This window comes from Aeromonas sp. R1-2, assembly GCF_040908505.1.
Lineage (GTDB): Bacteria > Pseudomonadota > Gammaproteobacteria > Enterobacterales > Aeromonadaceae > Aeromonas > Aeromonas veronii.
Window position 1 is genome coordinate 1 of sequence record NZ_JBFODU010000060.1, and the last position, 111,505, is coordinate 111,505.

119 protein-coding genes, 1 tRNA gene, 1 other RNA gene and 1 pseudogene (1 of these 122 cut by a window edge) are annotated in these 111,505 nt (G+C 57.6%); 47 read left to right on the forward strand and 75 right to left on the reverse strand.

The window, feature by feature from the left end; translation table 11 throughout:
• The first annotated feature begins 237 nt into the window (after positions 1-237).
• Positions 238-1,512 carry an amidohydrolase gene (locus AB5Y76_RS20360; protein WP_160882430.1) on the forward strand — a complete coding sequence of 425 codons (1,275 nt, stop codon included), beginning with the start codon at positions 238-240 and terminating at the stop codon, positions 1,510-1,512.
• 80 nt (positions 1,513-1,592) lie between these two features.
• On the opposite strand, the gene AB5Y76_RS20365 is transcribed toward AB5Y76_RS20360, so the two are convergent.
• Together AB5Y76_RS20365 and AB5Y76_RS20370 are read right to left on the reverse strand one after the other, a co-directional pair.
• The gene (locus AB5Y76_RS20365; RefSeq protein ID WP_263716794.1) at positions 1,593-1,940 is read right to left on the reverse strand and encodes an RnfH family protein; all 348 of its coding nucleotides are present in this window, start codon (positions 1,938-1,940) and stop codon (positions 1,593-1,595) included.
• On the reverse strand, positions 1,933-2,367 hold the full coding sequence (locus AB5Y76_RS20370) for an SRPBCC family protein (protein ID WP_005334496.1): 435 nt from the start codon (positions 2,365-2,367) through the stop codon (positions 1,933-1,935). Before AB5Y76_RS20370 ends, AB5Y76_RS20365 begins: the two co-directional genes overlap by 8 nt.
• 169 nt (positions 2,368-2,536) lie before the next feature.
• On the opposite strand from AB5Y76_RS20370, the gene smpB reads away from it, so the two are divergent.
• From smpB to AB5Y76_RS20405, 7 genes are all read left to right on the forward strand, one after another.
• Entirely contained in the window at positions 2,537-3,025 is a 489-nt protein-coding gene (smpB, locus tag AB5Y76_RS20375) for an SsrA-binding protein SmpB (RefSeq protein WP_005334498.1), read from the forward strand.
• Positions 3,026-3,191: 166 nt separating this feature from the next.
• Positions 3,192-3,551, forward strand: a transfer-messenger RNA (tmRNA) gene (gene ssrA / locus AB5Y76_RS20380).
• Between the two features lie 526 nt (positions 3,552-4,077).
• Positions 4,078-5,382 carry a tyrosine-type recombinase/integrase gene (locus AB5Y76_RS20385; protein ID WP_368177812.1) on the forward strand — a complete coding sequence of 435 codons (1,305 nt, stop codon included), beginning with the start codon at positions 4,078-4,080 and terminating at the stop codon, positions 5,380-5,382.
• Complete coding sequence (locus AB5Y76_RS20390) at positions 5,382-6,125, forward strand: hypothetical protein (RefSeq protein WP_368177813.1); 744 nt, start codon at positions 5,382-5,384, stop codon at positions 6,123-6,125. The genes AB5Y76_RS20385 and AB5Y76_RS20390 overlap by 1 nt, the downstream gene beginning before the upstream one ends.
• Before the next feature lie 47 nt (positions 6,126-6,172).
• A complete protein-coding gene (locus AB5Y76_RS20395; protein WP_368177814.1) occupies positions 6,173-6,367 on the forward strand; it encodes a helix-turn-helix transcriptional regulator in 195 nt (64 codons plus the stop codon).
• On the forward strand, positions 6,364-6,783 hold the full coding sequence (locus AB5Y76_RS20400) for a hypothetical protein (protein WP_368177815.1): 420 nt from the start codon (positions 6,364-6,366) through the stop codon (positions 6,781-6,783). Before AB5Y76_RS20395 ends, AB5Y76_RS20400 begins: the two co-directional genes overlap by 4 nt.
• A gap of 337 nt (positions 6,784-7,120) precedes the next feature.
• The gene (locus AB5Y76_RS20405; RefSeq protein ID WP_368177816.1) at positions 7,121-7,774 is read left to right on the forward strand and encodes an inovirus-type Gp2 protein; all 654 of its coding nucleotides are present in this window, start codon (positions 7,121-7,123) and stop codon (positions 7,772-7,774) included.
• 180 nt (positions 7,775-7,954) lie between these two features.
• Here AB5Y76_RS20405 and AB5Y76_RS20410 read toward each other — a convergent pair whose 3' ends face one another.
• From AB5Y76_RS20410 to AB5Y76_RS20420, 3 genes are all read right to left on the reverse strand, one after another.
• Positions 7,955-8,650 carry a hypothetical protein gene (locus AB5Y76_RS20410; protein ID WP_368177817.1) on the reverse strand — a complete coding sequence of 232 codons (696 nt, stop codon included), beginning with the start codon at positions 8,648-8,650 and terminating at the stop codon, positions 7,955-7,957.
• A gap of 298 nt (positions 8,651-8,948) precedes the next feature.
• Positions 8,949-9,024, reverse strand: a tRNA-Thr gene (locus AB5Y76_RS20415).
• A gap of 89 nt (positions 9,025-9,113) precedes the next feature.
• A complete protein-coding gene (locus tag AB5Y76_RS20420) occupies positions 9,114-9,854 on the reverse strand; it encodes a phosphatase (protein WP_263717025.1) in 741 nt (246 codons plus the stop codon).
• 468 nt (positions 9,855-10,322) lie between these two features.
• Here AB5Y76_RS20420 and AB5Y76_RS20425 point away from each other — a divergent pair, with 468 nt between their 5' ends.
• From AB5Y76_RS20425 to ruvC, 5 genes are all read left to right on the forward strand, one after another.
• Positions 10,323-10,976, forward strand: a complete 654-nt coding sequence (locus AB5Y76_RS20425) for a TetR/AcrR family transcriptional regulator (protein WP_005334507.1) — start codon at positions 10,323-10,325, stop codon at positions 10,974-10,976.
• A 48-nt stretch (positions 10,977-11,024) separates the two neighbouring features.
• Positions 11,025-13,364, forward strand: a complete 2,340-nt coding sequence (locus AB5Y76_RS20430) for an acyl-CoA dehydrogenase (RefSeq protein ID WP_263716796.1) — start codon at positions 11,025-11,027, stop codon at positions 13,362-13,364.
• Between the two features lie 165 nt (positions 13,365-13,529).
• The gene (locus AB5Y76_RS20435; RefSeq protein ID WP_263716797.1) at positions 13,530-16,592 is read left to right on the forward strand and encodes an efflux RND transporter permease subunit; all 3,063 of its coding nucleotides are present in this window, start codon (positions 13,530-13,532) and stop codon (positions 16,590-16,592) included.
• Positions 16,593-16,607: 15 nt separating this feature from the next.
• A complete protein-coding gene (locus AB5Y76_RS20440; protein WP_201913530.1) occupies positions 16,608-17,657 on the forward strand; it encodes an efflux RND transporter periplasmic adaptor subunit in 1,050 nt (349 codons plus the stop codon).
• Positions 17,658-17,772: 115 nt separating this feature from the next.
• A complete protein-coding gene (ruvC, locus tag AB5Y76_RS20445) occupies positions 17,773-18,294 on the forward strand; it encodes a crossover junction endodeoxyribonuclease RuvC (RefSeq protein WP_005334512.1) in 522 nt (173 codons plus the stop codon).
• Positions 18,295-18,443: 149 nt separating this feature from the next.
• Here the strand turns inward: ruvC and ascL are convergent, their stop codons facing one another.
• The 28 genes from ascL to aopN all read right to left on the reverse strand — a co-directional run bounded on the left by ascL (position 18,444) and on the right by aopN (position 37,746).
• Entirely contained in the window at positions 18,444-19,109 is a 666-nt protein-coding gene (gene ascL, locus AB5Y76_RS20450; protein WP_139493437.1) for a SctL family type III secretion system stator protein AscL, read from the reverse strand.
• Positions 19,088-19,714, reverse strand: coding sequence for a Yop proteins translocation protein K (locus AB5Y76_RS20455; RefSeq protein WP_263716798.1), 627 nt, complete (start codon positions 19,712-19,714; stop codon positions 19,088-19,090). Before AB5Y76_RS20455 ends, ascL begins: the two co-directional genes overlap by 22 nt.
• Positions 19,711-20,451: a SctJ family type III secretion inner membrane ring lipoprotein AscJ gene (gene ascJ, locus AB5Y76_RS20460; protein WP_179831119.1), complete on the reverse strand. Its 741-nt coding sequence runs from the start codon at positions 20,449-20,451 to the stop codon at positions 19,711-19,713. Before ascJ ends, AB5Y76_RS20455 begins: the two co-directional genes overlap by 4 nt.
• A gap of 6 nt (positions 20,452-20,457) precedes the next feature.
• Positions 20,458-20,796 (reverse strand): SctI family type III secretion system inner rod subunit AscI, encoded by a 339-nt coding sequence (gene ascI, locus AB5Y76_RS20465; RefSeq protein WP_167567541.1) that lies wholly within the window; start codon positions 20,794-20,796, stop codon positions 20,458-20,460.
• Entirely contained in the window at positions 20,796-21,350 is a 555-nt protein-coding gene (locus AB5Y76_RS20470) for a YopR family T3SS polymerization control protein (RefSeq protein WP_118853559.1), read from the reverse strand. Before AB5Y76_RS20470 ends, ascI begins: the two co-directional genes overlap by 1 nt.
• The gene (locus AB5Y76_RS20475) at positions 21,347-21,700 is read right to left on the reverse strand and encodes a YscG family type III secretion system chaperone (protein WP_263716799.1); all 354 of its coding nucleotides are present in this window, start codon (positions 21,698-21,700) and stop codon (positions 21,347-21,349) included. Before AB5Y76_RS20475 ends, AB5Y76_RS20470 begins: the two co-directional genes overlap by 4 nt.
• A complete protein-coding gene (gene sctF, locus AB5Y76_RS20480) occupies positions 21,700-21,957 on the reverse strand; it encodes a type III secretion system needle filament subunit SctF (RefSeq protein ID WP_075114906.1) in 258 nt (85 codons plus the stop codon). Before sctF ends, AB5Y76_RS20475 begins: the two co-directional genes overlap by 1 nt.
• On the reverse strand, positions 21,950-22,162 hold the full coding sequence (gene ascE / locus AB5Y76_RS20485) for a YscE family type III secretion system co-chaperone AscE (RefSeq protein ID WP_021229953.1): 213 nt from the start codon (positions 22,160-22,162) through the stop codon (positions 21,950-21,952). Before ascE ends, sctF begins: the two co-directional genes overlap by 8 nt.
• A complete protein-coding gene (ascD, locus tag AB5Y76_RS20490) occupies positions 22,125-23,429 on the reverse strand; it encodes a SctD family type III secretion system inner membrane ring subunit AscD (RefSeq protein ID WP_263716800.1) in 1,305 nt (434 codons plus the stop codon). Before ascD ends, ascE begins: the two co-directional genes overlap by 38 nt.
• Complete coding sequence (ascC, locus tag AB5Y76_RS20495) at positions 23,426-25,279, reverse strand: SctC family type III secretion system outer membrane ring subunit AscC (protein ID WP_263716801.1); 1,854 nt, start codon at positions 25,277-25,279, stop codon at positions 23,426-23,428. The genes ascD and ascC overlap by 4 nt, the downstream gene beginning before the upstream one ends.
• Positions 25,252-25,677 (reverse strand): YscB family type III secretion system chaperone AscB, encoded by a 426-nt coding sequence (ascB, locus tag AB5Y76_RS20500; protein ID WP_017411838.1) that lies wholly within the window; start codon positions 25,675-25,677, stop codon positions 25,252-25,254. The genes ascC and ascB overlap by 28 nt, the downstream gene beginning before the upstream one ends.
• A gap of 15 nt (positions 25,678-25,692) precedes the next feature.
• Positions 25,693-26,508: a type III secretion system negative regulator ExsD gene (gene exsD, locus AB5Y76_RS20505; protein WP_058058923.1), complete on the reverse strand. Its 816-nt coding sequence runs from the start codon at positions 26,506-26,508 to the stop codon at positions 25,693-25,695.
• A 119-nt stretch (positions 26,509-26,627) separates the two neighbouring features.
• Positions 26,628-27,443 (reverse strand): AraC family transcriptional regulator, encoded by an 816-nt coding sequence (locus tag AB5Y76_RS20510; protein ID WP_318528136.1) that lies wholly within the window; start codon positions 27,441-27,443, stop codon positions 26,628-26,630.
• Between the two features lie 344 nt (positions 27,444-27,787).
• On the reverse strand, positions 27,788-28,189 hold the full coding sequence (locus tag AB5Y76_RS20515; RefSeq protein ID WP_263716802.1) for a YscW family type III secretion system pilotin: 402 nt from the start codon (positions 28,187-28,189) through the stop codon (positions 27,788-27,790).
• Positions 28,186-28,419 carry a T3SS regulon translocated regulator ExsE family protein gene (locus tag AB5Y76_RS20520; RefSeq protein ID WP_040065242.1) on the reverse strand — a complete coding sequence of 78 codons (234 nt, stop codon included), beginning with the start codon at positions 28,417-28,419 and terminating at the stop codon, positions 28,186-28,188. The genes AB5Y76_RS20515 and AB5Y76_RS20520 overlap by 4 nt, the downstream gene beginning before the upstream one ends.
• 2 nt (positions 28,420-28,421) lie before the next feature.
• Positions 28,422-28,865, reverse strand: coding sequence for a type III secretion system chaperone (locus tag AB5Y76_RS20525; protein ID WP_021229946.1), 444 nt, complete (start codon positions 28,863-28,865; stop codon positions 28,422-28,424).
• Between the two features lie 134 nt (positions 28,866-28,999).
• Positions 29,000-29,896 (reverse strand): type III secretion system translocon subunit AopD, encoded by an 897-nt coding sequence (gene aopD / locus AB5Y76_RS20530; protein ID WP_263716803.1) that lies wholly within the window; start codon positions 29,894-29,896, stop codon positions 29,000-29,002.
• A 12-nt stretch (positions 29,897-29,908) separates the two neighbouring features.
• Complete coding sequence (aopB, locus tag AB5Y76_RS20535; protein WP_005334552.1) at positions 29,909-31,081, reverse strand: type III secretion system translocon subunit AopB; 1,173 nt, start codon at positions 31,079-31,081, stop codon at positions 29,909-29,911.
• The gene (gene acrH, locus AB5Y76_RS20540; RefSeq protein WP_042054069.1) at positions 31,062-31,565 is read right to left on the reverse strand and encodes a SycD/LcrH family type III secretion system chaperone AcrH; all 504 of its coding nucleotides are present in this window, start codon (positions 31,563-31,565) and stop codon (positions 31,062-31,064) included. The genes aopB and acrH overlap by 20 nt, the downstream gene beginning before the upstream one ends.
• A gap of 9 nt (positions 31,566-31,574) precedes the next feature.
• Positions 31,575-32,660 (reverse strand): virulence-associated V antigen, encoded by a 1,086-nt coding sequence (locus tag AB5Y76_RS20545; protein ID WP_263716804.1) that lies wholly within the window; start codon positions 32,658-32,660, stop codon positions 31,575-31,577.
• A gap of 9 nt (positions 32,661-32,669) precedes the next feature.
• A complete protein-coding gene (gene acrG / locus AB5Y76_RS20550) occupies positions 32,670-32,954 on the reverse strand; it encodes an LcrG family type III secretion system chaperone AcrG (RefSeq protein ID WP_005334559.1) in 285 nt (94 codons plus the stop codon).
• 39 nt (positions 32,955-32,993) lie between these two features.
• Positions 32,994-33,434 (reverse strand): LcrR family type III secretion system chaperone, encoded by a 441-nt coding sequence (locus tag AB5Y76_RS20555; RefSeq protein ID WP_263716805.1) that lies wholly within the window; start codon positions 33,432-33,434, stop codon positions 32,994-32,996.
• The gene (gene ascV, locus AB5Y76_RS20560) at positions 33,431-35,596 is read right to left on the reverse strand and encodes a SctV family type III secretion system export apparatus subunit AscV (protein WP_272868880.1); all 2,166 of its coding nucleotides are present in this window, start codon (positions 35,594-35,596) and stop codon (positions 33,431-33,433) included. Before ascV ends, AB5Y76_RS20555 begins: the two co-directional genes overlap by 4 nt.
• Positions 35,529-35,879 carry a type III secretion system chaperone AscY gene (gene ascY / locus AB5Y76_RS20565; RefSeq protein WP_020379598.1) on the reverse strand — a complete coding sequence of 117 codons (351 nt, stop codon included), beginning with the start codon at positions 35,877-35,879 and terminating at the stop codon, positions 35,529-35,531. Before ascY ends, ascV begins: the two co-directional genes overlap by 68 nt.
• On the reverse strand, positions 35,876-36,241 hold the full coding sequence (gene ascX / locus AB5Y76_RS20570) for a type III secretion system protein AscX (RefSeq protein ID WP_005334573.1): 366 nt from the start codon (positions 36,239-36,241) through the stop codon (positions 35,876-35,878). Before ascX ends, ascY begins: the two co-directional genes overlap by 4 nt.
• The gene (gene acr2, locus AB5Y76_RS20575; RefSeq protein WP_021229940.1) at positions 36,238-36,609 is read right to left on the reverse strand and encodes a SycN family type III secretion system chaperone Acr2; all 372 of its coding nucleotides are present in this window, start codon (positions 36,607-36,609) and stop codon (positions 36,238-36,240) included. Before acr2 ends, ascX begins: the two co-directional genes overlap by 4 nt.
• Positions 36,606-36,887 (reverse strand): type III secretion system gatekeeper subunit Acr1, encoded by a 282-nt coding sequence (acr1, locus tag AB5Y76_RS20580; RefSeq protein WP_005334576.1) that lies wholly within the window; start codon positions 36,885-36,887, stop codon positions 36,606-36,608. Before acr1 ends, acr2 begins: the two co-directional genes overlap by 4 nt.
• On the reverse strand, positions 36,868-37,746 hold the full coding sequence (aopN, locus tag AB5Y76_RS20585) for a SctW family type III secretion system gatekeeper subunit AopN (protein WP_263716806.1): 879 nt from the start codon (positions 37,744-37,746) through the stop codon (positions 36,868-36,870). The genes acr1 and aopN overlap by 20 nt, the downstream gene beginning before the upstream one ends.
• A gap of 189 nt (positions 37,747-37,935) precedes the next feature.
• Here aopN and ascN point away from each other — a divergent pair, with 189 nt between their 5' ends.
• The 12 genes and pseudogenes from ascN (at position 37,936) to AB5Y76_RS20645 (ending at position 49,080) form a co-directional block, all read left to right on the forward strand.
• A complete protein-coding gene (ascN, locus tag AB5Y76_RS20590; protein WP_263716807.1) occupies positions 37,936-39,258 on the forward strand; it encodes a SctN family type III secretion system ATPase AscN in 1,323 nt (440 codons plus the stop codon).
• The gene (gene ascO / locus AB5Y76_RS20595) at positions 39,255-39,716 is read left to right on the forward strand and encodes a type III secretion system central stalk protein AscO (protein WP_263716808.1); all 462 of its coding nucleotides are present in this window, start codon (positions 39,255-39,257) and stop codon (positions 39,714-39,716) included. Before ascN ends, ascO begins: the two co-directional genes overlap by 4 nt.
• A gap of 699 nt (positions 39,717-40,415) precedes the next feature.
• Positions 40,416-40,796 (forward strand): annotated as a pseudogene (locus AB5Y76_RS20600) (type III secretion system needle length determinant); the annotation flags it as partial.
• Entirely contained in the window at positions 40,793-41,719 is a 927-nt protein-coding gene (gene sctQ, locus AB5Y76_RS20605; RefSeq protein WP_263716810.1) for a type III secretion system cytoplasmic ring protein SctQ, read from the forward strand. The pseudogene AB5Y76_RS20600 and the gene sctQ, both read left to right, overlap by 4 nt.
• Complete coding sequence (ascR, locus tag AB5Y76_RS20610) at positions 41,716-42,369, forward strand: SctR family type III secretion system export apparatus subunit AscR (RefSeq protein WP_005320745.1); 654 nt, start codon at positions 41,716-41,718, stop codon at positions 42,367-42,369. The genes sctQ and ascR overlap by 4 nt, the downstream gene beginning before the upstream one ends.
• A 1-nt stretch (position 42,370) precedes the next feature.
• Positions 42,371-42,637, forward strand: a complete 267-nt coding sequence (gene ascS / locus AB5Y76_RS20615; RefSeq protein WP_005334586.1) for a SctS family type III secretion system export apparatus subunit AscS — start codon at positions 42,371-42,373, stop codon at positions 42,635-42,637.
• Complete coding sequence (gene ascT, locus AB5Y76_RS20620; protein WP_263716811.1) at positions 42,634-43,422, forward strand: SctT family type III secretion system export apparatus subunit AscT; 789 nt, start codon at positions 42,634-42,636, stop codon at positions 43,420-43,422. The genes ascS and ascT overlap by 4 nt, the downstream gene beginning before the upstream one ends.
• Positions 43,419-44,477, forward strand: a complete 1,059-nt coding sequence (ascU, locus tag AB5Y76_RS20625; protein ID WP_263716812.1) for a SctU family type III secretion system export apparatus subunit AscU — start codon at positions 43,419-43,421, stop codon at positions 44,475-44,477. Before ascT ends, ascU begins: the two co-directional genes overlap by 4 nt.
• A 137-nt stretch (positions 44,478-44,614) precedes the next feature.
• Positions 44,615-45,565, forward strand: coding sequence for a hypothetical protein (locus AB5Y76_RS20630; RefSeq protein WP_058055773.1), 951 nt, complete (start codon positions 44,615-44,617; stop codon positions 45,563-45,565).
• Positions 45,565-45,987 (forward strand): hypothetical protein, encoded by a 423-nt coding sequence (locus tag AB5Y76_RS20635; RefSeq protein ID WP_263716814.1) that lies wholly within the window; start codon positions 45,565-45,567, stop codon positions 45,985-45,987. The genes AB5Y76_RS20630 and AB5Y76_RS20635 overlap by 1 nt, the downstream gene beginning before the upstream one ends.
• 249 nt (positions 45,988-46,236) lie before the next feature.
• Positions 46,237-48,369 (forward strand): hypothetical protein, encoded by a 2,133-nt coding sequence (locus AB5Y76_RS20640; protein WP_263716815.1) that lies wholly within the window; start codon positions 46,237-46,239, stop codon positions 48,367-48,369.
• Between the two features lie 255 nt (positions 48,370-48,624).
• Positions 48,625-49,080, forward strand: a complete 456-nt coding sequence (locus AB5Y76_RS20645) for a DUF3142 domain-containing protein (protein ID WP_318528137.1) — start codon at positions 48,625-48,627, stop codon at positions 49,078-49,080.
• A 13-nt stretch (positions 49,081-49,093) separates the two neighbouring features.
• On the opposite strand, the gene AB5Y76_RS20650 is transcribed toward AB5Y76_RS20645, so the two are convergent.
• A complete protein-coding gene (locus tag AB5Y76_RS20650) occupies positions 49,094-50,284 on the reverse strand; it encodes a MalY/PatB family protein (RefSeq protein WP_263716816.1) in 1,191 nt (396 codons plus the stop codon).
• A gap of 87 nt (positions 50,285-50,371) precedes the next feature.
• Positions 50,372-51,943, reverse strand: coding sequence for a maltose/glucose-specific PTS transporter subunit IIBC (malX, locus tag AB5Y76_RS20655; protein ID WP_021229930.1), 1,572 nt, complete (start codon positions 51,941-51,943; stop codon positions 50,372-50,374).
• A gap of 290 nt (positions 51,944-52,233) precedes the next feature.
• Between malX and AB5Y76_RS20660 the strand changes: the two genes are divergently transcribed.
• The gene (locus AB5Y76_RS20660; RefSeq protein WP_005353573.1) at positions 52,234-53,271 is read left to right on the forward strand and encodes a Mal regulon transcriptional regulator MalI; all 1,038 of its coding nucleotides are present in this window, start codon (positions 52,234-52,236) and stop codon (positions 53,269-53,271) included.
• A gap of 138 nt (positions 53,272-53,409) precedes the next feature.
• On the opposite strand, the gene AB5Y76_RS20665 is transcribed toward AB5Y76_RS20660, so the two are convergent.
• On the reverse strand, positions 53,410-54,654 hold the full coding sequence (locus AB5Y76_RS20665) for an NADH:flavin oxidoreductase/NADH oxidase family protein (RefSeq protein ID WP_263716817.1): 1,245 nt from the start codon (positions 54,652-54,654) through the stop codon (positions 53,410-53,412).
• A gap of 220 nt (positions 54,655-54,874) precedes the next feature.
• Here AB5Y76_RS20665 and AB5Y76_RS20670 point away from each other — a divergent pair, with 220 nt between their 5' ends.
• From AB5Y76_RS20670 to AB5Y76_RS20705, 8 genes are all read left to right on the forward strand, one after another.
• A complete protein-coding gene (locus tag AB5Y76_RS20670; RefSeq protein WP_199427285.1) occupies positions 54,875-55,339 on the forward strand; it encodes a MerR family transcriptional regulator in 465 nt (154 codons plus the stop codon).
• Positions 55,340-55,435: 96 nt separating this feature from the next.
• Positions 55,436-55,699 carry a hypothetical protein gene (locus AB5Y76_RS20675; RefSeq protein WP_263716818.1) on the forward strand — a complete coding sequence of 88 codons (264 nt, stop codon included), beginning with the start codon at positions 55,436-55,438 and terminating at the stop codon, positions 55,697-55,699.
• A 439-nt stretch (positions 55,700-56,138) separates the two neighbouring features.
• Positions 56,139-57,173 (forward strand): GTP pyrophosphokinase family protein, encoded by a 1,035-nt coding sequence (locus AB5Y76_RS20680; RefSeq protein ID WP_236319226.1) that lies wholly within the window; start codon positions 56,139-56,141, stop codon positions 57,171-57,173.
• Between the two features lie 84 nt (positions 57,174-57,257).
• The gene (locus tag AB5Y76_RS20685; protein ID WP_263716819.1) at positions 57,258-57,797 is read left to right on the forward strand and encodes an AAA family ATPase; all 540 of its coding nucleotides are present in this window, start codon (positions 57,258-57,260) and stop codon (positions 57,795-57,797) included.
• Positions 57,798-57,824: 27 nt separating this feature from the next.
• On the forward strand, positions 57,825-58,283 hold the full coding sequence (locus tag AB5Y76_RS20690) for a hypothetical protein (protein ID WP_139463795.1): 459 nt from the start codon (positions 57,825-57,827) through the stop codon (positions 58,281-58,283).
• Between the two features lie 49 nt (positions 58,284-58,332).
• Positions 58,333-58,857 (forward strand): hypothetical protein, encoded by a 525-nt coding sequence (locus AB5Y76_RS20695; RefSeq protein ID WP_263716820.1) that lies wholly within the window; start codon positions 58,333-58,335, stop codon positions 58,855-58,857.
• Between the two features lie 49 nt (positions 58,858-58,906).
• On the forward strand, positions 58,907-59,698 hold the full coding sequence (locus AB5Y76_RS20700; protein WP_263716821.1) for a hypothetical protein: 792 nt from the start codon (positions 58,907-58,909) through the stop codon (positions 59,696-59,698).
• A 48-nt stretch (positions 59,699-59,746) separates the two neighbouring features.
• Positions 59,747-59,977, forward strand: a complete 231-nt coding sequence (locus AB5Y76_RS20705) for a hypothetical protein (protein WP_263716822.1) — start codon at positions 59,747-59,749, stop codon at positions 59,975-59,977.
• Between the two features lie 76 nt (positions 59,978-60,053).
• On the opposite strand, the gene AB5Y76_RS20710 is transcribed toward AB5Y76_RS20705, so the two are convergent.
• Genes AB5Y76_RS20710 through AB5Y76_RS20730 form a run of 5 tightly spaced genes read right to left on the reverse strand, consistent with a single transcriptional unit; the run spans position 60,054 to position 62,908 of the window.
• Positions 60,054-60,545 carry a Dps family protein gene (locus tag AB5Y76_RS20710; RefSeq protein ID WP_005334596.1) on the reverse strand — a complete coding sequence of 164 codons (492 nt, stop codon included), beginning with the start codon at positions 60,543-60,545 and terminating at the stop codon, positions 60,054-60,056.
• A 4-nt stretch (positions 60,546-60,549) separates the two neighbouring features.
• Complete coding sequence (locus AB5Y76_RS20715; protein ID WP_263716824.1) at positions 60,550-60,987, reverse strand: PaaI family thioesterase; 438 nt, start codon at positions 60,985-60,987, stop codon at positions 60,550-60,552.
• Between the two features lie 49 nt (positions 60,988-61,036).
• A complete protein-coding gene (locus AB5Y76_RS20720) occupies positions 61,037-61,378 on the reverse strand; it encodes a carboxymuconolactone decarboxylase family protein (RefSeq protein ID WP_263716825.1) in 342 nt (113 codons plus the stop codon).
• A gap of 4 nt (positions 61,379-61,382) precedes the next feature.
• The gene (locus AB5Y76_RS20725; RefSeq protein ID WP_139463799.1) at positions 61,383-62,369 is read right to left on the reverse strand and encodes an SLAC1 anion channel family protein; all 987 of its coding nucleotides are present in this window, start codon (positions 62,367-62,369) and stop codon (positions 61,383-61,385) included.
• Between the two features lie 35 nt (positions 62,370-62,404).
• Positions 62,405-62,908, reverse strand: coding sequence for a NifB/NifX family molybdenum-iron cluster-binding protein (locus AB5Y76_RS20730; protein WP_263716826.1), 504 nt, complete (start codon positions 62,906-62,908; stop codon positions 62,405-62,407).
• Positions 62,909-63,666: 758 nt separating this feature from the next.
• Here AB5Y76_RS20730 and AB5Y76_RS20735 point away from each other — a divergent pair.
• The 11 genes from AB5Y76_RS20735 (at position 63,667) to AB5Y76_RS20785 (ending at position 75,635) form a co-directional block, all read left to right on the forward strand.
• Entirely contained in the window at positions 63,667-65,574 is a 1,908-nt protein-coding gene (locus AB5Y76_RS20735; protein WP_263716827.1) for a fructose-specific PTS transporter subunit EIIC, read from the forward strand.
• A 575-nt stretch (positions 65,575-66,149) separates the two neighbouring features.
• Complete coding sequence (uhpT, locus tag AB5Y76_RS20740; protein ID WP_005353611.1) at positions 66,150-67,556, forward strand: hexose-6-phosphate:phosphate antiporter; 1,407 nt, start codon at positions 66,150-66,152, stop codon at positions 67,554-67,556.
• 218 nt (positions 67,557-67,774) lie between these two features.
• Positions 67,775-68,080 (forward strand): PTS fructose transporter subunit IIB, encoded by a 306-nt coding sequence (locus AB5Y76_RS20745; protein WP_005334611.1) that lies wholly within the window; start codon positions 67,775-67,777, stop codon positions 68,078-68,080.
• Positions 68,080-68,847 carry a PTS sugar transporter subunit IIA gene (locus AB5Y76_RS20750; protein ID WP_263716828.1) on the forward strand — a complete coding sequence of 256 codons (768 nt, stop codon included), beginning with the start codon at positions 68,080-68,082 and terminating at the stop codon, positions 68,845-68,847. Before AB5Y76_RS20745 ends, AB5Y76_RS20750 begins: the two co-directional genes overlap by 1 nt.
• Positions 68,848-68,951: 104 nt before the next feature.
• On the forward strand, positions 68,952-69,875 hold the full coding sequence (gene rluE, locus AB5Y76_RS20755) for a 23S rRNA pseudouridine(2457) synthase RluE (RefSeq protein ID WP_263716829.1): 924 nt from the start codon (positions 68,952-68,954) through the stop codon (positions 69,873-69,875).
• Positions 69,875-70,366, forward strand: a complete 492-nt coding sequence (locus AB5Y76_RS20760; protein WP_058055760.1) for an NUDIX hydrolase — start codon at positions 69,875-69,877, stop codon at positions 70,364-70,366. Before rluE ends, AB5Y76_RS20760 begins: the two co-directional genes overlap by 1 nt.
• A gap of 157 nt (positions 70,367-70,523) precedes the next feature.
• Positions 70,524-71,630: a tRNA 2-thiouridine(34) synthase MnmA gene (gene mnmA / locus AB5Y76_RS20765; protein ID WP_005353619.1), complete on the forward strand. Its 1,107-nt coding sequence runs from the start codon at positions 70,524-70,526 to the stop codon at positions 71,628-71,630.
• 23 nt (positions 71,631-71,653) lie between these two features.
• Entirely contained in the window at positions 71,654-72,268 is a 615-nt protein-coding gene (hflD, locus tag AB5Y76_RS20770) for a high frequency lysogenization protein HflD (protein ID WP_005334622.1), read from the forward strand.
• A 129-nt stretch (positions 72,269-72,397) separates the two neighbouring features.
• Positions 72,398-73,768 carry an adenylosuccinate lyase gene (purB, locus tag AB5Y76_RS20775; RefSeq protein WP_005334624.1) on the forward strand — a complete coding sequence of 457 codons (1,371 nt, stop codon included), beginning with the start codon at positions 72,398-72,400 and terminating at the stop codon, positions 73,766-73,768.
• Positions 73,769-73,907: 139 nt separating this feature from the next.
• Positions 73,908-75,038, forward strand: coding sequence for a cupin domain-containing protein (locus AB5Y76_RS20780; protein ID WP_005353621.1), 1,131 nt, complete (start codon positions 73,908-73,910; stop codon positions 75,036-75,038).
• 183 nt (positions 75,039-75,221) lie between these two features.
• Complete coding sequence (locus AB5Y76_RS20785) at positions 75,222-75,635, forward strand: hypothetical protein (protein WP_263716830.1); 414 nt, start codon at positions 75,222-75,224, stop codon at positions 75,633-75,635.
• A 96-nt stretch (positions 75,636-75,731) separates the two neighbouring features.
• Here the strand turns inward: AB5Y76_RS20785 and AB5Y76_RS20790 are convergent, their stop codons facing one another.
• From AB5Y76_RS20790 to pdxH, 4 genes are read right to left on the reverse strand one after another with little or no spacing between them, the layout of a single operon-like run.
• Positions 75,732-76,271 carry a GNAT family N-acetyltransferase gene (locus AB5Y76_RS20790; RefSeq protein ID WP_263716831.1) on the reverse strand — a complete coding sequence of 180 codons (540 nt, stop codon included), beginning with the start codon at positions 76,269-76,271 and terminating at the stop codon, positions 75,732-75,734.
• A 6-nt stretch (positions 76,272-76,277) separates the two neighbouring features.
• Positions 76,278-77,918 (reverse strand): GNAT family N-acetyltransferase, encoded by a 1,641-nt coding sequence (locus AB5Y76_RS20795; protein ID WP_263716832.1) that lies wholly within the window; start codon positions 77,916-77,918, stop codon positions 76,278-76,280.
• The gene (locus AB5Y76_RS20800; protein ID WP_139398658.1) at positions 77,918-78,532 is read right to left on the reverse strand and encodes a glutathione S-transferase family protein; all 615 of its coding nucleotides are present in this window, start codon (positions 78,530-78,532) and stop codon (positions 77,918-77,920) included. The genes AB5Y76_RS20795 and AB5Y76_RS20800 overlap by 1 nt, the downstream gene beginning before the upstream one ends.
• A 36-nt stretch (positions 78,533-78,568) precedes the next feature.
• The gene (pdxH, locus tag AB5Y76_RS20805) at positions 78,569-79,207 is read right to left on the reverse strand and encodes a pyridoxamine 5'-phosphate oxidase (protein ID WP_005334637.1); all 639 of its coding nucleotides are present in this window, start codon (positions 79,205-79,207) and stop codon (positions 78,569-78,571) included.
• Positions 79,208-79,600: 393 nt separating this feature from the next.
• Between pdxH and AB5Y76_RS20810 the strand changes: the two genes are divergently transcribed.
• Positions 79,601-80,812 carry an RsmB/NOP family class I SAM-dependent RNA methyltransferase gene (locus AB5Y76_RS20810; RefSeq protein WP_047434271.1) on the forward strand — a complete coding sequence of 404 codons (1,212 nt, stop codon included), beginning with the start codon at positions 79,601-79,603 and terminating at the stop codon, positions 80,810-80,812.
• An 81-nt stretch (positions 80,813-80,893) separates the two neighbouring features.
• On the opposite strand, the gene AB5Y76_RS20815 is transcribed toward AB5Y76_RS20810, so the two are convergent.
• The 6 genes from AB5Y76_RS20815 to AB5Y76_RS20840 all read right to left on the reverse strand — a co-directional run bounded on the left by AB5Y76_RS20815 (position 80,894) and on the right by AB5Y76_RS20840 (position 88,148).
• Positions 80,894-81,277: a RidA family protein gene (locus AB5Y76_RS20815; RefSeq protein WP_263716834.1), complete on the reverse strand. Its 384-nt coding sequence runs from the start codon at positions 81,275-81,277 to the stop codon at positions 80,894-80,896.
• 69 nt (positions 81,278-81,346) lie between these two features.
• Positions 81,347-83,641 carry a formate C-acetyltransferase gene (gene pflB, locus AB5Y76_RS20820; protein WP_263716835.1) on the reverse strand — a complete coding sequence of 765 codons (2,295 nt, stop codon included), beginning with the start codon at positions 83,639-83,641 and terminating at the stop codon, positions 81,347-81,349.
• Positions 83,642-83,685: 44 nt separating this feature from the next.
• Entirely contained in the window at positions 83,686-84,894 is a 1,209-nt protein-coding gene (gene tdcD / locus AB5Y76_RS20825) for a propionate kinase (RefSeq protein WP_263716836.1), read from the reverse strand.
• Positions 84,895-85,096: 202 nt separating this feature from the next.
• On the reverse strand, positions 85,097-86,428 hold the full coding sequence (gene tdcC / locus AB5Y76_RS20830) for a threonine/serine transporter TdcC (RefSeq protein WP_263716837.1): 1,332 nt from the start codon (positions 86,426-86,428) through the stop codon (positions 85,097-85,099).
• Positions 86,429-86,439: 11 nt separating this feature from the next.
• Entirely contained in the window at positions 86,440-87,444 is a 1,005-nt protein-coding gene (tdcB, locus tag AB5Y76_RS20835; protein WP_005334660.1) for a bifunctional threonine ammonia-lyase/L-serine ammonia-lyase TdcB, read from the reverse strand.
• A gap of 359 nt (positions 87,445-87,803) precedes the next feature.
• Positions 87,804-88,148, reverse strand: coding sequence for a Grx4 family monothiol glutaredoxin (locus AB5Y76_RS20840; protein ID WP_005353650.1), 345 nt, complete (start codon positions 88,146-88,148; stop codon positions 87,804-87,806).
• A gap of 288 nt (positions 88,149-88,436) precedes the next feature.
• Between AB5Y76_RS20840 and sodB the strand changes: the two genes are divergently transcribed.
• Positions 88,437-89,021 (forward strand): superoxide dismutase [Fe], encoded by a 585-nt coding sequence (gene sodB / locus AB5Y76_RS20845; protein WP_005334664.1) that lies wholly within the window; start codon positions 88,437-88,439, stop codon positions 89,019-89,021.
• 112 nt (positions 89,022-89,133) lie between these two features.
• On the opposite strand, the gene AB5Y76_RS20850 is transcribed toward sodB, so the two are convergent.
• The 24 genes from AB5Y76_RS20850 to flhA all read right to left on the reverse strand — a co-directional run.
• Positions 89,134-89,946, reverse strand: coding sequence for a VacJ family lipoprotein (locus AB5Y76_RS20850; protein ID WP_021229893.1), 813 nt, complete (start codon positions 89,944-89,946; stop codon positions 89,134-89,136).
• Positions 89,947-90,031: 85 nt separating this feature from the next.
• Positions 90,032-91,300 carry a c-type cytochrome biogenesis protein CcmI gene (gene ccmI, locus AB5Y76_RS20855; RefSeq protein ID WP_129503548.1) on the reverse strand — a complete coding sequence of 423 codons (1,269 nt, stop codon included), beginning with the start codon at positions 91,298-91,300 and terminating at the stop codon, positions 90,032-90,034.
• Entirely contained in the window at positions 91,297-91,776 is a 480-nt protein-coding gene (locus tag AB5Y76_RS20860) for a cytochrome c-type biogenesis protein (protein WP_005334682.1), read from the reverse strand. Before AB5Y76_RS20860 ends, ccmI begins: the two co-directional genes overlap by 4 nt.
• An 11-nt stretch (positions 91,777-91,787) precedes the next feature.
• Positions 91,788-92,318, reverse strand: coding sequence for a DsbE family thiol:disulfide interchange protein (locus AB5Y76_RS20865; RefSeq protein ID WP_005353655.1), 531 nt, complete (start codon positions 92,316-92,318; stop codon positions 91,788-91,790).
• Entirely contained in the window at positions 92,315-94,270 is a 1,956-nt protein-coding gene (locus tag AB5Y76_RS20870) for a heme lyase CcmF/NrfE family subunit (RefSeq protein WP_263716838.1), read from the reverse strand. The genes AB5Y76_RS20865 and AB5Y76_RS20870 overlap by 4 nt, the downstream gene beginning before the upstream one ends.
• An 82-nt stretch (positions 94,271-94,352) precedes the next feature.
• Positions 94,353-94,844, reverse strand: a complete 492-nt coding sequence (gene ccmE / locus AB5Y76_RS20875) for a cytochrome c maturation protein CcmE (protein WP_005334685.1) — start codon at positions 94,842-94,844, stop codon at positions 94,353-94,355.
• Complete coding sequence (gene ccmD / locus AB5Y76_RS20880; RefSeq protein ID WP_263716839.1) at positions 94,841-95,047, reverse strand: heme exporter protein CcmD; 207 nt, start codon at positions 95,045-95,047, stop codon at positions 94,841-94,843. Before ccmD ends, ccmE begins: the two co-directional genes overlap by 4 nt.
• A 2-nt stretch (positions 95,048-95,049) precedes the next feature.
• Complete coding sequence (locus tag AB5Y76_RS20885; RefSeq protein WP_005334687.1) at positions 95,050-95,790, reverse strand: heme ABC transporter permease; 741 nt, start codon at positions 95,788-95,790, stop codon at positions 95,050-95,052.
• 170 nt (positions 95,791-95,960) lie between these two features.
• On the reverse strand, positions 95,961-96,629 hold the full coding sequence (ccmB, locus tag AB5Y76_RS20890; protein WP_005353658.1) for a heme exporter protein CcmB: 669 nt from the start codon (positions 96,627-96,629) through the stop codon (positions 95,961-95,963).
• Between the two features lie 4 nt (positions 96,630-96,633).
• A complete protein-coding gene (gene ccmA / locus AB5Y76_RS20895) occupies positions 96,634-97,278 on the reverse strand; it encodes a cytochrome c biogenesis heme-transporting ATPase CcmA (RefSeq protein ID WP_005353659.1) in 645 nt (214 codons plus the stop codon).
• A gap of 198 nt (positions 97,279-97,476) precedes the next feature.
• Entirely contained in the window at positions 97,477-97,854 is a 378-nt protein-coding gene (locus tag AB5Y76_RS20900) for a DUF2802 domain-containing protein (protein WP_179904039.1), read from the reverse strand.
• A gap of 28 nt (positions 97,855-97,882) precedes the next feature.
• Entirely contained in the window at positions 97,883-98,371 is a 489-nt protein-coding gene (locus AB5Y76_RS20905; protein WP_005298836.1) for a chemotaxis protein CheW, read from the reverse strand.
• Between the two features lie 69 nt (positions 98,372-98,440).
• A complete protein-coding gene (locus AB5Y76_RS20910; protein ID WP_158112156.1) occupies positions 98,441-99,313 on the reverse strand; it encodes a chemotaxis protein CheW in 873 nt (290 codons plus the stop codon).
• Positions 99,310-100,104 (reverse strand): ParA family protein, encoded by a 795-nt coding sequence (locus AB5Y76_RS20915; protein WP_005334696.1) that lies wholly within the window; start codon positions 100,102-100,104, stop codon positions 99,310-99,312. The genes AB5Y76_RS20910 and AB5Y76_RS20915 overlap by 4 nt, the downstream gene beginning before the upstream one ends.
• Positions 100,105-100,108: 4 nt before the next feature.
• Positions 100,109-101,029, reverse strand: a complete 921-nt coding sequence (locus AB5Y76_RS20920; RefSeq protein WP_103251226.1) for a flagellar motor protein MotB — start codon at positions 101,027-101,029, stop codon at positions 100,109-100,111.
• A 2-nt stretch (positions 101,030-101,031) separates the two neighbouring features.
• The gene (locus AB5Y76_RS20925) at positions 101,032-101,769 is read right to left on the reverse strand and encodes a flagellar motor protein (RefSeq protein WP_019444726.1); all 738 of its coding nucleotides are present in this window, start codon (positions 101,767-101,769) and stop codon (positions 101,032-101,034) included.
• Between the two features lie 2 nt (positions 101,770-101,771).
• Entirely contained in the window at positions 101,772-102,887 is a 1,116-nt protein-coding gene (locus AB5Y76_RS20930; protein WP_113740463.1) for a chemotaxis response regulator protein-glutamate methylesterase, read from the reverse strand.
• 32 nt (positions 102,888-102,919) lie between these two features.
• Complete coding sequence (locus AB5Y76_RS20935) at positions 102,920-105,166, reverse strand: chemotaxis protein CheA (protein ID WP_368177818.1); 2,247 nt, start codon at positions 105,164-105,166, stop codon at positions 102,920-102,922.
• 11 nt (positions 105,167-105,177) lie between these two features.
• On the reverse strand, positions 105,178-105,918 hold the full coding sequence (locus tag AB5Y76_RS20940) for a protein phosphatase CheZ (protein ID WP_005353668.1): 741 nt from the start codon (positions 105,916-105,918) through the stop codon (positions 105,178-105,180).
• A 12-nt stretch (positions 105,919-105,930) separates the two neighbouring features.
• Complete coding sequence (gene cheY, locus AB5Y76_RS20945; protein ID WP_013723552.1) at positions 105,931-106,314, reverse strand: chemotaxis response regulator CheY; 384 nt, start codon at positions 106,312-106,314, stop codon at positions 105,931-105,933.
• Between the two features lie 111 nt (positions 106,315-106,425).
• Positions 106,426-107,145: an RNA polymerase sigma factor FliA gene (locus AB5Y76_RS20950; RefSeq protein ID WP_019444723.1), complete on the reverse strand. Its 720-nt coding sequence runs from the start codon at positions 107,143-107,145 to the stop codon at positions 106,426-106,428.
• Entirely contained in the window at positions 107,138-108,013 is an 876-nt protein-coding gene (locus tag AB5Y76_RS20955) for a MinD/ParA family protein (protein WP_013723550.1), read from the reverse strand. Before AB5Y76_RS20955 ends, AB5Y76_RS20950 begins: the two co-directional genes overlap by 8 nt.
• A 1-nt stretch (position 108,014) precedes the next feature.
• Positions 108,015-109,439: a flagellar biosynthesis protein FlhF gene (gene flhF / locus AB5Y76_RS20960; protein ID WP_110302520.1), complete on the reverse strand. Its 1,425-nt coding sequence runs from the start codon at positions 109,437-109,439 to the stop codon at positions 108,015-108,017.
• A gap of 16 nt (positions 109,440-109,455) precedes the next feature.
• A protein-coding gene (gene flhA, locus AB5Y76_RS20965) for a flagellar biosynthesis protein FlhA (protein ID WP_263716841.1) crosses the window boundary here: on the reverse strand, positions 109,456-111,505 show its 3' portion. 53 nt of this gene lie beyond the right edge of the window; only the last 2,050 of its 2,103 coding nucleotides appear in the window; the start codon falls outside the window, past its right edge — the gene reads right to left on this strand; its stop codon occupies positions 109,456-109,458.

The window sequence follows — 111,505 nt, forward strand, 5'->3', positions numbered from 1 at the left end:
CAGGTGTTGAAAGGCTGGGGTATCCATGATGGTAGACCTCAAGGTGATGGCCTACTTCAAGATTAGCCTTTCAACACGTAATTGGGACAGAGCCTTTTTTATGGGCGCTCACCACTATTCACGGCCCTCACAGACATCACTCGCACGCACAGCTCCCCCGACCAGCTGCAGGCCCCGTGTGGTCAGCCGGGAAAAAAGGCACAATAGTCGACAAATCGAATCACCAAGGAAGCCAAGATGACCCTTGAGCACCTGATCCTGTGGCGCCGCGACCTGCACCGCCTGCCGGAAGCCGCCTGGAAAGAGTTTCGCACCACCAGCCTGATTGCCCACCACCTGAGCGAGCTCGGTTATCGCATTGTGCTTGGCGACAAACTCCTGGCCAGCAATCTGATGATGGGCCGTGATGTGGATGTGGCGGCCGAGAAGGCTCGCGCCCGTCGTCAGGGAGCCCATCCCGACTGGCTGGAGCGGATCGGCGATGTCACTGGCCTGATGGGAGAGCTGGATACCGGCCGTCCCGGTCCGACCCTGGCCTTTCGCTTCGATATCGACGCGGTGGAGGTGGAAGAGTCCGACGCTGAACAACACCAACCGCAGCAGGAGGGTTTTGCCTCCCACAATAAGGGGTGGATGCACGCCTGCGCCCACGATGGCCACACCGCCATCGGCATGGGGCTGGCCAGCAGCCTGATGGCGATGAAAGAGCAGCTTTGCGGCCGCATCAAGCTCTTCTTCCAACCCGCCGAAGAGGGGTGCCGCGGTGGCAAGGCGCTGGCTGCCGGTGGCGCACTCGATGACGTGGATGCCCTGCTTTCGCTCCATATCGGTATTCACGCTGGCAGCGGCGAGCTGGTGATCAATCCCACCGAATTTCTCTGCTCCACCAAGTTCGACGTCCACTTTATGGGCACCGCCGCCCACGCGGGACTCGAACCCAACGCTGGCAGCAATGCGCTGGCCGCCGCCTGCATGGCCACCACCGCCATGCTCGGCATTCCCCGCCACCGCGACGGCATGACCCGCATCAACGTTGGCCAGCTTCACGCTGGCAGCGGCCGCAACGTCATCCCCGATCATGCCGAGCTGCGCGGTGAAACCCGCGGCGCCGACAGCGCGCTCAACGACTACATGTTCAGTCAGGTACAGCGCATCGTCGAAGGGACTGCCCTCGCCCACGGTGTCACCTATCGCATCATCAAGCAGGGTGAGGCCATTGCCCTCGACAACAGCCCGGCCCTGCAAGCCGAGCTGGCGGCGCTGGCCCGCAAGCAGGGGCTCGCCACTATCCAGACTCGCCGCTTTGGCGCCAGCGAAGATGCCGGTTTTCTGATGGAGCGGGTGCAAAAACAGGGGGGCGAAGCGGCTTACCTCATTCTGGGGGCCGATCTGGCGGCACCACACCATCACAACGAATTCGATTTCGATGAGCGGGTGATGCAAAGCGGGGTCGAGCTGCTGGCCGCCTGGGCACGCGCACGGCTGGGTGTGGCAGAAGCAACCCTCTCTTGATATCCCCTCGGCCAGCTCACCGGCTAACGGGATCAAAAAAAGGCGCCTCGGCGCCTTTTTTCTGCAAGAAAACCTGAGCGCTACTCGCGGTGCTTGCGATGCACATCGGGGCGGCCCCCGGTCACGCTATCGGCTCTCCCCTCCTCTTTGGCCTTCTCGGCCCGCTTTTTGCGCATCTCGCGGGGATCGGCGATGAGCGGGCGGTAGATCTCGATACGATCCCCGTCGTGCAGCGGTTCGCTCCATTTCACCGGTCGGCTGTAGATGCCGAACTTGTTGACCGCCAGATCGATCTCGGGGTGCTTTTGCACGATGCCGGACTGCTCGATGGCCGCCTGCACGCAGGTCTCGGGCGCCACCCGCAGGGCAATCACCGTCTGCTGCTGCGGCAAGGCATAGACAACCTCGATGTTGAGCTGGTCAGACACCGTATACCTCCTTCGCCCGGTTGGAGAAGGCGGAGACCATGGAGCTCACCAGATCGCGGAATACCTGACCAAAGGCCACCTCGATGAGCTTGGAGGTAAACTCGAAATCGAGATCAAACTCCACCTTGCAGGCATCCACATCGAGCGGGGTAAAGGTCCACCAGCCCGCCAGCTTGCGGAACGGGCCATCCACCAGCTCCATCCTGATCTGGCGGTTCACATCCAGCTGATTGCGGGTAGTAAAGGTCTTGGCAATCCCCGCCTTGGCCACATCGACCGACGCCATCATGTAGTCATCGCCAGCCTCGTGGACACGGCTGCCGACACAGCCGGGCAAAAACTGCGGATAGGCATCCACATCGTTAACCAACTTGAACATCTGTTCTGCACTGAACATCACCAGGGCACTGCGCGTAATTCGGGGCATGGCTTTTCCTCATCCAATCGGCGCGATTTTATCACCATGTTTGGGGTTGTGGAGGTAAAACCTCAGCCAAACCGCTCAGAAAGCCACCACTTGACCAGCTGCGCGTTTTACAGCCGCCCCTGCCTACGTATAATACGAGACTCCTAGTCATTGCCGGAAATCGCCCGTCATGAGCAAAAAAAACAGTAAAAACAAAGCCGGGTCCAGCACCATTGCACTCAACAGAACCGCGCGCCACGAATACTTCATCGAAGAGAAGATCGAAGCGGGTCTGTCCCTGCAAGGGTGGGAAGTCAAATCCCTGCGGGCGGGCAAGGCCAACATCAGCGAAGCCTATGTCATCTTCCGCGATGGCGAGGCCTATCTGTTCGGCTCCAGCTTCCTGCCACTGCAAGCGGCCTCCAGCCACGTGGTATGTGACCCGACCCGCACCCGCAAACTGCTGCTGAGCCGTCGTGAACTCGACAAGCTCGAAAGCCTGATCGCCCGTCAGGGCTACACCATAGTTCCCCTCGCCCTCTACTGGAAACAGTGCTGGGTCAAGGTCGAGATCGGCCTGGTGAAGGGCAAGAAAGAGCACGACAAGCGCGAAGATACCAAGGCCCGCGAATGGGATCGGGAAAAAGCTCGCATCATGAAGAACAAGCATCGCGGCTAACCTGCGACTGGCAGGATCAGGACGCCAGTTCACCTTCCCCCGGCGCAGCTGGCTCTTCAGGCTCAGCTGCGTACAATAAATCGGCAAACAGACTGGCAGCCAGAGGGAATGGGTATCAACGCCTTGCTATGACAGCATTTTTGCGTACAATCGCAATTAACAACTTGGGGCTGATTCTGGATTCGACAAGATTCACGAAACCCAAGGTGCATGCCGAGGTGCGGTAGGCCTCGTTAATAAACCGCAAAAAAATAGTCGCAAACGACGAAAACTACGCACTAGCAGCTTAATAACCTGCATAGAGCCCTTCTACCCTAGCTTGCCTGTGTCCTAGGGAATCGGAAGGTCATCCTTCACAGGATCGTGTGGAAGTCCTGCTCGGGGCGGAAGCATTAAAACCAATCGAGCTAGTCAATTCGTGGCGTGTCTCTCCGCAGCGGGTTGGCGAATGTAAAGAGTGACTAAGCATGTAGTGCCAAGGATGTAGTAATTTTGGACGGGGGTTCAAATCCCCCCAGCTCCACCAAATACCGGTCCAACAGTGACCAACGAAGTCCAAGAAACCCGTACAGCGTAAGACTTTGCGGGTTTTTTGTTGTCTGTAGAAATCCAAGGACGTCGATTTAATCCAGCTCTAAAAGTAACATCCGTGGTAACCCCCCCCTGGTAACACCGTCTTTGGTGTTACGTTTGACAGGTAACACCTGAGTGGCCACCTACTGGGTGTCTGGCCTGCCAACCCTTCCCCCCTTGGCTTTGCGAGCGCATTTAAAGAGGGGAATGAGAGGGCGCCACCAGCCTAAAAGCACAAAGGGTTAGCTTCACCTAGAAGCTAACCCTTTGTTTTATATGGTGCCGATAAGGGGAATCGAACTCCTGACCTTCGCATTACGAATCCAGATTTTGCCAATTTCAGCCCGTTTCACCCCACCTCAAAAATCAAAAATAAAAGCCATTAAATCAACCGGTTAAGAGCAAACCACTGTATCAGGTTGTGTCGTGAAATATCACCCTATACCATAGCAAAAGAGGGGTATGGGGAGGGGTACGAAATGGCGATTACAACCGATGCCGAGATTGCGGCAATCAAACCAGAATCCGGCGTTATTGTGCGTCGAGTGGCGATTCAGTCAAAGCATGGTGGCGGGCTCAAGCTGGAAGTCCGTGCTAGTGGAATCAAGCGCTTTGTCTATCGCTACAAGATTGGAGGCAAAGCTGGGGAAATGCTGCTTGGCGGCTATCCCGCCATGACCCTAGCAAAAGCCAGACAGGCCCACGGTAAAGCGGCTGAATTGGTAAAGCAGGGAATTGATCCGCTTACTGTCACCAAGCAAGCCAAGGCGAAAAACATCGAGATGCCAACCCTTGGCGAGATTTACCGCGATTGGCTGGCGATGCGAGCCAAGTCGAAACCGATAGGCCCGCGCACCCTGCGCGATTATGAGGGGACATTCACCCGCCACATTGAATCGGCCATTGGCAATACCCGAGTGTGTGATCTCTCCCGTGCCGTACTGTATGAGCATTTCCGCCGAGTAGAGACCGCAGAGGGCGCACGCAAGGGGTTGATAGTCCTGAACCAGTGTCTTGATCATGCCGTGTTACAAGGTCACATCGAAATCAATCCCGCTCGCCTGCTCAAACCTGCCATGTTTGGCGCATCTATGCCCCCACCTCGTGAACGTTGGTTGACCCGCGATGAATTGCGCCAGTTATGGGCAGCACTTGAACAAGCGACCGCTGGCGGCGGTTCTGTGGCCGCTGGTGGCCGTGGGATCGCGTCTAATGTAGTGCTATCGCTGGCGGTGGCAAACTGCTTGCGGTTAATCACCTTGAGCGCTGTACGCCGTTCTGAGGCTGTCGGGATGCGCTGGGAGCAGATTAACGGCGACCGCTGGACAATCCCCGAGACCAAGAACGGACGCGCCCACGTTGTGACCCTGTGTCCGCTGGCGCTGGAGATTCTCGAGCAGCAAAGGGCGTTATCCGGTGGCCCCTATGTGTTCGAGTCCACCAGCAAGGCCGGACACCCAATCACAGGGGATGCCGTGACCAAGGCGCTAGAGCGTGTTCGCACCAAGTACCTTGCCGAGCTTGTACCATTCAGCCCGCACGACTTGCGCCGCAGTGTAGCAACGGGCGCGGCGGAATATCTGGACGCTCCCGAGCGCCTAATTGAACTGATGCTAAACCACGTTCCCAAAGACAGGCTGATCCGCACCTATCAAGTGGGCGGCATGGCCGAGAAGTTGCGAGCACTGTTTTTGCGCTGGGGCGAGTTTGTGCGGGTACTTACTCAACCCGCCGAGCAAGTGCCGGATAATGTGGTTGCAATTAACTTTGGGGGTGAGAAGTAGTGGCTGAGTGTACCAAAATTGCCCGCGACCATTTTGGTGCGGCGTGCTTTCTCGCCGTGCTGGCACACCCTCACGCGCATGACAGAAGAGGGCGTGTTGTTGACTGCCTGCGAGCTGAAATGTACCGCACAGAGGGTCTGGCGCCGCGCCAATTTCAAACAAAGGGGCTCACTTATTCGTGTTTATCGAAAATCAACGACGAAACCCGCCAGCGCGTGCTTTTTGGTGCTTGTGAAAATATTCAACGCGGACTGCTTATCGTGAGGGCGCATCACCGTATGTTGTTTGGCGGCGAAACACTAAGAGCGGTAATTGGCCATCCAGATTGGGGGATTAGGGACGGTACGGCAGCAGAAGCGGCAGGTGTTCAAAACGCGCGGCGTGACGTATGGAGGAAGTATCGAGGCGTTGCCCACCTATACCAAGCCGCCGAATTGGTGGGCATTCGGATGCTGCTCGAGTCGGGAGCAGAACCATGTCTTACGCCACAGGGATTGGTTAGGATGCTACTGGCCCAAGAGTACAAACTCGATTGGCTCACTCCAACCATTGAGAGCGCCGAGAATCGCCTATTACTGGCCGCCAAAACCAAGGGGCGGCCTATCCCATTCATGACAGCGGGCGGGAATTTTCGCCTAGACCCCACAGCTCCTTGGCTGATTCGCCTATTTATAGACTCGCTAGAGACCTCGAATTTACCGAATTCCGTACCCCCTCGCCTGCCCCCTGCTGACATAAAGTGACACCCGAAGCCAAGGCAAGCCCGCCTTGGTAATCGGAGATCGTCACCATGTCATTGATTAGCACCACCGCCGCCGCCGAACGTCTGGGCGTTAGCCGCTCAACCATCGAACGACTGCGCCGCAATCCGGCAGTGAAATTCCCCCGCCCGATCTATATCGCCCCGAATTCCGTGAGATTCGATTCTGATGAACTGGATCAATACATCGACAGCCGCCGCAATGCTGGGGGGGTGAACGCATGATCCGTAATCTTGCCGCACCAGCCAGCGCCTATCCAAAGAAAAACACCCGTGCCCGCCTGCTGTTAACGATGCTACTCGATGGTCAAGAGGTGCCAGAAAAGGAGCTTTGTCGCCGTCTTGGGCATACTTACCGATCTGCTATTCAGCTATTAGAAGGTGCTCGCTACCAGTGGCGGATCATTAACGTTATCAATGACGAGGGGATTATTACAGCTCGCAAGCTAGATCCGCGCCACCTTACAGGTTGCCCAACCGATGATGGCCGCGCCCGCCTTGAGCGCCTCAACGAGTTAAGAGAGAAGAGTCACCAGCGAGCATTGAGCGAAAATCAGAGACTTGAGAGGGCGGCACTAGAGTTAAGACATGCCAATGAACGATTGGCGCAATTTGAAAAGGAAAACGCCCCAGCCGAATAAAGCCGAGGCGCTAATCACAACCTGCTGGTGGCCAACTTTGGCGAGCGGAGCCACCAGCCCATCGAGTGTAATCACCCATGAAACAACCAGCAAGCGGCCAAGCAAGCCGCTTCTTCGTGTACGCGTTTTTCATTCTGGTAACGCCTGACACAATTTACGCTAATTGGGACATGCTAATTGGGATCGATGAACAGGGGAAACCCCAGTATTGGCACGGCTTGGCGGGGATCGGGAAACCGGAAAATCGAGCGGTATTTTATAATATCTATGAGGTGAGAGGTTTGTATCTGGGAGGAAATCAAACCAAGCAGGGGCTAGAACAGGGAGCGGCCCCATTATGTTAGCTGATGGTCTGCCAAGTGCTGTTGTTGCCAAGGTAACAGGTAAAGCCAAGCGTAAACAGGGCAAGCGTTATGACCACGTCACCCACCAGCGCGTTTACCGCTATCAGGGGAAGGATTATCGGATCAACTCCACACCAGCGAGCGGCTGTTACACCAAACCACTAAGCGAGATGATCCGGCGCATCGTGGAAGCGGTGGCGCGTTATCGGCGCGTGCTGTTTGTACGTGTTGAGCTTCATATGGGAAAGGGAGAGGCCACCAGCGAGCGCCTGAGCGCATTTCTAAAGCAAGCTGGCCGTTATGTAATGAGAGAGTACGGAACGCGATTAGAATACGTTTGGTGCCGCGAGCAGGAGAAGGCAAAGCACCAGCACTACCATTTGGTACTACTCATAGACGGCGACAAGCTACGCTACCCCGCGAGATTGTATGTGGCACTAGAGGAGATATGGCAACGTAACAGCGGGAGCCTATCGAGACCACCTCGAGGCTTCCAGATGACCGACAGCCACAATATTGCCGAGGCGGTTTACCGTGTCTCATATCTAACCAAGGAACGGGGCAAAGGCTATCGACCGGATGGGGTGCGTGACTTTGGTTATTCACGCCTGATAAAAACAGGGAAAAAACAGACGGGGGAACAATGACCCGAGACGCAATCAACCGAGCTAGAAAACGGCGAGCCCGTGAGCTGGGCGAACGATACTATCAGCCCGTGATGCCGTGCCACTATGGCCACCACTCACCCCGCTATGCGAGTGACGGCCATTGTGTAGCCTGTCGTCAGTTGCGCTATTCAGCAATCATTGAGGACACATCGAAGTAACTCATTTGAAGTTACTGATGACTCGATAGGTAATGTTTTCATTGGTGGCTTTGATGACTTCGATTCTCGCGCCCTTGTATCCAATGACCTTAGATTGTGAAAGGTCATATTCAACGTCATTACTGAACGCAGAGCGAGCCTGCTTGCCACTAAATTCACGGTAGGCAATATTGATCTTGTTACCTACCATGCCGTTGTATATTAGCGTTTGCTGGAATTCATTTTCATCTATCGTTCTAACGGTTGTTTTGGTTGCTGGGGACTTGTCGTCTCCACACACAACTTCATGGGAAAGCATGAATATACACAGGTCATTAGCCGCCTTTGAGACTTGAAGTCCGATGGCTGGTGATATCATTGATAGTCCGTTATACCTTTCGATTTTCCCGCCTTTTGGCCCTTCCATAGGGGTGTAATAATCATAGTTTGAGTTTTCACCCGTTTTAACGAACTTGCCCGCAGTAATTCCATAGCTCCACCCGCTGAGCTTGAACATCGACTTAAACTCTATCGCTTCTCGCTCGCTGTATGTGCCTTGACTGAGCAGGTGATCACCTACATAGGCGGTTTGTGTTTGATTCAAAGCTGGTTCGCTGACGTCTTGAGTTGGCGGAGTGTATGGGCCAATCTGCGCGATGGAAGCGCAGCCAGCTAAAAACGTGGAGGTGATAAGTAATGCGGCAATGGGCTTTAACACTGAGCGATTCCTTCAATCGTGATCACGAGCACCCAGTGTAAAGATTTTTTTGTCAGGTTTGGATAAACCAGTCTCTTTTTGAGACCTGTATCAATTGGTTTGAGGTAGAGGTCTGCCCCGCTTGGCTTAGTCCATTTCTAGACACCTAAAAGAGATAGCCGTCTAGCAGTCCATTTTGAGAGCCCATAAAAAGGCTCATTAATGGGTAGCAAAAAGTAAAGGAGGGGTACGCGGAGGGGTATGGAGTAAAAAATCACAAATGGCCAACCTCACAAAGAGGCTAACTATTTGTTTTATATGGTGCCGGTAAGGGGAATCGAACTCCTGACCTTCGCATTACGAATGCGCTGCTCTACCAACTGAGCTATACCGGCTTGTTGCTCTCCACATTCATAAAAAATGACCGGCAAGTCAATTGAGCCAGCTCGATTTTATGAGTTGGCTCATGGTGTTAGAGCCCGATTTACAGATCGACAAACTCGGGGATATGGGCCCGGCCGCGGCTTTCGAGAAATTCGAGCAGGGCGCGGGGGGAGCGCACCAGGATCCGCTCTTGCGGGAAGCCCGCTTCGGTCACCAGACGGTGGCAATGGTCAAAATCGCCAAGAGTAAATGCCACGTGGGAATCGGAGCCGAAAGTGAGATAGGCCCCCAGATCTCGCGCGGCTTCGACTATGGCACGGCAGTTGCCTTCGCTCCCCGGACGGGAATCAATGAAGGAGGAGTTGTTGATCTCCAGCGCTACCCGATAGTCAGCTGCCGCCTTGACCACCGCCTGAATGTCGATGGGAAATGCGGGGTTGCCCGGGTGGCTGATCATGTCGACCCGGCCGCTCTTGATGGCGTTGATCATCGCCTGGGTGTGGGTAGCCTGATCGCAGGGAGGGAATACCTGCTCATGAAAACCCGCCATGATCATGTCGAGGCGCGACTCGTAACGCTCGGGAAAATCGATCTCCCCCTCCAAGTTTTTGATATTGGCCTCGATACCCCGCAGGATCCCTACCCCATCCACCACTCTTGGCAATATCGGCAAGTTGGCGAAATGCCAGACATGAGGGGCATCGGCCATCTCGGGCCCGTGATCCGTGGTGGCAAACAGCTTGATCCCCTTGGCCCTGGCTATCGGCAGATAGTCGTGGATGGTGCTGTAGGCATGGGTGCTGGCAATGGTGTGAGTGTGGGTATCGACCGGGTACTTCATCTTCTCTCCCCTCATATTTTGAAAGGGCAGCATAGCAAAGAGCGGCAGCTTGGGCCACGCCAGTGCTTGCCACACTTTGTCACAAAATACCGCGAAGCTGACATAGTCTGAGGGGCTCTGGCTGGCATACTGCCCCCGTCGATACATGCCTGAACTCGCATCGACAGTTTGCCGTCAGGATGACGCGAACTCACTTTCCCCACCGTCGCGCCCTGCGGCGGTTTTTTTTGCCTGCCAACCGCAAACCGGTAACAGACGCGCAAAAAAAGGCCCAACTAGCATGGTGCAGGTTGGGCGAGACTTAATGTTTAATTGCAGTGGCATAGATATAGAGTCCTGCTTTTTGACTAAGTTCCGCCCACTTTGCTTTTTTCAGCGAAAAACATTCCGCTAACACTCATTCACATTCTCTTGACACTTCACGTTATGAAACGTACTTTTTAAACATTCGTTTAAGTGAGGTGTCCAGTGAGTAAAATCGATACCAAAAACCGTATTCTCGACGCCGCTGAAGTGCTGTTTGCCGAGCGGGGATTCGCCGATACCTCTTTGCGTCTGATCACCAGCGAGGCCGACGTTAATCTGGCGTCGGTGAACTATCACTTCGGCTCCAAGAAGGAGCTGATCCAGGCGGTGCTCGACCGCTATCTGAGCCTGTTTATGCCCGATCTTGATGCTCGCCTGCGGGTACTGATGGAGCAGGAGCAGCTGACCCTGCTGCAACTGTTTGAAAGTTTTGTCGAACCGCTGATGAAGCTCTCGGCGGTACGGGCCAACGGCCCGGCCATCTTCATGCAGCTGCTGGGGCGCGGCTATATCGACAGCCAGGGCCACCTGCGCCGCTTTATCACCGCCCACTACGGCCCCATTTTGCAGCGGATCACCCAGGCTATCTCCAAGGCCAACCCGGCCCTGTCGCCGGCGGACCTCTTCTGGCGCCTGCACTTCACCCTGGGCACCGTCGTCTTCACCATGGCCTCTGCCGATGCGCTGCGCGACATCGCCCTGGCCGATTTTGGCCAGCAGCTCGATGTGGAAGGGCTGGTGCGCAACGTTATTCCTTATCTGGCGTCCGGAGTCGGGGCGCCCGTGGAGTCGACCAGGCTCTCCCTGGCCGTGTAACAACCAACAATAAATCAACGGAAACAGTGAAATAGAAGGAACTTCGGTATGATCACATTGCTTGTCCTGCTGGTGCTGGCGATAGCCGTTGTGCTCGGCGTACCCTCCATCCGTAAAAAGGTGGTAACCCGTCCGGTGTTCGGCATCTTCAAAAAGATATTGCCGCCCTTGTCAGCCACCGAGCGGGAGGCCATGGAAGCCGGCTCCGTCTGGTGGGATGGCGAGTTGTTTCGCGGCAACCCCGACTGGAAAAAACTGCACGGCTACGGCAAGGCCGAGCTGACCGCAGAGGAGCAGGCCTTTATCGACAATCAGGTCGAAACCCTGCTCGCCATGGTTGATGACTTCAAGATCGTCAACGAAACCAAAGACCTGCCAGAGCCGGTGTGGGACTATCTGAAGAAGGAAGGCTTCTTCTCCCTGATCATCCCGAAATCCTATGGCGGCCGCGAGTTCTCGGCGATTGCCAACTCCACCATCGTCACCCGTATCGCGACCAAAAGCCTGAGCGTGGCTGTCACCGTCATGGTGCCGAACTCTCTCGGCCCGGGTGAGCTGCTGATGCACTACGGCACCCAGGCCCAGAAAGATTTCTGGCTGCCGGGGCTGGCCAATGGCAAAGAGGTGCCCTGCTTCGCCCTGACCGGGCCGGAAGCGGGCTCCGATGCAGGCGCCATTCCTGACAAGGGGATCGTCTGCAAAGGGATGCACAAGGGTGAAGAGGTACTGGGTATTCGCCTCAACTGGAACAAGCGCTACATCACCCTGGCGCCCCGCGCCACCGTGCTGGGCTTGGCGTTCAAACTCTATGATCCGGAAAAACTGCTGGGTGACAAGGAGGAGCTCGGCATCACCTGCGCGCTTATCCCCACCAGCCACCCCGGCGTGCGGGTGGGCGATCGCCACTACCCCATGGGGCTGGCGTTCCTGAACGGCCCGACCTTCGGCAAGGATGTGTTCATTCCGCTCGACTGGATCATCGGCGGCCCGGATTACGCAGGTCGCGGCTGGCGCATGCTGGTGGAGTGCCTCTCCGCTGGTCGCGGCATCTCGCTGCCTGCGCTGGGCACCGCTTGCGGTCACATGGCGAGCCGCACCGTGGGCGCCTACTCCTATGTGCGCAAGCAGTTCGGCATGTCCATCGGCAAGTTTGAAGGTGTTCAAGAGGCGCTGGCTCGCATCGGCGGCCTCACCTATCAGCTGGAAGGGGCCCGTCGCATGACCGCAGGTTCGCTGGATTTGGGTCAGGCACCGGCCATCGTCACCGCGATTTCCAAGTACCACATGACCGAAATGGCGCGTCAGATCATGGATGACTCCATGGACATCCACGCCGGTCGTGCAATCCAGCTGGGCCCGAAAAACTACACCGGCTACGCCTACATGGGTATTCCGGTCGCCATCACGGTGGAAGGGGCCAACATCCTGACCCGCAACCTGATGATCTTCGGGCAAGGGGCTACCCGCTGCCACCCGTATGTCTTTGCCGAGCTGGAAGCGGCGGCCGATACCGACGTGGAACGCGGTCTCGAGAAGTTTGACGCCCTGCTGATGAAGCACATCGCCTTCGGCGCCGGCAACTTCTTCGGTTCCCTGTTCCAGGGGCTGACTCTGGGTCAGTTCAACAGCGCGCCGGTAGCCGGTGAAACCGCCCGCTACTACAAACAGCTCTCCCGAATGAGTAAAGGGCTGGCCCTGTGCGCCGACGTCTCCATGCTGATGCTGGGTGGCGATCTCAAGCGCAAGGAGATGATCTCCGCCCGTCTGGGTGACGTGCTGAGCCACCTCTATCTGGCCTCCGCTACCCTCAAGCATTACGAGGATCAGGGCCGTATGGTCTCCGACCTGCCGTTCGTGCAGTACGCGGTGGAGCGCAACCTCTACCTGATTGGCAAGGCGTTCGAGGGCTTCTTCCAGAACTTCCCGAACAAGGTAGTGGGTGCCGTACTCAAGCGCGTGGTGTTCCCGTTCGGCGTGGGTTACAAAATGCCGGCCGACGATCGCTGCCACGCCATCTGTCTGGCCATGATGAAGCCGGGCGAGTTCCGCGACCGTTTGACCGCTCTCTGCTATGTGGGCAAAGACGAGGCGGATCCGGTCGGTATGATGGAGCGTGCCTTCCAGGCCATGGTCGCCGTGCAGCCCTACGAGAAGAAGCTGGTGCAGGCCCAGAAAGAGGGCAAACTGCCCCGCAAACTGGCCTTGCCGGAGCTGGTTGCCGCCGCGCTGGCCGGTTCCATCCTGAGCAAGGACGAAGCGGACAAACTGCTGGCCGCCGATGCCCTGCGCTACGAAGCGATTCAGGTAGACAACTTCGCCCCGGGCGAGCTGGAAGGCTTCTCCCAGCAAGCAAACAAGCAGCCAAACAAGGTCGAGCACGCCGCCTGACCCCTTGGCAAACCTGTACAAAACCGGCCCTCGTGGCCGGTTTTTTGTTTGTTAACCATGCATTTACAAGCCGGGAGAATTCCAGTTAAATGCTTGAGTCCCTTTGCAGGGGCTTTGGAAGCAAGGCCAGCGGAATGGCCGATAACAACAACTCAGGAAGAGTGAATGAACCTCGCCAAAACGGCGATCGAACGCCCCATCTGGGTGGCGGTCTCGATCGTGCTGATTTTCCTGCTGGGCCTGCTCAGCATCCGGGGACTGCCGATCCAGCTGTTCCCCGACATCGACCGTCCACACCTCAACATCTCGGTGAGCTGGCGTTCAGCCTCGCCCCAAGAGATGGAGTCGGAGATCACCGACCCCATCGAGCAGGAGATGCAGGGGGTGCAAGGGCTCAAGAGCCTTGTCAGCAACAGCTATCCCGGCTTTACCGAAATCGACATGGAGTTTGCCCTCGGCACCGACATGCAGCGGGCCCAACTCGACGTGATTTCGCGACTGAACCGGGTCTCGGGATTGCCGGACAAGATTGGCGGTCCCTACGTCAACAACTACAGCAGCAACGATACCCTCACCTTCTTCTTCATCCAGCAGCTGCCCGGCGCCAAAGGGGTGATCGATGATCATCAGGCGTTGATCGAGGCGCGGGTCAAACCCGAGCTGGAGCGCATCGAAGGGGTCTCGACGGTCGCAGTCGAGGGGATCAACGAGCGCCAGATCCAGATCCGTTTCGACCCCTATCGCGCCGCCGAGCTGGGGGTGGAGATCCCGGTGCTGGCCAGCCGGGCCACCACCGGCTGGGACGTGTCGGCCGGTACCCTCGACATCGGGCGCTGGGAGTACAAGCTGCGCTTCGCCGGTCGCTATGATGTCGAGACGCTGGGGGACAAGGTGGTGGACTGGCGCGATGGCCTGCCCATCTATCTGCGGGATGTGGCGGAAGTAAGGGTGGCCCGGGAAGAGAACCCGGTGCTGCGGATCCAGAACGGCAATACCGCCATCGCCGCCCAGATTTTCAAGGAGAGCGGCGCCAATGCCCTGGCATCCCTTGAGGCGATCAAGGCTCGGGTGAACGAGCTCAACCGCGAGGTGCTGGAGCCGGTCGGGCTGCACATGGAGCAGTCGTTCGATGCCTCCCTCTACATCAATCGCGCCGTCAGCATGGTCACCGCCAACCTGGGGCTCGGGGTGCTGCTCTCCTGTGCCATTCTCTGGCTCTTCCTGCGCCGGCTCAAGGCGACCCTGATGATTGCCCTCGCCATCCCCATCAGCATCATGCTCACCTTCTGTCTGCTCAAGGTGATGGATCGCACCCTCAATATCATCTCGCTGGCGGGCATCGCCTTTGCCGTCGGCATGGTGCTCGACGCCGCCATCGTGGTGCTGGAGAGCATCTACCGGCGCCACGAGCGGGGGGATTTGAGCAAGGCGGAGGCAGCGCTTGAAGGCACCCGTCAGGTGTGGACGGCGCTGGTCGCCTCCACCCTCACCACGGTCGCCATCTTCCTGCCGGTGCTGCTGCTCAACGATGTGGAGGGTCAGCTGTTTGCCGATCTGGCGCTCACCATCGCCTGCGCCGTGACAGTCTCCATGCTGGTCGCCGTCACCGTACTGCCTGCGGTGGCGGCGCGCTGGATGGGACATGAAACGCTGACCGATCCCTATGAGTCGCTGTGGCAGCGCACCACTCGTCATGTGATCCGCTGGACCTCGACCTCACGCCAGCGCTGGACGGTCATCACCCTGATGATGAGCCTGCCGGCACTGGCCACCTGGGCGCTGCTGCCCAAGATGGACTATCTGCCGGACGTGAAACGGGACGCGGTGGATGTCTGGATGAACTTCACCCCCGGGGTCAATCTCAAGGCCCAGCGCGAAGAGGTGATCGATACCCTGATCACCCGCCTCGCCCCCTACATGAAGGGGGAGAAAGAGCCTGCCCTCAAGAACTACTACATCTTGCGCTACCCGGGGGGCGCCCAGATTGGCGTGCGCCCCAAGGACGAGACCCGCATCAAGGAGCTGGAGAGCCTGTTGATGAAACAGCTGCTGGTGGGTATTCCCGACACCCGGGTGTTCGGCGGTCAGGGGTCGCTGTTTGGCGGCTTTGACAGCGAGAACGGCGTCTCCCTGCTGCTGCAGGGAGGCAACCTGCCCGAGCTCTATCAGGCGGCCCGTGCCAGCATGGGGATCCTCAGCAAGGACCTGCCGGGAGCACAGATCCGGCCCGAACCGAGTCTCGACTTCACCGCCCCCGAGCTCAAACTGGTGCCGCAAGATCGGCGCCTCGCCGAAGTGGGTTGGGATCGCACGCCCCTGCCCACCATCATCCAGACCTTTGGCGACGGCTTGCGGGTTGGCGAGTATTTCGACGGCGAGGATCGGCTCGACATCATGCTGATGGGGCAGAGCTCCGCCAATTCGGACGAACTGAAGGCAGTGCCGCTGGCCACCCCCTCCGGGCGTATCGTTCCCCTTGGCGAGCTGCTGCGGGTGGAGCATGACATGGGCCCGGCCAGCATCTTCCGGGCCGATGGGCGGCGCAGCATCAGCCTGCAGATAGCGCCCCCGGCGGGTATGACCATGGAGCAGGTGATCGACACCCTGAAAAACCGCAGTTTTGCCGCCATCCGTCCCCTGCTGCCCGCCGGTGGCGAGCTGCGCATTGCCGGCAATGCCGACAGCCTGCAACAGGCGCTCGACAATCTGGGGACCATCTTCCTGTTTGCCGTGGTGATCCTGCTGGTGCTGCTGTGGGGAGTGTTTGCCTCCCTCAAGGATGCCCTGCTGGTGCTGCTCACCCTGCCCCTTGCCTCAGTTGGCGGCGTGCTGGCACTGCAACTGAGCGGGCTGCTGGTGCCGCTGCCGATGGATCTGCTCACCATCATCGGCTTTGTCATCCTGCTGGGACTGGTGGTCAACAACGCCATCCTGCTGGTGCATCAGACCCGCACCGCCGAGCGGGACGGCATGAGCCGCCAGCTGGCGGTGGCCGATGCCCTGCAAAGCCGGATGCGTCCCATCGCCATGACCAGTCTCACCAGCATCTTCGGCATGCTGCCGCTGATGCTGAGCCCGAGCGAGGGGAGCGAAATTTACCGCGGGCTCGCCACCGTCATTGTCGGCGGCATGAGCTGCAGCACCCTGTTTACCCTGATCCTGTTGCCTGCCTTCCTGCGTCTCGGGGAGCAGGTGGCGATCCCACAACCCCTGCGCCAGCGGGCCTGAGCAAGGATCTCATCGATGACACACATGATTACCCGAATGTTGGCTGGCGCGGTGCTGATTGCAGGCAGTGCGCTACCGGTATTGGCCGATCAGGGCAAGATGGTGACCCTGGCGGATGTGACCCAAGGGGATGCGGCCGCCAATATCTGGGTCAGCGGCACGGTGGCGAGTCGCCAGCAGGCGGCGCTCAGCGCCGAAGTGAGCGGCCGGGTTGAGTGGATCGCCGAATTTGGCAGCCGGGTCAAAAAAGGGGACGAGCTGCTGCGCCTCGACAGCGCGGCACTGCGCCTCTCGCTGGAGCAGGCTCGCGCCGAGCAGGCGAAATGGCAGAGCAACCTGCGCTTCGCCCGCGCCGAATCCCAGCGGATCACCCGACTGCACCAGCAAAAGAGCGCCTCCCAGAGCCAGTACGACAAGGCCAGTTATGATGTGGAGCAGGCCGCGCTGGCCGAGCGACTGGCCGCCATACAGGTGAACCAGATTGAAGAACAGCTGCGCCGCAGCCACATCTATGCCCCGTTCGACGGGGTGGTGAACAACCACTTCATCCAGCCCGGCGAGCATGTGGACGCGGGCGAGCAGGCGCTGGAGCTGGTCAACCCGGATCAGCCGGATATCCGCCTGCAGGCCCCCATTCTCTGGGCCCAGCAGCTGGCACCGCAAACCCGGCTGCGGGTGGAGGGGGAGCAGCTGAGCGGTCACGGCGTCTATTACCAGCGAGCCGCCAGCGCCGATCCCAAGTCGCGCCTCATCGAGCTGCGCCTCAAACCGGAAGCGGGCACCTTCATCATCGGCTCGCCGGTACGGGTTGCACTGCCACTGGGGGATCAGCAGAGCATGCTGCTGCCCCGGGATGCTCTGGTGCTCGGCACCGATGGCAGCGTGGTCTATCAGGTGGCGCGAAGCGGCAAGGCGCTCAAAGTGAATCGGGTGCCGGTCACCGTGCTGTTTGGCGACAGCCAGCAAGTGGCAGTGAGCGGCGCCCTCAAGCAGGGGGATCGGGTGGTGGTGCGCGGTGCCGGCAGCCTGCAGGATGGCGACACCATAGCGCTGTTCAAGGGCTAACCACGCCCGACGCAGGCTGGCCAATCTTTGCCCGCTTGACCCGGGACATACAGCCAAACGGTCCACAGTTTGCTATCTTGGCGGCCATCACTCGCGTTTAGAGCAATCAACACCCATGAGCATTATTTTGGGCATCGATCCGGGTTCGCGGATCACCGGATACGGGGTTATCCGGGTCGTGGGCGGCAAGGCCGAATACTTGGGCTCTGGCTGCATCCGCACCGATTGCGGCGAGCTGCCGGAGCGCCTCAAGCAGGTCTATGACGGGGTATGCGAGATCATTACCCAGTTCAAGCCCACCGAGTTTGCCATCGAGCGGGTCTTTATGGCCCGCAACGCCGACTCGGCCCTGAAACTGGGGCAGGCCCGGGGCAGCGCCATCGTCGCCGCGGTCAACGCCTATCTGCCGGTGAGCGAGTACTCCGCCACCCAGATCAAGCAGGCGGTGGTCGGTACCGGCGGCGCCGCCAAAGAGCAGGTGCAGCATATGGTGACCCATCTGCTGAAACTCTCCGCTACCCCGCAGGCAGATGCGGCAGATGCCCTTGGCGTCGCGCTCTGCCACCTGCACACCCGCCAGAGCCTGATCAAGATGGCCGGCCGTGCCAGCAGCTCGGTACGTGGCCGCTATCGCTGAGCCCTTGTGTCGTCCACAACTCATCTCGGTATCGCTAAATAAAAAAACCGCCCCGGATCTCCGGGGCGGTTTTGTTTTACGCAGGTAACAACCGGCGGGACTTGTCAGATGAATGTTCTCTTACGTAGCCGGCCATATATTCAGCCGCCTTATTCAACCGCGGCATTCGCCCCGGCGAGTCGGGCCTGCTGTTCACCACGCTTTTCCAGCGCCGAACTCATGGCGAGGGAGAGAGCCTCCAGCTGGCCATCGAGGCTGGCATCGATGATCCCCACCTCGGTCTCGAGAATGCAGCCCCCCTGATCGAGGCGGGCATCGGCGGAGATCTCGAGATAGCCAATTTCGGGGAAATCCTTGTGCACCCGGGCGATCTGGTCACGCACCGCCTGCACCTGCTCGGGATGAACCCGTATCGTCACCTGCTTCTGGTTGCTCACCAGCGAGAGCGCCTCGCGCACCACCTTGAGGGTGAGCGCCACCTGATCGTAATCGTGCAGGATCTTGCGCACCGCCTGCAGCACCACCTCGCTCATCTGCTGCTCCACGGTGCGATAGTACCCCTGGCACTGCAACTGGGTCTGGTGGATCAGCACCGCCTGTTCGCGCCGGGCCTCGTCAATCCCGGCTTGCCAGCCAAGGCTTTTCTGCTCTTCATAGACGGCGCGGGCCTCGGCCACAATATCAGCCGCCTGGGCCCGGGCGGCCTCTACCAGCTCCTGTGCACTCAGGTAGGAGAGGTAATCCTGGCTACGCAAAATACGCTGGCTTGGCGCCAGTTGCAGATGGTCACTCTTTATTTCAACAAATGGCAGCATTGGGGAGTTACCTGTTTGGCAATCTTGAGACAAAGCGCCCGGGCCAGTGGCAGCTGATCGGCCGCCAGAGGCCATGATGGCCCGGGTGGCGCCGGGGGAAGTCGCAGCGCGAGGCGGCGAGCCCAGTCGAGGTAGCCCTCCCCAGCAGCCGCCAGCCAGAACTGCAAGCCCGCCTCTTCCAGCACCCCCTCATCGAGCTGAGCGGGCAGAGGCTGCTGCCAGCCAGCGGGCCAAGGTCCAATCAACAAGTCGAGCTGGGAGAGTACGGCTCTGTGCCCCTCCTCCCCCAGCAGGGCGATGATCTGGCGCAGCGTCGGTGCCAGCAGGCAGCGACGGATCGCCTCTCCGTGCAGCACGGCCCCCAGACGGCGCAACAACAACACCAGCTCGCTTTGGGGAAAGAGCGCCAATCCCCCCAGAGGCGCGGGCATCTCGTAGCCAATCCCCAGCGCCAGCACCTCGAGCAGGGCGCCGTTACTGGCTGGCAGCGTCCGCCACTCGGGCAAGAGTTTGGGCACCTGAGCCCAGGATGAGGGCAGGTGCGCCTCATGGAGGTAACTGGCCGGGCAAAAGCGCAGCTGATAGGGGGTCAAACCGACCGTCATCCGCGACTCCGGCTCCGGTGCCACATGTATTGCGCCAGGTTGCTGGTCACCACCAACGCCAGCAACAGGGCAATCAAGCCGCCCAGCCGCCACTTTGAGCCTTCGCTCACTTCAATGGAGAAGAGCGAGGTATTGCGCGGCATCAACGGGCTCTGGCGCACATCGGCCGAGGGCACCAGCACCACGCTGATCCGGTCGTAGGCGAGCCCTTCGATACTGTTGTTGACCAACTGCTTGATCTGCGGGATGTAAGTATCGAGCTGGATATCCGCCGCATGCTTGATAAAGACCGAGGCCGAGGCGGGCGAGGGTTTCTTGCTGATCCCCTCATTGCCCTCCGGCAGCACCACATGAACGCGAGCCACCAGCACGCCGTCGATTTCCGACAGGGTATTGGAGATCTCCTGCGCCTTGGCATAAGTGAGACGAGCCCGCTCCTCGGTCGGCGAGGAGATGAGGCCATCCTTGGGGAACACATCCTGCAAGGTGGAGAAGCTCTCTTTTGGATAGCCCTTGCGTTTGAGGGTCTCGATGGCCTGCGCCACGTCGGACTCCTCCACCAGCAGCTTGATGCGGCCATCCTTGTCCGGCTGCTTGTCCGAGGCGATCCCCTCGGTTTGCAGCAACGCCAGCATCTCGTTGCCCTCTTTCTGAGTGACCCCGGTATAGAGCTCCACTTTGCAGCCACTGAGCAGCAACGAGGCGCCAAGCACCCCCATCAGCATCGATCTCTTCACACTACCTCACTGGGTCTTCAACAGGGTTTCTACGTTCTGGCTCATCTTGCCCACTGTCTTGGCAATCAGCTCCTCCTGCATGGTGATCCGCATCAGCGACCACTGCATCTGCATCAGGCTGTTGGGATCATCCCCCGGGGTGGCCAGCTCGGCTTGCAGGTTCTGTTTGGCCTCGACAAACTGCTGTTTCAACTCCCCCAGCTCCCCCAGCAGGGAGCTCCCCATCCCCTGGGATGTGCTCCCCATCGCCTGTTCAAAACTGGCGACATGGGGCGAGGAGAGATCCACCGCTTTCAACTCATCCAGGCTGGTGACCACCGCCTGGGCAGACTGTGTAATTTCCATCACGCCTCCAGATCAAGTTTGTGCGAATTGCGCATCAGATTGTCCACCATGCCGTTGAGCGGGATCAGGGTCATCAGCTCGCGCCGGGCCAGTGCATCGAGAAATTGATGCCCCGCGGGCACAGCGCCCTGCCCGTCCCTGAGCTCGTTCAACAAGTTCAGCAACACCTTCTCCCGCCGCGATGCCAAGGGATCAAACTCCCGCATGGTGGCTCGCAACTCCGGCAGATCAATGGCATCCACCACAGGCGACTGACGCTCGCCAAAACGCGCGATCAACTTGTCGATAACAGGGGCAAACAATTGCTTGCCAATCTCCGGCGCCGGTTTGTCGCCCTGTTGGTAGATCTGCCAGAGCAGTTCACGCTTGGCGGCTGGTGTTACACCGGCCAGCAAACCCTCAAGGGGGGCCCCCTGTTGCCAGCGTTCGAACAGATCCGGCTCGGGGGCTTTGGCCAGCAGTCGTTCAAACTGACGTTGGGCCATGGATTCGGGCGGGGGGGGCTGACGCTGCGGCTGCTCTCCCCCCGGCTGATCGCTGCCTTCAATTTTCATGAGGTCATCTGCTCGCGCAGGCCTGCGGCAAACTGTTGCAAGGCTGGCTGACCGCTCTGTTCCAGTCGGAGCAATCGTACAACCAGCGCCTCCTGCTGACCGAGCCGCCACTCGCACAGGGCCAGCCAGGGTTCGATATCCGGTGTACAGTGCTCGCCACCAAGCTGCAAAGCGGCCTGGTAATCCCCCCGGTTCATCAGGGATGAGAGGCGAATGAGCGTTACACACTCGGTCATCTCCGGCGCACCAGCCAGCCAGTCGGCAATAGTAGCCGCCTCCTGATGGCAATGGTGGCCGGTGCCAGCCAGCGCAAGTTCGGCCAGTTGTCGCTTGAGTTCAGGGTTCATCATCAAATCTTCTGCAAAATACCCTGCATCAGGTCTTTCATGGCCCGAGTCACGGTGGAGTTGATGTTGTAGATCACCGACCATTTGTTGATCTTGTGCTGCAACTCGGCCAGCAACGCCGGGTTGTCAGGGTTTTTTTCCATCGCCGCAATGGCCTTGTTGACCTCGGTATTGGCATCATTGGCCTGCCCGGAGAGGTTCGATGCCACCTGATCGAGGGTATTAGTAGTACCGTCCGCATACTTAAAGTAATCAGCCATGGTTGTGCTCCTTTAACTTGCCAATAATCGTGAGCCCCGCCTCGATGGCGTCGGCCTGTTGTTGCCACTCCCGATACTGTTGCGGGGTTCCCCCGCGCAGCAGTTGCCGTTTCACGTCTCCCTGCGCCTGAACAAGCTGCTCATGCAGCTCACGGGCAAAGGCGGGATCAGCGCCGGACAGTCGCGCTTCCAAACTGGTCATCATGCCGCTCGGCTCCTTTTAATTTGACGATGTATTGCTGCTTGCCCTTGCTCACCACCACCGCATCGGGGCGAATGGCCTGCACCCGCACCCCGCTGGAGGTTGCGCCCCCAACCGGATAGCGCTGGTTGTCTGCCAGCACCACATAAGGCACCCGGCCAAACGAGACGCTGCGCACGTCGAACTCCAGCTCATCCTGACGCGGCGTTCTGGTCTGATTGATCAGCTCCAGCGTCGGGTGCGTACCAAACTCCCGGCGAAACTGCTGATTGACCTGCTGAAACTGGCCAAGTTGGCGCTCATCCAGCTGGCCGGAGAGTTCGAGTCGCCCACCCGCCTCACGCACCCGCAATGCACCAGCCAGCCCCTGTTCCTGTAGCAATGCATCGAGACGCTTGCGATAGGCCCCGGCAATCTGTACCTGATTCTCAACCCCCAGCAGGCCGGGTACCTCCTGCTTGAGCAGAGATTCAATAGTGCTCCATTTGCTATCCTGCCCCTGAATTTCACCGCTGAGCTTGAGCCAGCCGGGCTCCTTGCCATTGCGGATCTGCAGCTGTTCATAACCCAGCTTCTGCAAGATAAAGCCGGCACCCTGCCGCAGATCTTCCATGGTGCGCAGCTCCAGCCGGTAGTTGAAACCCTTGCTGTCGAGGTACTGCTGCAAGGCAAGACGCGCGCTGTTCTCATCGACATAACCCGAGAGTTGCCACAGCTCGGGATCACTACTGTTCAGCACCACCTGACGGTAGTTTGGTGCAGCCAGAAAGCGCTTCAATGCCTGCTCACTGCGGGCGGATTCGTTCTCGTCGGCGCCATGCAACCAGCCCGTGCCGAGCAGCAAGACCAAGGCGACCACCAGACTCAGGCAGAGGGCCCCCATCCAGACATCGGCGCCCGCTGCCCGCCGCCGCGGCGCACGAGAAGGAGCAACCACCGCCGCCTGTGCCTCCAGCTGTTCGGGTAGCGAACGACTGTTGTCACAGAAGCTCCAGAGCAGCGGGCCTGCCTCCAGGCGCGTTCCCGCCCTGAGCGTCTCTCCCGCAGTCAGGGCGACACCGTCCTGAGTCGGGGTAATACCGTCCGCCCAGGCTTGCAGAGTGATCCCTTCCCCGTTCACCAGCAGTACCAGATGCTCGGGGGCCATCCCCTCATCCACCAGCACCAGATCAGCCTTGAGGGGATCGGAACCGATGACCAGACGCCCCTCCGGCAGAGGAACTTCTACCCCGCGGTTGAGCCCGCGATATACGCGGCACTTCCAGCTCATCGGGTCGCGCCCTCATTGCCCGCCTGCACACACCAGCTGGCGGCCGGTGTACATTTTTGATCCTTGTTCATTTCGACCAGACGCCACCCCAGCTCATTGCCCATCCGGCACTGGGTGAGGGACGAGCTCTTGCCCCCCTGACGCAGCAGTTGCTGCACATCACGGGCTGCAGCCAGCGGCTGGCATTGCGCGCCCCCCAGCACCTTGCCAAGGGAGAGACTCTGATTGGAGATCTCATCAGCCCCGAGCACCCCGGCTCGCAGATCCTGACCATTGCCGAGGGCCAGATAGTGGGCAATACCGTCATCAATCAGACGAGGCTCGATGATAAAGAGCCGCACCGAACGACGAGTCTGGGTGTCCTTGCTACGGAACAACGCCCCCAGATAGGGGATGTCACCAAGGAAGGGCACCTTGCTCAGGTTCTCGCTCATCTCGTCGCGGTAGATACCGCCAATCAGCAGGCTCTGGCCGTGGCCGACCCGGGCGATGGTATCGACCACGGTGCGACTGATGGTGGGGATGCCATCGGCCCCCGCACTGTTGGGTTTCTGGTTGCCATCCTCGATGTGGAGGCTCAGGCTGATCTCGGGTCTGTCACCCATCTGGATCACCCGGGGCGTCATTCGCAGCATGGTGCCGTAAGTGATCCCCTGCAGCTCGGCCACCCGCTCGCCGCTGATCTTCACGTAATAGGTTTCGCTGTGGTCGATCACCGCCTGGGTGTTCTCCTGGGTCAGCAGGGTCGGGCGGGAGACCACTTGGGCATTGCCTTCGTTTTCCAGCAAATTGACCCGGGCCAGCAGATAGTCGAGCCCTTTGGAATCCACCAGACTGCCGAGCGCGGCGCCCCCTTCAATTCCTTTGCGATCGCCGGTGGTCTTGATAATCACCTGCTGGTTGGAACCGGTGCGGATCCCCACTCGCCAATCCACCCCCAACTGGGAGAGATCCTCGGCATTGATATCGATAATGGAGAGCGCCACCTCAATGCGGGCCGCCGGTTTGTCGAGCGCGGCGATCAACTTGCCGTACATCGCCATCCGCTCCGGAGCATCGCGCACGATCACCGCATTGAGGGAAGGATCGGCTTGCACGATGGCCTGACCGGAGGTGGCCGTTGCTGCCTTGCTACCCTCGCCGTTGACCATCTGCACGCCAGCATCGCTCAGCAGCTTGGCCAGAATGGTCGCCACACCGGGCGCCGCCACATCGGTATCGCGGTACTGGATGGAGCGATCGGTAGCCGAGGCGTACTTGAGGGGGAAGATCTCGATGGCCAGCGGCCCGGTCTTCTCGCTGCGCAGCTGGGACTGTTGCTCCAGTGCCAGCGCAGTCTGCTCGATCAGTTCAAGGTAACGGGGCGGGCCGGAGACATAGACCAGCCGGTTATCCGCATCGGGGCGCCAGCCAAAGCGGGGTTCCCAGATCCCGGCTCGTTGCAGCGCCTGTTTGAGTTCTGCTGCGCCAGTCTGCTCAAGATTGATGAGACGGGACTGCACTTCGCTGTTCTTGAAGACGTAGAGCACATTACCGTCGTAGTACCAGACCAGGTTGTAGAGGGAGGAGAGCTGCTGCAAAAAGGCGAGCGGCTCGTCATGCTCAAACTGACCGTTGACCTGATCGTTGACCTTGTCGCTGACCACCACGGAGACCTCGTAGTTGGCACCGAAGTTGACCAGCACGTCGCGCAGACTCTCCCCTTCTGCCACATAGCTGTAAGGCATGGGCAGCCAGTCCAGCTCCTGTGCCATGGCGGGACGCTGCCACGCCATCACGGCGAGGCAGATCCACAACAGGGGACGCAGCAAGGGTTGCACACTCAAGGGTGCCATATCATCTGTCTCCATTGGGGGGCCAAGGCGGCCTCGGTCAATTGGGGTTCCAAGCGCTCCAGCAGGGCGATGTGCTGGCTCAGGCGCTCCGCCAGCAGCGCCTCATCGAGCCACTCCAGCGCGAGCCGCGCCTCCAGCTGCAAATTGCCAAGATCGTCCAGCACCAGGGCATGGGGGGCATGACGCCCCCAGGCCACCACCTGTTGCAACAGACGCTTTAGCAGCGCCGGATCATGGGCCTCAGCATCATTCCTCTGGCTGCTTGCAAGCGGGGTACTCAGCAGCAACTCACCGTTTCTGGGGGTCAGAAAAAGGGGATAACCATCGATCCGCAGATGGTACTTTCCCTGTGCGTCGGCAATAAAAGGCCCTTGGCCAAGGTTTGCGGCCAATCGATTCAGTAGCGTTTGCATAGTTCCTCGGGCTATCTAGGGCGCAGGAGGCTGCCAGTAGAAGTGATCCTGACCCAGGGCAATGCCCCGGCCGGCCAGCCACTCATGCAGGGTTAGGGCTGCCTCGTCCTGATGGGGCAGAGCCTGCAGGGCATGCCAGAATGTGCCGAGCTCAAGCGGTACCGGCATCAGGTGAACCGGGTCCCCCTCCTTGCTCGTTTGCGCATACCAGGCAGGCCAGGCCAGCTGGAGACGTGTCTCACAATCACTCTGCAGCCGGGTGAGCTCCTGCTCGCGCTGGTTCAACTGCTCAAGCTGATCGGCGATCCGGCTCTCCAGATCCGCCGGTACATCGACCACGGTCTGCCAGAACACGGCCTGGGCATTGAGCTGGCGGCGCATCACCTGCAACTGCTCCAGTTCGTTAAGCCAAGCGCCGTAAAGTGGTTCAAGACGCTGAACCCACCAGCGGTGCAAGGGATAGAGCACCCAGTGCCACAGCAAGGGACGATCCGCCAGATTGATGCGGTCCCCCAGCTGCTGCATCCAGTCACAACGCTCGCTGCCTGCCAGCCGCAAGATCTGTTGCAGCTCCTCACGCGAGACGGCCAGCGCGGCATCGAGACGGCGCTGAAACCAGATGGAGCCCAACAGGCTCTCCAGTCGGGTTCTGGGCAACAGTCGTTGCAACAGGGCCATCTGCTGCGAGGTGATCACGCCGGCATCCTGATAACGGAGCACGGACAGCTGGCCGACCAGACGATCCCGACTCAAGGTATCTGGCTGGACAACGGTAACCCGACGACCTGCAAACAGGCCCTGGTTAGGTGAATGGTGATCTTGCTGACTCATGCTATGCCTTGCTCATCTTGCTGCGGGCAATAATGGAATGATGTTTCGATATGCTGGCTATTCTATCCATTGCCTCGCTCCGCGGCTTATAAAAAACGTCAGATTATTTTAGTCCGGCGTTAATCTGTGCCGTGTCGGGCACGGCTTGGCGTACAGCCAAAACGACGACGATAACTCTGGGTAAAATAAGATTGGCTGGAGAAACCGGCCTCCATCGCAATATCGACGATGCTCATTTCACTATTGAGTAATAACTGATGAGCGAAAAGGATCCGCCTTTCACTGATCCAGGCGCGTGGAGAAACACCATATATCGAGCCAAACAGCTCCTTGAAAGTGGTCAATCCCATACCGAACTCTTTGGCGAATTCGCTGAGCTTCCACTCCATCAGATAGTGCTTTTCCATAAACTGTTGCAACCGCTCGACCTGGCGATTGCTCAGCTGGCGCAAAATAGACATCAGTTGAGGCCCCTGTTCGCCAAACGCGAGCAGAAACAACATCTCTTCGGTGCGTAATTGGGCAAGTGCGGGGGGATGTTCATGTTCGGTCAACCCGCGCAGCCCCTGAATACATTGGGTCAGCAAGGGGGATGAGTGAAACGGCAACAGCGTGGGGGCCATCCCCTCCAGCCGGGGGACTTCACTCAATAGTGAACCGAAACGTTGCAAGAAGCCTTGCAAAAAGGAGTTTGACAGAGGTAACCAAAGCAGGCGGCAGGGGCCGTCACCGGTACAGACCGCGTAGTTGCCACGGCGCACGAACAGAAGTTCGTTGGGGGATAATTCATAGGTATCGGTACAGTCCTGCCACTTCATCGATCCTTCCAGGAGGATATAAATTCCCTCTTGCGGATGTTCGATAACGTTAAAAGCAGACATGCACCACTGGAGCAGGGCCATATCGCCCTTCTCTGTGGTAGTAATGCCCTTCATGTTTTATTTTCCTGAATCTGCGTGTAGTACCAGTAACACCTCCGGAAGCGGGTCGCTCTCGGGTGCTTTATTATTGCTGTTATTTTTATTTATTATTTTGTAATCAAGTCATTCGCTGGTGAATTCAAAAATTAATCACCATTGAAATGAGGGGGGATCCTACAACAGTCACAAGCAGAAAAACCAGCCTAAAATTAGAGCTAACACACTATTTATCCAATGCAACGGCTCATACTTAATGGTGTGCTTACAGCAAAATATACTTCGTTACAAAAAGAAACCTTCAATCTTAACTGACAAATTAATAAATGATTGATTTGAGGCTTTTTATTTAAACACAATCATTACTGACATTGTGGATAACAAGATTTTGGCTGCAATTGAATAACCATTTTTTTGTCATTAAAAATCTTAAAAACTTTCTGCTGACTCATAGCCTGTACCGCGGAGCCATCTATAAATCGCAAGCGGGCCTGCAGATAGATCTCCCCTTCCGCCAGTTGCAGAGGGGTCAAACGCAGATCAAACAGCAATGGCAGCATGGTCACCTCATAACGGGTGGCTGCCACTTGCAACGGACGCCCCCCGATCACGCTGAGCACCACCACCTCCACCGTCGCCGGACGTGGCAAGGCTTGCGGGAAGTGCACCTCGCCCTTGAGTTGCTGTTGCGATGGCTTCAGCTCCGGGGTGGTGACACAACCGGCCAGCATGGCCAACAGCATCAGTGCCAGCAGACCTCTCATAGCACCCGGATCCGCCGTTCACTCAGCGGGGTGTGCTCGCCCTGCTGCAGTCGCTGCAACGCCAGCTCCTGGACCTGATTGAGGGTAATTGAGCGTCGCAGCAGTGCCGACAGGGGAACCTGGCTCGTATTAGCTGACCGGGCACTCACAGTTCTGCCTGCAAATGCCCCTACCTTGCCCGCCTCTACCCCATGCAGGGCCAGCGCACCTTGTGATTCCTGAATCTTCATGGTTATACCCGCACTCCCATCACCTGATCACTGCTACCTGCCTCCCGAGTACCGGGTTGCAGCAACTCCTGCCAGAACTCGGCATGCTCCAACATGCTGGCGAGACTCTCTTCAAGGTACGCCAGGGTCAACCGGCTTGCCGCCATCTGGCGATAGAGTTGCACCGTCAGACTCTCTTCATCGAAACCGAAGTGAAGATTGAATTGATACCAGTGACGATTGAAGCTGGCCAACTGACGAAAAATCCCCTCGCCCACCTGATGCAGCTCGGCCACGTCGGCCTGCAACACCAGCTGATCCCGCTCCGGCACCAGGATCAGGCTGAGTTGCAACTGCTCGTCAAAGCAGAGCGCCGCAACCCCCTCCTGATTCAGAGCCAGGGATGGCAAACCATATTTGGTGGCAAATTCAGCGAGCAGTCGATTGATGATGACAGTTACATCCATGATTTCCTCCAGCAGAGAGGAAGGCATGTTAGCCTGCCACCGCCATGCAGGCTGTCACTCAAGGGCGGCACTTTTAAGAAAAATGGCCGGAAAACAAAAAGGCGCCCCAGTGGGCGCCTTGATTGCCATGGCGTTTATGCAACGCCGAATGCCGCTTTCCAGGCCTGATTCTGGCTCTGGGAATACTGCTGCATCAGTTGCAGCAGATCTTTCATAAAGTTGGCATTGAAGGACATATTGTCCTCGGCCTTCTGCTTCTCGCTCTGGCTGATGGTCGCCTCGACCTCGTCTTCTTTCGCATTGGCCTGGCTGTCACCCTGCGCCACCTGCACCGCAGAGTTGCTCATTTGCCCCACAGACTGGGTTACGGTGTTGAACACCTGACCCCGTTCGGAAGTGCGAGCAAATTTCTTGTCCAACAATCGGCTCGCATTACTGTCTGCAACTTGATCCTGTTTCCAGACTTTGCCCACATCAGCACGATCAACCTGTTGGCCCTGCTTGCTCAAGCTATCAACCTTGGCGTCAATCAAGGCCTCGCGACCGGCAATCTTGCCATCAAGGGATTGTTGCTGCTTGATAGTCTTGGCGCCCTTGCCCAGGCTGATCCCGCCCATAATGGCAGAGAACCCCGCCATCACGCCGGAGACCACCGCCATGGCGATCATCAGCTTGGCGCCGTGGCGCATCTCGTCAACCTGTGCCTGCTGGTTGCTGATGACCAGCTTGTTCTCGATATCCCGAACCTGCAACCCCTCCTCACGGGCCTGACGGGCCAGCTTGAACAGCAAGGACATCATATCCATCGCACTGTCCAGCTGCGCAACCATCTGGGTCACCCCTTTGGTATCGAAGGGAATGGAGGGACGTGGCAGAGTAGGAACGCTCTTGTTCTCTGCCCCTTGCGAACGAGTCGAAGGGGCGGCCTCATGGGCAGTGGTCGCACTGCGAACCTGCTGCGGCTCACCGGCCTGCACCTCGGTCAGCGGGGCGGTACGGGTTACGCCATTTGCATAATCACTGTTAATCATGGTCGGTACTCCTTAGATAGCGGCAGGTCTGCGGGCCAGGTTGTTCATCATGTCGCCCTTGGCATTGATCATCTGGAAGATCATCTCCATGGTCTGCTGGAACGCCTCGATCATCTGGGCTATCGCCTCCTTGAGCTTGTCGATGACCCCTTGCAGTTCGGTCATCTCGCTCTTGCTCAAGGCAAGATCAGCCTGGGCATCGAGCGACTCGGACTCTTTCGCTGACTGGACCGTTTTGGCCACGCCACTGCTCACATCAATGAGGATATCGGCACCCTGGGTGGCCAGTTTGGCCACTTTCGCCACCTTGTCACTCACCTTCACCGCCTCAACGGTTGCTCTGGCACCAAATTTGGCGGCCATTTCACCCGCCTTGGCAACGATTTTGGCGGTAACATCCGCAACCTTGCCACCAATCTTGGCGCCCAGTTTGGCAATCGCACCGCCAATGGTCGCGCCGAAACTGACTGCGGCCGAAATCACTGCCAACGCAATCTCTATCCCCATCAGGGCTGGCCCCAGCTTCTCCATCACCTCCTTGGAGATAAGGCCATCAGCGGCAGCCTGCTGCACAGCCATGTTGACCACGCCAACGACGCCAGCTGCGATCATCAGGGCACCGGCGGCAGCGCCAATCCCGGTTGCCACCATGATGGCGCCGATCACCAGCGAGGCGATGGCACTGATCCAGCCAAAAATTTTGCCAAAGATACCGGCCTTCTTGGCCTCCTGGGCACTCTCTTCTGCCTCTTTGATCTTCGCCTGGTTCTCGCCGATCTTCTTCTCGTTCAGCGTGCGAGCTTGTCGGATATCATCAAGCTTCAGCTTGGTCTGGGTCTTCTCCAGATCGCTGGTGAGCTTGCCCAGCTCAATCTCGAACGCTTCGGGCGAGGTAAAGGCTGCGGTCACCAACCCGGTGGTGTGCGGCAGAATCAAGCGGGTGTTCTCTTTCACCGAAGCCACCAACTTGCCGATTTCACCAAGTTGCTGCGCACTGACCTGGCTATTGCTTACCGCCAGTGGTGGGTTCAGCGAGACCCCTGACTTGCGGGCCTGGCCGGTGACTTGCACCGTGGCGGCATCGAGCCGTGTTTCACTGCGAGGTTGGGTTACGGGCGCCAGGCCCGCAACATCACCTGTGTTTCCCAGCGGGGAAACCTGTCTTTCATTGCTGATCGGGTTCATCTTGCAGATCCCTTCTGATTGCGATGGCTTCCAACATGACCTTGGCGCTTGCCGCCAGGTCTGCCTGCCGGGGATCTGTGTCCGCCAGCAGTCGGGCCGAGTGGAAGCCACTCTCGGCCCCGTTCAAATCACCTTGTTGCAGCCGGCACTCGGCAGCATGAAACGGGAAACGGGGATCTTTCAGGTCGAGCATGGCGCCAAAGCTGTAGCTTTGAACCGCCGTTTCAAACTCCCCCATCGCCTGACGGCAGGCACCCAGCCCGAGGAAATAGCGCGGCTCGTAGTGATCCAGCATGCAGAGGGCCTGGAAGATCTTGTGAGCATCCTCCCATTTGCCAGCCTGATACTGGCCAAAGGCCAGGGCATAGAGCTGCTCCAGGGTGTCGCCCGAGATATCCTGCAGCATGGCCAGGGTGCCACCGTCAGCCATAAAGGCTTCCAGCTCTGCTTCATATTCCGGGGTCAGGGTGGTGTCGGTCTGCATGATCTCTCCTCAAATTGCGCCAAGAATGTCGCGCATGATGCTGTCGTATTTCTGGATAAAGCGGTTGAGTGCCTCGATGGCGGCGTTGTAGCGCGAGCTGACGTCGTTGAGGCGGGTGGTCTTTTCACTGACCTGATCGTTGAGCGGGCGAGAACGGTCGCTCACACTGGTGGAGAAGTTGCCAAGCTTGTTGTTGTCCTTGTCATAGCTGTAGCTGGCTTCGATATTTTTCATCGCGCCGCTCTTCTTTTGATCACTTTCGAGGAACGTTTTAACTGTGATGACCTGCGTTGCTACGATCTTCTCAAAATTGGCTTTTTTACGCTCATAATCGGCCTTGGCCTCCCCCAGCGTTTTGGGGTCGAGGCTGGCAGACGTTACTTTTTCCAGCTCGTTTTTAGCGTTGGTGAAATCTTGCTGTGCTTTTTGCACCGACCCATCGGTAAACATTTTTGACAACAGTTTGAACTCTGACCCATCCATAAATTCGGCCAGAGACTGATAGCCATAGAGTTTGTAATCCAGCAGATTGAAATTGGTGTTGAAGGTCTGGCTGGATGCCGCAGAGAGCACCTTGTTGATCTCGGACTGGATCACCCCGTAGATCTTCAGCTCAGCTGTCATCTCTGCGAGCTCCTCCCGCAACCCTTTACGCTGGTTGTCCTGAAACGCCATCACCCCGGTAAAGGTCGTGATGAGATCGTCATCGATGCGATCCATGGTCAGCGCACTGAGGGAGAGCAGCATAAATTCAGGGACGGTCCAGTGGGTGACTGGCGGGGTTTGTTTTTCTCCCCGCTCGATCATCCCCTTGATGGCGGCAATGGCCGCATCTTGCCCCCCCCGGAACTGGCCCTGCGCCCAGACTCCGTTGATCGAGGCGGGATCCGTCAGATAGGCAGCCAGCAACTTCTCCAGCTGCTCCTTGCTCAGCGCAGTCGATGAGTCAGCACTGATGGTGATCTTGCCCTTGAGCAGCTCGACCAGTTCGGTCAACTTGGGGTTTTTATGGCCCGGCAATGCGTCCAGCGCTTGTCCATCAAGCCAACCGACGAATGCGCCAGGGTTGGTGTTGTAGTCAGGGATAGTGCTCATCACGACTCCTTAAATCATCAGTCCGCGCATCATGGTGGGACGGCGACTCTTGCGGCCCTCTCCCGGCTGGGCCGGCAGTAACGCCTGCCTGCGCTGGATCTCTGCCAGCAACTCCTGCTCGGCCACGGCCACTTGCTCGGTCGGCGCATCGAATAGCAGCTGACAGGTCTGATCCGAGAGGGCTAGGCCAGCCAGCATCTCTTGCAACAGAGCGTTGCGGTGATCGCTGTCGGCAATGGCCTGCTCTGCCTGCGAGATGGTCTCGCTATGGTCGGCAAAACGCGGTTGTTTCATCTTGGCTCCTATTCTATGAGGCCCTTTTGGACATGCCTGTCACGCAAGGCCGTGCTTTTGTCGTTTTCGCATATCCCGCAGTGAACAGACTTGCTCGGCGGCCAGCATGAACCAGCCGGGCTCGGGTTCGCAGGCTCCCGTCCAGCGCAGGTAAAAGCGCCCGAGCCGCTCACTACTCAGGCTACTGCCGCGAAAGACATCGACGTTGCCGTAGAGGTAATGGCCCAGCCCGAGTACAGCCAGTGTGGCTTCGGCCAGCAGATAGAGGGCGGCAAAGGGATTGGCCAGTCCGGCCCGCTCCCCCTCACGGCGCACCAGCAGGATCCAGACCCGTCGGGTCGCAGGATCAAAGCGCCAGGCGAGATAAATTTGGCGATAGCAAAAACCGTGGCCGATCTGGATGGGAGTCGCCCCCAGATGGTGAGGAGTCACTGTCACGCCGCGGGCCTGCAGCCAGAGGATGAGCGGATCGCCGTTCACAGGCAGACCCTCCCGAGGGGCTGGATATTGATCTGCTGGGTCAGCTCCTGATAGGAGAGCACCGGCAGGGCGTGGTAATCCCCCTCGATGAGCTTGCGCACATAGCGGCGGATATCCATGGAGACGATGAGCACCGGTTTGTTCTGCATCTGGGCCAGATCACCGACGGTATGGCGCACCTGATCGAGGAAGCTCTGGGTAATGGTGGGATCGAGCGCCAGATAACTGCCGGCGCTGGTCTGGCGAATGCCGCCACGGATCTGCTCCTCCACCTGCTGATCGAGCAGATAGGCAGGCAAGATGTTGTTGCCGTTGGCGTACTTGTAGCAGATGTAGCGCTTGAGGCTGCTACGGATGTACTCGGTGAGCTGCACCACATCCTTCTCCTTCTGGCCCCACTCCACCATCGCCTCTAGGATGGCGCGCATGTTGCGGATGGAGATATCCTCCCCCACCAGCCGCTGCAAAATTTCGGTCATTCGCTGCAGCGGGATGATGCGTTGCGCCTCCTTGACCAACTCGCCATAGCTCCCCTCCATCTGCTCCAGCAGGTAGCGGGTCTCCTGAATGCCGATAAAGTCCTCGGCATATTCCCGCAGCACATGGGATAGATGCCAGGTCACCACCTGATCGGTGGTGAGGGTGGCCAGCCGTGACTTCTCCAGCCGCTCCTGATGTTCATTAGCGACCCACAAAGTCGGTTGTCCCGGCAGTAACGGCGCCCCCTCTTCGTAGGGGATCCCCAGCAGATCGAGCTGGGAGGCGCTCTCCTGCACCAGCTGATGGCCCGGTCGCAGCAGACCGCGGGCGACCGGTACTTCCTGCAGCTGGATCAGGTATTCGCCGGGCCCCATCCCCTCGTTGAAACGCAGGTGAATACCCGGGAAGGGCACCCCGAGATCGAGATAGAGGGCGCGGCGCACCCGCACCAGTTCGTCGTTGAGGGCAATCGCCTCCAGCTCGGCCTGCAAAGCGGCATCCACATCGATCAGGAGCGGCACCGTCATGGCGAACTCCTCCTTCTCCCCCAGCTTGCCCCGCGGCTTGCTGCCCGGTTTTGGCTTGCTGCGGGCTGCGGGGGCTCCCGCCCCCTGCGCCAGCACGGCAGGAAGATCCTGACTGTTGCTGCTCTGCGCCTTGCGCTGACGCAAGCCGATAAAATAACCGCCTGCCGTGACGATGGCCGCCAGCGCAAAGAAGGTGATCATCGGGAAGCCCGGGATCAACCCAAACAGCACCAGCAACAGACCGCCGATCAGCAGCGCCTTGGGCTGGGCCACCACCTGGGCGCCAATATCGGTACCCAGATCGGAAGACTCTTCAGAGGAGACCCGGGTAACGATGATCCCCGCGGTGATGGCGATCAGCAGCGCCGGCACCTGGGAGACCATGCCATCACCCACCGTCAGGATGGAGTAGAGCTGCAGCGCATCGGCGGCGGATAACCCCTTCTGGGTCACCCCGATGGTGACGCCACCGAGGATGTTGACGAAAATGATGATGAGGCCCGCAATGGCATCCCCCTTCACGAACTTCATGGCGCCATCCATGGAGCCGAACATCTGGCTCTCCTTCTCGATGACCCCGCGGCGATCCCGCGCCTCGTGCACATCGATCACCCCGGCGCGCATGTCACCATCGATACTCATCTGCTTGCCCGGCATGGCATCGAGGGAGAAGCGGGCACTCACCTCGGCGACCCGCTCCGACCCCTTGGTGATCACCAGAAACTGGACGATGGTGATGATGAGGAAGATGACGATCCCCACCACCAGATTGCCCCCCACCACGAAGTTGCCGAAGGTGTAGACGATCTGCCCCGCATCGGCCTGCAGCAGGATCATCCGGGTGGTGCTCACCGACAAGGCAAGCCGGAACAGGGTGGTGATCAGCAGCACCGCCGGAAAGGCGGAGAACTGCAGCGGCGAATTGATATAAACCGCCATCATCAGCAGTACCACCGAGATGGTCATGTTGATGGCAATCAGGATATCGAGGGCCACCGGCGGCAGCGGCAAGACCATCATAAAGACGATGGCCAGCAGCAGGATCGCCAGCATGATGTCCTTGCGCTCGCCTATCCGGCGCAGCAGCTCAAGGGAGCGTTGATTCATTCTGCTCTTCCAGTTCGAGGTATTGTTGATAGGCAAAACGGGCTTCATCCAGCCGCCCTGCCAACTGGCAGGCCCGGCTGCGACAGAGCCAGAGCGGGCCGTCGGCCTCCCCTTGCTGCATCAGCTGATCGACATGGGCCAGCGCCGCCTCCCCCTCCCCCTGTTTGAGCAGGGCCACCAGCAAGGTCCGTCGCCCTCCCTGATGGTCGGGGTGGATCTGCAGCAGGGCGGCCAGCAGCACGCTCGCCTTGTCGGGGTGGCCATATTGCAGTTGCAGCCAGCCGGTGAGCAGCAGCGCATCCTGCTGCTGTGACGTAAGCACCATGGTCATACCTTGTGCAGCAGATGAAGGGTCATCTGCATCAGTTGTTCATCGGCGTGCATCTGTTCGAGCAGCGCAGCGGCCGCTCGCAACTCCGGGCTCTGCCCTTCTGCCAGCACACTGCGCAGACCCTGCATCGCCTGATTGAAATCAACCGGCCGCAGCAAATCGTGAAAGCCGCGATCCGGGGTGGCGAAATCGAGCAGCGCCCGATCCGCCAGCCGCTCGGGGTAGAGGCGGCTGATATGGGGTTCGATGGACTGGCCATCGGGCAACAGGGCATAACGCCCCGGCAGGCTTCGCTCCTGATCGTCAAGAGAGATGGCGCTGAGCTGCTCGATACCGATATGCGCGGCAGTGATCCGGCTCATGACGCCAGCACCTCTCGCTGCAGCCGGGTCAGGGTGGTCACTGCCTGATGGAGCTGGGGCAAAGTCACAGCCCGCTCATCCAGGGTGACGAAGAGGATCAGCTGATCCTCCCCCAACCAGCCGCTGCGCACCGGCAGTGCCGGCCCTTGCGCCGCTGCGGTCAAGGTCATGGCGCGGCGGATCGCCTCGCCACTCTGATGCCAGGGCACAGCGCGGGCCAACCAGAGGGTCAGTTGCCCCTGATGGCGCTCCAGTTGCAGAGTGCCGCTCTGCTCCAGTTCAAGCTGGATCAGCGAATGGGGGTTATCTCCTATGGTGATGCCCAGATCCTGGCAAAACTGCACCAGCAGGGGTTCAATCCAGTTCATGACGACTCTCCAGACAACTCATCCTCTTCCCGCTCGATGGCGTTATCGAGCGCCCCCTGACAGCACTGCAACAGGTTCTGGCGCTGCTCCTCCTCACTGAACAGCTCCACCGGCAGCAGGCGGATCAGCCGCTTGAGCTCCTGATAAAGCAACACCTGCTGGCGACAATCTGACAGCTCAAGAGCCACACCGACCTGCTCCACATCCCGCACGCTGGCCCAGCGTTTCTCCACCAGGGCGATCAGATCGCCCATCAGATCAGAAGGCCCGTATGCCATGGGCCGAGCCCTCCTTCACCCGTTGCCACAGCTCGTCCACTTGCGCCGAGAGAGTGTTGAGCAGCCGCAGCTTGTGCATGTCGCTCATCACCCGCTCCAGCTTGACCGGGTCGAGCCAGCGCTGCTGGCTGTCGAGATCGGCGCTCAGGGCCTTCATCATGAAGCCGGTCACCTTCTCCAGCGCACCGTTGCCAAAGCGGCTGTGAATATCGCGCCAGGCGGCAGAGAGGGCACGGTAGTCCTGCACCGCATCGCGATAGAGATCCCGTAGATCCTGCTCGGCTCCCACGCCCACTTTGGCCGCTTCGGCCGCGGGGCCGGTAATGCGCGCCCCCAGCACGATGGCACTGCCCTGCTCGTCCGCCAGCTTGGCCAGCGCCTGCTCCACCAGCGCCAGGGTGCCCTGCATCTCCGGTCGTCCGGCGAGGGCCTTGCGCGCCTGGCAGAGCGCCTCAAACTGCTCGCTCACCTCCCCCGAATAGCTCTCGAGGTAGGCCAGCAGCTGGGAGAGATTGGCCAGCCGACCACTACCGAGGTGGCTCACCATCTCCTTGATCTTCTGCTGGCGCTCCAGCTCCGGCACCTTGTCGAGGTAGTCCACCACCAGCGCCTCGATCTCGCTGATGCGGGCATGGCTGTCACTCAGCTTGCGCTTGGCGAGCGAAAGCTCAGCGCGCTCGGAAAAGACAAAGGTGAGCTCTTCGGCGGCATCGGCCAGCGACTGGGCGGCACTGGCCAGCACGACCCGCTCCCCCTGAAACTGTCCTCCCTGCAGGGGAGCCTGACGGGATGCGACCTCTGCTCCGCGCAGCTCGGGCTGGGCGGCAGGGGCATAGGGGTTGCTCTGGATAATGGCCATGGAAACTCCCGTGACGAATGGATTGACGAGGATGGCATTATAAAAATCGCCCTCGCCTCCCTATGCCAAAATCGGCCGTGAATTTTTAGCCCGCCCCCAACGGTTTTCTAAAAAGTCCCGACTCGCGCTGAAATCCCCGTAGCCCCCCATCCCCTATAGTGGCCACCAGTTTCAATAGCGCAGATTGTTATGACCCTCTCCCTCGACCACATTCCCGGCCAGCTTCGTTATGCCATCGACGAGTGCCGTCTGATCCAGATTCGTGGCCGGGTCACCCAGGTGACCGGCACCCTGCTCAAGGCGGTCGTCCCCGGGGTGCGGATCGGTGAACTCTGTCATCTACGCAACCCGGACAACACCCTCTCCCTGCAGGCAGAGGTGATCGGCTTTGCCCAGCATCAGGCTCTGCTCACCCCCCTTGGCGAGATGTTCGGCATCTCCTCCAACACCGAGGTAAGCCCGACCGGAGCCATGCATCAGGTCGGGGTCGGCGAGCATCTGCTCGGCCAGGTGCTCGATGGCCTCGGCAACCCCTTTAGCGGTGGCCATCTGCCAGAGCCCGAGGCCTGGTACCCGGTCTATCGGGATGCGCCCGCTCCCATGAGCCGCAAGCGGATTGAGCAACCCATTTCGCTGGGCATTCGCGCCATCGATGGCCTGCTCACCTGCGGTGAGGGGCAACGGATGGGGATCTTCGCCGCCGCAGGTGGTGGCAAGAGCACCCTGCTGGCGTCGCTTATTCGCAGCGCCGAGGTAGATGTCACCGTGCTGGCGCTGATCGGTGAACGGGGCCGTGAGGTGCGCGAATTTATCGAAGCGGATCTGGGGGAAGAGGGGCTCAAGAAGGCGGTACTGGTAGTGGCTACTTCGGATCGCCCCGCCATGGAGCGGGCCAAGGCGGGCTTTGTCGCCACCTCCATCGCCGAGTATTTCCGGGATCAAGGCAAGCGGGTACTGCTGCTGATGGACTCCGTCACCCGTTTTGCCCGTGCCCAGCGGGAGATTGGTCTGGCCGCTGGCGAGCCACCAACCCGACGGGGCTATCCGCCGTCGGTGTTTGCCGCCCTGCCCCGCCTGATGGAGCGGGCCGGTCAGTCAGACAAGGGCTCCATCACTGCCCTCTATACCGTGCTGGTAGAGGGGGATGATATGACAGAGCCGGTCGCCGACGAGACCCGCTCCATCCTCGATGGCCACATCATCCTGTCGCGCAAACTGGCGGCGGCCAACCACTACCCGGCCATCGACGTGCTGCGCTCCGCCAGCCGGGTGATGAACCAGATCATCGAGCCCGAGCATCAGGCTCAGGCCGGTCGACTGCGCAGCTGGCTGGCGAAATATGAAGAGGTGGAGCTGTTGCTGCAGATCGGCGAATACCAGAAAGGGCAGGACAAGGTAGCCGATGAGGCGATCGCCCGCATCGAGACTATTCGCCAGTGGCTCAGACAAGGTACTCATGAACCCAGCTCACTGCCGGAAGCCCTCTCGACTCTGGAGACGCTGACCCGATGATTGGCCGCCTGCAACGAATAAAAGACCTGCGGCTGGATAGGGCCGAGCAGCAGCTCGCCGCCCAGCAGGCTCGGCTGCAACTCGCCCGCGTCCGCCAGCGCGAAGCGGAGCAGGAGAGTCTCGACTATCGCCAGTGGCGCCAAGCCGAAGAAGAGCGGCTATTTGCCATCTGTCAGGCAGAGCAACTCGATCGCAAGGGGCTCAAGGCGTGGCAACAGCAAGTGGCGCTGCTGCGGGAGAAAGAGGCCCAGCTTGAACAAACTGCCGCCGAGCAGGCCGAGCGGGTCGCCGAAGAGCGCATCCGCTTGCAGGAGCGCCAGCAGGCGGTACACCGCGCTCGCCAGCAGCAACAGAAATTTGCCGAACTACACCGTCAGGAGCAGGCCTCACAGCAAGCCCTGCGTGACTACAACGAAGAGCAGGAACAGGAAGAGTTCCGCCAGCAGATCAGGATGTAACGAGTCATGAACCGAATCCTCCCGATACAGGGCACAGTGACAGCCCGGGGCGATACCCAGATGGCTGAAGCCAATCGGTCGCAACAACAGAGTTTCGAGCAGGCAATGCGGCTCGATCAGGAACAAAAGACAGCTCACCAACACCGGGAAAATAACCTGCACCAGAGCAGGGTTGCGTTGCATCAACAGCTATTGCAGGCGCAGCAACAGAAAAAAGAGATAGCCGATAAGGCCCAACAGCAGGAGCTTGCCGCCACTCACGCAAGGTCAAAAAAACAGCAACCCGCGTCACCCATCCAAGAAGATCAATCCGGATCTTTCCTCACGGATGTGGCGGCCCGTGACAAGCAAGAAACCGCGCACCAAACAGATCAGCACTCGCAAGATATAGCGCGAGAGGCAAGCGCGCACCGGGTCCCCGACGCATGGTCGCAGCAGGGGCAAGAGGGCACACAGTCATCGGCGCAGGAAGAGCCCCCAACATGTTCCGATAGGGGAGCGGATAACACGCTGATAGCAGGTGACACCTCTGGGTTGGATAGGACGCAAGTGACCGATGCATCCTTAGTCGATGCCCGTGAGCTCGCAGAGCAGCTCGCCGCCGACACAGACACAGACACAGACACAGACATCAATGAGATCACCCTGAGCGACGAGATACCCGAAGCCAGTGGTCAACCGATCCCCCCACAGGTGAAAACCCCCGGGGATCTGCAGCTCGCCCGGCTGGCACCTGCCGAAAATAATCGGGAACTGGGTCAACTGCTGGAGTGGCTGGCAGTGGATATCTATCAGGAGCTGGGCCGCCCGGAGCGCCCGCCGCTTCTGCGCCTGACATTGCCACAGCTGGGCGATCTCTCCATTCGCATCGCTCACCACCATGGCGAGCTGCAGATCGAGATTCTGGCAACCAGCGAAGGGCAACTGCTGCTCAATCAGGGGCGCAGCGATCTGGTCGACCGCCTGCAACGGCTCTATCCAGGCGAGCGGGTCGCCCTCGATCTCTTCGGCCAGCCTGACAGTGAGCAGGGCTCACGCCATAAACGATCCATCTACGAAGAGTGGGATGCCGACGCATGACACCGATTGCCCTCACCTCCGCCTCGCTGGCGGAGTTGACTTTACAGCAGACCCTAAGCCAATACCGCCAGCACTTTGGCTGGAGTGGCGGCGAGCTTCTCCTCGCCATCGGTTTGCCGCCTGCAACGCTCGATACCCGGCTGCAACTGCAGTGGCAGGGTCTCTCTCTGCCACTGTTGTGCCACGGCGCCGAAATGGCTCACTGGCTGGCGCCCGATCTGCAGCAGGCGGCGCTGTTCAGCCTGCCCGAGCCGCTGCAACTGGCGTTGATCGAACGGCTGGGACAACCCCTCGGTGGTCTCAGCTGCTCGGCGCTGACCCGACAGGAGAGTAACGTTCAGACCGGCGAGCCCGCGCTGCAACTGCTGTTGCAACGGGAAGGGGCCAGTCTCGCTCTCTGGCTGCCGCAGCCCGAGCCCTTGCTGAGCAAGTTGCCACCACGGCCATGGCAGCAGCGGTTGCCGCTGCCCCTCACCCTCTCCCTGCAGTGGGGCGAGATGGGGCTGACCATAGATGAGCTCGCCACCCTCGCTATCGGCGATGTGCTGCTGCCGCCACCCCATCAGCAGCTCGGTCAGCAACTACTGATCTGCGTGGAGGGTCGCCCCTTTGCCTACTGCCAACCCCATCAACAACATCTGGAATTGACTGCCATGCACAACGCTAAACCCGCTGACCCCTTCGGCCCGACCGAGCTGGAGCAACTGCCGATCCAGGTGAGCTTTGAAGTGGGCCGCCAGACGCTGGACTGGCACACTCTCACCAGCCTGCAACCGGGCGCCCTGATCGATCTTGGCACACCCCTCGATGGCGAAGTGCGCATCATCAGCAACGGCCATTCGCTGGGAGTGGGCCGACTGGTGGAGATCCAGGGTCGCCTGGGGGTAAGGGTCGAACGCCTCGACAACGAGTCACAGTCATGATCCAGTTGCCAGACGAGCTAAACCTGATCGTCGGGCTGGCACTGCTGGCCCTGCTCCCCTTTATCGCCGTGATGGCCACCTCCTTCGTCAAGCTGGCGGTGGTCTTCTCGCTGCTGCGCAACGCCCTCGGGGTGCAGCAGATCCCCCCCAACATGGCGATGTACGGGCTGGCGATCATTCTCAGCATTTATGTGATGGCGCCGGTCGGCTTTGCCACCCAGGATTACCTGCGCCAGAACGAGGTGTCGCTGGCCAAATCCGAATCTGTGGAAAAGTTCCTCGATGAGGGGATTGCCCCCTACCGCGACTTTTTGAAAAAGCAGATCAAACCGCGGGAGCACGCCTTCTTTATCGACAGCACCAAGCAGCTCTGGCCCAGCAAATACGCTGACCGGCTGGAGCCCGACAGCCTGCTGATCCTGCTGCCCGCCTTTACCGTGAGCGAGCTGAGCCGCGCCTTCGAAATCGGCTTTCTGATCTACCTGCCCTTTATCGCCATCGACCTCATCATCTCCAACATCTTGCTGGCGATGGGGATGATGATGGTCTCCCCCATGACCATCTCGCTGCCCTTCAAGCTGCTGCTGTTTGTGTTGCTCGATGGCTGGGCCCGACTGACCCACGGGCTGGTCATCAGTTACGGAGGCTAGCATGAGTCACGCCGATATCCTTCACTTCACCAGCCAGGCGCTCTGGCTGGTGCTGATCCTCTCGATGCCACCGGTACTGGTGGCGGCGCTGGTGGGCACCCTTGTCTCTTTGCTGCAGGCGTTGACCCAGATCCAGGAGCAGACCCTGGGCTTTGTCGCCAAGCTGATCGCCGTGGTGATCACCCTGTTTGCCACCACCGCCTGGCTGGGGAACGAGCTCTACAGCTTTGCCGATATGGTGTTGTTCAAGGTACCGCAAATCCAATGACGCTGGAGAGCCTGCAGGCCCAGATGCTGGCCTATACCCTGCTGCTGCCGCGCTTTATCAGCTGCTTCGTGATGCTGCCGGTGCTGAGCAAACAGATGCTGGGGGGGGCGATGATCCGCAACGGCGTGGTCTGCTCGCTGGCGCTCTACGCCTACCCCACAGTCGCCGACACCTTGCCGGATCAGATCGAAGGCATGGCGCTGGCCATGCTGATCGCCAAGGAGGTGCTGCTCGGCCTGCTGATCGGCTTTGTCGCCGCCATCCCCTTCTGGGCCATCGAGTCGAGCGGGTTTCTGATCGACAACCAGCGCGGTGCCGCCATGGGGTCCCTGTTCAACCCGAGTCTCGGCAGCCAGACCAGTCCCACCGGCCTGCTGCTGACCCAGACCCTGATCACCCTCTTCTTTGCCAGCGGCGCCTTTCTCGCCCTGCTGGCCGCCCTGTTCCAGAGCTACATCAGCTGGCCGGTGGCGCACTTTTTCCCCACCATCGACGAGCAGTGGGTCAACTTTTTCTACAGCCAGTTCAGCCATATGTTGCTGCTCTGCGCTTTGCTGGCGGCGCCGCTCTTGATCGCCATGTTTCTGGCCGAATTCGGGCTGGCGCTGATCAGCCGCTTCGCCCCCTCCCTCAACGTCTTCGTGCTGGCGATGTCGATAAAAAGCGCCGTCACCAGCCTGTTGCTGGTCATCTATATCAAGCTGATGATGGATCACGCCTATCAACAGGTGCTGGCGGTGATGGATCCGCTGCAACTGCTGATCCCCATTCTGGAGGCGCGATGAGCGGCGAGAAGACCGAACAACCCACCCCAAAAAAGTTGCGGGATGCACGCCAGAAGGGGCAGGTGGTCAAGAGCAAGGAGGTGGTCTCCACCGCCATCATTCTCAGCTTGGTGGGCATGCTGATGGCGATGTCCGACTACTACCTCGAACATCTGGGCAAGCTGATGATGATCCCGGAATCCCACATCAACCTCCCCTTTACCCAGGCGCTCAACCATGTGGTGGAGAACCTGATGCAGGAGATGGCCTATCTCTGCATTCCGCTCCTCGCGGTCGCGGTGCTGGTGGTACTCGCATCCCATTTCGCCCAGTACGGTTTTCTGCTAAGCGGTGAGTCCATCAAGCCCGACATCAAGAAGATCAATCCGGTGGAGGGGGCCAAGAAGATCTTCTCCATCAAGAGCCTGATGGAGTTCGTCAAATCACTGCTCAAGGTGAGTCTCCTGAGCCTCTTGGTGTGGGTCACCATAAAGGGCAATCTGCAAGCGATGCTCCAGTTACCCGGCTGCGGCATGAGTTGCATCACTCCGGTGCTGGGGGGCATGCTGGGCCAGCTGATGGCGGTCTGCGCCATGGGCTTTGTGGTGATCGCTATCGCTGACTACGCCTTCGAACACTACCAGCACATCAAGCAGCTCAAGATGAGCAAGGACGAGGTGAAGCGGGAGTACAAGGAGATGGAGGGGAGCCCGGAGATCAAGAGCAAGCGCCGCCAGTTCCATCAGGAGTTGCAGTCGAGCAACATGCGCGCCGACGTCGAGCGCTCCTCGGTCATCGTCGCCAACCCGACCCATATCGCCATCGGTATCCGCTACGAGCGGGGAGAAACCCCGCTGCCGGTGGTGACCCTCAAATTCACCGATGCCCAGGCGCTGCAGGTACGCAAGATTGCCGAAGAGGAGGGTATCCCGGTGCTGCAACGCATTCCACTGGCCCGTGCCCTCTATCGGGATGCCCAACTCAACAACTACATTCCCGCCGACCAGATCGAGGCGACCGCCGAGGTACTGCGCTGGCTGGAGCAGTGGCGCCAGAGCGAAGGGCCACAGTGGTAGGGCAGCACGCTGCCCGACTGGCCAAACAAACTGCGCAACACGCGAAAAACTGACAAATCCCCGACCGCTCCCTGATATAGCGCGCCGTCACGGCTCGGTATCATCCCCTTATCGTCAACCCTGTCGGGAATCACATCATGGCCTTACCTGCAATCGGTGGACACATTCACCTCAACCGCCCAGCCTCACCCCAACAGACAGAGGCCAGCCCGCTGCTGGCCAAGGGTAACAAGCTGTTCGAACAATCCGTCAAGCGCGGCATCGGCCACTTCCAGAGCAGCGATCTCAAGCAGGTCATCAGCGCCCTGCGCCAGTTGCAAAGCGCCCCCGATAGCGGCAAAGCGCAGCGGGTGCAGGATGCAATCCAGCACTGGGAGCAGCACCACCCCAAAGAGGTGGCAGCACGCGGCGCTCGTCTGACTGAACTGAAGCAGGCCCTGGCAGAACAGGGTGCCATCACCAGAGCCGCCCCGCGACATGAACCGAAAGTGATGGCGGGTGGCACCCAGGCCCTGCTGCAAAAGAGCATGGCCGGACTGGAAAAACTGGGCAGCTACGCCTGCACCGACGCCCAGACCTTTGTCCAGCCGAACAACCCTAGCTATCAAAAGATCATCGGCAAACTCAACGCCTTCGGGCAGGATCCCCAGCGCCTGGCAGCCAACCAGCGCGCCAACAACAGCGCCAATATGGCCGCCATCCAGATAACCAGAAACAAGCAGCCACTATCCTTGCGCACCATGGAAAACATCGCCAAGGCGGTGGATGACGCCAAGGCCGGTTGCTGCTCGACCCTGGCCTATTCGGCGGCGGCCGAACTGCTGCGCCACAACAGTGACCAGCGGATCGAAGTGCTGGCCCATCGTGGTGCACAGGGTCACGCCCAGACCCACTGCTTTGTGGTCATTGGCCGCGCCGAGGGGAGTGAACTCACCAAGCCGGAAAGCTGGGGGCCACACGCCAAAGTGGTCGACCCCTGGGCCGCAACCATAGGGGCGCCACTGGTCGGTACCCCTGCCCGCCCCCCTATCGCCAACCTGTGGCCGCCCACAGAGTCGGTCTTTGATAACACCCATCGGGAGGATTAATGATGTTCCATGCCATGCTATCAACCCTCGTTCGCCAGCTATCCCTGCCGCAGGAGTGCCTGCACGAAGAGGGGCTGGATCTGCAGGCGGGCCCCTTCAGCCTCCATATTCGCGAGCGGGATCAACTGGTGACCCTGTTTATTCCGCTGGGGGATATCCAGACCCCCTCCCTCGCCGCCATGGCCGACTGGCCTGTGCTGCAACTCAGTAGAGACAGCGAGCAGAGCACCCTGCTCTGGTGTCGCGAGTGGCTGGACAAGCTGGATGTGGAACTTCTGATTGAGCTTGTCAGCCGCATGCTGCATCAGGCCGAAGCCCTGACCCAAGGCACAGCACTAGCAGCTACCGAGCTCATCGAGCCCGCAATCGAACCAGCCATGTCACGCCCGAACAGCGCTATCCCGACGACCATTCGCGGCTGATTTCGGCATCTGCTCATAAGGGAAAACAGCGCAACCATAACGGGGCCATCACTGATGGCCCCGTTTTTATTGCAGGCCTTACAACGTAAGGCCATCAGCATTCTGTTATCTGCTTGAACGCCCATCATAAACCACTGAAAGGTTGTCGATTGCAACCCACTTGCGTACTATTGCCAGCCATTGTGCTTCAGGCTTCTTGGCTCGTGATTCAAGGAGTTGTCACTCGGCAGATAGTGGATACCGCCTCTTATGAAGATCTTGAAATACTGTTCGGCACTGGCACTCACGCTTGCTGCTTTTCCTTCGGTTGCCTCATTCGACCAAGACGGGTGCAGTTTTTGGCTGACAGACTGTCCATTGCCTGCGTATCCGCTTTTCCTTTCCGAAAATGACACCAAGAGCAACTTGTTGATGCTGCTGGCTGACAAGCAGCGACTCTCCCTTCCCTTTATGCTTCCGGCTGACCCGGCCAACGAACGCGATATGGAGCTCTTCTCTCTGCAACGTCTGCCACTTCCCGACGAGATGGAAAGCCCGGAACTACGTGAACAGCTGGTTAGCCGGCTCACTGCCCATGACGCCTCGCTCCCGACTTTGCTGGAACACTATGCTGGCCGGGATGCCCTTTACGGCCGAGCCATTTCCAACTCGCTGCAATCTGTCAGTCAATTTCTTGATGCCCTTGAGCAAAGTGACCTGTCACCTACCGAGCGCACGCTTCTGCTCAAAACCCGCTTACAGCTCCTTGGTCAACAGGAAGATAGCCCCCAGTCTTCCGACGTCACAATGAGCGAGTCTACCAGGGAGTGGCAGGCTTATCTGGATGCGGCCCGCCACTTCTACGAAGGTCATTTCTCCGAGGCATTGACCGGCTTTATGGCTCTGCAAGGGGCAAAAGCGCAGTGGGTTGCCGAAACCGCGAACTATATGGTGATGCGAACACACCTTAATGCAGCGGTGAAAGATGCGCAGAGCGAGTATGGTGATACGGATTTCACCAAGAGTGATAAAGAGGCGCTGAAACAGGCCATGACACAGGGGCAGTCGTATCTGGCGACCTATCCGCAAGGCCGTTACGTCAGCTCGACCAAGGGGATGTTCAGACGCATCAACTGGATGGCGGGTGACCAGGCTTCATTGCGCGATAACTATAGCGAAGCGATAGCCGCTGACCACTCCCTGCCGGAACTTGAGGCGCTGGTTAACGAAATAGATCTCTCTTTGCTGAGCGCAGATGCTTATCGAAATGAACTCGCCTACGAGGATAAAACTCAGCCTGAGCTGCTGTTTATCAATGCACTGCGTGGCCTCAGAACTGGCTATGACCAGAAACGCAACTGGAGTGACGAGCAGATCGATGAGGCCATCCAACAGCTGCAAGAGACGGGTAAAACGGAAGAGGCTACCTATCTGCAAGCTTATCGATTGCTGCAGAACCAACAGTTTGATGCTGTACTGGCGCTGTTGCCCAAAACAGAAGGACAAAACGCATCAACCCTGGCGTTTAGCCGCCAGTTGCTGCGCATCTGGGCACAGCAAGGAATGAAGGCGTTTGACCAGGCAGAGCAAGCCCTGATGACGCTCGTAGCGGCACCTCTCACTCAAGCCCAACAGGCATTCGTGGAAAACATGCTGGCAGATCAGTGGGTACGTACCGGCAATACTGCGGCCATTTTCAACAAAGAGAGCCCTGTCACTCAGTTGCGGATACGCACCGTCGTGTTAAAACAGTCGGCAGATCCGGACGTGCTTCGTCAGCAGGCTCGGCAGGCCACAAGCGCCTTGGAAAGACAAATCGCCCTGCATACCTTGCTGGTGAGAGACCTGATTGCAGAGGATTACGCAACGTTCCTGAAAGACGTGACACTTATTCCGGCCGACTACAAGGAGGCTACCCCACCCAAGGATGAACCATGGCAACCGGTACCCAACAGAGATGTGCTCTTGTCAGCATTCAAGTGGGGAGGTGAAGGCACACCGCAGGGCTATTACTGCCGTGATTTGGCCTCCACTCTCGGCACACTGCTGCAACACCCCGGAGACGGACACGCACTCAACTGCCTGGGTGAATATCTGCGCAACAAGGATCCCGCGATCAATTTGTGGCAAGGAAAAGAGATGGTTTGGGGATTGTCAAAACCTGAGTCAGCCACCGCACCAAGCAGGCTAAAGCTATATCAGGCCGTCATGGCCAACCCTAAAGCCGAGCCCGAAGACAAGAGCTATGCCCTTTATAGAGCCATCAACTGCTACGCACCATCAGGCTACAACGGGTGTGACGATCAGGAGCTCCCCAAGAGCATGCGGCAAGCCTGGTTCAACACGCTCAAGCAACGTTATGGCAACTCGGTATGGGCCAAATCACTCAAATACTACTGGTAAACCATGCCGCAGCCCCTCGTGCCTAGCCTGCTAATTCTGTTATCGACACTTGCTGCGCCACTTAAGGCAAATGTCGATGCCAACAGCTATGACGCATTCTGGCTCTGGTCTGCCACCCGACATCAGCCAGTCCTGGCACAGGCAACCACCCTCTATTTGCATCAGGGGGAGATCCTGAACAGGCCATCCGGCCCCCGTTTTATCAAACTGGGGCGCGCTCCAACGCCACTTCAGACCGAACAACTCTGGCTTGTCGTGAGAGTGAATACGCTGCCGCTCTCTGCCGATCACAAGAAGTTGCTGGTCAAGCTGTATCAGGAGTGGCGCAAGGCCGGAGCCAAAGTAACGGGTATTCAGATCGACTTTGATGCAGCCACCCGCCAACTGGATCGTTACGCCACCTCTTTGCAGCAGTTGCGACAAGTGTTGCCGGCAGAGTGCAAGCTCAGCGTAACGGGCCTGCTCGACTGGGCCAAGACGGGGGATGTGGCGCAACTCAACAGCCTTCCGGTTGATGAGATAGTGATCCAGACCTATCAGGGAAAACATACGGTACCGGGTTACAGCTCCTATCTACCCGCCATGATGCAGCTCACCATTCCATTCAAGGTTGGTCTGGTGCAGGAGGGCGAGTGGGAACCCTCGTGGCAGGCAAAGCTTGCGACCTCCCCCCACTACCGGGGGGAGGTCGTCTTCTTGATCAATCGCTAGTTCAGGATATCCCTTACTCCACCTCCCCCAGCGCGCTGATAAGAGCGTCGAGCCCTTGGTCAACCTTTGAGCGCGGGCAGCCGACATTGAGTCGGATATAGCCTGTGCCTTCAGGGCCATAGGTGTCGCCGCGCATGATGGCGACCCGATATTTCTCCACCAGCAAGGTTTGCAGCGCATCCATCCGTTCAGTGGAGTCGATGCCAAGGCCGCGCAGATCAATCCAGGCGAGATAGGTTCCCTCGGGCACCCGATAGTCGATGGCGGGGAAGGCGGCGTTGAGCCGCGCCGCCACATGGGCGAGATTGTCGTGCAGATAGGCTTTCAGGGCATCGAGCCAGCCAGCGCCGTCCCGATAGGCGCTGATATGGGCTAGCACCCCGAGAATGGGCGGCGATGAAAGGCCATGGGCCGCCTTGAGCCGCTGCAGATAGGCGGCCCGCGCTTCTGCGTTGGCGATAAAGGCGTAGGCGCCGCCAAGGGCGGGAATATTGAAGGATTTCGAGCCCGAACTCACCAGCGCCCAGTGATCATCCGGCGCTACCTCGCTCCACGGCAGGTAGCGGGCAAAGCTCACATCCATATGGATGTCGTCCGAGATGACCTTGACCCCGTGGCGCTGGCAGATAGCGGCCATCCGGCCGAGTTCATCCCGCGTCCAGACCCGGCCGGTGGGGTTGTGGGGGCTGCAGAGCAGCAAAATCCGGCAATCGGGGCGGGCTGCCTGTTGCTCGAAGCAGGCCCAGTCGATCTGGTAACTCCCCTGCTCTTTTTTAAGCGGGCATGGCAGCAGCACCCTGTCGTTGGCAGCCAGCATATTGCCGAAGGCGTCGTAGGCGGGGGTATGCACCAACACCCCCTCACCCGGCGCCGACCAGAGGCTCACCAGCTGGGCAATCACATAGATGACCGAGGGGCCGTAGACCAGCGTCTCGGGGTCGAGGCTCGCGCCGTAGCGGTGGGCAAACCAGTCGCTCACCGCCACCTTGAAGTCGTCGTGATTCCAGCGGCTATAGCCAAATACTCCGTGCTCAAGGCGGGCTGCCAGGGTCTGGCGAATGCAGGGGGCGGTCTCGAAATCCATGTCGGAGATGGTAAAGGGAAGCAGGTCGGCATGGCCAAAGCGGTCGGCCACATAGTCCCACTGGGTGCAGTAGGTGCCGTGGCGGTCGATCTGGTGATCGAAGTCATAAATATCGTGCATGAAGTTTCTCCCTCCATAAGCAGGAGACATATTGGGAGAGGCAAACAAGGGGGGCTTGCGCCCCCCGTTCGGATTTTATTGGCCGGTTCAGGCCCCCATCAGACTCTGCAGCTGGTTTTTCACCAGATGCACCTGCGGGCCGATCACCACCTGCAGGTTGTGCTCGTCGAGCTTGATCACCCCGATGGCACCATTTGCCTTCAACACCTTGTCATCGACCCGGCTCATGTCCTGCACCGACATCCGCAGGCGGGTGATGCAGTTATCGAGCGCCAGAATGTTATCGGCGCCGCCCAGGGCGTTGAGGATGATTTCACCGTTGTAACCGCTGTTGCCAGCCTTCTTGCCTGCGGGCTGGGCAGCCTCGCTGGTCTCGATTTCGCGACCCGGCGTTTTCAGGTTAAAGCGCACGATGGCGAAGCGGAACACGCTGTAGTAGATGGCAAACCAGATGGCCGCCGCAACCGGCACCAGATACCACTTGGTGGCGGTGCCTTGCAGCACGCCGAACACCAGAAAATCGATGAGGTTGCCGTCAGTGTTGCCGATGGTGACGCCGAGCAGCCCCATGGTCATAAAGCCCAGCCCCGTCAGGATGGCGTGAATAACGTAGAGTACCGGTGCCACGAACAGGAACAGGAACTCCAGTGGCTCGGTGATGCCGCCGATGACGCAGGCCACCACGCCGGAGACCAGCAGCGCCTTGATCTTGCCGCGATTTTCCGGGCGAGCGCAGTGATACATGGCGAGCGCCGCACCCGGCAGGCCGCCGAGGAAGGCAGGCATCTTGCCTTGAGAGAGGAACGAAGTGGCAGAGACCGAGAAGCCGGAAGTGTCGGCGCAGGAGAGCTCGGCGTAGAAGATATTGAGGGCGCCGCTCACCTCGTGACCACATACCAACTGGGTGCCGCCCGCTTCGGTAAAGCGGATCAGCGCCACCAGAATGTGGTGCAGACCGAGTGGCAGCAGCAGACGCTCACCGGTACCGAACAGGAAGGGGCCGAAGGGACCGGCGTGGGAGATGAGCGCCCCGATACCGTTAATGCCGGCGGCAAACCAAGGCCAGGCGAACGGCACGACCAGACCGACTACACCCAGCACCAATACAGTGATGATGGGCACGAAGCGGGCACCGCCGAAGAAAGCGAGCGCATCGGGCATCTTGTAGGTGTAGAAACGGGCGTGGAGCTTCGCGACGATCACCCCGACGATGATAGCCCCCAGAATCCCGGTGTCGATGGAGCTGATACCGAGGATCGATTTCACCCCGTAGGCCTTTTCCGCCGCCGCGTCACCGATGACGTTGGCCACGGTGAGGTAGAAGTTGATGGAGAGGTTGAGCGCTGCATAGCCGACGAAACCGGCAAAGGCCGCGACCCCCTTCTCTTCTCGCGCCAGCCCGAGCGGAATGGCCACCGCAAACATCACCGGCAGGTAGATAAAGGCCACCAGCCCCACCTTGGTCATCCAAAGGAACAGCAGTTGCAGCACGGTATTGTCGAGGAAGGGCATGCTCTGCTTGACCGCATCGCTGGTGAGCGAGCTGCCGACACCGAGCAAAATGCCCGAGAAGGCCAGCAGGGCGACCGGCAACATAAAGGTCTTGCCGAGGCTCTGCAGGAACTCCCAGATAGTGGATTTGGCTTGAGGCTTGGCCATGAAACGGCTCCTTGTGAATAGACAGCAATATCTGCGGCTGCCCTCCCCCGCTCGAGGCAATCTCGAAGCAATCTCGAAGCAAAAGGCCGGGTCAGCATCAGGTTTTGCTGGATGATAAAACGTTTTATCAAACTACAAGTGCCGACAAGATCACAGAAAAAGGGGGCTGACTGGCAGCAGGTTCCAAATTTGTGAGCCGGATCGGCCCAATGGTGATGTAACGTTTCACTTGAGCATCTGAGCAGGTATGCTGGGGCCTCGCTCTCAACTGTCCGTCGTCCGTTCGCCCTATGTCGCCCAAATCCCTCTCTGCCAAAGCCACCAAGATCACCGATGTCGCCCAGCGGGCGGGAGTGTCGGTCACCACCGTCTCCATGGTGCTCAACGGCAAGGGGCGCATCTCGCCGGCCACCGCCGAGCGGGTGCAGCAGGCGATAAAAGAGCTCGACTACGTACCCAACAGCGCCGCCGCCAACCTGCGCAGCCAGCAGTCCAATCTGGTGGGGCTGATCCTGCGCGACATCACCGACCCCTTCTATACCGAGGTGACCGCCGGGGTGAGCGAGGTGCTGGAGCAGCAAGGCTATCTGCTGTTTCTGACCCAGTGCGGCCACAGCCCGGAGCGGCTGCAGCAGAGCATCCACTCCCTGTCACGGCAAGGGGTGGCGGGCATCATCTTCAATCCGGTGCGCGGCGCGGCGGCCAAGACGCTGGAGACCCTGATCGACTCCGAGCTGCCGGTGGTGTGCGCCGCCCGCTCCTACTATCGTGATGACGTCGATTTTATCGGCCCCGACAACACCCACGCCGCCAAGCAGGCCACCACCTACCTGATCGAGCAGGGCCACCGCCATATCGCCTACGTCGGCGGGCGAGCCGACTCCCTCACCCGTGCCGAGCGGATCGGTGGCTACTGCGCCAGTCTGCTGCAATATGGCCTCCCCTTCAAACCGGAGTGGGTACTGGAGTGCGAACGCACCCAGCGCAGCGCCGCCGACACCATCGCCCAGCTGCTGCACCAGCACCCCAAGGTGACCGCCGTGCTCTGCCACTACCCCGAGGTGGCGCTCGGTGCCATCTATGGCGTCGAGGCGAGCGGCCGCACCGTGGGCAAGGACAACTACATCGGCCAGCAGGTGGCTCTGCTCGGTTTTGACGATGTGGCGGAGGCCGAACTCACCTCCCCCGCTCTCACCTTTGTCAGCTCACCGGCCCGCGAAATCGGCCGTCAGGCGGCAAAACGACTGCTGACCCGAATGCAGCAGCCCGAGCTCGCCCCCAACCGCCATATCATCACCCCCAATCTGCAAAAGCGGGAGTCGGCTTGAGCTGGCAAGGCTGACCCATCTGCAGCAACCCGAGCTCGCCCCACCCGCCATATCATCACCGCTCACCAACAAATCGCAAAAGCGGACATAGGCCTAAGCTGGCCAGGCTGGCTCGCCCGCCTGCGAACCACCCTCTCTTCACTTTTCCTGCGCCTTGATCCAGCGCCGATAACGGGCGTTGCCAAGCAGGGTTTGCCACTGCTGGCAAGCCAGCGCCAGCGATGGCGCAACCTTGGGGTGGCTCGGCTGACCTCGGCCCAGCCGCTGCAGCTGGTATTTCACCATCGCCATATAACCTACCGAAGCCAACACCTTGTTGCGCCAGGGGATGGGTCTGAGCTCGGCGCTTGCCGCCTGCTCACGGCGCCATCTGGCGGGCAGATCCGGGGCGATGGCAAGCGCGGTGGCCATGCCAACGACCGCAACTCCGCTACCGAGCACTTGTTCCACCACCGGATAACGGCGGATCCCCCCGGTCACCATCACTGGCATATGAGCGGCACTCACTATCTCTTCGGCAAACGTCAGAAAATAGGCTTCCCGCGCCAGGGTGCGGCCATCGCGGGCCTGACCGTGCATGGCGGGCGCCTCGTAACTGCCACCGGAGAGCTCCACCAGATCCACCCCGAGCGGGTTGAGCATGTCGACCACAGCTCTGGCATCTTCGGTACTGAAGCCGCCACGCTGAAAGTCGGCGGAGTTGAGTTTGACCGACAGCGAGAAGCGCTCCCCCACCTGCTCACGGATCCCCTGCACTATCTCCAGCAGCAAGCGGGCACGATTCTCAAGGCTGCCGCCCCAACGATCGCTACGCTGGTTGGTGAGCGGCGAGAGGAACTGGCTTAGCAGATAACCGTGCGCAGCGTGGATCTGCACTCCGTCAAAGCCAAGACGCTGTGCCAACAGCGCCGTATTGATAAAGCGTGCTTTCACCTCGGCAATATCGGCCTCGCTCATGGCCCTGGGCGGAGAGAACTGTTTGGAGAAACTGCCGAGCGCCATGGGCACGGCGGAAGGTGCCAGGGTAGGTTGCCCCAGCGCCGCCGGCATCTGGCGACCGGGGTGGTTGATCTGCATCCAGATCTGGGCCCCCCCGCTTTTGGCCGCTTCGGCCCAGGCCCTGAAACGCCCGGCCAGCTGTGGGGATAGCGCCGGGGTGTCGAGCACCACGCCCCCCGCTCCCGTCATGGCATGCCCATCCACCATCACATTTCCAGTGATGATAAGGCCAGCGCCACCCTCAGCCCAGGTGCGATAGAGGCGGATCAGCGCCTCGGAGGGGGCATGGTCACGGTCAGCCATGTTCTCTTCCATGGCTGCCTTGGCGAGACGGTTGATAAGCTGGCTGCCATTGGGCAGGGTCAGGGGAGTAAATGGGTTCATGGCGATCTCCTCGGTAGTGAGGGCCCCACCATAAGTTTGAAGCTGACTTGAAGGTCAAGCCCTTTGTCGAGATGCCGCTACGACCAAGGAAAGGCTATCCACCCAACCCTTGCTTGCTCAGGGCCGTTGACATTCAAGTGGGCTTTAACCCTAGAATCTCCCGGCACCCGCCCCTCAGCCTTAAGGTCAGGGGCCATCAACCTGCAGCCCAGGAGGCAAGATGAAGATCGGTGAACTGGCCAAACAGACCGGCATGGCGGCCTCGGCTATCCGCTTTTACGAAGCCAGGGGCCTGCTCAACAAGGTGCAACGGGGGGCCAACGGCTATCGCGACTACCCACCCGAGACAGTGCCGTTGCTGACCATCATCAGCCAGGCACAACAGGCAGGCTTCTCCCTCGACGAGATCAAGCAGCTGGTACCGGCGGATATCAGCACCTGGCAACACGCCCCGCTGCTGGCGGCACTCAAGGCCAAGGTGAACGACATAGAGGCGCTGGAGGCCAGACTTGCCCACAGCAAGCAGCAGTTGCAGACCCTGATCCGGCTGGTGGAGTCCAAACCCGACGAGATGCCCTGTGAAGAGAACGCCGCCCGGGTATTGGCCAGCATGGGCATCCCCTCTCACAAGCACGTCGCAAAGGCTGCCACCACGGCCAAGTCTGCGTTACGCCACAAAAGGTGATCCTGTTCACAACCGGCACACGCCCTCGACCAGAAAGGTTGAGAGCCAAGTGGAGAGGAATATGATGGGCGCCTGCCTCTCTTCACGAGCCCATTTATGAGCAACCCGCACGACCAGAATCCGCCAACAGAAATCCACCGCTGTGACAAATGCGGCGAGCGTACCCGCCATCTCGTGGTGCTGGTCGCCCGCGATCACAGCCAGGACATCATGCCCAAGGATCCGCGTAAAGCCTTCTGGCAAGCCTTTACTTCCAGCAGCATCACCAACTGGGCGTTTGGTGAAACACTGGCCTACCAGACCACCCATGTAAAACATCTAATTTGCGAACGCTGCGGGGAGAAGTTTCTGGAGTATTGAGTGGCGGTTGTACCCGGCAAGAGATGAAGCTCTGCCTGCGGTTGCTGTATCAAGCGGATAGATAACACCCACTTAATGAGCAATTTATTGATCTTTGGCAGGTTTTTGCCCGACTGCGGTTTTACCCTGCCCCTCTCTCGATTAATATGCCCCACTTGGCAACCACTCTTGCAGAGATAACCCTGTGCAGCCGTTTCGCCATCCACCACATCGCCGGATAACCGCAGCAGGCTGGAGGCTGTAATCCACGGGCGGTAGCGTGGGGGTAATCCACACCTCTCACATGCTGTGACTCGGTATATCAGACCATTCTTTAAGCCAGCATAAAAATATTTTTAATAGTAAAATTATCGACGGATATTGTCAGAGAAAACTTATATATAAAAATCAAAATGTAAATGTTAGCCTTTGAAATTTAAAGTTAATGATAGGTGGTTTTGTGAAAGGAAAATATATAGACATGATTTGGAATGACAATCCAAAACATATTAGAAAATTTCATGAAAACAAACAAATGTATAGTATTATGTGTGATGAGGTTAAATTTATCCTAACCAAATCCATTTTATCGGCAAACATTGAAGTTGCCTCAATTACAGCAAGAACAAAAACCGAGGCAAGTTTTTGTGAAAAAATACACCGTAAAAACTATAAAGATCCATTCCATGAAATAACCGATTTCTCGGGAGCTAGGATCGTATTCCTGTACGCTTCAGACCGAGGTAAGTTAGAAAATATTATCGAGAGTGAGTTTAAAGTAATCGAAAAAGCAGATAAAGTTCAAGGTTCTGATGTTGATCAATTCGGGTATGGGGCTCTCCATTATCTCGTAAAGCTAAAATCAGACTATCTAAAAGCTCGTTATCCAGAACTAGAAAATTTAGTATGTGAAATCCAAGTAAGAACTATCTTGCAAGACGCATGGGCAGTTGTAGCTCATCATTTAAGCTACAAACAAGAATCTGATATTCCCCAACACTTAAGGAGAAAACTAAACGCTCTCTCAGGGTTGTTTGAAACGGCTGATGATCAGTTTGAAACCATTAGAGAATTACGTTCAAAATATCAGAAATCAGTATCTGAAAAAATTGAAAATAATCAAGAGGAAAGCTTAGAATCTGAAATTGAGCTTGATAATTTAAAGGCTTATTTGTCGTGGAAATTCCCGAATAGGAAAAAATCAGATAGTTCTACAATGTCTGAAGCCATTCATGAACTTAAAAGTTTTGGTTATACAACTCTAAAACAACTTGATGATATAATAGAGCAGGCTCTAGAGGCGGCTGAGGCGTATGAAGAAAAATATCCACCATATGATCCAGATGATCATGAAGATACAAGTTACACACAAATAGGAATTGTACGAGTATCATTAGAGCTTGTAGATCACAAATATCTAGAACGAGCAGGAATCTCAAACTCATGGCTAGAGAAAAAATTAGAATTCTCCCATTTAGTAAAGGGACAAAGTTAGAATAGCAAAGCGTATTTAGATCTTGGTAACACCACCTCTATTTCCCAATATCCAGATATATGCTCCAGAAAAGAGCGCTCAGAGATGAAACGAATTCTGATTATTGGCAACTCGGGATCGGGCAAAAGCTGGTTGGCGGCGCAGCTGGCTGAGGTATTAACTATCCGCGAGGTCAATCTGGACACCATTGTCTGGCAGAAGGGCGGCTTTAACCAAAAACGGCCCCAGCATGAGATTGACCATGCCATTCAAACACTTGCTCAAGAGCCCTCATGGGTGGTCGAAGGGGTATTTGGCGCCCTGGCCGAGCAACTGCTTGATGCCGCCGATACCCTGCTCTTTCTGGATCTCGACTGGTCGGTATGCCGTGATTCACTGCTATCACGCGGATCACAAAGCGCCAGGCAACGGGATGCAGTGGCAGCGGAAAAGAACTTTCAACAACTGCTGGTGTGGGCATCGGAATATGGGCAGCGAGCCGGCAAAAACTCCAGCCACTTCCATCGCGAGCTGTTTGATCGATTCCCAAACGACAAGCACCATTTCACGACTCGGGCAGAGGTAAATCTCTATCTTAACCAACTAGTAACTAGCCATTGGAGTTTGAGCGCTGGTCACAACTAAGGTGGCTAGTTCCTGTAGAGGATAAATATGGGGCGTAGAACAGAGTTAATATGTGTAGCATCAGGCATCATCAATTCTTTTGCGAGCAGAAACAATGATATAGATGGATACTGGGGATTAGGAAAGCTGTACAAAACTCTTGAATCTGAAGAGTCAAAAGTCGTTTCTATAGAGTTGATTACCAAAGTCGTAACTCCAGATATAAATGAATTGAAGCTCATGTCTCAATCATATTCAGAATTGCTTACTAAATTAGTATGTAATAAGAAAATACCTATCCACTGGATAATTTCTGTCACAATAACATCTGAATTTGAAGCAGAATATCAACACCACTACCATTTCTGGCGTCGTGATCTTGGTAAACCTTGTAATCTGACTTGCACTATTGTTGATGATATGGGTAATAATCATATGGCTAAGGCATACGTTAACTGCTTCCCACACAATCCACATAAAGAGCTGAGAAGTTCAAGAGTTAAATGACTTTTAAAAACTTAGTGTAAATAAAGAGTTAAACACCAAGGTAAATACTATGAAATCACGCGTTATTTATTTATTGCTTTTCCTCGGATTATCCAATCAGCAGTCATTTGCTAATGAAGCCAGCTCTCAAGTATTCCCACGAAAAGAGGACTACCCGGCACCACCTGTATATAAAGGTAAGCCAGCCAAACTTTCACTAGACTCTGAATTGGCCAGAACATTCCGAACCCGACTTACCGCGGCCTTGTCACAAAAGCCAGTATATGCTGGTGAATATGTACTGACAGGCTGGGGATGTGGTTCATCAGGTTGTTATGATCAAGTCCTTGTCAACAAACGCACGGGTAAGGTACTGGATGCGGTATTTAATGCCTATAGCTCATATGATGTGAGTAATGATTCTGATATCCGTGTGGGAGAATGGATAGAATCTCCCCAAATTGATAGCCGCCTTCTCACAACGGTTAAAGTTGAAAACAGTCAAGACGGAAAGTCTTTTGTTTATTACACAAACTATTACATTGTTGATAAAAACCAGCTCACACTTATAAAAACTGTCCAAGACAGTAAATAAAATACGAAAGCAATACTTTTCAAAAGCTCACGCAAAAGAATAAATCACCATGAAATATCTTGTCATCATTACAGCTTTATTGCTGTGTTTCTCCGTCTCAGCAAAGACAAACTCATCTTATATGATTAGCGGAGTCAAAATTGAAATACAAAAAGAAAATGACTGTTATTATTTATTGGCTGCCGGAAAAGAGAAAGAAACTCTGATATGTGTTGATGATGAACTGCAATCTGACTTTATCATAAAAGATTTCAACTTTGACGGTTACAAAGATATTGCAATCTCTAGCTCTCTCGGCATGGTAAATACCGTCTTTTATGTATTCTTGTATGACCATATAAATGCAGCATTTAAAAAGTTAGAATTTGCGGACTATAGAATGCCCACCTCGGCCTGTGGGGATCTCTACAACCTTGCAGTTCGATCAGACGCTCTTTCTTTGGTTAGTTCTTGCCGCTCCGGCCCTGTATGGTATTACGACACTTACCAATATAATTCTCAGGGTGAGCTCTGGCTATATAAAACAACAGAGTATCAAATCCAAAACTCCGAGATTGAGACCTTCCCTCTTTACGAGCACACATTTAATAATAAGGGGGATAAACTGGACACCGTGGCGATTGACTTTGATGGCAAGAAAATTCTCTGGCCAGTCACATCTGAGAAAGTTTTTCTCTACTCATCACCTGAAAAAACATCAAAGACCAAGGCCTATCTAATTCATAATGACAAAGTTGAAATCCTTGAGCAGAAAGATGATTGGATTAAAATTCGTTTTGCCTCCAGAAAAGGCCCGCTTATCCGCTGGCTTTATCTTCCAGAGACAATCGCCAAAAATTAATGAGCCCCCTGTTTTTAGTTTTATCACACATCACGCCAACATATAAAAATGATCCAACAAAAACAGACTCCAAAACCTGACCATATGTTTTTCAGAAAATTTATATCCTATCTGGCTATTACCATGCCTATCGGCCTGATCCCGGAATTTATTCGGCAGGACTTTCATCTGGATTTGCTCTCATGGCAGGAGGGCGGCCGCCTCACTCTGATCATGATTGGCGTCGCGGCGGCAATGGCGGGAATTGACTGGCTCGTGTATCGCTATCGAACCAAATGACAGCAACCAAAAGGCTCGGTTGGGCCAAACAGGTAGGTAAGGTCGGGCTGCCACAGAATATGGCAGCCCCGTGTCATCAAGAGAGCATGCTTCTTAGCATCCAGGCGGTTTTTTCATGAATATCGATGCGCTGGGTCAGCACATCGGCAGTGGGCTGGTCATTGACGGCATCGACCAGATCGAACAGTTTTCTGGCGGTTCTCGCCGTGGCTTCTTGCGCCAACACCAGATGTTTGAGCATTTCACTGGCACAGGGCACCCCTTCGACCTCCTCAATGGAGGAGAGACGGACAAACTCCTTGTATGTGCCGGGGGCCGGGAAGCCCAATGCGCGGATCCGCTCGGCGATAACATCCAGCGCATTCCACTGCTCGGTGTATTGATCCATAAACATATTGTGCAGGCTGTTGAACTGCGGGCCGGTTACGTTCCAGTGAAAATTGTGGGTCATCAAATAAAGGGTGTAACTATCGGCAAGCAGTGCCGACAATCCATCTGCAATTTTCTTGCGATCGGCGGCTGAAATACCGATATCCATTTCTGGTAAAACCACACTCTCTTTTTTCATCACGCTAACTCCTGTTATTGGCTTTCGGCTTGATAAATTTGGCCGATGCTTTTGCAACAATCATCCCGCCGACCGACGCTACGGCATTCAGACGATAGATACCGTGACGCTGGTCGACTATTCTGGCCGAGAGCGCTACTTTGCTGCCAATATCGATGGGAGCAATAAAACGAACGGTCAGCTCCGCTGTTAATCCTCTTATTCCCCGTTGCAGCAACGCATGTGTCATCACCGCATCGAGCAGGGTGCTGGTCATGCCGCCATGCAAAATATCGCTGTAACCCTGATGGCGCTGGTTGGCAATAAACAGCCCTTCCGTCGTCCCTTCCTCCCCCTGATAAAAGCGAATTCCCAGTGAATCCGGGTTATGAGTGCCACACACCATGCAACGGGCGTGGGACATCATGGTCTGTTGATAACTCTCTGATTGATATTCATCCACTTGATCTATTCACTCGCTATTTGGCCACTCGCATGTTGAGAACAGAGTGCTAGGAGAGCAACTCTTCGATGGCGGCATGTGCCTGGGTGCCATAGATGATGGAGGGGCCGCCTCCCATCAATACCGCGACATCCACGGTGGCAATGAGTTCCGCTCGCGAAGCACCGGCCTTCACGGCCCCGGCAACATGGGCGGCAATGCAGCCATCGCAGCGGGAAGCGATACCAATACCGAGGGCGATCATTTCCCGATATTTCAACGCCAGCGCCTCGTCCTGTTTCATAACGGCTTTGTGCAGCGCAATAAATGCATTCATGGTATCCGGGCTGCTCTTGCGATAAGCAGAGCCAAGCTGGTGTTGTTCTTTATTGATCTCTCGATAAATTTTCATCACGTTATTTCTCCGGTGTGAAAATCTCACCTTTATAGAATGACTGCACTGTCATGCTGATTAACCAGATGATCAATACAATCAGGGCACACACCACTATTTTGGCCAGATAATATGGAATGATATTCCCGGTTGCGTCGGCAAACATGGCCGAGGCTGCGGAAAATGCCGCCAGTGGAAATGAGTACGCCCACGAAGAGAGAAAAAATTTCAGTTTCAAAAAAGTGAGGGTGTTGTACATCAGCAAGATAAATACAAACAGCGCAAAATAATAAATGACATGGGCAAACAGGTCGCTGGAGCTGGCTATTTCGCTATACGAGATAAATCCGATGGAAGGCGGTGCCAGCAGAATAAACATGGTGGGCATCAGCTTCTCGGGCAGGCTCTCATGAAAGAACAGCCGATAGAGCACTATGGTCAGCAGAGAGAACCAGAAAATAAGGCCAATGCTGAAGAAGAACAGGCTGATCTCGTGAAAGCCAAGCGGCACGCCCCCCAGGGGCACCACAATATTGCCGACAATCGGTATAAACCATGCCGGATTGGTGTGGGTGATTGTGAAATGGTCGCGATGGATCCAGTTGCTCATGATGTAGAGGGTGAAGAGCAGTTGCAAGCTGGCGCCCACCGACCAGAGGGCCAGCGCTGCATCATGCCAGCTGGCCCAGTAGGCGGATTGCAGCAGCAAGCTGATTGAGATGGTCGGGAAGAAATTGATCCTGACCGGGTGTTTCAGCTCATGCAGGAACTCGTCATTGTGTCTGAGGATTTTCCAGCCATACATCACCAGAAACGTCGCCAGTAACAGGGAGGACAAGACCCCGAACAGGAACCCTGCCGACTGCAACAGCAGCAGATCCGGAAATGCCTTGCGACAGGCAATCGCCGCCCCCGTCAGCCCCATGATGATTGAAAACAGTGTGACAGGCATATGTGCAATCTTGGTTATGGAGGGGATTTGCTTACCCTCTTGATTCAGGTTTTCCATCAACGTTCCCCTCCAGTTCGACCTAGCGGTTGTGCTTACTCTTCACAACATTTTTTGTGGTTGCGCTGACGGTTACCCTGACAGCCCTGCTGTTGTCCGGAGGCTGACTTGCAGCCCCCCCCTTTGCCAAGGCGGCCACGGGGAGCGCATTGACGGCTTCCCTTGCCGTGATGGCCAGCCCCCTCGGCGCAGCGCGATGCACTTCCCTGTTCAGCGGATGTCAGCTCGGTCAGATTGCCCGACTCATTGCTCAGCATGTCGGCCATAGCGAGACGCCCCTGACTGGCCTGATAGACGGCAAGCCCGCTGCCCAGCAGCTTGCCAAGCATCTTGCTACCGATATTTTTCAGCACGATACGACGGGCTCCCTGCGCCTGGAGCAGCTCCGCCAACGCACTTTTGCACTCGTTGCCTGCCACCGGATTGGCGATTTCTACCAGGGTGCGTCCCTGTTCATCTACGAATACAAAGCGCTCTGCCTTGGCAAAATGTCCTGCGATATGGTCGTCATTCATCGGAATGGCTGTGATGATGGTCATTTGACCTCCTGCTATCACTGTTGATATTCCGGCCCTGCCCCTTGCCACTCTGCATTCGTCCCCTTGTTCAGGAGCTTCCCGCAGGCTTGCCGGTTGGCATGGCCATGTTCCCAGCCTCTTGCAGCAACCAGATGAAGAGCCGTACGCATCAACTTTTACTGGTTTAGTCACGCATCATTCGGCTCGATAAGCGTCTGATCATGATGCCGCCGTAATTGGCATATGCCATGTATACGCTCAGTTTATGGCATATACAACAAACTATTTTTTCCAACGAAGAGGTTTAGGGACTCATTAAAGCTCGCCCTGGCATCATTCCAGTGCGCGCCAATCCGCTATCAGCGAGGGCAAAAGGCAGGGGGAGAAATGGCGCATAAAAATCCTAATCCGCCCGGCGAAATGGCGACTTTTTGTGAGAAGGGTCACATCTGATGGCGCCGTTTAACCACATATAAATCCAGACCACGCTGATGATTAATTTATTGATATGGCGCATTACAAACCTGACGGCGAGCCTAACATCAATACATTTATCTGTTTTTAAAGAAGAAATGGATGGTTGACTGAAAATGGCGAGTCCTGCCTGAAAACGGGATCTTCATCACATCGCGTTTTACTGCGCACAAAAATCCAGTGATTAGCACATTTGTCCGATAGGGAGGGTGCGGACGAGCCGGGATAATGATCAGGTCATTTTTATCCAGTACGTCGATACGTACTCACGCATAGCTTCCGTCACCGGAAGCGGGGAGAGCGCTATGATCACCACCTTGATCAATGAACATCTGATCAACCTCGATTTGAAAGCGACGCGTAAGGAAGAGGTCTTCACCGAGATGGCCCGCCTGCTGGCGTCGCAAGGCAAGGTCAGCGACGAGCAGGCCTTTATCAAGGATCTGTGGGCCCGCGAAGAGCTGGGCAATACAGGCTTTGAAGAGGGCGTGGCCCTGCCCCACGCCAAGAGTGCGGCGGTATGCAACCCGGCGGTCGCCATCGGCATCAGCCGCAACGGCATCGAGTACGGCGCCGAAGATGGCAAGCCGTCCCACATTTTCTTTATGATCGCCTCCCCCGATGGCGGCGCCAACCACCATATCGAGGTGCTGGCCGAGCTCTCCGGCAAGCTGATCGAAGAGGGCTTTATCGCCAAGCTGCTGGCGGCGAAAACTCCGGCCGATGCGCTGGCGCTGCTGCTGGCCAAGAAAGAGGAGCAGAGCGCGGCCCCGACCACCAGCAAAGGCTTTATCATCGGTGTCACCGGCTGCCCGGCCGGTATCGCCCACACCTATCTGGCGGCCGAGTCGCTGGAGCGCGCCGCCAAGGAGCTCGGTTATGAGGTGAAGGTGGAGACCAACGGCTCCATCGGCGTCAAGAACAGCCCGACCACCGACGAGATCGCCCGCGCCACCGCCATCGTGGTGGCCTGTGACAAGCAGGTGGACATGGCCCGCTTCGCTGGCAAGCCGCTCATCAAGACCGGCGTGAAAGCCCCCATCAAGGATGGCAAGGGTCTGATCGAACAAGCGCTGAAGGCCCCCGCCTACGTGGCTGGCAAAGAAGATAAAAAGGGTGAAGAGAAGAGCGCGGGCGGCAGTTCCGATCTCTATCGCTACCTGATGAACGGTGTATCTCACATGATCCCGTTCGTGGTGACCGGCGGTCTGTTGATTGCGCTGGCACTGGCCATCGGCGGCAACCCGACCCCGAGCGGCATGCAGATCCCGGAAGGGAGCATGTGGAACCAGATCCTCAACGTGGGCGTGGCCGCCTTCACCCTGATGATCCCCATTCTGGCGGGCTATATCGCCTACGCCATCGGAGACCGTCCGGCGCTGGCACCAGGCTTTATCGGCGGCTGGATCGCCAACAACGGCAGCTTCTACGGCGCGGATGCCGGTACCGGCTTTATCGGTGCCATCATCGCGGGCCTGCTGGTCGGCTATCTGGTGCGCTGGATTGCCACCCGCCAGTACCACAAGATGGTGCAACCGCTGGTGCCGATCCTGATCGCCCCCATCGTCGGGTCGCTCTTTATCGCTGCCGTATTCATCTTCATCATCGGCGCCCCGATTGCCGACATGATGACTGGCCTCAATGCCATGCTGCTCTCCATGAGTGGTGGCAGTCTGGTGCTGCTGGGTATCGTGCTGGGTGGTATGGCCGGCTTTGATATGGGTGGCCCGGTCAACAAGGTGGCCTTCCTCTTCTCCGTCGGCATGATCGCCTCCGGTCAGACCCAGTTCATGGGTGCCATGGCCTGCGCCATCCCGGCTGCGCCCCTTGGCATGTCGCTGGCTACCGTACTCGGTCGCAAGCTCGGCATCTTTGACGAGTCCGAGATCGAAGCGGGCAAAGCCGCCGGTGCCATGGGTCTGGTGGGTATCTCCGAAGGTGCGATTCCGTTCGCCGCCCGTGACCCGCTCGCCGTCATTCCGGCCAACGTGCTGGGCAGCATGACCGCAGCTGTGATGGCCTTCCTGTTCGGCATCACCAACAGCGTTGCCCACGGTGGCCCCATCGTGGCCCTGCTGGGTGCCGTCAACAAGCCGCTGCTGGCCCTGCTCTGCATGATCTGCGGTGCCATCGTCACAGGCGTGGTGGCGGTTGCCCTGAAAAAACTGCGGGTCAAGAAGAGTGACGAGGTGACCCTGGCCAAGGCGGCCTGAGAGCCCCTCGCCATCGCGGCTCGTAGAGCATAAAAGAGGCCACCCCACGGGGTGGCCTCTTGTTTTTGGGATGGCTGGCGAGCCGTATTTCCCAATATCGCCCCCCGAGAAATAGTGGTCGATAAGCACTCTTCCTCGTCTATCCCTTCACCTCTCTCCTTGCCTTTCCTTGGCTCCCTTCTGACCTCTCCCCTCCTCAGCCCAGACCTTACACAAAGCGCCAAACTGGCTGAAATGGCAGCAATCTGGCGTCAGCGGTGTGATGTTTCTCACGCTTTGTCCGCGAAAGCGCAAAAACTAGGAAAATTTCCTAGCCCCACTAGGGATGGCTCTCAAGCCATTTTTTGCCCCTCTTATTAGAGTCACCCCACCTGATGTCGTGACCCGCACCGCGATGGGCAATGTGCCCCGTCATCCCGTGCCGGGCCCGGGTTTATATGGATGGAGCGTCGAGCGCAGCAACGGCTGACAGCCCCGACGTTCCGTTCTCCCTTCCGTGGCGTGACCTCGAACAACCTATCTACAAATGAGGGGCGCGGCGGAAATACCGTCTATCTCGCAGAGGATGAACGAAGATGTTGAAATTGCTCCAACAGGTCCGGGTCCCCACCCTGGACCTGCCGGTCGAAGCCCGGCGCAAGCTCTGGTTCAAGCCGTTTATGCAATCTTATCTGGTTGTATTTATTGGCTATTTGACCATGTATCTGATCCGCAAGAACTTCAACATTGCGCAAAATGACATGATCCAGGAGTACGGTCTCTCCATGACCGAGCTCGGCATGATCGGCCTTGGCTTCTCCATCACCTACGGGGTAGGCAAGACCATCGTCTCCTACTACGCCGACGGCAAGAACACCAAGCAGTTCCTGCCGCTGATGCTGATCCTCTCCGCGCTGTGCATGCTGGGCTTCAGTGCCAGCATGGGCGGCACCGGTTTCAGCCTCTACTTCATGATCTTCTTCTATGCCCTGAGCGGTTTCTTTCAGAGCTGTGGTGGCTCCTGCAGCTACTCCACCATCACCAAGTGGACCCCTCGCAACAAGCGCGGCACCTATCTGGGTATGTGGAACCTCTCTCACAACGTGGGCGGTGCCGGTGCGGCCGGTGTGGCGCTGTTCGGTGCCAACTACCTGTTTGATGGCAACGTGCTCGGCATGTTTATCTTCCCCTCCATCATCGCGCTGATCGTCGGCTTTATCGGCCTGCGCTTTGGTAGCGATTCGCCGGAAGCCTATGGCCTTGGCAAGGTGGAAGAGCTGTTTGACGAAGTGGCGAGCGAAGAGGATATCGCCACCGAGGAGCAGCAGCTGACCAAGTGGCAGATCTTCGTGAAGTACGTGCTGCTCAACAAGGTGATCTGGCTGCTCTGCTTTGCCAACATCTTCCTCTACGTGGTGCGTATCGGTATCGACCAGTGGTCTACCGTCTATGCCCACCAAGAGCTGGGCTTCTCCAAAGACGTGGCTATTCAGGGCTTTACCTTCTTCGAAGTGGGCGCACTGGTCGGCACCCTGATGTGGGGTTACCTCTCCGATCTGGCCAATGGCCGTCGTGGTCTGGTGGCTTGCGTGGCGCTGGCGCTGATCATCGCGACCCTGGGTCTCTACCAGCATGCGACTACCCAGTTTATGTTCCTGGGTTCCCTGTTCACCCTGGGCTTCCTGGTGTTTGGCCCGCAACTGCTGATCGGCGTGGCCGCCGTGGGCTTCGTACCCAAGCAGGGCATCAGCGTGGCCGATGGCGTCAAGGGCACCTTCGCTTACCTGATTGGTGACAGCTTCGCCAAACTGGGTCTGGGCATGATCGCCGATGGCACCCCCATCTTCGGTCTGACCGGCTGGACCGGCACCTTCGCGGCGCTGGATATCGCAGCCGCAGCCTGTCTGGTACTGATGGGTTGTGTCGCGGTCGCCGAAGAGCGCAAGATCCGCCGCATCAAGCGCGAGCTGAAAGCCGCCGAGCTGGCTGCCCAGACCGCCTGATAGCCATAACAACAGACGCAGATTGTTCAGGGCCACCCACAGGGGTGGCCCTTGTTGTTTGGAGAAAACCCACTTCCGGCTGGCCCATATCAGCCTGCACTGCCGTTCAAGGGACGGGCATATCCCCATCAAGATCCCACTTTTCATATGGACTTTTGGTAAAAGCCCCCCGCTGGCGCTATCTTGTTGCTCCCCCTTGTCAGCATCACAGAGAGCAGATGAAGATCGTCGCCGTCACCGCTTGCCCGACCGGTATCGCCCATACCTATATGGCTGCCGATGCCCTGCAAAAAGCCGCCACTGGGCTGGGACTCAAGATCAAGGTCGAGACTCAGGGCGCCATGGGCATGGAGAACATGCTGACCGCCCGCGATATTGCCAGCGCCGACTTGGTGCTGATTGCCTCCGATATCGAGATTGAGCAGAAAGAGCGCTTCCTCGGCTGCACCATCCATCAGGTGAGACTGGAAACCGTGCTGCTGGATGCCAACGCCGTACTCAAGGCTCTGCCGATCCCGGCCTGATGCTGACCCGCGAAATCACCTTCTACTGCCAGCAGGGGTTGAGCATCACCCAGGCCAAACAGTTGAACCGGCTGGCGGGGATGTTCAAATCCACCATCCGCTGCGCCAACCTCACCCGGCGCCAGACCGTTGCCGCCAGCAACCAGCTCTCCCTGTTGACCCTCGCCACCCAGCCCGGCGATCTCTGCCAGTTGCAAATTGAAGGGTGCGATGCCGAGCTGGCCCACATGGCCTTCACCTGCTGGTGCGGGGAACTGGGTCAACCACTGGTGCGCCCGCACACCGCCGCGCTGGCGGAGTTGCGACTGGCCAACGCTCTGCCCGACTACCATTTTGCCCTGCGCCAGTTGGCCCACAGCCCCGAACCGCTGACCAAAGCCGAGGCCCTCGAGCATCTGATCGATCTGCTGCCCGCCGAGCTGATCACCGACCGCGCCACACTGACCGCCGCGGTGGAACGGCGCGAGCAGGTCTCGGCCACCATCATCCGCCCCGGCCTGGCCATGCCTCATGTATTGAGCGAAGGGATCAGCCAGCCAGCGCTGACTCTGCTCAATTGCAAGGAGCCCATTGAGTGGGGCTCTCAAATCGGGCCGGTGCAGACCGTTATTCTGCTGGCGGTGCCGGTTGGTAGCGGACGGGAGACCCTGCGCCCCCTCACCCGACTGGCGCAGGCGATGATCGACGATGTGGTCAGCCACGCCCTTTTGCAGGCAGGCTCGGCCCCCGCCCGTCAGGCTATCGTCGTCGAGAGCCTGTTAAGCTAGGCGAATTGGCTCTGGGCGCTGCTTGCTGTAACGCCAGCCATTCATCCTGCCCTCAGCACCCTGTGGTACACTCGCTGCCATCGTCTGTCTGAAGTGTGTATCCGATGAAATCTCCCCGCTCCCGTCTCTCTGTCAACCGTACGCCGCGCGATAACGCCCCGCGCACGGCGGCCAAACCAGCCGCACCCCGCCATGTTTCCCCCCGCAAACCGGAGCTGGCACCGGCGGATCGCAAGCTGTTGCTGCTAAACAAGCCCTACATGGTGCTCTGCCAGTTCACCGACGAGGCGGGCCGCGAGACCCTCAAGGATTACATCAAAGAGCCCGGCATCTATGCCGCAGGGCGGCTCGATCGCGACAGCGAGGGGCTGCTGCTGCTCACCAACGATGGCAAGCTGCAGGCGCGCCTCACCCAGCCCGGGGAGAAGACCCCCAAGACCTACTGGGTGCAGGTGGAAGGCATTCCGAGCGAGGAGAAACTGGCCGCTCTGCGCGCCGGTGTGGAGCTCAATGACGGCATGACCCTGCCCGCCGGGGCGCGCATCATGGATGAACCTGCGGTGTGGCCGCGCAATCCGCCCATTCGCGAGCGCAAGGAGATCCCCACCAGCTGGCTGGAGATCAAGATTATCGAGGGGCGCAACCGGCAGGTGCGGCGGATGACCGCCCATATCGGCCACCCCACCCTGCGCCTTATTCGCTACGCCATCGGCGACTGGACCCTGGATGGTCTGGCACCCGGCGAGAGCCGCAGCCTGCCCGCCCCCGAGCTGGCGCCGCTCTCCACCGGCCGCCCGCGACCCTCCTCATCTCGTTCAGGCGCTCATACCGCCAAACCGGCCAAACCGGCAGGGGAGGCACCACGGCGGGCCAGCCAGCCGAGACGGGACGAGCGTCCCCGCAGCACTCACCCAACCGAACGTTCAACTTCAAACCCGACCGGCGGCAAACCCCGCAGCAGTGGTCGAGGAACGGCACGCCGACCCGCCCGTGCGGGCAATCCCGATAGCAACGACAAGGAGTCATGATGAGCAATCAGGCAGAGCAATCGACCACCAGCCACGCCCGTATGGAGGCGCGCCTGACGGTCGCCGCCCTGGTCCAGTGGCAGGGGCGCTTTCTGGTGGTGGAAGAGGAGATAAAAGGCCAGCGCCGTTTCAACCAACCCGCCGGCCATGTGGAGCCGGGGGAAAACCTGCTTGAAGCGGCTTGCCGCGAGCTCAAAGAGGAGACGGGGCTGACCGCCACGCCGACCGCCTGGCTTGGTACCTATCTGTTCAAACCGGCCGACAGCGATGCCACCTATGTGCGCACCGCCATCATCTTCGACCTTGAAAAAGCGCCGGGTCAGCACCATCCAGAGGATCCTGACGGTGATGTGCTGGCTTGCCACTGGCTCACTCTTGAAGAAATAGCGGAATGCAAACCGGCCCTGCGCAGCCCCTTGGTGTGGCAGTGCATTCAGGATTATCTGGCGGGGACACGGCTGCCGCTCTCGGCCCTCAAGGCCTTTATCTGAGGCCATTTGACACTCTTTTTCGGTGACAAAGGCCAACAACAGAAAAACGATTTCCTGCTATCAGGTTCCTGATGGGAACTGCGGCATGGATATGTGACCGGGGGCGCAAAACTCTGGTAGAATACGCCCCGTTTAAACGAACTGGTAACTTCGACTAATGACAGACAACAGCCAAATCAAGGTGATCGTCGGCATGTCCGGCGGCGTGGATTCTTCCGTCTCGGCCTACCTGCTCCAGCAGCAGGGTTATCAGGTCGAAGGCTTGTTCATGAAGAACTGGGAAGAAGACGACACGGACGAGTACTGCTCTGCCGCCCAGGATTTGGCTGATGCCAAGGCCGTCTGCGACAAGCTGGGGATGAAACTCCACACCATCAACTTCGCGGCCGAGTACTGGGACAATGTGTTCGAGCACTTCCTCGAAGAGTACAAGGCTGGCCGCACGCCAAACCCCGATATCCTTTGCAACAAGGAGATCAAGTTCAAGGCGTTCCTCGAATTTGCCGCCGAAGAGCTGGGTGCCACCTACATCGCCACCGGCCACTATGTGCGCCGTGACGACAGCACCGGCCGCCCGCGCCTGCTGCGCGGTCTCGATACCAACAAGGATCAGAGCTACTTCCTCTATACCCTGAGCGAGAAGCAAGTGGGTCAGAGCCTGTTCCCGGTTGGCGACCTGGAAAAGCCCGAGGTGCGCCGCATCGCCGAGCAGCTGGATCTCATCACCGCCAAGAAGAAAGACTCCACCGGTATCTGCTTTATCGGCGAGCGCAAGTTCAAGGACTTCCTGGCCAAGTTCCTGCCCGCCCAGCCCGGTAAAATCGAGACCGTGGATGGCAAGGTGATCGGCGAGCATCAGGGTCTGATGTATCACACCCTGGGCCAGCGCAAGGGGCTCGGTATCGGTGGTCGCAAAGATGCCACCGAAGAGGCCTGGTATGTGGTCGACAAAGAGGTCGAGCGCAACGTGCTGGTGGTGGCGCAGGGCGAGCATCCCCGTCTCTACTCCGATGGCCTGATTGCCAGCCAGTTGCACTGGGTGGATCGCACCCCCATTCGCGAGCCGCGTCGCTGCACCGTCAAGACCCGCTACCGTCAGCAGGATATCCCCTGCCTGATCCAGCCCATCGACGACGAGACCATCCGGGTCATCTTCGACGAGAAACAGGCTGCAGTGACCCCGGGCCAATCCGCTGTCTTCTACGACGGGGAAGTGTGTCTGGGCGGTGGCATCATCGAACAACGTTTCAGCCATCCGGTTTGAATCCTTAACAGAAGGCAGCAGACGTGAGCGATAAATTCCAAGACAGAACCATGGCCTTTGCCGGCATCTGCCAGGCCGCGTATCTGGTGCAGAAGGTGGCCCGAGACGGCAGCTGTGACGAGGCCGCCCTGCGCGAGAGCCTCTCCAGCATTCTGGTGACCAACCCGAGCCAGCCGCTCGAGGTGTTCAACAACACCCATCTGGCCATTCGCGACGGCTACCGTGCGCTGGTCGAGCAGTTGGGTGCCGACGGCAGCCAGAAGAATGCCGAGCTGACCCGCTACGTGGTGAGCCTGATTGCACTGGAGCGCAAGCTGGCCAAGCGCAAGGACATTCTCAATATGCTGGGTGAGCGGATCAGCCAGATTGGCCGCCAGCAACAGCACTTCGATCTGCTCGACGAGCAGATTTTGGCCAACATGGCGAGCATCTACAGCGATCTTATCAGCCCCATCGGGCCACGCATCCAGGTGGCGGGTACCCCGCTGTTCCTGCAGCAACCGCTGGTGCAGCACAAGGTGCGCGCCCTGCTGCTGGCGGGCATTCGTGCCTGCGTGCTGTGGCGTCAGCTCGGTGGCAGCCGCACCCAGATCATCTTCGCTCGCAAGAAGATGGTGGAGCTGGCCAAACGTTACTAATCATCGGCTCGCGCGCGGGCAAGCGAGGTCGACATCAGGGTGAACAGCCGCACATCAGCCTTGATGACAACTCAGCCCCACGCGCGAGTGGATACGGATCCCCCACACAAATCATCAGGAGTTCACCCCATGGAGCTGTCCGCGCTGACTGCTGTTTCCCCGATTGACGGTCGTTATGGCGACAAGGCCGATGCCCTGCGCCCTATCTTCTCCGAATTCGGCCTGCTGCGTTTTCGCGTCGAAGTCGAGGTGCGCTGGTTGCAAAAACTGGCCAGCCACGCCGGGATCCCGGAAGTCCCTGCCCTGAGCGCGGCCGCCAACGCCCTGCTCGACGGCATCGTCAGCAACTTCAACGAGAGTGACGCCGCCCGTATCAAACAGATCGAGCGCACCACCAACCATGATGTGAAAGCGGTGGAGTACTTCCTCAAAGAGAAAGTCGAAGTGAACCCGGAGCTGGCGGCTGTCAGCGAGTTCATCCACTTCGCCTGTACCTCGGAAGACATCAACAACAACTCCCACGGTCTGATGCTGAAAACCGCCCGCGAAGAGGTCATCAAGCCTTATTGCGAAAAGCTGATCAGCGAGCTCAAGCGCCTGGCTCACGAGTATCGTGACATGCCGCTGCTCTCCCGTACCCACGGTCAGCCGGCCACCCCGAGCACCATGGGCAAGGAGATGGCCAACGTCGCCTACCGTCTGGAGCGCCAGTTCAAGCAGATCATGGCGGTGGAGATCCTCGGCAAGATCAACGGTGCGGTCGGCAACTACAACGCCCACCTCAGCGCCTACCCGGATGTGGACTGGCACCAGTTCTCCGAGGAGTTTGTGACTTCCCTCGGCCTGACCTGGAACCCCTACACCACCCAGATCGAGCCGCACGACTATATCGCCGAGCTTTTCGACGCCATGGCCCGCTTCAACACCATCCTGATCGACTTCGACCGCGATGTGTGGGGTTACATCTCCCTGGGTCACTTCAAGCAGCGCACCATCGCGGGTGAAATCGGCTCCTCCACCATGCCGCACAAGGTCAACCCCATCGACTTCGAGAACTCCGAAGGCAATCTGGGTCTGGCCAACGCCGTGTTCCAGCATCTGGCGAGCAAGCTGCCCATCTCCCGCTGGCAGCGTGATCTGACCGACTCGACCGTGCTGCGCAACCTGGGTGTGGCGGTGGGTTACTCCCTGATTGCCTATCAGGCGACCCTCAAGGGCATCTCCAAGCTGGAAGCCAACGACGCCGCCATGGCCGCCGATCTGGATGCCAACTGGGAAGTGCTGGCCGAGCCGATCCAGACCGTGATGCGCCGCTACGGTATCGAGAAGCCCTACGAGAAGCTCAAGGAGCTGACCCGTGGTCGCCGCGTCGATGCTGAAGGGATGCGTACCTTTATCGACACCCTGGAGTTGCCGGAAGCGGTCAAGGTTGAGCTGAAGAAGCTGACCCCGGCCAACTACATCGGCGACGCCCAGCGTCTGGTCGATCTGCTGAAGTAAGCCAACCGGCAGTGACGAAGGGGCCCTGTGCACGATATGCCACAGGGCCCCTGTTATTTTCCCTGCCACGGCAGGATCCCGAGTGGCTTTTCCCAAGCCTGCCTTGGGCAAAACCTCTTTGCGAGACACGAGAAACAGCATGTACGAACTCAATCTGGATATCGCTCACTTCCTCGAGCACTACTGGCAGAAGCGCCCGCTCCTTATCAAGGGTGGCTTCAAGGACTTTCAGGATCCCATCAGCCCGGATGAGCTGGCGGGTCTGGCCATGGAAGAGGTGGTCGAGTCCCGCCTCGTCACCCGTTTCGACGGCAAGTGGGATGCCGCTCACGGCCCCTTCGAATCCTACGACCATCTGGGCGAAGAGAACTGGACTATTCTGGTACAGGCTTGCAACCACTGGGCTCCCGAGGTGAACGAGCTGGCGGTGCCGTTCCAGTTCATCCCGGGCTGGCGCTTTGACGATGTGATGGTGAGCTTCTCCACCCCCCATGCGGGTGTCGGCCCCCACATCGACAATTACGATGTGTTTATCACCCAGGGTCTGGGCAAACGCCACTGGCGAGTCGGCGATGCCAAGCCGCTCAACGAGTTCGCCGCCCACGCCGCACTGCTACACTGCGAGCCGTTCGAGGCGATCATCGACGTCATCATGGAGCCGGGTGACATCCTCTACATTCCACCCGGATTCCCCCACGAAGGCTACGCCATCGAGCCCTCCATGAACTTCTCGGTGGGCTTCCGCGCGCCGGATGCCAAGGCGCTTATCTCCTCCTTTGCCGATCATCTGATCGACAACGAGGTGCGTACCGAGCGTTACGGCGATGCCGATCTCAAGCCCCGTGCCCGTCACGGCGAGATCCAGCCCCACGAGCTGCACCGTCTGCGCGAGCTGATGCAACAGGCCCTCGATGACGAGACCCTGTTCAAGGAGTGGTTCGGCACCATGATCTCCGAGGCCAAGCACGATCTGGACGTCAATCCGGTCGAGCCGGACTACAGCGCCGAGGAGGTAGCCGACCTGCTGACCCAGGGCGAACCTGCCATCAAGGTGCCGGGTCTGCGCACCGTCTGGTTTAGCGGCGAGAGCCAGCAATGCTTCATCGACGGCGAAGCCTGGACGCTGCAGAGCGAAGACGCGGCCGCCATTTCGCTCTTGTGTGACAAGGACATCATCACTCAGGCCGACATGGTGGAGCTGGCCGATCAGGCCGGTTTCCTGCAATTGCTGACCCGTCTGGTCAACCGCGGTTACTGGTTCTTCAACTGATCCGGTGGTAACCGAAGGATAAAGGGGCGCCTTATGGCGCCTTTTTTGTCATTCAGATGCTGTCCAATTAACCATCGATGCGTGAAGCTGAACCCACTCTTGATGAACCGACAAGTGGTGATTTATTGAACTAAGATCGATGGGTATCATGCGTCCGTACCTGTTCAAAAGAGAAGCGCCACCATGCAAATCACCTCCCGGCCCATGCCGCTGCCTGATTACGGCAAATACCCCTCCTCTCCGGCTGTCACACCCGAGCAGGTCAGTCAGGCCCGTAACGAAGCACTGACCAAGAAGGATGAATTGCAGGCACAGAACGAAGAGAAAGCAACGGCTCGCAGAACCCTGGCGGTCTCTTATACGGCTAACCAGCAAGATAAAGCCGTGGTGGAGCGCTACCTGGAGGCCAGCGGTCAGGAGAGCGACAGCAAATCGGGCCCGAGCACGGCTGATATGTATCAGGCTGCGAATCGCTACCAGCGCCAGCAGAATCTGAGCGACTATATGCAGTTCCAGCAGAGCCCGCTCGCCCAGCAGATGGGGGACATGTTGGGTGAAGATAAACGCAAGGGCACCCAGCTCGATATCATTGCCTGAGCCTATTTGCTCGAATAAGCCCGGCAGGGACCAATACAAGATGAAAAAGCCCTCGATGAGGGCTTTTTCGTTATGGCTTGTCGCTGCGACGTCTCGTTATAAATGGGACTCTTCTGCCTGCGCATCCGGCAGCTCGTCGGGAAGTTCATCAAACAGGGGGTGATAGAGCACCTCACCCTGCACACCCGCAAAACCGCTCTCCTGTAGCTCCATTGCCATAAAGCAGTCGGCAGGCACCTCATAGATGCAGTGCAGGCCAAACTCGCTGGCCGGGCGGAAACCGAAACGGCTGTAATAGGCCGGATCCCCGAGTACCACCACTCCTTTCCAGTCCATCTCGAGCGCCGTATCAAGCCCTTCACGGATGAGATCAGAGCCAATACCCTGACCTTGCCAGTCGGGATGAACCGCGACCGGCGCCAGACCGAGCCAGGGCCCTTCCATGCCGTTAATGGTGATCGGGCTTAGCATCAGGTGCCCCATGAACTCGTACTCTTCCTCTTCGACCATGGTCACTACGGCAGCACCACATTCGCGCAGGCGGTTGACCAGTTCGGCCTCATCGGAACGACCGAAGGCGGCACTCAGCAGCTCATAAACCGGCAGCATGTCACCGGGGCGCTCGGTTCTCAACATCAGGTATTACTCCTCGTACAGCAGAGCGGGCATTATTCCACACAACGGCTGGTCATTCTGAGTACCTTTGTCCAAAAATGGGAGGGTGCACTCAGGAAAACGAGCAGCAAACTGCAGCTGCAAGGCGGTTAGCGTAGCCGGGGTGACCCTGTTCATCGCCTCGCGGTAGGCCAGCCAGAGGGCGGGAGCCTCCCGCGCCAACCGCTCAAAGGTCAGTTCTGGCGTTTGATGCCAACAGCCATCCAGCTCATCGACCAGCTCCGGCAGCTCCACCAGCAGCCGTAACTGCTGATAGCGTATCTGCGACGAGTCACCGTTGCCGCCCAGCGCCTGCGCCATCAATTGGTTGAACCAGTGGCGCCGTGATGCGCGCTCCTCGCGGCTAAGCAGCTCGGGCCCCTGCCGCTGCAGCACGGCCAGTTGCAGCAGCCACGCCAGCCCCTGTTCATCCCTGTCTTTCAACAAGACGCCGCCAAGATGGGACAACTGCTCCGGTTCGGCCTGCTCCAGCAGTTCGACGGGGTAACAGTGCAGCTCCAGAGACCTCTCAAGATGCGGCGGGCAGCGAATAGAGCAGGACTCCTCCCCCGCGCCCCTCTCATCCACAAAGAGCGAGATGGCCAGCTTGCCATTGGCACTCTGCCGATTGGCCGTTGCAGGATCCCACAGGATCACCACGGCGACCCGCTCATCTTCAAGCCAGCGAGTGACCTCATCATGCAGGGGGGCTGGCAAGGAGAGGGCACGATCCAGTCGCCAGTAACTCACCTCGCACGGCTGACGACCGCTGATATGGCGCTGACCGCGATAGTACATCCCCATTTTTGCCATCACCCGGCCGGAGGCGAGGTTGTCCGGCATATGGCGGGCCGTCAGCGCAGGCAGTTGCAGTTGGTCAAAGGCAAACCCCTTGACCAGCTCGGCCGACCGGGTCGCCAGACCGCGATTCTGCCAGGGCACACCAACCCACCAGGCAAGCTCGCCATTCCAGTGCAAGGAGATCACCCCAACCAGCGCCGCCCCTTGCTCCTCTGGCAAGGTGATGGCCCAGCTCCAGCCAAGGCCAAGCGCCGCCTTGCGCCAGCTGAGCGCCAGCCAGTCGCGAGCCCCCTCCGGCGGATAGGGGTGAGGAATATTGAGGGTGTAGCGGGCCAGCGCCTCATCGCTGCAATAGCGCACTATCTCGCGCTCATCGGCGGCCTGCAGTGGTCGCAGCACGACGCCTGATAGCGGATGCCCCTCAGCCAGGGTCGGCACCGTCACGCGGCGCGCCAGCAGGCGATTGAGCACGGCGCCCAAATCGGCCTCGGGGGTGAGCGGCAAGTCGGCCCCCACAGGGCCAAGGGTCAGCAACCCCTGCTCCCTGGCGAGGGTCAGCAGCGAGGTAGAGGCACTGATCAGGATCTGGTGGCTGGGATCAACATGAAAATCCGTCAGCAGATCCCCATCGAGCCAAGCAGCCAGCAGGGCCCCCGGGCAGAGCACCCCGTCAGGAGGGCTGCCCGCCCAAGGAACATCGGTTTGATCGAGGGCGGCGGCCGCCTCTTTGCCCAGTAGCAGCTGCCAGCGATGACCCTGCAGCTGCCAGTGCGGCAACAGCGCAGCCCACTGCGGTTGCCACAGACTGGCCTCGATCAGCAGTTCCATCAGCTGGCCTGACAGGCCGCGGGCAGCGTCAGGTGACGGGGATGGGCTTCGATACGGGCGATCCAGCTACGGATAGCGGGCCACCCCTGCAGAGAGAAGATCCCCTCCTCTGCCACATGGGTGTAGGCATAAAGGGCGATATCGGCGATGGTCGGCGCATCACCGCACAGGTAGGGGCTCTGTTTCAGCTGCTGCTCCATTACCGCCAGCGCCTTCTCGCCACCGGCTTTCAGCCCGTCGAGACGCGCCTCCTGGGACTCGGGGCGGCCGAGATAGTGAACGATAAAGCGGGCCACCGCGATGTAGGGCTCATGGCTGTACTGCTCAAAGAACATCCATTTGAGCACCTCGGCCTGCTGGCGCGGATCGGTTGGCCACAAAGACGAGCCCTGCGCCAGATAGAAAAGGATGGCATTGGATTCCGCCAGCGTATCGCCCTGGCCAATCTCCAGCACCGGGATCTTGCCGTTGGGGTTCTTGGCCAGAAATGCGGGGGTACGGGTATCCCCCGCCTGAATATCCACCTCAACCCACTCAAGGGGCAGCTTCAGCCAGCGGGCCAGCAGCCACACCTTGTAACAGTTGCCGGAACGCAGATCACCATACAGACGCATACACACTCCTTGTGAAAACAGAATTGAACAGCGCGCTCAGGGTGCCAGACGCTCGATATGCCAGCCATCCCCGTCGCGGGTGTAGTAGAAGCGGTCGTGCAGCCGGTGCTCGCCCCCCTGCCAGAACTCCACCGTCTCGATCACCACCCGGAATCCGCCCCAGAAGCTCGGCAGCGGCACTTCGCCATTGGCAAACTTCTGCTTGAGCTCGAGGAACTTGGCCTCCAGCACGCCGCGGGCCGAGATGCGGGTCGACTGCTTGGAGACCCAGGCAGCGATCTGGCTATCCTTGGGACGGCTGTGGAAATACTTCATCACCTCGAAGGTGCTCATCTTCTCCACCCGACCGGTCACATGCACCTGTCTGTCCAGCGTGTGCCAGGGGAAGAGCAGGCTGATACGGGGGTTGCCTTCCAGCTGCTGCGCCTTGCGGCTGCCCATGTTGGTGTAAAAGACCATCCCTTGGGCGTCGTAGTGCTTGAGCAGCACGGTACGCTGCCAGGGCTGACCTTCGGCATCCACCGTCGCCACCACCATGGCGGTGGGATCGGTCAGTTTGGCCTCACAAGCCTGCGCCAACCACTTCTCGAACAGCGCCAGCGGCTCGGCCGGCAGATCGGCCCGGTGCAGCCCGCCACGGGTATACTCCCGGCGCAGATCAGCAACATCCATCATCTTGATTTTCCTTCAAATAAATAATGGTTCCACGACCATCAAGAGAATGATTTCAGGCATTGTGCGCCCGATAAAGCGACCTTGTAAACCTGGTATCAGGGACAACATTCACCCTGCCTTGGCCATAGGGCACCTCTTTCGCTCATCTTTCCGACTTATTTTCCATGGTTATACAGTTGGCAAGTCGCACTGCCGTAAATTTCCCTGAAATCAGGAATCGCGGCCGGTCAGTTGCAGCTCATTTACATGGAGCAACCGAGCCAGATACTGCATGACTCGCCGAATATCCACCTTGCACCGCATCCCCCTTCCACCTATCATTGCGCCGTTTGTCTGTTTCAGAATCATCCCGCTACCGGGGTGATTCATCTTTATCTGGCCAAGGTTAATCTCATGCTCAAATCCCCACTGTTGCCCCGTTTCGGGGATCTGGTCGTTGCCATTGTTGACGATGTGCTCGGTCAGGGTCTTACCCTCGACCGCGCTTATGCCCGTCACTTCTCCGGCATCGAACTCAAACCGCAAGAACAGGCAAGGATTGCCCTGGTCACCGGCGACCTGCTGCGCCGTCTCAGCCTCTATTGTTTCCTCACCGGTATTCAGGTGCGTCAGGCCGAAAAGAATGTCTGGCCGCTGCTTCACAGCTGGCACGCATTCCACAAAATTGCCCAGCCCAACCACCCGACCCTGGATCGCTTCAATGAAGAAGCATTCCGCCGCCGTCTGACCGAGGCGAAGAAGAACCCGGTATTGATGGATGGTTGCCCGAGCTGGCTGGAGAAACTGGGCAGCGAGCAGCTGGGTGAAGCCTGGCCTGCCGAGCGTGCAGCCTTGGCCTGGATGCCCAAGCGTTACCTGCGGGTCAACACCCTCAAGTGCACCCGTGATGAGCTGCAGGCCATGCTGGCCAAAGAACAGGTCACCACCATTCCGGTTGAAGGTGTGGAGACTGCCCTGCAGGTCACCTCCGACGCCGCCCTGTTCCGTACCAAGGCCTTTGCCGATGGTTGCTTCGAACAGCAGGACGCAGGCTCCCAGCTGGTTGCTGCCGCTTTGGAAGTTGCCCCAGGCATGCGCGTTATCGACGCCTGTGCCGGTGCTGGTGGCAAGACCCTGCATATCGCCGCCATGATGCAGGGCAAAGGCCGTCTGCTGGCAATGGATGTGGAAGAGTGGAAGCTGGAGAACCTCAAGCAACGCGCTCGTCGCGCCGGTGCCCACAACGTGGAGACCCGGGTCATCACCAGCAGCAAGACCGTCAAGCGCCTCAAAGAGAGCGCCGACCGCGTACTGCTGGACGTGCCCTGCTCCGGTCTGGGCGTACTCAAGCGCAATCCGGATGCCAAGTGGCGTGATACCGCCGAGCGTCTGCCGGTGCTGGTCGCGCTGCAAGAAGAGATCCTGCAGCGTTACAGCCAGATGGTGAAAGTCGGCGGCCTGCTGGTTTATGCAACCTGCTCCATCCTGCCCGAGGAGAACCGCCAGCAGGTGGACAAGTTCCTCGCCGCCAACGAAAACTTCCGTCTGCGTGACGATCACACCGTGAGCCCGTCCGAGACCGGCTTCGACGGCTTCTACATGGCTCGTATCGAACGGATCGCCTGATCTGCCCGATGACCATATAGACAAAAGCGGCTGCCATTGGCAGCCGCTCTGTTTTGGCTTGCTGACACACTCCCGATGGGGTTACAGCGCAGCAATCGCCTCTATCTCGATCTTCACATCCTTCGGTAACCGAGCAACTTCTACGCAGGAGCGAGCCGGATACATGGCATCGTGCTCGGTGAAGAAGTCGTTGTAGACCCGGTTGACCGTAGCAAAGTCGTTCAGATCCGAGACAAACACCGTGGTCTTGAAGATGTTGCGCACCTCGCCGCCTGCTGCCTCGACAATCGCCTGTACGTTTTGCAGGGAGCGCAGGGTCTGCGCTTCGATCCCCTCCGCAACGTCGCCGCTCACCGGGTCCAGCGGGATCTGACCGGAGGTGTATAGGATGTTGCCAATCCGGGTGGCCTGCACATAGGGGCCGATGGCGCTCGGCGCCGCCTTGGTAGTGATAACCTGTCGCATCTGTTACTTCCTCGTGCTGACAAACAAAAAGTAGGCCCGGAGCAAGCCTGCTCACCCCGGGCATGAGAGTTACATCATGTTGGTGAAGGTTCTGGAGATGACGTCCTGCTGCTGCTCGCGGGTCAGGGCGTTGAAGCGCACCGCATAGCCGGAGACCCGGATAGTCAGGCTGGGGTACTTGTCCGGATTGTCGATGGCATCCAGCAGCATCTCGCGATTCATCACGTTGACGTTGAGGTGCTGGCCTCCTTCCACATCCCGCTCATGATGGAAGTAGCCATCCATCAACCCCACCAGATTGTTCTCGCGATTGGCCGGCTCCTTGCCGAGCGCTCCCGGCACGATGGAGAAGGTGTAGGAGATCCCGTCCTTGGCATATTTGAACGGCAGCTTGGCTACCGAGGCGAGCGAAGCGACCGCCCCTTTCCTATCCCGACCGTGCATCGGGTTGGCCCCCGGCGCAAAGGGCGCACCGGCGCGGCGACCATCCGGGGTGTTGCCGGTCTTCTGGCCATAGACCACGTTGGAGGTGATGGTCAGGATCGACTGGGTCGGCACCGCATTGCGGTAGGTCGGCAACGCCTGGATCTTCTTCATAAAGCGCTCGACCAGATCGCAGGCGATGGAGTCGGCCCGCTCGTCATTGTTGCCATACTGGGGATACTCCCCCTCAATCACGAAATCGACCGCCAGCCCATCCGCATCGCGCACCGGCTTGACCCGGGCGTACTTGATGGCTGCCAGCGAATCGACCGCTACCGATAGACCGGCGATACCGCAGGCCATGGTGCGATAGACGTCGCGATCGTGCAGTGCCATCAGGGAAGCCTCGTAGCTGTATTTGTCATGCATATAGTGAATAAGGTTGAGCGCGCTGATGTACTGCACCGCCAGCCAATCCATAAAGCTGTCGAGGCTGGCCATGATGGTGTCGTAATCCAGCACCTCGTCCATGATAGGCGCCACTTTCGGGCCGACCTGGATCTTCAGCTTCTCGTCCACCCCACCGTTGATGCAGTAGAGCAGGGTCTTGGCCAGGTTGGCGCGGGCACCGAAGAACTGCATCTGCTTGCCGATCACCATGGGACTCACGCAGCAGGCGATGGCGTAATCATCGCTCTCGAAATCGGTGCGCATCAGGTCATCATTCTCATACTGCAGGGATGAGGTATCGATGGAGACGCGAGCCGCATAGGTCTTGAAGGCCCGCGGCAGCCCTTCCGCCCAGAGGATGGTGAGGTTGGGCTCGGGCGCTGGCCCCATGGTCTTGAGGGTGTGGAGGTAGCGGAAGGAGTTCTTGGTCACCAGGGTGCGACCATCCAGCCCCATGCCGCCGATCACCTCGGTCGCCCAGATGGGATCGCCGGAGAAGAGGGAGTCAAACTCGGGAGTACGCAGGAAGCGTACCATGCGGATCTTCATGATGAAGTGATCGACCAGCTCCTGGGCATCCTGCTCGCTGATGAGCCCCGCCTTCAGATCCCGCTCGATATAGATGTCGAGGAAGGTGGCGGTGCGACCGAGGGACATGGCCCCGCCATTTTGCGACTTCACCGCCGCCAGATAGGCAAAGTAGAGCCACTGCACCGCCTGCTGGGCAGTACGTGCCGGCCCGGAGATATCAAAGCCGTAGTTGGCCGCCATCTGCTTGATCTGCGCCAGTGCCCGCTTGTGCTCTGCCAGCTCCTCGCGCTGACGGATCACCTGCTCCAGCTGTTCTCCCCGCTCGAGCGCCGGTTGCAGATCGGCAAACTGCAGCTCCCGCTCACGGATTAGATAATCTATGCCATAAAGCGCGACCCGACGATAATCTCCGATAATGCGACCACGGCCGTAACCATCCGGCAAACCGGTCAAAATCCCTGATTTTCGGCAGCGCAACATCTCGGGAGAGTAGACGTCGAACACGCCCTGGTTATGGGTTTTGCGCAATTCGCTGAAGGTATATTCAAATTCAGGATCCATCTCCCGGCCATATGCTTCAAAAGAGCTGCGGATCATATTTACGCCGCCAAACGGATGCAGCGCTCTTTTAAGGGGCTTGTCGGTTTGCAGGCCAACAATCTTTTCCAGCCCCTGCTCGATATAACCCGGCCCGTGGGCAGTAATGGTCGTGGCAATATTGGTATCAAAATCGACCGGTGCGTGGGTGGCATTCTCGATGCGGATCCCATCCATCACCTTGTTCCATAAAGTGGTGGTCGCTTCGGTCGCATCTGCTAAAAACTGTTCGTCACCTTCATAGGGGGTGTAGTTCTGCTGGATAAAATCACGGACGTTGATCTCGTGCTTCCAGTTTTCACCGGCAAACCCTTGCCATGCCTGTCGGAATTTATCCTGATCCAATTGCATATCAACTTTCATCAAATAAACCTCATTCACTACTCATGACACAAGAGTGGAAGATGTCAGACGCACTCGGCCTGACGAACCTGCTGCCCCAGACGAATGGCATCCAGCGCGATCATTTTCTCTTCATTGGTTGGAATAACCGCCGCCAGCACCATGGACTCTGCCGCCGAAATTACCCGGCAGCCCTCGCTATTGGGGCGCTGGTTAAACGGCTCGCTGATCGCTACGCCAAATACCCGAAGTCGTTCGCATACCAGCTTTCTGATAAAGGCCGAGTTCTCGCCAATACCGCCGGTGAAAATAACGGCATCCAGCCGGCGCAATGAGGTGGCATGGCCACCGATATGGCGGGCAATACGGTGAACAAAGGCGTGGATCGCCAGTCTTGCGCCGGGGTGCCCTTCGTGATAAGCCGCCTCCAGTACGCGCATATCGGAAGAGAGGCCGGAAATACCGAGCAAACCGGACTGCTTATTCAATATCCGCTCGATATCCTCGATGGATTGCCCGGTCTTGCTGGCGATATAGGCCAGCGCACCAAAGTCGATATCACCGCTGCGACTGCCCATAATCAGCCCCTCCAGCGGGGTCATCCCCATCGAGGTATCGACACTCTTGCCATCCTGTACCGCACAAATAGAGGCGCCATTGCCCAGATGGGCGATTACCAGACCGGCATGCAGCTCATCCAGTCCCATAAATACGCAAGCCTGCTCGGCAACATAGCGATGGGAGGTGCCATGGAAGCCATAGCGGCGCACGCCGTAATCCTGCAGATATTGGTAAGGCAGCGCATAGATATAGGCTTCCGGCTTGAGGGTCTGGTGAAAGCCGGTATCAAATACCGCAATTTGGAGCTGGTCAGGAAATAGCTGGCGGGCGGCCATCACGCCACTTAAATTGGCGTGATTGTGCAGGGGAGCCAAAGGTGACACCTGCTTGATTTTGGCCAATACATGTTCATCAATGATCACGGCTTCACTAAATTCACTACCACCATGAGCAATTCGATGACCCACCAGTGCAATGGCATCCAGCAGATTCCGTTTTTTCAACTCCGCCGCGATGGCAGCCAATGCACAGGTGTGGTTATTTTCAGGTAATGACATTGCGGGCTCTTTACCCACTTGCAATTGGGGATGGGCTGTATCAATACCATCCGCTATACCGGATATCGCCACCTCGCAGGTTTTACTGTCCAGTACCGAGAATTTGACCGACGAAGAGCCGCAATTGATAACCAGAACCAACGAATCAAACTTCATTACATCGCCTCGATATTTATGATGTCGAGTCACTGCAGTCAGAACAAATTTACCACTGAGTGTGGTGGCCAAATCACGGCAAGCCTTACCCAGGGCCCACATAATTGTGGCCAACGAAGAACCGGTTATTGCTCATGTCTGACTGCACCATCCAGACCCCGCCAGGGGGGCCTGAATGGTTGATGACTTGCAGAAAAGGTTTTCAGAACAGCTTGGAAACTATATTCAGGATGGTCAGCACACCGATGATGGTGACAAACAGGTTGCTGGCCTGACCTTTATATTTTGCAAGTGCCGGTGTCTTGCTCACCGCATACATCGGCAGCAGACAGAGCAGGGAAGCGATGATTGGCGCCCCCATTGCCTCAATCAGGTCGAGGATGTTGGGGTTCACATAAGCGACCAGCCAGGTCGAACCCATGATGAACAACATACTGACCATGTTGAGTTTTTTACTGGAAACCTTGCTTTTGTCGCCCTGATAGCCAAAGCGGAGGATAAGGCCGTTCAACCCTTCCAGCGTCCCCAGATAGTGGCCAAAGAAGGATTTGAAGATGGCAACCAGCGCAATGATGGACGCCGCATACTCCAAAGTGGTGGCAAACGCAGACTTGCTGCCCGTCATTGAGGAGAAGTGGTTGGCCAGATAGGAGAGCACCGGAATGTTCTGGGCTTTGGCTTCCGCCATATTTTGCGGTGACAGGGTAAAGAGGCAGCTGAAGGCAAAGAACATCACCACGGCCACCATCAGCATGCTGGCACCGGAGATAATCTTCGAGCAGCGCTTCTCGGTAAAATCACGACCGAACTCCTGCTCATACTCTTCCCGTTTGGAGACGATGAAAGAGGAGACAATCGGCGAGAAGTTGAAGGAGAAGACCATGATGGAGATCCCCAGCCAGACGGTAACCAGAATACCATCGTGACCAAACATCGATATCTCGCTCAGATTGACCTGATCAAAGACGGCACTGTTCCAGTACGGGACGAGGGAGAGAGAGATAACGATCAGACTGGCAATAAAGGGAAAGACCAGATAGCTCATCACCTTGACCATCAGATCTTTACCGAAGTAGATCACGAATGCCATCAACATCAACAATGCCAGTGCAACCACACCTCGATTAAGCGGAACCAACTGTAGTTGATGCTCCCAAAATGCCATAAAGGTATTGGTGATCGTCACACCATATATCCACAGCAATGGGCAGATGGCAAAGAAATAGAGGAAGGTAATTACTACTCCACCCATTTTGCCAAAATATTCTTCAACGGTCTCGGTAATATTTGCCGATGGATTACTGCCAGAAAGACATAATCTGGCCAACGCTCTGTGGCAATAAAATGCAATGGGGTAAGCCAGCACCAGCATGATTAATATTGGGATCAGGCCACCATATCCGGCCCGGATTGGAAAGAACAAGACCCCCGCCCCGATAGCAGTACCGAACAGACCTAATCCCCATGTGGTATCCGATTTACGCCATGCACGTGTATTCTCTTTACTGCCGGTGACAACACTGTCTAATATCATGACTGCATTCCTTACAGGCTAAATTGACGAATATTGTTCTGTTCGATAATTTCGGCGATCCGGGTCAGATCAATATTGCCACCCGAAATAATGCTGACGGTCTTTTTACCTTCGACATAATGTTTCAGCTTGCCACTGAGCAGCGCTGCCGAGGCCAGAGCTCCCGCCCCTTCGGTAATCACCTTGTTGCGCTGAATAAGGTCAACCATGCTATGACGAATATCATCCTCGGTGACCAGTACAATATCATCCACCAATTGTTTGACGATTTCGAAGGTCAGTGAACCGGGTCTTGCCACATCACAGCCATCGGCCAGCGTGCTGCTGGTTCTGTGATTGGTCATGGTACCGGCATAGAAAGAGGCCGCCATACCGTGCACATTCTCGGATTGCACACCAATCACCTTGATGGTCGGATTAATAGATTTGATAGCCATGGCAACACCGGCAATCAAACCACCGCCACCGATCGGTACTATGATGTTATCGACATCATACAAATCTTCGATAATTTCCAGGCCAATGGTGCCCTGGCCGGCAATCACTTTTGCATCGTCGAAGGGGGGGATAAATACGCGGCCTTCCATCTCCACGATTTCGCTGACTTTGGCAATGGTGTCATTGAAGCTATTTCCATGAAGGATCACTTTGGCTGAATAGTCACTGGTTGCAGCAATTTTTGATTTGGGGGCACAGCAAGGCATGACCACCTTGGCATCAATTCCCAACATAGCACTGGAGAGTGATACACCTTGGGCATGATTGCCCGCCGAGCAGGCGACAACACCTTTTTGTCGGTCTTCCAGACTTAATGAACTGAGTTTGTTGAAGGCACCACGAATTTTAAAAGAGCCTGTACGTTGCATGTTTTCAAGCTTGAGGTAAACCTCGCCATGGCAACGTTCGCTGATGTAGTTGGAGGGTAGTTGCGCGGTCTTGTATATATGATTGGTCAGTCTTTTTTTGGCTTCAGTAATATCATGAAGACCAATGGGCAGATTGCTATACATCTTCATCGCAAATCTCTTTTTATTTATTAATTTGTAGGGTTTTATTTCACAGGGCGAAGCGATACTAGGTTCTATCACTTGCAATTAATGTGAGCATAAACACAAAAAAATCTACAAAGAGACTGCGTTACGGTGAAATTATCAAAAAATGTGATGGCAGCAACACTTGAATCCAAATGGATTAAAAAAAGTAATCAGATATTGGCAAGCAATATAATTAACAACTCCAAAACAAAGCCGTAAAGATTAGATTTTTCAGGGCAATTGCGTTGCATTTTGCAACCGGCAATCAGTTGCTTGCCTGCCAGAACCGGGACAATAAAAAAGGGAGCCTATAAGGCTCCCTCTCGACAACACAGAACCGATTACTCGGCTGCAGCATCATCTTTCTTGTACTTGGCAGCAGTCTCTTTGATCAGAGCCTGCAACTCGCCAGCCTGGAACATCTCGATCATGATGTCACAGCCACCGATCAGCTCACCTTCAACCCACAGTTGGGGGAAGGTCGGCCAGTTGGCGAATTTTGGCAATTCGGCGCGGATATCCGGATTCTGCAGGATATCAACGTAGGCAAACGGCTCGCCGCAGGACATCAGAGCCTGGGAGGCCTGGGCAGAGAAGCCACAGCTGGGTAGCTTGGGGGAGCCCTTCATGTAGATGATGATGGGGTTGTCAGCCAGCTGCTGCTTAATCTTTTCAATAGTTTCCATAGGTGCCTCACTAGAGCGATTTCGGCGGCCATTCTACTGCAATCTTGCCCGAGCACAAACTGACAAAGGGGTGGCCCGGCTCGAATTGTGCAAAGAACCCACACAGGATTGATCGTGATCATGGCGCCAATCAAGAGTTGTTAGGCCATCTTTGATACTGCTACAATCCCTTGGCTTTGGGCTACCCAGCCCCATCATTTTAAAAACAACTCTTTTCACATATAGAAAAGAGTACGCAATGTCTTGCAACCGTCGCCTTCGCACGGTCCAGCCAATGGAGAGTAGAAAATGGCATTCGAACTTCCCGCTCTGCCCTATGCAATCAACGCTCTGGAACCGCACATCTCCCAGGAAACTCTGGAATATCACCACGGCAAGCACCACAACACCTACGTGGTCAACCTGAACAATCTGGTGCCGGGTACAGAGTTTGAAGGCAAGTCTCTGGAAGAGATCATCAAGACCTCCAACGGCGGCATCTTCAACAACGCCGCCCAGATCTGGAACCACACCTTCTACTGGCACTGCCTCTCCCCGAATGGCGGTGGCGAGCCGACTGGCGCCCTGGCTGATGCCATCAACAAGGCATTCGGCTCCTTCGCCGAGTTCAAAGATGCCTTCACCAAATCAGCCATCGGCAACTTCGGTTCCAGCTGGACTTGGCTGGTGAAGAAAGCTGACGGCTCTCTGGCTATCGTCAACACCTCCAACGCTGGCTGCCCGCTGACTGAAGCCGGTACCACCCCGCTGCTGACTGTTGACCTGTGGGAGCACGCCTACTACATCGACTTCCGCAACCTGCGTCCGAAGTACATGGAAACCTTCTGGGCTCTGGTTAACTGGGAATTCGTGGCCAAGAATCTGGCTGCCTAATCAGCCTCGCTTGCCAAAACGCCCCGCACTGCGGGGCGTTTTTTTATCTCGATATGGCTGCGTAAATGAATAAGGCGCCCGCAGGCGCCTTTTACATATCGAGATGACCCGCTTACTGGTCCAGCTCGTCCATGTATTCATCCAGATTGGCATCGTCAGCCTGCTCTTGCTGAGACGCTTTGAGCTCGGTCTGCTTGCCCGTCACCTTGCCCTGGTTATATTGCAGGTAGAAGTCCTTGGTCAGCGCATAAGGATCGAGGGAGTTGTCGATGATCCGCTCCTGATCGATCAGCTTGGCGCGATTACCCAAGCCATCTAGCACCCAATGGGTAACCCTCAGCGGGATTGTCAGCAAGGCATAGGGGAAATAGATGGTATCAATGGTATCGCCAACCAGCTCCCGGGTGGTGGTCGGGCCGTAGACAGGTACCATAATGTAGGCACCATTACCGATATCGGCCCTGCCCAGCACTGTGTCCATTTCCAGCTTGTTGCGCTCGAGGCCGGCATGTTTGGCCACATCGAAGATACCCAGCAGACCGACCGTGGTGTTGAGGGTAAAGCGCCCCAGGTTGGTGCCCGCCCCCTTCAAATCACCGGTGATCAGATGGTTCACCATGCTGCTTGGCTCATCAAAGTTGGCAACAAAGTTGGCAATGCCATCCTTCACCCCTACCGGAATGTAGCGGGCATAGGCATGTACCACAGGACGTGCCACATAGGGCTCCAGCACATCATAGTTGACCGCCCACATGGCCCGGTTAGCACCTTGGAAGGGATCGCGCGGATCGGCCGCCGTACTGGTGGCTCCTGGATTATTCATGCCGGGATTGAGATCCAGACTCTCTGGGCCAGGCTTGGGTGGGCCACCGGCACAGCCAGCCAGCAAGAGGGCTGCCAGTATGGCCCCTGAACGAAGATACATATGATTGTCCTGACGTTTTATTTTGATTTATCAGAAGTATAGATAACCCGGCACCTATCCAGGAGCCGGGTTATCCAAAGGCATATTAGAGGGCGTGATCGATGCGGATGTCAATCGGAGCAGCAGGGATCTCGGCCGTCTTGACCGGCACGGATACCCCTTCGAAGGCTCCTTCCTTGTTCATCACATTGCCGCCGCGCGAGAGACGTGCCTTGAACTGCAGCTCCGGATAGGCCGCCAGTTTGCTGCCTTCCATCATGGCATCGCCATCCCCGAGTGACAGGGTAACAGGCAAGGTTGGCCCTGCGATACGCTTCACGGCGATGGGCATAGGCGGCCCGTTGGGCACCACGGCAAAGACGAAGAGATGGGCATCTTCCGGCATCTGAATGCCCGCCGCCAACGTGACGTGGATGGGGAATTCCCCCTCCTTCACCGCCAGCGGTTGTCCCTCAACTGCGCCCGCTTTGGCTGCGCCTGAATTCGTCACCTCGATGCCGCGCTGCTTGAGCTGCGCGCGGGCATACTCCATGGAGCGCTCGACCATCACGTAACGGGGAGTACCTTTCTCCATCAGTGGCAACATCGCCTGCCAGCGAGCCAGCGCGGTCTGGAAGTCCTCTTTTTGCAGCGCCATAAAGGCATAGACGGAACGCGCTTCAATATTTTCCGGATCCTGCGCGATAGCAGCCTGCAACAGGGCATCCGCTTGCGCCTCATCCCCCGTCATCATCAGCGCCTGCGCATAAGGCACCGCCACCAGCGACTTCTGGGGAGCCAGCGTGTAGGCCCGCTCCAGCGCCTCGCTGGCCATTTCAGGATCATTGCCATCCAGCGCCAAACGTCCCAGCAGCAGCCAGCCGCGGTAGTCGTTCGGTTCATCCTTGAGGCGGGTACGCAGTGCCAGCGTGAAATCCAGCAGATCCTGCTCGGTCACCTGGGCATCGCGTTCCACCAGAATGCGGTTGCTCAGCTCACCAAGACGGCTGCTGGCATCTTGCCAGCGACTCACCTCTTGCCAGGAGCCCAACTTGTAATAGAGCCCCAGACTCACCACCAACAGCACCAGCACACCCGGGATCCAGATCAGACTCTTGCCACTGCGGGCGGTCTGCTCCACATCAGGGATATCATCCAAGAGGCTTCGTTGCAGCTCGACCAGCGAGTCAGACTCCTCAGCCAAGACACCCTGCTCGCGCTCTTCGCCAATCTCCAGCAGCCGCTGGCGATAGAGCTGTTTGTTGAGCGCCGAGCGACTGATGCTTTGTTTGCCTTCACCACGCCACAGCGGCACGACGAGCGCCAGACTCACCAGCACCAGCAAGCCCGCAATCACTATCCAAAAAGCGGTCATTGTTTCTCTTCCTCTTTGAGCAGCTCGGCCAGTCGGCGCTGCTCCTCCTCGCTCAAGGCGTTATCCAGTTGTTTTTTCACCGCTGGGGGCCGGCGGCTGCGCATCACGACCACGGCACCACCGATCAGGATCACCATCAGCGGGCCGAGCCAGAGGATCAGGGTGGAGGCCATCAGGGGCGGGTTATAGAGGATAAAGTTGCCGTAGCGGGCCACCATGTAATCCACTATCTCCTCTTTATCCTTGCCCTCGCGCACCATCTGGTAGGTCTTGTCGCGCAAGTCCTTGGCCAGCCCAGCATTGGAGTCGGCGATATCCTGGTTCTGACACTTGGGGCAACGCAGCTCCTTGGTCAGTTCGCGAAAGACCTGCTCCTGATTGTCGTTGTCAAAGGTGTAGACATCGATAGCGGCCATGGCCGGCGCTTGCACCACCCATCCCAGCAACAGCAGCAGGGAAGCAATAAATACTCTCATCAAGACTCCCCTCACTTCATGGCATCAAAGATGGGTTTGAGGGTCGATGCCCAGTTCTCGGGGTTGATATCCCCCACGTGGCGATACCGGATGATCCCCTTGCTGTCGATAAAGAAGGTTTCCGGCGCGCCATATACCCCGAGATCCAGCCCCAGCATGCCGTCCGGATCATAGAGGTTGACCTGATAGGGGTTGCCCAGCTCCGCCAGCCATTTGATCGCCTTGTCACGCTCATCCTTGTAGTTCATGCCGATGATGGGAATGCCCTGCCCTGCCAGCTGTTTGAGGTAGGTGTGCTCGCCATAGCAGGTCGGGCACCAGGTAGCCCAGACGTTGAGCAGCATGGGGCGACCGGTCAGGATACTGCGATCGTGCTGCTTGTTCAGATCGTAAATGTCCTGCAGGGTGAACACCGGCACCTCTTTGCCCACCATCACGGACTCAAGCTTGGTGGGATCGGAGTAGAGCCCCTTGAACAGGAACACGGCCCCCAGCAAAAAGACGATAAAGGGGATTAAAAACAACCAGGTCTTTTTGTTCATGCCTTGGCCTCCTCCTCACGACGGCCGAAACGGTAACGCTTGTCGAGCATCGCCAGCACGCCACCAATAGCCATAAAGACGCCGCCGAACCAGATCCAGCGCACGAACGGCTTGTAGTAGATCCGCACCGCCCAAGCACCGTTGTCGAGCTGTTCCCCCAGCGCCGCATAGAGATCGCGGGTGATACCGGCATCGATGGCCGCTTCGGTCATCGGCATCCGGCTCACCTTATACATCCGCTTCTCGGGCTTGAGCAGGGCGACCTGCTTGCCATTCTTGTGCACTTCCAGCACGCCCTTGAAGCCATCGTAGTTGGGGCCGTTCTTCTCCTTGATCCCGGCAAAGACGAACTCGTAATCGGCAAAGTGCACCCGATCACCCGCCTGCATCCGCAGATCCTTCTCGATGCTGTAATTCTGGGTGCAGGCGATACCTATGATGCTGACAGCCAACCCCACATGGCCGAGGATCATGGCCCAGTGGCTATTGCCAAGCTTGCGCACACCGATTGCAAAGCTGTGCTTGTGGGTAGCCCGCGCCCAGGTCTCCTGCACGCTGGTGACGATGATCCAGGCGCCCAGACCAATCCCTACCGCCGCCCACGGCTTGAAGGTTTCGGCAAAGAGCAGCGGCAACAGCAAGGCTGCGGCCAGACTCAGCACCAGTGCCACGACCACCTTGCTTTTGAGTTCCCCCAGCTCCTGACGACGCCAGCGAAACAGCGGGCCAACCCCCAGCAGCAGGGCAAACGGGATGATCAGCCAGCTGTAGATGTGGTTGAAGAAGGGAGTACCGATAGAGATGCTCCCCAGCCCCAGCTCCTTGTGCACCAGCGGCAGCAAGGTACCGAGCAGCACGGTCAGCAGACCCGCCACCAGCATGATGTTGTTGCAAAGCAGCAGGGTCTCGCGGCTCCACAGCTCGTGTTTGCCGTGGCTCTTCACCTGCGAACCTTTGAAGGCAAACAGCAGCAAGGATGAACCGATCACCGCCAGCAGGAAGCCGAGAATAAACAGGCCGCGGGTCGGATCCGAGGCAAACGCATGCACCGACACCAGCACGCCGGAGCGCACCAGGAAGGTACCCAGCAGGCTCAGCGAGAAGGCAGAGAGGGCCAGCAGCACGGTCCACGCCTTGAAGGTGGCGCGCTTCTCGCTCACCGCCAGCGAGTGCAGCAGAGCGGTACCCGCCAGCCAGGGCATAAACGAGGCGTTTTCTACCGGATCCCAGAACCACCAACCGCCCCAGCCGAGCTCATAGTAGGCCCACCAGGAGCCGAGCACTATGCCCAGGGTCAGGAATACCCAGGCCGCCATGGTCCAGGGGCGCGACCAACGGGCCCAGGTTGCATCGAGACGACCGGTCATCAGCGAAGCAATTGCAAAGGCAAACGCCACCGAGAAGCCTACATAACCCATGTAGAGCATCGGCGGATGAAAGATCAGACCCGGATCCTGCAGCAGCGGATTGAGGTCACGGCCATCGACCGGAAAATAGGGCAACGTACGGGTGAAGGGATCGGAGGTGAACAACACGAAAGCAGTGAAGCCGACCGAGATCAGCCCCAGCACACCGAGTACCCGCGCGACAGCATCGAGCGGCAGACGGCGGCTGAACATGGCCACCGCCGCAGTCCAGCCACCCAGGGTCAGTACCCACAGCAGCAGGGAACCTTCGTGGGCGCCCCATACGGCGGAAATGCGATAAGCGAGCGGCAGCAGGCTATTGGAGTTAGTGGCCACATACTGCACGGTGAAGTCGTTATCGATAAAGGCCCAGGTCAGGCAGAGAAACGACAGCAGCAGCAGCAAGAACTGGGCATAGGCGAGCGGACGGGCCGCCGACATCATGCCAAGACGCCCCCAACTAGCGCCCAGCAGCGGGTAGCTGCCCAGCAGCAGGGCGGTGGCAAAGGCCAGGATCAGCGCAAACTGACCTAATTCCGGGATCATGAAGGCATTCCTTTCAATTGAACGGTGACAACAGCCGCACCACGCACGGCAGGCAAAGCGGAAAAGGCAAACACCAGAGGGATCACTGCTTGGCTCCCTTCAACTGCGCCTCGGTATACTCCGGCTTGAAGTGCATACCGTTGGTGGCATCGGCCACTTCTGGCGGCATGTAGTTCTCATCGTGCTTGGCCAGCACCTCGAACGCCTCTACGGTCGTGGCATCCTTGAGGGTGCCCTGGGCAACAATCCCCTGCCCTTCACGGAACAGATCAGGCAGGATGCCGTCAAACTCGACCTTCACCAGATGACCGCCGTTATCCACCAGCTTGAAGGCCACCTTGAGGCTCTGGGGATCCCGCTGTACCGATCCCGGCACGACCAATCCACCGATGCGCAGGCGCTGCCCCTCTTCCGGCTTGATCTTGTCCGGCCCCTTCCCCTCCACCAGCTCACTCGGGGTGTAGAAGAGGTCGATATTCTGACTGAGGGCGTAGAGCACCAGCCCGCTGACGGTCGCCAGACCCAGGGTAATGGCCAGAATGATGGTGAGGCGTTTTTTGCGTCTCGGATTCATAGGGTGTTCTCCATCTGCTGGGCCGCCTTGCGACGGGCCTCACGCGCCTGTTTGCTGCGTAACTCGGCGAGCAGGCTGCGGGTTTTCATGCGGGTAGAAATGATGATGCCGACCAGACACACCAGCGTCAGGCCAAATGAGAGCCAGACATAGAAGGCGTAACCGCCCATCGCAAAAAAATCACTGAAAGAGGCAAAGTGCATGCTTACTTCTCCTGCTCTGCAATCTCTTTGACCCAGGGGCGATGCCACTCCCGCATCAGGAGTTCATTGCGAAAACGCATCAGGGTCAGGGCACCGAGAAACGCGGCAAATGCCAGGATCATGATCAGCAGCGGCCAGAGCATCTCGGGTGAAATGGAGGGTTTGTCAAATTTGGTGATGGTGGCCCCCTGATGCAGGGTGTTCCACCACTCCACCGAGTAGTGGATGATGGGCAGGTTGATCACCCCCACCAGTGCCAGAATGCCAGCGGCACGGCCAGCGACCACCTTGTCGCTGAAGGCGTTGTAGAGGGCAATCACGCCGAGGTAGAGAAACAGCAGGATCAGTTCAGAGGTGAGCCGCGCATCCCACACCCACCAGGTTCCCCACATGGGTTTGCCCCAGGCGGCACCGGTAAAGAGGGCAATAAAGGTAAATACGGCGCCGACCGGCGCAATGGCTGCAACCGTCATGTCCGCCATCCGCAGTTGCCACACCAGGCCGATAAAGGCGGCCACCGCCATGGTGGAGTAGGCTCCCATGGAGAGAATGGCGGAAGGCACGTGGATATAGATGATCCGGAACGAATCTCCCTGCTGGTAATCCGCTGGCGCAAACGCGAGGCCCCAGACAGTACCGATCACAAACGAGAGCAGACTAATCACCGCAAACCAGGGCAACAACGTGCCTGCCAGCTGATAGGCACGCTCCGGTTTGGCATAAGGGTGCAACCATTTCCACATAGCTCACAAAACCTTTTTGTTATTAATCGTTTGGCGAGGCCTACCATACCGACCACGGGGCAGCATCAAATACCCCGAAAGCAATAAGCGGCACTCTCCTTGATCCATCGCAACATTATTTTTCGCAAAAAGGCCCCATTCGAAGCCAAATCTGGTTCAGCTCACTGCCATCAGTTGAGGCTGACCCGCAACGCTGCCGACACAGCCAGCGGCGTCAGTGTCAAAGCCCCCACCAGCATGGCGGCCAGAATGGCAAGCTGCCCGCCATAGGGCAAGCTCATCCCCGCAGCATCGATGGCTGAGGTGGCAAAAATCAGTACCGGAATATAGAGCGGCAGGATCAGCAGACTGAGCAGCACCCCGCCTTTGCGCAATCCCACCGTCAACGCAACCCCGACCGCGCCGAGCAGACTCAATACTGGAGTGCCCAGTGCCAGCGTCGCGACGACAGCCAGATAGGTGTTCATATCCAGCGACAGCAAAATCGCCAGCAAAGGAGAGATCAGCAGCAGCGGCAAGCCGGTCAGCAGCCAGTGAGCGACCACTTTCGCCAGCGCCAGCAAGCCCAGCGGGTGCGGCATCAGCATCATCTGCTCCAGCGCGCCATCGGCAAAGTCGTCGCGAAACAGCCGCTCCAGCGACAACATGGCCGCTAATAGCGCCGCCACCCAGATGATCCCCGGGGCAATACGGGCCAGCAGTTTGGGCTCCGGGCCAATCCCTAACGGAAACAGGGTGATGACGATGAGGAAAAACCAGAGCGGATTGAGAATATCGGAACGCTGGCGCAGAGCCATCAGCAGTTCACGGTGAATAAGGTGCATAACAGCGCGCAACATGGCGTTACTCCTGCAATGTCGAGGCGAAGGGGGTCAACGAGATAGTCTTCAGCCGTCCCTGCATCAGGGTCAGATCCTGATGGGTGGTGAGGATCACCATGCCGCCCCGCTCGGCGTGGGCCAGAAAGAGCTGTTCGAGCACCTTGACCCCCTGCTTGTCGATGGCGGTAAAGGGCTCATCGAGGATCCAGAGTGCCGGTTTCTGTGACAGCCAGAGTCTGGCCAGAGCCACCCGGCGTTGCTGGCCGGCAGAGAGTTGCCCGGTCGGGTTCTCTTCAAATCCGGCCAGCCCTACCCGGGCCAATATCTGCCACAAGTCAGTCTCTGTTTGCTGCGGGTGATGTAACTGCTGGTAGAACTTCAGGTTTTCAAAAGGGGTCAGCGCCGCTTTGACACCGGGCTGATGGCCGAGATAGAGCAGATTGGCATGATACTCATCACGACAGTGACGAATATTCTCCCCATTCCAGCACACCTCACCGGCAAACGGCTGCGACAGCCCGGTCAACAACCGCAACAGGCTGGTCTTGCCGACCCCGTTGGGCCCTTCAATTTGCACCAGATCGCCAGGCGCAACAGAGAAAGAGAGGTGTTCAAACAGAGTGCGATCTTCGCGCACGCAGCTCAGATTGTTAACTTGAAGCAGCATGGGGATTTTTTCAGAGAAAATGAAGCGGTCTGCATCTTAACACAGTATTGGAATACGTCTTTTCAAAGATGCAACAATTGAACTGACTGGCGACCGGGATCACAAAGAAAATACGGTAGAAACCGCCAGCTCAACGCAGCTGGGAGACAAGCGGCTGCACGCCATAAAATTCAGGAAGGCAATTGCCTTCCTGAATCATCAAGAGCGACCTTTTCGCAACGATATCAAGAGCTCTGCCTCTGCCTTTGGCAACTCGCACTCACTCATGACTTCATCAAGATCGGCGCCCAGTTCGACCATCTTGGCCGCTCGGCTGTAGAGCCTGCGTTCGGGGTCCTGCATGGTCAGCTCTTGCTGGCGCTCATTGACCTGCTGCATCGCCCCTTCCACCGACTGCAGACGCTGCCCCATGCCAATAGCGCCGGTATGGAGTTCCATCATCTGCTTGCGCAAGCTTTCCAACTGACCTTGCAGGGTTGCCACACTGGCCTCGGACTCCTGCTTGCCGCGCTTGCTCTTGAACCAGATATAAGAGGCAAACGCCAAGGCAATCAGGGACAACCCCAAGGCAACCATCTCGATTATCAAAACATCACCTTACTTATCAGAGGGAACCGATATCTTCCCACTCTTCATCGGAGAGCAGCTTGTTCAAGTCAACCAGGATCAGCAGTTGCCCATCGCGGTTGCTCACCCCCTGAATAAACTTGGCGCTCTCTTCAGTACCGACCGCAGGTGCCGCATCGATTTCGGAAGAGCGCAGATAAACCACTTCTGCCACGCTGTCGACCATGATGCCAATCACCTGCTTCTCGGCCTCGATGATCACGATCCTGGAGTTTTCACTCACATCACCGGAAGGCAGACCGAAACGGGAACGGGTATCGATGACAGTCACCACATTGCCACGCAGGTTGATGATCCCCAGTACGTACTCAGGCGCACCCGGCACCGGTGCAATTTCGGTGTAGCGCAACACCTCCTGAACCTGCATCACATTGATGCCGTAGGTTTCGTTTTCCAGTTGGAAGGTTACCCATTGCAGCACTTCGTCTTCGGCCAGATTCTGTGCAATATTGCGCTTTTCTGTCATGTTTTTATTCCTTTTATGAAAACGTCTACTGCTAAAACTAGCAATAAAACAGCTCGATTGCAGAAGTTATCAGCGACCTTCTATGTTAACCCCACGCTCCAGCAACAGGAGCAGTTCGCGGACGTGTAACAGGGCACACATTTTTTCTTTGACCATGCCAGCCAACCAGGGGCGCTTGCCCTCCTGATGGCGCCATTTCACCTGGTCACGGTGTAACAATTCAGTCCCTTTGAGATGGTGGCAGGCTAATCCCCACGGCGATTCACCAAGCATAATCAGATACTTGTAATCATCCATCTCGAGATGCTGACCCGGCATGACCCACTGGGCAGTATCGACCACATTCATCTTCTGCTCGCGGGAGGTCATGATCCCCTTGTACCAACCCGGTTGGCCAAACAGGGAGGTGATCTCGCCCAGCTGATGAATACCACCCAGCTCGGTCAACGGCACCGCAAACGTCACGCCTGCGACTTCAAAGAAAAGGGCCTGAAACTCTTTACCGGTATCGATATTTTCCCAAGCAACCGGTTCACTGGCCTCTACCGGAGCAACCTCCAGCGCCGTTTCGGTCAGGATAGTAGTATGGGGCTCTGCAACCTCGGGAAGCAGAACCTCCTCAGGCCATTCAGGCTCCACCGGCAGCAGTGATTCCTCTGCCACAATCTCCAGCGGAGTGGTGAGTGTTATCTCCTGGGTGAAGGCATCATTTTCGAACTGGACTTGTCCCACCTGAGCCAATAGTTCACCAAGTTGGGCAAGCCGTGGATCGCTTTCGAGGTAAGGTGCGGCGACTACCTCAGGGACGCTTTGGGGCTGACGTTGCAACTGTAAAACAGGGGCAGATTGAGCCTCTTCTACCTCATCCAGCGCCAGTGGCTCATCGAGCAGCAGGGAATGGAAATAGTCATCCATCGCCCGAACTTGAATGGTATCTCTCATGCCGTCACCTCATGAACCCGTTGCCGCTCAAGGGCATCAAGATGGTTGAGCAGCGTTTCATATGCATAGGTTCCACGACTCCCGGGAGAATAGATAGACGGGGGGATATGCAGCAAGCTGGCATCCCGAAACTTGGTATCAATAGGGATTACCGCATTCCACACTGAATCCCCATATTGATCCTTGATCGACTTCAAGGTCATCAGAGAGGCACGAGTGCGCTTGTCGAACATGGTCGGGATCACGGTATAACGGAACTTGTCACGCTTGGAACGCTGCATGATCTCGAATGTTTTCATCATCCGCTCCAACCCCTTGAGGGCCAGAAATTCGGTCTGGACAGGCACCAGAATGCGATCGCAGGCAGCCAACGCGTTGACCATCATCACCCCCAGCACTGGCGGGCAATCGATCAGCACGTAATCATATTGATCCTGGATGCGCAGCAGTGCCCGCTTCAGTACCAGTCCCATCCCCTCACGATTGCCCATCACCCGATCAAGGGTCGCCAAGGTAATAGATGCTGGCAGTAAGTTGATATTTTCGAATTTGGTCTTGAGCGTCAGTTTATTGACAAGCTCGGCTGTCGGTTTGACAGCTTGAAACAACTCATAGAGGGTTCCATCCAGGCGATCTGAATCAAAATCAAGATATGCAGTCAGCGAAGCATGGGGGTCGGTATCAATCAACAGCACCCGCTGGCCACGCTGGGCCAGGATCCCCGCAAGCGAGACCACTGTGGTGGTTTTACCCACACCACCTTTCTGGTTGGCAACCGTCCAAACAATCACTGTATCAATCCTGCCTTGTTGTTATGCGTATGCCACCACCGGGCAAGGCGATCACCTTTATCTCTCCTGCATCCACCGCCTGCTGTACAGCAGGAACCGGTTCAGCAACTACCGTCGGTGTTGCAACCACAGGTGCCGGCGGCACCCAGGCAAATTTGGAGATAGCGACCACAACCTTGCGATTCTGCAGTCTGCCCTGCTCGCTGCCGTTGTCAGCAAAGGGGGAAAACTCGCCATATGCCTCGAACGCCAGACGCTGAGGGGCGATCCCATCGGCAATCAAGCCATTGAGTACCGCCTCGGCCCGAGCAGCAGAAAGCGCCCAGTTAGAACGATAAATTTCATTATTTATCTGTTGGTTATCGGTATAACCCCGAACCCTTACATAGTTATCGACCGGTTTGAGAATACTTGAAAGAGTATTAATGACCGGTGCAGCGTTTGGTCCCAAAAAGGCACTGCCGCTGCCAAACAACAAGCCGGAACTGAGTTCAACCGTCAGCCAGTTCTCATCTTGCGTCAGTTTGACGATACCGGCATCCACCAGCGAGCCCATGCTCTGTTGCAACTGCATATCGAGTTTTGCAAGTGTCGCGCCATCTTGCAGCACTGGCACACCAGAAATAGGAGCAAGTGAAGGAGAGGGGGATGCAGGGCTTTCCAGCAACGATGGAGAGGCAGATACCGGGTTATCCAACAGGGAATTACCCTGCCCTTCAAGCAAGCCATTGCCGCCAGACTGCATGACACTGAACGCCTGGCTCATACCATCAATCACCGCGCGATACTTGTCCTTGTTCACCAGTGCAACAGAGTAGAGCACCACGAACAAGGCAAAGATCAGCGTCATATAATCGGCATAGGAGACCAGCCAGCGGTCAAGATGCTCGCGACCCTGCAAGTGCAACCGATAGCGCTTGCGCATGGCTACTCTCCTTTCAAATAGGCCCTGAGCCGGCGTTCAACCTGCAAGCCGTTTTCACCATGAGCGATAGCCAGCAGCCCTTCCAGGGTCATCTCCTGAAAGAGTGCATAGTGGTAGTGAAATGCGCGTAGCCGATTGGCGATAGGCAGGTAGATGAGGTTGGCAAACCCCACTCCATAGATGGTCGCCACAAATGCCACTGCGATCCCAGCTCCCAGTGCTGATGGGTCTTCGAGATGAAACATGGCCTGGATCAGGCCCAGCACGGCACCGATGATCCCGATGGTCGGACTGTACCCCCCCATGGCTTCAAATACCCTGGCGGCATGTTCATTACGCTCCTGCTCGATATCGATATCGGCTTCGAGCAACATGCGAATATCCTCCGTGGAGACCCCATCGACAATCATGCCAAGCCCTTGGCGAGTAAAGTTGTCTTCCTCCTGCTCGGCCTGATTTTCAAGGGCCAGCAGCCCTTGCTGGCGCGCAAAGACGGCCCATGACTGCAACCGTTCGGCCTGCGCCGCGAGATCTTGGTGGGGAGGGGTAAAAATCCATAACAGCTGGCGCAACGCCAGCAGAATGTACTTGGCAGGAGTCTGCAACGTGACAGCACCGACAGTACCGCCCAGCACGATCAGAAAAGCAGGCCCGTCCACCAGCGTCAACAGGGAGCCGCCATGCCACAGTTGGGCAATGGCAATAGCCCCCAATGCCAGGAGCAGACCGAGCAAGCCCATGATTAGCGCCCCAACTCAACCAGAATACGCTGGGCCACCTTGTCCAGAGGGAGTGATTCGCTGGCAATCCCCGCTTTGGCTACCGCTTGCGGCATACCATATACCACGCAGGAAGCCTCATCCTGAGCCCAGATGGTTGATCCCTGCTCTTTCAGCAGTCTGGCGCCATCACGACCATCTGCGCCCATACCGGTCAGCACAATCGCCAGTACCTTGTCGGCATAGGTCTTGGCCGCAGAGGCAAAGGTGATGTCCACACAAGGCTTGTAATTTACCTTGTCGTTGCCATCCACGATGCGAATGCGGGCCCCTGCACCACGACCTTCCAACAGCATCTGCTTGCCACCGGGAGCAAGGTAGGCATGCCCGGGTTTAAGCACATCGCCATCTTCCGCTTCCTTGACGCCAATCTGACATAACCCGTTGAGACGGGCAGCAAACGCGGCAGTAAAAGTGGCTGGCATATGCTGGATAAGCAGGATGGGATGGGGAAAATCCCCTGGCAACTTGGTCAGCACATTTTGCAAAGCAACTGGTCCGCCGGTAGAAGTGCCGATTGCCACCAACTGATAACTCTTGCCACTACGCTTGAATGAAGCACTTGGCACAGTGCGTTGCAGGTCAGGCTGACGATCAGGAGTTCTGGACGCTGTGCTGCCCAGAGGAGCACGAGCAACCGGTTCAGGTGCTTTGGGGCGAGCAGCGGATGTCATCAGGAAGCGCTTGCGGGAGATCTCCTTCACCCGCTGTTGCAACAGTCTGACCGCTTCATCTTTGTCTCTGGCAATGTCCTCAAACTTCTTGGGCAAGAAGTCGAGTGCACCGGCGTCCAGCGCATCAAGCGTAGCCTTGGCCCCTTCATGGGTCAGGGAGGAGAACATCAGAATGGGGGTTGGGCACTTGGCCATGATCTCCCGCACCGCACTGATGCCATCCATCACGGGCATCTCGATGTCCATGGTGATCACATCAGGGCGCAGCGACATCGCCTTGTCCACCGCCTCACGTCCATTCTGGGCCGTATCAATCACCGTCAGCATGGGATCCTGATTGATGATCTCGCTCACCCGACGGCGAAAGAAGCTCGAATCGTCGACAACTAATACCTTGACTGCCATTGTTGTTTTTCTAACTCCTTGGGCCTGAGCTATTAATGTCTACGCGCATATGCTTTGAGCAGACTCGGCACATCCAAAATAAGAGCAATTCCGCCATCACTGGTAATCGTCGCCCCGGCCATGCCAGGGGTGCCTTGCAGCAGGTTATCAAGTGGCTTGATCACTACCTCTTCCTGACCAATCAGGCTATCTACCACAAACCCGATTTGCTGAGTGCCAATCTGTACGATCACCACATGTCCGGTATCCTGGCGTGAACGCTTGTTAGCGCCACGAATCAACCATTTGTGCAGATAGAAGAGCGGAATTGCCTTCTCACGAACAATGATGGTGAGCTGACCATCCACCATATTTGCCTTTTTCAGGTCCAGATGGAAAATCTCGTTCACACAACCAAGGGGAAGTGCGAAGGTCTGCTCACCCACCTCAACCATCAGAGTCGGCAGAATGGCTAGCGTCAACGGAACCTTGATTTCGAGACGGGTACCTTTCCCCCAGGTGGAATCGATGTGCACCGATCCATTGAGGCTGACAATGCTGGTTTTAACCACATCCATTCCGACACCACGGCCAGAGATATCGGAGATCTCGGCCTTGGTTGAAAAGCCCGGGGCAAAGATCAGGTTATAGGCATCGTTGTCGCTCATGCGAGCGGCAGTATCTGCATCCAGCACACCGCGACTGATGGCAATAGACTTGAGTTTCTCAGGATCCATCCCTGCCCCATCATCCTCGATGCAAAGCAGAATATGATCACCTTGCTGGGAGGCGCTAAGGGTGATTGTCCCTTGCCGCGGCTTGCCCGCTTTCTCTCGCACATCCGGCATTTCGACCCCGTGATCGCATGAGTTGCGAACAAGGTGAACCAGAGGATCGGCGAGCGCCTCCACCAGGTTTTTATCAAGATCGGTCTCTTCCCCCACCATCACCAGCTCAATCTCTTTCTTGAGGGTTCTGGCCAGGTCACGCACCACGCGCGGGAAACGACCAAATACCTTCTTGATTGGCTGCATGCGGGTTTTCATCACCGCACCTTGCAGGTCAGCCGTTACCACATCCAGATTGGCAACCGCCTTTGACATCTCTTCATCATTACTGGCAATACCCAAGCTCACCAGCCGGTTACGAACCAGTACCAACTCACCTACCATGTTCATGATGACATCGAGGGTCTTGGTATCCACCCGCACCGTCGTATCGCTTTGCACGGCACTATTTTCTGCTGGCGCAGGCGCCGCCTTGGCGGCAGGCACTGGTGCCTTGGCTGCTTCAGCGGGTTTTGCGGGGGCTGCCGGTGCTGGTTTGGCAACAGGAGTGGCCGGTTTGGGCGGAGTCACCGCAGCAGGTGCCGCAGGTGCCGCAGGTGCCGCAGGTGCCGCAGGTGCCGCAGGTGCCGCAGGTGCCGCAGGTGCCGCAGGTGCCGCAGGTGCCGCAGGTGCCATAGTACTCTGAGGCCCTTGACCACGACCATGCAATTCATCAAGCAGACGCTCAAACTCATCATCATCGATAAGCTCGTCCACCTCTTTTTGCACCGACTTCAGAGGATTTACCTCTGGCGCCCCCATGTGCTGCCCCTGACCATGGAGCTGATCCAGCAAGGCCTCAAACTCATCATCAGTGATATCGCCAGAGCCACCCGCTATTGGGGCTGCTGCAGCCGTCTTGGTCGGAGCCCCACCCACGCCGTGGAGCTCGTCCAGCAGACGTTCAAATTCGTCTGCAGAAATTTCATCGATCGAGCCGCCGCCATTGACAGGAGCAGGCTCGCTGCTGATGGCTGCGGGTTCAACAACTTCTGGAGCAACTTCTTCAACAACTACCGGTGCTGCCGGTTCAGATTCTACAGCCGCAGCCGCACTGGTAGCAGTGCGCAGTTGCTCTTCCCCTTCCGGCTTGCACAACTCGTGGAGGTCATGAAGCAAATCATCTGACGCAGGGCTGGGTGCTTCGCGATTTTGAACCTGGGCAAACATGACATTGATGGCATCCAGCGCTTGCAGGATCACATCCATCAGCTCCGCAGTAACGGTTCGCTTGCCATTACGCAGGATATCGAACACGTTTTCCGCACCGTGGCATACATCAACCAGTTCACCGAGCGACAGAAAACCCGCCCCCCCTTTCACGGTATGGAAACCGCGAAAGATAGCATTCAACAGGTTCTTGTCATCGGGCCGCTTTTCCAAGTCGACCAGTTGTTCAGACAACTGTTCCAATATTTCGGATGCTTCGACCAGAAAGTCTTGCAGTATGTCTTCATCAACTTCGAAGGCCATGCGTCACTCCATTAGAATCCCAAGCTAGACAGCAGATCGTCCACATCATCCTGACCATTGACCACATCGGCACGAGCCTCGGGGTTCATGATAGGGCCCTCTGCTTCAATCCCGTTGACAGGAATACTACGAGTTGAATGCTCAGCAGAAGCCTCACCAAACATGGTCAGCATTTCTATTAATTTTGTTTCAACTTCCTGAACAAGCTTGATGACCTTGCGGATCATCTGACCTGTCAAATCCTGAAAATCTTGTGCCATCAGGATTTCTGTCAGCAGTTGCCGTAATTTATCGGCATCAGACTCTGAAGCCTTAATAAAATCATCAAGTTGGTGACATAAGGATTTGAACTGCCCCACGCTCATGTCACGAGACATCAGGGCATTCCAGTTCGGCATCACCAGCTGGATATTGTCATTCAGGCGATCCGCTATCGGCAAACTGGCTTCCACCGCATCCATTGTGCGATTGGCCGCTTTGTCGGTCATATCGATAACGTAGCTCAAACGCTCCCGAGCATCGGGAATGTCATGAGTAGCTAAATCGGGAATACGGGGATCGAGGCGAAATTCTTGAAGTGAATCATGCAGTTGTCGGGTCAGCTGACCTACTTTTTCAAACAGATCGGCTGCGTTGGGGGCACATACTTCGGCAAGCAGTTCATCGGCCAGCTCAAATTCGCCTTGCTCCAGATGAGCAACAAGCATCCTTGCCTGGTCGAGCGAAATCATTGCTCTCGTTTTGGCCATCATCCCTGCAGCTCCTTAGCCAATTCGTTCGAAAATTTTGTCGAGTTTTTCTTTGAGCGTTGCTGCGGTGAAGGGCTTGACGATGTAACCGTTGACGCCAGCTTGGGCGGCTTCAATGATCTGCTCACGTTTGGCTTCAGCGGTTACCATCAGTACCGGCAGATGCTTCAGCTTCTCATCGACACGGATGGCTTTAAGCAGGTCAATACCTTGCATGCCAGGCATGTTCCAGTCGGTAACTACAAACTGAAAATCACCATTTTTCAGCATCGGCAGCGCTGTATTGCCGTCATCCGCCTCATGGGTATTGTTGAATCCCAAGTCGCGCAGCAAGTTCTTGATAATCCGGCGCATCGTTGAAAAATCGTCAACAATGAGGATTTTCATGTTCTTGTCCAAAATTCCCTCCTAAATAGCCACCAGAGTGGCTCACTTACATGATGCTAAAAACGGGTTGTGTCGTGCGGATTATGCCTTAGAGTTTCATCTCAGTGTAGCCAGTACAAACACTTATAGATGCCAATCTCTCAAACGAGCACGCAATCTGTGCATTGCCTGACTGTGGATCTGGCTCACACGCGACTCGCTGACATTCAAAACCTCGCCAATTTCACGCAAATTCAGCTCTTCATCGTAGTAAAGAGAGAGAACCAAAGCTTCTCTCTCTGGTAGACGACCAATTTGCTCGGATAATTGAATCTGAAATCGCTCGGCAGCCAATTCATCGAATCCCGAGCCTGAAGGAGCATCATCGGGGTTACCGATCACATCCTCGCTGACCCCCAGATCCTCGATACCGATAATTTTGCCGCAAGAGACGTCTTGCAGCATCGCATGGTAATCAGCGATGGAGACCCCCATCTCGGCAGCAACCTCGGTATCTCGCGCGTCACGCCCGTGAGTCTGCTCGACATTCTCGATCGCCTCTGCAATAGCGCGACTGTTGCGATGCACAGAGCGGGGTACCCAGTCACCACGCCGGATCTCATCCAGCATGGCGCCACGAATGCGGATCCCGGCATACGTCTCGAAGCTTGCTCCCTTGCTACCGTCAAAGTTGCGGGAGGCTTCAAGCAGCCCAATCATACCTGCCTGGATCAGGTCATCCAGCAAGACACTGCTGGGCAGGCGAGCCAACAAATGCTGGGCAATTCGCTTGACCAGGGGAGCATGACGCTCCACCAGCACGTAGGAATCCTGATGACGCAAGTACGCTTGGGCTTTATTCACGGGAACCTTCCTGTGTTGTGGCCGGTTTCTGCAACAAATTTTCCAGGAAAAACTCCAGATGGCCGCCCGGCTGGTTGGGAACCGGCCAGCTCGCAGCCTTGTTGGCAAGGGCCCGGAACGCCAGTGCGGCCGGCGACTTGGGAAACGCCTCGACAATCAGCTTCTGCTTGCGCACGGCGGCACGCAGATTGGTGTCATAGGGTACACAGGCGACCAGCTCCAGCGAGGTGTCGAGGAAACGATCCGTGACCCGAGTCAGTTTGGCAAAGAGCTCCTGCCCTTCGCGCAGACTGCGCACCATATTGGCAACCACCTTGAAACGAAACACGCCGTGATCCTTGGAGAGGATCTTGATGAGGGCGTAGGCATCGGTGATGGAGGTCGGCTCATCGCAGACCACCACCATGATGTCCTGAGCTGCTCGGGTGAAGCTCAGCACCATGTCGGAGATCCCCGCAGCCGTATCCACCAGCAGGATGTCGACCTGGGTCTTCATCTCGCTGAAGGCGCGGATAAGCTCGGCATGCTGCACCGGAGAAAGCTCGACCATGGACTGGGTGCCCGAGGTCGCAGGCACGATCATCATGCCGTAGGGGCCTTCGACGATGATATCGTCGATGGTGCATTCACCCGCCAGGACATGAGAGAGGTTACGATGAACCCGCAGCCCCAGCATGACGTCGACGTTGGCCAGACCAAGGTCGGCATCCAGCACCATCACCCGCTTGCCTTGGGCGGCCATGGCTCCGGCCACGTTCAGGGTCACGTTGGTCTTGCCCACGCCACCTTTACCACCGGAAACGGCGATTACTTTTACTCGATTGTTTTGACGCATTTTGCGCAGACCACTCGCCTGATCCATATACATGTTACTCATAAAACTCCGAATCTTCGGCCTCGCCAAAGCCTGCGCCCCAGAAATAGGGCTCCTCTGTTTCTCGCTCCAGCGAGCCCATGGCAGCCCCGACGAGCTGCGCCGCATTGGCAACCTGAATATCTTCCGGAACCCTTTGTCCGTCAGTGATATAGCTGATGGGCAATGAATTCTGGATACACACGTTAATCACTTCGCCCAGATTCAGACTTTCATCCAATTTGGTAAGTATGCAGCCGCTTAATGGAATACGCCGGAAATGGTCAACCGCCTCCTGCATCACCCGACGCTGGGAAGTTGCCGACATCACCAGATAACTGCGGATCCGCACCTTGGCATTCTTGACCAAGGTATCGAGCTGCTCGGTCAGCCGGATATCCCGCTGGCCAACTCCAGCCGTATCGATAAGTACCAGCCGACGATGGCGGAACTGATAAAGGGCATTGGCCAGCTCTTCTGCATCACGCACCTGCCGCACCGGACACCCCATGATGCGACCATAGGTCTGCAGCTGTTCATGGGCACCAATCCGGTAGTTGTCGGTGGTGATCAGCGCCACCTGCTCGGCGCCATACTTCATGGCGAAACGGGCCGCCAGCTTGGCAATAGTGGTGGTTTTGCCCACCCCGGTCGGGCCAAGCAGCGCCACCGCGCCGCCCTGACGCATGATCTCGTCCTCGCTGATCTTGAGCTGGGCCGTCAGCACCTCGGCCAACTGGGCCATCGCCTGATGGATGGACATATCTTCGGGGATCAGTCCCGCCAGTTGATCGGCAAAGGCATCGTCAAAGCCGAGCTTCTTGAGCTCCTTGATCAACAGGGCCCGCATCGGTTCGCGGCGCTCCACCTCTTGCCACATCAGCCCGGAGATCTGGTGCTCCAGCAATTTACGGATGCTGGCCATCTCCTTGCGCATCCCTTCCATCTCCTGATCCCGCTGGGCAGGTTGAGGGGGGCGCTGGCCGGACGCAACCCGAGCCTTGGGCTTGGCAGGTTCGGGAGCTGCGCCCCACTGCCCCTGCTCGGCCAATGTTCTGGGCGCAGCATTGGCAGCGGCCAGACCGGCCGATTGGGTATTGCCCATTGGCGCCCCATTGCCCGGCTTGAGCTTCTGCTGGCGCGCCAGCAAGGCGGCCAGGGTATCGGCATAATGTTCGTTCTGCTCCTTCGCCGGCGTCGGCTCGGGGCGGATCATCTGCCGTGCAGCAGACGAAATATTGACGCTCTCATCGTTCAGCTGACGGCGAACCGGCGCATCTTTGGGCCCCGGGACCTGGGATTGATAATCGACTGCGGCGACTATCTCTACCCCTCCGGTGACCTTCTTGTTGGACATGATGACGGCATCCGGCCCGAGAGTCTCCTTGACCTCGGCCAGAGCCGTTCGCATATCCTTGGCAAAAAACCGCTTAATCTTCACCCGTCGTCTCCGCTAACTAGTTCTGCCCTACCGCACTGACGATGCGGATCTGCTTGTCGTCGGGCACTTCCTGATAAGACAGAACGCGCAATCCAGGAATGGCATTCTTGACAAATTTCGCCAGGGTATTGCGCAAGATCCCCGATGTCAGAAGCACGGCCGGTTGGCCTTCCAATTCTTGTCGTTGAGTGGCTTCCACCAGCGAGCGCTGCATCCGCTCTGCCAGACCCGGTTCAATACCGGCACCATCACCGCCACCAGCCTGCAGGGATTGATGCAATATACGTTCCAATTCCGGCGCCAAGGTAATCACCGGCAGCTCGGGATCGGGGCCTGCAATCTCCTGCACAATCAGGCGACGCAGGGCAATCCGGCAAGCGGCTGTGAGCACTTCCGGATCCGGACTGCGCGGCGCGTATTCAACCAGGGTCTGCAGGATAGTGCGCATATCGCGGATTGGCACGCCTTCATTGAGCAAATTCTGCAATACCTTCACAAGGTTACCCATGCTGATCACTTCCGGCACCAGCCCTTCGACCAGCTTGCTCTGATGTTTGCCAATCATGTCGAGCAGCTGTTGTACCTCGTCATGACCCAGCAACAGAGCTGCATGGTTGGTCAGGATCTGGCTCAGATGGGTAGCCACCACGGTCGCGGTGTCTACCACCGTATACCCCAGCGTCTGTGCTTGAGATACCATCTCCTTGGCAACCCAGACCGCTTCCAGCCCGAAGGCGGGATCCCGGGTCGCTATCCCCTGGATCTGGCCGAACACCTGCCCCGGATTGATGGCCATCTCCTTATCATGGTAGACATTGGCCTCGCCGGTACTGACCCCCATCAAGGTGATGCGGTATTGGTTTGGCGCCAGATCCAGGTTGTCGCGAATGTGGACGGCCGGGACCAGAAAGCCCAGCTCTTGCGAGAGTTTCTTGCGCACCCCTTTGATCCGGTTGAGCAGTTCGCCACCCTGATTGCGATCCACCAGCGGGATCAGCTGATAACCCACTTCCAGCCCGATGGTGTCCACCGGCATCACATCATCCCAGCTCAGCTCTTTCTGCTCATGAGGTTGTTCGGCAGTGGCAGGCAGCAGCTCGCCCTTAGCCGCTTTGGCGGCAGCCAGTTTCTCGCGGCGCAGCAACCACCAGGCGCCAGCGGCGGCAAGAGCCCCCAGACTCAGGAAGGCGAAATGCGGCATCCCCGGCACCAGCCCCATCATCAGCAGAATCCCGGCCGAGATGATCAGCGCCTTGGGATTGTCAAACAGCTGGCCTAGTACTGCGGTACCCATGTCCTGATCGGTATTCTGACGGGTCACTATGATGGCGGCGGCGATGGAGAGCAGCAGGGAGGGGATCTGCGCCACCAGGCCGTCACCGATGGCCAACAGGGTATAGATCTCGGCCGATTCGCTGAAGGTCAGCTGGTGCTGCATCATCCCGATGATGAAGCCGCCGATGATGTTGATAAAGAGGATCATGATGCCCGCAATGGCATCCCCTTTGACGAATTTGGAGGCACCATCCATGGAGCCGTAGAAGTCGGCTTCCTGGGTCACATCCTGGCGACGCTTCTTCGCCTCTTCCTGATTGATGAGACCGGCGTTCAAATCGGCATCGATGGCCATCTGTTTGCCCGGCATCGCATCAAGGGTAAAACGGGCACTTACTTCCGCGATCCTCCCGGCACCCTTGGTGATCACCACAAAGTTGATGATCATCAGGATGGTAAAAACGATGATGCCGACCGCATAGTTGCCGCCGATCACCACGTTACCGAATGCCTCGATCACATGGCCGGCCGCCGCACTGCCATTATGACCTTCCAGTAACACCACCCGGGTCGAGGCAACGTTCAACGCCAACCGCAGCAAGGTAGCGAGCAGCAGTACGGTCGGGAAGGCCGCAAATTCGAGGGGGCGGCGGGTATAGACGGATACCAGCAGCACCACGATGGAGAGGGCAATGTTAAAGGAGAAGAGCACGTCCAGCATCAGCGGCGGGATGGGTAACACCACCATACCGAGCGCGGCCAATACCAGCAGAGGGGTGCCAAGGCCTTTG

Excerpts from the sequence above, each read along its gene's own strand:
- AB5Y76_RS20360 (WP_160882430.1), top strand. The coding sequence starts at position 238 with ATGACCCTTGAGCACCTGATCCTGTGGCGCCGCGACCTGCACCGCCTG.
- AB5Y76_RS20370 (WP_005334496.1), bottom strand. The coding sequence starts at position 2,367 with ATGCCCCGAATTACGCGCAGTGCCCTGGTGATGTTCAGTGCAGAACAG.
- smpB (WP_005334498.1), top strand. The coding sequence starts at position 2,537 with ATGAGCAAAAAAAACAGTAAAAACAAAGCCGGGTCCAGCACCATTGCA.
- AB5Y76_RS20385 (WP_368177812.1), top strand. The coding sequence starts at position 4,078 with ATGGCGATTACAACCGATGCCGAGATTGCGGCAATCAAACCAGAATCC.
- AB5Y76_RS20395 (WP_368177814.1), top strand. The coding sequence starts at position 6,173 with ATGTCATTGATTAGCACCACCGCCGCCGCCGAACGTCTGGGCGTTAGC.
- AB5Y76_RS20400 (WP_368177815.1), top strand. The coding sequence starts at position 6,364 with ATGATCCGTAATCTTGCCGCACCAGCCAGCGCCTATCCAAAGAAAAAC.
- AB5Y76_RS20405 (WP_368177816.1), top strand. The coding sequence starts at position 7,121 with ATGTTAGCTGATGGTCTGCCAAGTGCTGTTGTTGCCAAGGTAACAGGT.
- AB5Y76_RS20420 (WP_263717025.1), bottom strand. The coding sequence starts at position 9,854 with ATGAAGTACCCGGTCGATACCCACACTCACACCATTGCCAGCACCCAT.
- AB5Y76_RS20430 (WP_263716796.1), top strand. The coding sequence starts at position 11,025 with ATGATCACATTGCTTGTCCTGCTGGTGCTGGCGATAGCCGTTGTGCTC.
- AB5Y76_RS20435 (WP_263716797.1), top strand. The coding sequence starts at position 13,530 with ATGAACCTCGCCAAAACGGCGATCGAACGCCCCATCTGGGTGGCGGTC.
- AB5Y76_RS20440 (WP_201913530.1), top strand. The coding sequence starts at position 16,608 with ATGACACACATGATTACCCGAATGTTGGCTGGCGCGGTGCTGATTGCA.
- ruvC (WP_005334512.1), top strand. The coding sequence starts at position 17,773 with ATGAGCATTATTTTGGGCATCGATCCGGGTTCGCGGATCACCGGATAC.
- ascL (WP_139493437.1), bottom strand. The coding sequence starts at position 19,109 with ATGCTGCCATTTGTTGAAATAAAGAGTGACCATCTGCAACTGGCGCCA.
- AB5Y76_RS20455 (WP_263716798.1), bottom strand. The coding sequence starts at position 19,714 with ATGACGGTCGGTTTGACCCCCTATCAGCTGCGCTTTTGCCCGGCCAGT.
- ascI (WP_167567541.1), bottom strand. The coding sequence starts at position 20,796 with ATGGAAATTACACAGTCTGCCCAGGCGGTGGTCACCAGCCTGGATGAG.
- AB5Y76_RS20470 (WP_118853559.1), bottom strand. The coding sequence starts at position 21,350 with ATGAAAATTGAAGGCAGCGATCAGCCGGGGGGAGAGCAGCCGCAGCGT.
- AB5Y76_RS20475 (WP_263716799.1), bottom strand. The coding sequence starts at position 21,700 with ATGATGAACCCTGAACTCAAGCGACAACTGGCCGAACTTGCGCTGGCT.
- sctF (WP_075114906.1), bottom strand. The coding sequence starts at position 21,957 with ATGGCTGATTACTTTAAGTATGCGGACGGTACTACTAATACCCTCGAT.
- ascE (WP_021229953.1), bottom strand. The coding sequence starts at position 22,162 with ATGATGACCAGTTTGGAAGCGCGACTGTCCGGCGCTGATCCCGCCTTT.
- ascD (WP_263716800.1), bottom strand. The coding sequence starts at position 23,429 with ATGAGCTGGAAGTGCCGCGTATATCGCGGGCTCAACCGCGGGGTAGAA.
- ascC (WP_263716801.1), bottom strand. The coding sequence starts at position 25,279 with ATGGAGACAGATGATATGGCACCCTTGAGTGTGCAACCCTTGCTGCGT.
- ascB (WP_017411838.1), bottom strand. The coding sequence starts at position 25,677 with ATGCAAACGCTACTGAATCGATTGGCCGCAAACCTTGGCCAAGGGCCT.
- exsD (WP_058058923.1), bottom strand. The coding sequence starts at position 26,508 with ATGAGTCAGCAAGATCACCATTCACCTAACCAGGGCCTGTTTGCAGGT.
- AB5Y76_RS20510 (WP_318528136.1), bottom strand. The coding sequence starts at position 27,443 with ATGAAGGGCATTACTACCACAGAGAAGGGCGATATGGCCCTGCTCCAG.
- AB5Y76_RS20515 (WP_263716802.1), bottom strand. The coding sequence starts at position 28,189 with ATGAGAGGTCTGCTGGCACTGATGCTGTTGGCCATGCTGGCCGGTTGT.
- AB5Y76_RS20520 (WP_040065242.1), bottom strand. The coding sequence starts at position 28,419 with ATGAAGATTCAGGAATCACAAGGTGCGCTGGCCCTGCATGGGGTAGAG.
- AB5Y76_RS20525 (WP_021229946.1), bottom strand. The coding sequence starts at position 28,865 with ATGGATGTAACTGTCATCATCAATCGACTGCTCGCTGAATTTGCCACC.
- aopD (WP_263716803.1), bottom strand. The coding sequence starts at position 29,896 with ATGATTAACAGTGATTATGCAAATGGCGTAACCCGTACCGCCCCGCTG.
- aopB (WP_005334552.1), bottom strand. The coding sequence starts at position 31,081 with ATGAACCCGATCAGCAATGAAAGACAGGTTTCCCCGCTGGGAAACACA.
- acrH (WP_042054069.1), bottom strand. The coding sequence starts at position 31,565 with ATGCAGACCGACACCACCCTGACCCCGGAATATGAAGCAGAGCTGGAA.
- AB5Y76_RS20545 (WP_263716804.1), bottom strand. The coding sequence starts at position 32,660 with ATGAGCACTATCCCTGACTACAACACCAACCCTGGCGCATTCGTCGGT.
- acrG (WP_005334559.1), bottom strand. The coding sequence starts at position 32,954 with ATGAAACAACCGCGTTTTGCCGACCATAGCGAGACCATCTCGCAGGCA.
- ascV (WP_272868880.1), bottom strand. The coding sequence starts at position 35,596 with ATGAAGCCCGTTTTGCCTATCAACAATACCTCGAACTGGAAGAGCAGA.
- ascY (WP_020379598.1), bottom strand. The coding sequence starts at position 35,879 with ATGACCATGGTGCTTACGTCACAGCAGCAGGATGCGCTGCTGCTCACC.
- ascX (WP_005334573.1), bottom strand. The coding sequence starts at position 36,241 with ATGAGCCGGATCACTGCCGCGCATATCGGTATCGAGCAGCTCAGCGCC.
- acr2 (WP_021229940.1), bottom strand. The coding sequence starts at position 36,609 with ATGAACTGGATTGAACCCCTGCTGGTGCAGTTTTGCCAGGATCTGGGC.
- acr1 (WP_005334576.1), bottom strand. The coding sequence starts at position 36,887 with ATGGCATACGGGCCTTCTGATCTGATGGGCGATCTGATCGCCCTGGTG.
- aopN (WP_263716806.1), bottom strand. The coding sequence starts at position 37,746 with ATGGCCATTATCCAGAGCAACCCCTATGCCCCTGCCGCCCAGCCCGAG.
- ascN (WP_263716807.1), top strand. The coding sequence starts at position 37,936 with ATGACCCTCTCCCTCGACCACATTCCCGGCCAGCTTCGTTATGCCATC.
- ascO (WP_263716808.1), top strand. The coding sequence starts at position 39,255 with ATGATTGGCCGCCTGCAACGAATAAAAGACCTGCGGCTGGATAGGGCC.
- sctQ (WP_263716810.1), top strand. The coding sequence starts at position 40,793 with ATGACACCGATTGCCCTCACCTCCGCCTCGCTGGCGGAGTTGACTTTA.
- ascR (WP_005320745.1), top strand. The coding sequence starts at position 41,716 with ATGATCCAGTTGCCAGACGAGCTAAACCTGATCGTCGGGCTGGCACTG.
- ascS (WP_005334586.1), top strand. The coding sequence starts at position 42,371 with ATGAGTCACGCCGATATCCTTCACTTCACCAGCCAGGCGCTCTGGCTG.
- ascT (WP_263716811.1), top strand. The coding sequence starts at position 42,634 with ATGACGCTGGAGAGCCTGCAGGCCCAGATGCTGGCCTATACCCTGCTG.
- ascU (WP_263716812.1), top strand. The coding sequence starts at position 43,419 with ATGAGCGGCGAGAAGACCGAACAACCCACCCCAAAAAAGTTGCGGGAT.
- AB5Y76_RS20630 (WP_058055773.1), top strand. The coding sequence starts at position 44,615 with ATGGCCTTACCTGCAATCGGTGGACACATTCACCTCAACCGCCCAGCC.
- AB5Y76_RS20635 (WP_263716814.1), top strand. The coding sequence starts at position 45,565 with ATGATGTTCCATGCCATGCTATCAACCCTCGTTCGCCAGCTATCCCTG.
- AB5Y76_RS20640 (WP_263716815.1), top strand. The coding sequence starts at position 46,237 with ATGAAGATCTTGAAATACTGTTCGGCACTGGCACTCACGCTTGCTGCT.
- AB5Y76_RS20650 (WP_263716816.1), bottom strand. The coding sequence starts at position 50,284 with ATGCACGATATTTATGACTTCGATCACCAGATCGACCGCCACGGCACC.
- malX (WP_021229930.1), bottom strand. The coding sequence starts at position 51,943 with ATGGCCAAGCCTCAAGCCAAATCCACTATCTGGGAGTTCCTGCAGAGC.
- AB5Y76_RS20660 (WP_005353573.1), top strand. The coding sequence starts at position 52,234 with ATGTCGCCCAAATCCCTCTCTGCCAAAGCCACCAAGATCACCGATGTC.
- AB5Y76_RS20665 (WP_263716817.1), bottom strand. The coding sequence starts at position 54,654 with ATGAACCCATTTACTCCCCTGACCCTGCCCAATGGCAGCCAGCTTATC.
- AB5Y76_RS20670 (WP_199427285.1), top strand. The coding sequence starts at position 54,875 with ATGAAGATCGGTGAACTGGCCAAACAGACCGGCATGGCGGCCTCGGCT.
- AB5Y76_RS20675 (WP_263716818.1), top strand. The coding sequence starts at position 55,436 with ATGAGCAACCCGCACGACCAGAATCCGCCAACAGAAATCCACCGCTGT.
- AB5Y76_RS20685 (WP_263716819.1), top strand. The coding sequence starts at position 57,258 with ATGAAACGAATTCTGATTATTGGCAACTCGGGATCGGGCAAAAGCTGG.
- AB5Y76_RS20690 (WP_139463795.1), top strand. The coding sequence starts at position 57,825 with ATGGGGCGTAGAACAGAGTTAATATGTGTAGCATCAGGCATCATCAAT.
- AB5Y76_RS20695 (WP_263716820.1), top strand. The coding sequence starts at position 58,333 with ATGAAATCACGCGTTATTTATTTATTGCTTTTCCTCGGATTATCCAAT.
- AB5Y76_RS20700 (WP_263716821.1), top strand. The coding sequence starts at position 58,907 with ATGAAATATCTTGTCATCATTACAGCTTTATTGCTGTGTTTCTCCGTC.
- AB5Y76_RS20705 (WP_263716822.1), top strand. The coding sequence starts at position 59,747 with ATGATCCAACAAAAACAGACTCCAAAACCTGACCATATGTTTTTCAGA.
- AB5Y76_RS20710 (WP_005334596.1), bottom strand. The coding sequence starts at position 60,545 with ATGAAAAAAGAGAGTGTGGTTTTACCAGAAATGGATATCGGTATTTCA.
- AB5Y76_RS20720 (WP_263716825.1), bottom strand. The coding sequence starts at position 61,378 with ATGAAAATTTATCGAGAGATCAATAAAGAACAACACCAGCTTGGCTCT.
- AB5Y76_RS20725 (WP_139463799.1), bottom strand. The coding sequence starts at position 62,369 with ATGGAAAACCTGAATCAAGAGGGTAAGCAAATCCCCTCCATAACCAAG.
- AB5Y76_RS20730 (WP_263716826.1), bottom strand. The coding sequence starts at position 62,908 with ATGACCATCATCACAGCCATTCCGATGAATGACGACCATATCGCAGGA.
- AB5Y76_RS20735 (WP_263716827.1), top strand. The coding sequence starts at position 63,667 with ATGATCACCACCTTGATCAATGAACATCTGATCAACCTCGATTTGAAA.
- uhpT (WP_005353611.1), top strand. The coding sequence starts at position 66,150 with ATGTTGAAATTGCTCCAACAGGTCCGGGTCCCCACCCTGGACCTGCCG.
- AB5Y76_RS20745 (WP_005334611.1), top strand. The coding sequence starts at position 67,775 with ATGAAGATCGTCGCCGTCACCGCTTGCCCGACCGGTATCGCCCATACC.
- AB5Y76_RS20750 (WP_263716828.1), top strand. The coding sequence starts at position 68,080 with ATGCTGACCCGCGAAATCACCTTCTACTGCCAGCAGGGGTTGAGCATC.
- rluE (WP_263716829.1), top strand. The coding sequence starts at position 68,952 with ATGAAATCTCCCCGCTCCCGTCTCTCTGTCAACCGTACGCCGCGCGAT.
- AB5Y76_RS20760 (WP_058055760.1), top strand. The coding sequence starts at position 69,875 with ATGAGCAATCAGGCAGAGCAATCGACCACCAGCCACGCCCGTATGGAG.
- mnmA (WP_005353619.1), top strand. The coding sequence starts at position 70,524 with ATGACAGACAACAGCCAAATCAAGGTGATCGTCGGCATGTCCGGCGGC.
- purB (WP_005334624.1), top strand. The coding sequence starts at position 72,398 with ATGGAGCTGTCCGCGCTGACTGCTGTTTCCCCGATTGACGGTCGTTAT.
- AB5Y76_RS20780 (WP_005353621.1), top strand. The coding sequence starts at position 73,908 with ATGTACGAACTCAATCTGGATATCGCTCACTTCCTCGAGCACTACTGG.
- AB5Y76_RS20785 (WP_263716830.1), top strand. The coding sequence starts at position 75,222 with ATGCAAATCACCTCCCGGCCCATGCCGCTGCCTGATTACGGCAAATAC.
- AB5Y76_RS20790 (WP_263716831.1), bottom strand. The coding sequence starts at position 76,271 with ATGTTGAGAACCGAGCGCCCCGGTGACATGCTGCCGGTTTATGAGCTG.
- AB5Y76_RS20795 (WP_263716832.1), bottom strand. The coding sequence starts at position 77,918 with ATGGAACTGCTGATCGAGGCCAGTCTGTGGCAACCGCAGTGGGCTGCG.
- AB5Y76_RS20800 (WP_139398658.1), bottom strand. The coding sequence starts at position 78,532 with ATGCGTCTGTATGGTGATCTGCGTTCCGGCAACTGTTACAAGGTGTGG.
- pdxH (WP_005334637.1), bottom strand. The coding sequence starts at position 79,207 with ATGATGGATGTTGCTGATCTGCGCCGGGAGTATACCCGTGGCGGGCTG.
- AB5Y76_RS20810 (WP_047434271.1), top strand. The coding sequence starts at position 79,601 with ATGCTCAAATCCCCACTGTTGCCCCGTTTCGGGGATCTGGTCGTTGCC.
- AB5Y76_RS20815 (WP_263716834.1), bottom strand. The coding sequence starts at position 81,277 with ATGCGACAGGTTATCACTACCAAGGCGGCGCCGAGCGCCATCGGCCCC.
- pflB (WP_263716835.1), bottom strand. The coding sequence starts at position 83,641 with ATGAAAGTTGATATGCAATTGGATCAGGATAAATTCCGACAGGCATGG.
- tdcD (WP_263716836.1), bottom strand. The coding sequence starts at position 84,894 with ATGAAGTTTGATTCGTTGGTTCTGGTTATCAATTGCGGCTCTTCGTCG.
- tdcC (WP_263716837.1), bottom strand. The coding sequence starts at position 86,428 with ATGATATTAGACAGTGTTGTCACCGGCAGTAAAGAGAATACACGTGCA.
- tdcB (WP_005334660.1), bottom strand. The coding sequence starts at position 87,444 with ATGAAGATGTATAGCAATCTGCCCATTGGTCTTCATGATATTACTGAA.
- AB5Y76_RS20840 (WP_005353650.1), bottom strand. The coding sequence starts at position 88,148 with ATGGAAACTATTGAAAAGATTAAGCAGCAGCTGGCTGACAACCCCATC.
- sodB (WP_005334664.1), top strand. The coding sequence starts at position 88,437 with ATGGCATTCGAACTTCCCGCTCTGCCCTATGCAATCAACGCTCTGGAA.
- AB5Y76_RS20850 (WP_021229893.1), bottom strand. The coding sequence starts at position 89,946 with ATGTATCTTCGTTCAGGGGCCATACTGGCAGCCCTCTTGCTGGCTGGC.
- ccmI (WP_129503548.1), bottom strand. The coding sequence starts at position 91,300 with ATGACCGCTTTTTGGATAGTGATTGCGGGCTTGCTGGTGCTGGTGAGT.
- AB5Y76_RS20860 (WP_005334682.1), bottom strand. The coding sequence starts at position 91,776 with ATGAGAGTATTTATTGCTTCCCTGCTGCTGTTGCTGGGATGGGTGGTG.
- AB5Y76_RS20865 (WP_005353655.1), bottom strand. The coding sequence starts at position 92,318 with ATGAACAAAAAGACCTGGTTGTTTTTAATCCCCTTTATCGTCTTTTTG.
- AB5Y76_RS20870 (WP_263716838.1), bottom strand. The coding sequence starts at position 94,270 with ATGATCCCGGAATTAGGTCAGTTTGCGCTGATCCTGGCCTTTGCCACC.
- ccmE (WP_005334685.1), bottom strand. The coding sequence starts at position 94,844 with ATGAATCCGAGACGCAAAAAACGCCTCACCATCATTCTGGCCATTACC.
- ccmD (WP_263716839.1), bottom strand. The coding sequence starts at position 95,047 with ATGCACTTTGCCTCTTTCAGTGATTTTTTTGCGATGGGCGGTTACGCC.
- AB5Y76_RS20885 (WP_005334687.1), bottom strand. The coding sequence starts at position 95,790 with ATGTGGAAATGGTTGCACCCTTATGCCAAACCGGAGCGTGCCTATCAG.
- ccmB (WP_005353658.1), bottom strand. The coding sequence starts at position 96,629 with ATGTTGCGCGCTGTTATGCACCTTATTCACCGTGAACTGCTGATGGCT.
- ccmA (WP_005353659.1), bottom strand. The coding sequence starts at position 97,278 with ATGCTGCTTCAAGTTAACAATCTGAGCTGCGTGCGCGAAGATCGCACT.
- AB5Y76_RS20900 (WP_179904039.1), bottom strand. The coding sequence starts at position 97,854 with ATGGTTGCCTTGGGGTTGTCCCTGATTGCCTTGGCGTTTGCCTCTTAT.
- AB5Y76_RS20905 (WP_005298836.1), bottom strand. The coding sequence starts at position 98,371 with ATGACAGAAAAGCGCAATATTGCACAGAATCTGGCCGAAGACGAAGTG.
- AB5Y76_RS20910 (WP_158112156.1), bottom strand. The coding sequence starts at position 99,313 with ATGAGAGATACCATTCAAGTTCGGGCGATGGATGACTATTTCCATTCC.
- AB5Y76_RS20920 (WP_103251226.1), bottom strand. The coding sequence starts at position 101,029 with ATGCGCAAGCGCTATCGGTTGCACTTGCAGGGTCGCGAGCATCTTGAC.
- AB5Y76_RS20925 (WP_019444726.1), bottom strand. The coding sequence starts at position 101,769 with ATGGGCTTGCTCGGTCTGCTCCTGGCATTGGGGGCTATTGCCATTGCC.
- AB5Y76_RS20930 (WP_113740463.1), bottom strand. The coding sequence starts at position 102,887 with ATGGCAGTCAAGGTATTAGTTGTCGACGATTCGAGCTTCTTTCGCCGT.
- AB5Y76_RS20935 (WP_368177818.1), bottom strand. The coding sequence starts at position 105,166 with ATGGCCTTCGAAGTTGATGAAGACATACTGCAAGACTTTCTGGTCGAA.
- AB5Y76_RS20940 (WP_005353668.1), bottom strand. The coding sequence starts at position 105,918 with ATGATGGCCAAAACGAGAGCAATGATTTCGCTCGACCAGGCAAGGATG.
- AB5Y76_RS20955 (WP_013723550.1), bottom strand. The coding sequence starts at position 108,013 with ATGTATATGGATCAGGCGAGTGGTCTGCGCAAAATGCGTCAAAACAAT.